Genomic DNA, 115,343 nt, shown 5'->3' with positions numbered 1-115,343 from the left:
ATCTCGCGGGCATCGCGGACGATATGCCGATCGAGGTTCACACCGAATTGACGTATCCGTCGAAGTGGCTGGGCGATGGCGGCGGGAAAGGCATGCTGGTTCACCGTAATTTCGTGTACGACGACATAACGGTGAATATCGATAAATTCGAGGCGATTCATCGCAGCGGCGCGAAATTCTCCAATGGATTGGAAGCCGAATTGCTGATGAACAAGATTTGGCTCGCCCTGTTATGTGACGCGCATTTTCACCCGCTTCTCGACGAACGCGAGATTGCCGCGATCCGCGACTATATTCCCTACACTTTCCGCCTCGACGAAAGCACGCTCGCCGATGCGTTGGCCCGCAAAGACGAATGGGTGTTCAAGCTGAATGCTTCCTATGGCGGCGTCGACGTGCTGATCGGCAAAGATCATCCGGCCGAGGCGCTCGCCAATCGACTGCGAAAAGGCGGGGTGACAAACTGGGTTTGCCAGGCTTTCCGCGAGGTCGCGACGATCCGCCATCCGTTCGACGGCACCTTCGTTGCAACCGAACATCGACCCGTGCTGGGCATGTATCTCCACCGTGACAAGGCAAGCGGCATGGTGATTCGCTCGAATCGCTTTTCAAGCGTGGTCAACGCGGGCAGCGGAGCGGGCGTTCACTGGGCGGCCGTTGCCACTCAAGCAGAAAAAGAAGCCGTTCTCGCCGCGCTGGACGGCTAACGATCCGCCGCTCGCATCAGATGACGGATTTGAAAATCGGGCGCGCGATTCGTTCGAGTGTTCGGCGGCAATGAATTGGATAAGAGATTGAAGCGTTTTTTGCGTATCGGGCCTCGGGCGAAAACAACCAGGAGAAGCGCATGGAAACAGCCGAACTTCATTTCCATTGCAACGCAGGAGGAATGGCGGACTACGCCGCGCAGTTGAGGGACGTGGGAACCGTGATGCTCCCCGCTTATGTGGCTTTCGACGCGCACGAGCTGGAGCGCATCGACGCGCTGCAAGCCCGGATTCCGGAGGAATCCGTGACCGCCGGCGACGCCGGCGACACGCACGACATCCATGTCCGGCGCATCATGATCGACCGGGCCGGCGAACTGCCGCAACTCGTCAATCGGCCGCACTCGGACCAGATACTGGACATTCTCGCCGATGCCCGGCGAACGCAATTTTTCGGCAGCCTGTTCGCCACGCATGCCGAGTACTTCATCCGGCGATGCCAGATCAACCGGATGTCGAAAGACTCCTTCATCGGCATGCACCTCGACGCCGCGAGCAATCCGGACTACGAATTCTCCGTCGTCATCCAGCTGGGCCGCGCCTTCGACGGCGGCGAATTCGTGGTCCATCCGGAAGGGCGGCCGTCGAACGTCTTCGCGCCGACTTACGGCACGGTCATCGTCACGAGCTGCATGCACCGGCACGAAGTCAGAACGGTGCGCGCCAACGAGCGCACGTCGCTGGTCTATTTTTACTCGCGACACGACAAGGTCAATCGACGCGCATGACCCGACGACTGCCCAGGTGAGCCGCCGCCGGGCGAAGCCGGTCGGCCGGGTTCGCCTTCTCCTTCGGCTGCGGACTATGCGGGCCTGTCTCGGTCGGCGGCCGCGGCCGATGGCCGATCGTTCCGGTTACGGGGTTCGGCCGCCGGTCGCTCGAAAAGCAGAATCGGCTGGCCTTTGTATTCGGTGGCGGCGACCTCCCGATAACCGAACTCCCCGGCCAGTCGAATGGAAAAGCGATTGCCGGGGTCGATCAGGCAAACGGTGCGCCGAACCGCCAGGTGTTCGTCCGCCCAGTCCAGCACCGCATCCAACGCCTCGCGTGCGATTCCCCTTCCCCACGCGGCGGGGGTCAACGCGCCGCCTAATTCCGGCGCATCGCCGAGCGCGGGAATGATGTCGCGCTTGGCATCGGCAAAGCCCGCTTCGCCGATGAAGCGACCGGTGTGCTTTTCGCGAATCGTCCAGTAGCCGAAGCCCAGCAGATGCCAATGTCCGACATAGCGCAACAGACGAAACCAGCACTCTTCGATCGTGAACGGCTGGTCGCGGATCAAACGGGTCACGTCGGAATCGGCCCACATTGCCCGGCTGCTGTCGAAATCCTCCAGGCGATGGCCGGACAGAACCAAGCGTGCGGTTTCGATAACCGGAGCGGATCGGCCGACGGCGCCATCGACATGCTCTTGCATGATTCCTCCTCTCGCATTTGACCGTTCCGAGCGTGCCGGAAACCGGTGCGCTTCAATCACAGCGCGACGGCGGTTCCGGCGAACCGACGATGGCGCGCTGCGTTTGCGTCGGCGGACCGCGCATTGCCGATCGGTCCGCACAACCGCCGACGGTTGAATCATGAGCGATCCTTCACTCTTGCGATGCCTCCACAATTTGAGGCGAATTCGAAGCCGAGCTGGAGGCTGAATATCGGTGTGTCTTCGCAAGCCCCGCCGGATGACGGCCTCCCCGGCGAGCGTCATTGGCGCGAGCCGGGCAGCCGCGCAGTTGGGCAAGTTTGACGGCGTGACCCTGCCTCGTTTTGACGCACAGCAGTCATGGCAAGTCATGCCGCGTTGAGCGCCTTGAGTAAGGTTTCGTGACCCACCGAGAGGGTGATACGGCGGCCACGGCGCGCCGCATGATCCGCGACGCGCATCGCAACCGCGCCGCACGGCAACCACATCGACGCCCCCGGCCGGATTCACGCCGAAGCGTCCCTCCCCCGTCCGCTACGGCGCGAATCTCAACGTATGCCGCGCGTCGCCGGGCAGGAACGGCGTCGGCTCCGCGCGCACCCACGCATCGTGGCCCGCCAGGAAGAACGGACTGAGCGGATGCCCGCTCTGCCCGCCCGGCATGTTGAAGATCCCGAATTCCTCGTGCCCCGGCGACACGACCATCCGCTCGGACTGCCCGAAATCCGGCGCGGCGACGCGCGGCATGTGCGAATCGCCCGGCATCTGCGCGGCGGGCGCCGTCAGCCGGCTGCCGAGCAGCGGCAGGCTGCCGGCGAACGGATGCGCGATCCGCAGCGTGTTGCGCGCGCCCCAGCTCGCCTGCGCGAGCGGCGCGCCGTCGGCCGTGAGCGCGGCGATGGTCCGGTCGATCGCCATCAGCTGGACGTCGCGCCAGCTCGACGCGCCGGCCGGCAGCCAGCCCGGCGGCTGCGCGTCGAGCAGCCGCGCCACGACGGCCGGCCAGCGCGGATTCGCCAGTTCGTAGTCCGCGCCTGCATCGACCTGCTTCAGGCGTGCGTCGAGCCCGTCGAACGTGACGTCGTACAGTCGATACAGAAAGCCGCGCGCGAGCGTGTACCCGACCGAATCGAAGCTCGCCCTGCCCGTCCAGCCGTTCGCGAGCAGCCGGCGAAATTCCGCGCGCGACGGATGGCCGGCGAGCGCCGCGTCGTCGAGCACGCGCAGCGCGCGGTCGCGCCACTGCGCAATGAACAGCGCGCGATCGTCGAGATCGAGGCGATACGCCGCCCGTTCGTCGGTGCGGCCGAGCGCCGTCAGCCCGTCGCGCAGCTGGGTCGCGCGCGCGCCGAGATCCGTGCCGCCGTCGCCGATCAGCCGGTACGCGTCGCCCGCCAACTGCCGGTTGTTCGCGGTCCAAATCTGGCCGCCCGACGGATCGACGACGCGCGGATACGCGTCGGGCGGCAGCAGCGACTGCCACGCCGGGCCGTCGCTGCCGCCGTCGCCGTCGCGCGGCGTGCGCCGATCCGGCAGCGCGCCGGCGATGGTCCAGCCGATCTGTCCGGCGCGGTCGCCGACCACGATGTTCTCGGCGGGGATGCCGAGCGTATTCGCCGCGCGGATCGCGCCGTCGACGTCGACGGCGTCCGCAAGACGCGCAAGCCCCAGGTTCACCGCGCCGGGCGACTGCGCGACCCAGTGCACCGCATAGAGCCGGCCGCCGATTTCCCGCACCGGCCCGGCCGTCGTTTCCAGCACCGTCAGCGCGACGGGCGCGCCGCCCCGCACCCGGATCGATTCGACGTACCGGCGCGCGACCTGACGCGCGCCGCCCATCCGGAACGCGAGCGGATCGTCGCCGTCCCGCTCGAGCGGCACGAGGTCGAGACAATCCGCGTAACCGACCGTGAAGCCCCAGGCGACATGTCCGTTGCTGCCGGCGACGATCGCCGGCAGCCCGGCGAGCGTCACGCCGACGGCTCGCCGGACGGGCGCCGCGCCGGCCGGATACGTGAAGGCCGCGCGATACCAGGTGTTCGGCAGGCCGAGCACGAGATGCATGTCGTCGCCGACGATGGCCGCGCCGCGCGCGCTGCGGCTGCCGGCGATCGCCCAGTTGTTGCTGCCGACCGACGACCGGAAGTCGAGCGACGCGCGCTTGGTCGCGCCGTCGCCTGCTGCGCCGAACCAGTCGGGCGCGGCGTCGGGCAGCGGCGCGGGTTTTTCGTCGATGCGCGACGCATCGAGCGGTGCGTCGAATCCGCTCGACGACGGCAGCAGGAAGGCGGCCTGCTGCGACGTCGCGTGTTCCGTGAGCCAGTTACGCGCGATGTCGCGCGACGCGAGCGTGCCCTGCACCTGGAAGTACATCGCCCAGATCACGAGCAGCGAATCTTCGGGCCGCCACCGCGCCGGCCGCTCGGCGATCAGCGCGTATTCGAACGGTCGCGCGCGGAGCGCGGCGAGGCCGTCGTTGACGCCTTGCGCGTAGCGTCGAAGCAGGCGCTGCTCGTCGGGCGGCAACTGCGCGAGCGCGGCGGCGGCGCGCGCGCGAAACCGGAACAGCCGGTGCTCGCGATCGAAATCCAGCGCGGCGGGCCCGAGCAGCGCCGCCAGCTCCCCCGCTCCGGTCCGGCGCAGATAGTCCATCTGGAAGAAGCGGTCCTGCGCGTGCAGGTAGCCGATGCCGTAGGCGGCGTCGAAGCGGTCGCGCGCGGCGACGGTCGGCACGCCGGCGGCGTCGCGCTCGATCGTCATCGGCCCGCCGAGCGCCGGCGCGCGCACGTCGCCGTCGAGCTGCGGCAGGCTCGCGCGCAGGAACAGCGCCGCGCCGGCCGCGACGAGCAGCGCGCCGAGGATGATGAGGCCCGGCAGGATCTTGAGCCACCGCCGCAAGCGGTTCGTGCGAGAAGTCATGGGTACGCGGGTTCGTGAGACGAGACGGTGAGACGGGATGGCGCCGCGCCGCCCGCCTCCCGTACGGAGCGGCGGGCGGCCGGCGCTTCGAGGCCGCTCAGTGCTTCGAGATCAAATAGCTGCCGAGCGCCAGATAGTCGATGTCGGTTTTCATGAACGTGTTGATCGCGTCCTGCGGCGTGCACACGATCGGCTCCGAATCGTTGAACGATGTGTTCAGCAGCAGCGGCACGCCCGTCAGCGCGTCGAACTCGGCGATCAGCCGGTGGTAGCGCGGATTGTCTTCGGCGTACACCGTCTGCGCCCGCACCGTGCCGTCGAAGTGCACGACGGCCGGAATCTGCCCGGCCTTCTCCGCGCGGACGCGCGACGTCGTCAGCATGTACTTGCCGGCCGCGACGCTCGCGCTGCCCTCGAACCACTCTTCCGCGCGCTCGCCGAGGATGCTCGGGCAGAACGGGCGATACAGCTCGCGGTGCTTGACCTTCACGTTCATCAGCTCGCGCACCGCCTTGTTGCGCGGGTCCGCGAGCAGGCTGCGGCCGCCGAGCGCGCGCGGGCCCCACTCCATCCGCCCGTTGAACCAGCCGACGATGCTGCCGCCCGCGATCAGCTTCGCGACTTCCTTCTCGATGTCGACCTTCCGGTACGCGAGGTTCGTGCGCTGCAGGACCGTCTCGATCTCGCCGTCCGAATACTCGGGACCGAGATACGCATGGTTGAACACGTATTCGCGCGGATGGCCGAGCACCTGATTCCAGATCAGGAACGCCGCGCCCATCGCGGTGCCTGCGTCGTTCGACGCCGGCTGGATGAACACGTCGTCGAACAGCTTCTCGCGCACGATCACGCCGTTCGCCGCGCAGTTCAGCGCGACGCCGCCCGCCATGCAGAGGTTCCGGTAGGTCGTGCGATCGAACTTGCGCAGGATGTGCAGCAAAACCTGCTCGGTGAGCAGTTGCAGCCCTGCGGCGACGTCGACGTACGCCTGCCAGTCGTCGGTGTTGAAGTCGACGGGCTCGTGCCGGCGCGGCAGCCCGAACAGCGTTTCGAGCGTCGTGAAATCGGGCGATTCGTGGCGCAGCACCGCGAGATCGACCGTCATGTTCTCCTTGTCGGTGACGATCCGCGAGAACAGGTCGATGGTCTTCGCGCCGTCGCCGTAGGCGGCGAGCCCCATTACTTTCGACGCGTCGTACTGGCTGAAGCCGAGATACTTCGACAGCTTCTCCCACACGAAGCCGAGCGAGTTCGGGAACAGGAAGTCGTGCACCTTCGTGAGCGTCGCGCCGTCGCCGTGATAGAGCGACGTGCTCGCCCACTCGCCGATGCCGTCGATCACGAGCACGGCCGCCTTGTCGAACGGCGACACGTGGAACGCGCTCGCCGCATGGCAGTCGTGGTGCGGCAGGAAATGGAATTCGCCCTTGAAGCCGGCGTCCTCGATCAGCTGCCGGCGCGACGACAGCACGCCTTCGGCGAAATTCAGCCCGCCTTCGAGCGTCTGATAGCTTTCCTTGTCGAGCGGCCATTCGTGCGCACCGCCGTTCCCCGAGCGCCACGACGCGACGCCCTTCTGCAGGATGTCCGGGCTGAACGAGTAGCCGATGTGCGCGCACGCGTCGAGGCCGATGCCCGCCGCGTCGAGACACTTGCGGATCGCCTTCCACGGCAGTTGCCCCGTCGTCTCCGGCGTCGACAGCTTGCCGTGCTTGATCCGGTTCAGGCGCTCTTCCTCGATCGCCATCACCACCTGGCCGTCCTTGATGAGGCAGGCGGCGGACTCATGATATGCAGCGTTGATGCCTAGTATGTACACGTTGACGTCCTTTCTGGTTGTCTCGATGGTCCGCTTCTCGATGTGTGCGCGTTCCGGCCGGCGGCAAGCCGGAACGCGCCGTCATTCGCGTCACGCACGCCCGGTCAGCAGCGTTTCCAGATAGCGAATGGTCGGGTTCTCGTAAAACTGGCGCAGCTGGATCTTCACGCCGTAGCGGCGGCCGACCTCGGCGACCATCTCGATCGCCTTCAGCGACTGCCCCCCCAGCACGAAGAAATCGTCGGTCACGCCGATCTGCTCGACTTGCAGGAGGCGCTCCCACACGTCGATCAGCTCGCGCTGCAGCGCGGTGCTGGCCGCCTCCCTGCCCGGCCGCTCGTCGGCCTCGATCACCGGCAGGTTCCGCGCGTCGACCTTGCCGCTGTCGGTCAGCGGGATGGCGGGGATGAAGTGGACCTGGTCGGGGATCATGTAGTCGGGCAGCGACTGGCGCAGCCACGCGCGCACCGCATCGCGCGTCAGGTACGCACGAGCGCCCGCGCCTTGCCCGAGCGCGTCGGCAGGCTCGGCGGCGGCGCCGCCGCCCGCGCTCGCGAGCAGCAGGCGCGCGAGCCCGAGCGCCGCCGCGAGCCGCCGCCACTGCGCGAGCAGCGCCGCGCGCGCGGCGGGCGGCGTCGCCAGCGCGCCCGTCGCCGCATCGTCGAGCACGTACAGCGCGTTCGGCTCGACGCCGTCGTCCTGCTGCGCGAGCGCGAGCCGCCGCGCCGCGTCGCGGCCGAGCGCAGGCGCGGCGGACGGCGCATCGCCGCCCGCCGTCGCCTCGATCCGAAGCGGCACGGCCTGGCAGAACGCCGTCACCGCGCTCGCGCCGTCCGTCACGACGAGCTGGCACGCCGGGAAACGGCGCGCCAGCTCGCGCGCCGAATCCGAATCGTCCGGCGCGCCCGGCAGCGACGCGAGCGCCGCCGCGGCGAGCTCCGGCCGCTGCTCGAGCGTGAAGGCGTACAGCGGCGCGCCGCCCGGCCCGGCCGGCACCTGATGGTCGATCGCCGCCTGCTCGACGTACGCGACGAGCCGGCCGCCGTGCGCCGCGTCCTCGCGGTACTGGAGCGCGGCGGCGGCGATCGCCGGATGGCCGCGCAGCGCGCTGCCGATTTCGTCGAGCTCCACGCGATTGCCGCGGATCTTCAGCTGCTTGTCCGCCCGGCCGTGGAAGTAGACGACGCCCGTTCGATCGCAATGCCCGAGGTCGCCCGTCCGGTACAGCCGGAGCGGCGCGCCGTCGACGACGACCTCGACGAACGCGCGCGCCGTGCCTTCGTCGTCGTTCAGATAGCGCCGCGCGAGGCCCGGCGACGCGACGCAGATCTCGCCGATCACGCCGCGCGGCACCGGCTGCAGGTGCGCGTCGAGCACGTGGAGGCTCGCGTTGCCGACGGGCCGGCCGATCGGCACGGTGTCGCCCGCGAACGGCTCGCCGCAGTCGAAGCGGCTTGCGTCGACGGTCACTTCGGTCGGGCCGTAGTGGTTCGCGAGGCGGCAGTCGAACGCGCGCGCGAAGCGCTCGGCGAGGCCGCGATACAGCGCCGCCGCGCCGCAGATGACCTGCCGCAGCGACGCGAGGCCCGCGATCTCGCCCCGCTCGCGGGCGTCGACCAGCGTCTCGAGCATCGCCGGCACGAACTGGGCGAGCGTCACCCGCTCGCGCTCGATCACGTCGGCGAAGCCGTGCGCGCTCTTGAGCGCGTCGTCGCCCATCACGACGACGCGGGCGCCGGACGCGAGCGGCCAGAACACGTCCTGGATGAAGACGTCGAACGTGAACGGCGTGTGGAACAGCACGCGGTCGTTCGCGTCGAGGCGATAGGTCCGCTGCAGGTCCGCGAGCATGCTGACGACGCCGCGATGCTCGATCTCGATGCCCTTCGGCACGCCGGTCGAGCCGGACGTGTGCAGGACGTACGCGAGCTGCCGCGGATCGACGGGCGGCGGGTTGCGGTCCGAATAGCCGCCGAGCGCGCCCATCACGTCGTCGACGCACACGACGTCGTACGGGAACGCGGCGAACGCGCGCCGCTGGCCGCTTTGCGTGAGCGCCCAGCGCGCGCCCGCGTTGCGCAGGATCGCATCGACGCGCTTTTGCGGATACTGCGTGCCGATCGGCACGAACGCGCCGCCCACCTTCAGGATCGCGTACAGCGCGACGACCATCTCGAACGACGGCCGCAGCATCACGGCGACGTTGTCGCCGCTCGCCACGCCGAGCGACAGCAGATAATGCGCAAGCCGGTTGGCCTGCCGGTTCAGCGTCTCGTAGTCGTACTCGACGCCCTCCGCGACGAGCGCCGTGCCCGCTGGCGTGCGGGCCGCCTGCCCGGCCATCAGCGCATGCATCGTCGCCGTCCCGTCGTAGTCGACGCGCGGACCGTGCAGCACCGCGGGCGGATTGCCGTTCGCGCCGACCATCGTGTAGCGGGACAGCGGCTCGTCCGGGTCGTCGAGCACCTGATCCATCAGCGCCGTCATGTTGTCGAGCATCTGCTCGATCGTCGACGCGTCGAACAGGTCGGCGTTGTAGATGCAGCTGAACATGATGTCGCTGCCGAACTGGTCGACGACGAAGTTCAGATCGAACCGCGACGACTTGTTCTCCGTGTCGATCACGTTCTCGAGGCTGAGCGCGAGGCCGTCGAATTTCAGCCGGCCCATCAGGTCGGTCTTGTTGTTCTGCACGCCGTACATGATCGAGAACAGCTTCGGCCGCGACAGGTCCTTCTCGTGCTGCAGCTGCTCGATCACCTGGTTCGACGGATAGTGATAATGCTCGAACGCCTCGAGCGTGCGCTGCGACACCTGCGCGAGCAGCTCGCCGAACGTCATGTTCTCGCCGATCGTGCAGCGGATCGGCATCGGCGTCGCGAACAGGCCGAGCAGCGGCTTCAGTCGCGCGTCGGCGCGCCCCGCGATCGGGCAGCCGATCACGAAATCGCGCTGGCCGCTGATGCGGCTCAGGTAGCAGTCGAGGATCGCGAGCTGCAGCATGAAGAGCGTCACGTCGTGCTGCTTCAGATACGCGTCGATCTTGCGCACGACGCCGCGCGGCAGCCAGGTCCGCAGCGCGTCGCCGCGGTACGACATCAGGTTCGGCCGCGGACGGTCGGTCGGCAGGTCGAGCGGCGGCGGCAGCGTGCGGTACATGTCGAGCCAGTAGCGCTTGTGCTCGTCGAACGCGCCCGAGCGCAGCTGCTGGTGCATCCATTGCACGTAGTCGAAATAGCCGACCTCGATCGCCGGCACGTTCGGCGCGCGGCCCGCCGCATGCGCGTTGTACAGCTCGCTCAGCTCCAGCATCAGGTTGATCAGCGACGTCTCGTCCCAGATGATGTGGTGCACGACGAAGATCAACTGATGGAAGTCGCCCGCGTAGCTCGCGACGTGCAGCCGGAACAGCGGACCGTTCGCGAAATCGAACGGCGCGGTGCCGAACCGCGCACCGAGCCGGTTCGCCTCGTCGATCGCGTCGGCGCCGGCGAGCGTCGTGCGATCGAGGAACACGTCGTCCGCGCGGATGTCGATCGCCGGATCGACGATCTGGATCGGCGCGCCGTCGCGATAGTCGAACTTCACGCGCAGCACGTCGTGCCGGTCGAGGATCGTCCGCCACGCGGCGACGAACGCGTCGCGGTTCAGCTTGCCGGTGAAGAACAGGTCGGCGACGCTGATGTTGTAGACGGGGCTCGTCGGATCCATCTGGTACGCGTACCACTCCGGCACCTGGCACGGCGCGAGCTCGTAGTGCGCGCGCGCCGGCAGGCGCTCGATGCGCGCGGGCCCGGCCGCGTCCGCCGACGTGCGCAGCGCGTCCAGCGCCGCCGCGACGTCGCGCAGCCGCGGCGACTGGAACAGCGTGCGCAGCGGCAGCGCGACGCCGAACAGCGTGCGGATCCGCAGCGTCAGCTCGGCCGCGACGAGCGAATGGCCGCCGAGCTCGAAGAAGCTGTCGAGCGCGCCGATCTCGTCGACGTCGAGCAGCTCGCGCCACAACTCGGCGAGCCGAGCCTCGGTCTGCGTCGCGGGCGCGACGTGCTCGTTGCGCCGGAAGATGTCCTGATCCGCCGGCTTCGGCAGGCGCTTGCGGTCGACCTTGCCGTTCGCGTTCAGCGGGAATTCGTCCATCAGCACGAACGACGCGGGCACCATGTAGCTCGCGACGCGGCCGGCGACGAACGCGCGCAGCTCGGCCACGGTCGGCGCCGGATGGCGATGCGGAATCACGTAGCCGAGCAGATACAGGCGGTCCTTGCCGTCGCGCGCGGCGGCCACCACCGCCTGACGCACGTTGTCGTGATCGCCGATCGCCTTTTCGACTTCGCCGATCTCGACCCGCTGGCCGCGGATCTTCACCTGGAAGTCCTCGCGGCCGAGGAACTCGAGGGTGCCGCCCGGCCGGTAGCGCGCGAGATCGCCCGTCTTGTAGAGACGGCGGCCCGGCTCCGGCGAGAACGGGTCCGGCACGAACGCGCGCGCGGTGCGCGCCGGATCGCCGAGATAGCCGCGCCCGACGCCGACGCCGCCGATGTAGACCTCGCCCGTCACGCCGACCGGCACCGGCTCGAGACGCTCGTCGAGCAGATAGGTCGTCAGGTTCGGCAGCGTGCCCTGGATCGGCACGTACGGGAACGCGGTCGACAGCGGCGCGCGGATCCACAGGTGGCTCGTGTCGTCCGAGCACTCGGTCGCGCCGTACGTGTTGACCACCGGAATGTGCGGCGCGCACGCGAACCAGCGCGCGCACAGCGCGGGCGTCAGCGCTTCGGCGTTGCTGACGTATACGCGCACCCGGTCGAGCCGATGATGGCCCGGCCGCGCTTCGAGTTCGTCGATCAGGATCTTCATGTGCGACGGCACCGATTCGAACACGGTCACGCCGTCGGCGTCGAGCTGCGCGAACAGCTGCTGCGGATCCCACGCCGCGTCGCCCGGCATCACCGCCGTGCGGCCGCCGGCCAGCAGCGCGACGAGGTATTGCCAGATCGACACGTCGAAGGTCGTCACGGCCATCTCGGCGACGACGTCGTCCGCGCCGATCGCCAAGTCGCCGATCTTCGCGAGCAGGTGGTTCAGCATCCCGAGCTGCTCGATCATCGCGCCCTTCGGCTGCCCGGTCGAGCCCGACGTGTAGATCACGTACGCGAGCGAAGACGGCGCGAGCGGCAGGAAGTCGACCGCCGCCGCGGGCTCGCGCAGCAGCGCGTCGAGCGCAAGGCGCGCCGCCTGCGTCGTCAGCGCGTGCGCGCGATCGGCGCTCGCCGCGTCGTGCACGACGTAGCGCACGTTGCCCAGCTCGGCGATCCGGTCGAGCTTGTGCGTGGGATCATCGGGGTTCATCGGCGTGAACGCGACGCCCGCCTTCAGCACGCCGAGCATCGCGACCAGATAGTCGAGATTGCGGCCGATCAGCAGCCCGACGAGATCCTCGCCGCGCGCGCCGGCCGCGAGCAGATTGCGCGCGACGCGATCGGACGCGCGGTCGAGCTCGCCGTAGGTCAGCGACGCGGCGCCGCAGGTCGCCGCCACGCGCGCCGGATGCAGCGCCGCCTGCCGCGCGAACAGATCGCGCACGTAGACGCCGTCGGGCAGCGGCCGCGACGCCTGGTTCAGCGTGCGCACCTGGTACGCGCGCTCGTCGTCGCCGAGGAGCGGCAGCGCGTGGAGCGCGCCGTCCGGATGCGCGGCGACGCCGGCGAGCAGGTTCCGGTAGTGATCGGCCATGCGCCGGACCGTCGCGGCCTCGAACAGGTCGGTGCTGAACTCGAAGCCGCCGTGGAGCCGCCCGTCCTGCGCCCAGGTCGCGAGGTACAGATCGAACTTCGCGCTCCGGTGCTCGGGCTCGACGCTCGTCGCGACGAGCCCGTCGAACGCGGCCGGTTCGAGCGCGTCCGCCTCCTGGTACGAGAACATCGTCTGGAACAGCCCGCCGCCATCGCGTTCGCGCCGCGCGTTCACGCCGGCCGCGATTTCTTCGAGCGCGACGTCCTGGTGATCGAACGCGTCGAGGCAGGTCGCGCGCACGTGCTCGAGCAGGCTCGCGAAGGTCATCGACGGATTCGCCCGCACCCGGATCACCAGCGTGTTGACGAAGAAGCCGACGACCGACTCGAACTCGGGCCGCGTGCGGCCGAGCGCGGGCACGCCGATCAGCAGATCGTCCTGCCGCGCGTAGCGCGCGAGGAGCGCCGCATACGCCGCGAGCAGCAGCATGAACATCGACACGTGATGCCGTTGCGCGACCGCCTGCAGCCGCGCGGCGAGCGCCGCGTCGAGCTCGAACGAGAACGCTTCGCCGCTGCCGCTCGCTTGCGGCGGGCGATTGAAGTCGGTCGGCAGTTGCAGCACCGGCAGCGTGCCGTCGAGCTGCGCGAGCCAGTAGTCGAGCTGACGTTCGCGCTCGCCGCCGTCGAGCACGCGGCGGTGCCACGCGGCGAAGTCGCGGTATTGCAGCGCGCGCGGGGACGCGTCGTCAGCGGATTGCGCCGATGCGCGGCCGCCGCGCGCCGCGTTGTAATGGCGCGCGAGGCTGCGCTGGAACAGGCCCACCGACCAGCCGTCGACGACGATGTGATGAAACACCGACAGCAGCACGTGCTCGTCGTGCGCGAGCGTCGCGAGCGCGAACGTCGCGAGCGGTCCGCGTGCGAGATCGAACGGCGTGTCGAGCGCGCGGCGCACGAGCGCATCGAGCGCGGCGTCGCGCGCATCGGGCGCGAGCGCCGACAGGTCGTGCACGTCGAGCCGCGGCTGCGCCTGCGCGGCGATCACCTGCAGCGGCGTCTCGCCTTCGATGACGAACGTCGTGCGCAGCGATTCGTGCTCGTCGAGCGTGCGCGCGAGCGCCGTGCGCAGCGCGGCGGCGTCGAGCGGCCCGGCAAGCTTCAGCAGGTCCGGCAGATGGTACGCGGTGCTGTCCGGATCGCGCTGATGCAGATACCAGAGCCGGTATTGCGCGCCGGACAGCGGCGTCGCGCGCGCGTCGATCCGCTCGATCGGCTGCGCGGCTTCGTCGAGAACGGCGTCGCGGCTCGCGCGCAGCCGCTCGACGAGCACCGCGAGCGCGCGCACCGTCGGGCAGTCGAACAGCGCGGCGACGGGCAGCCGCACCGCGTACATCGCCTCGACGCGGCTGTTGATGCGGATCGCGAGCAGCGAGCTGCCGCCGAGGCTGAAGAAGTTGTCGTCGATGCCGAACGTGTCGTCGCCGAGCAGCTCGCGCCAGAGCGCGAGCAGCGCCGTTTCGGTCGCCGACAGCGCGGGCGCGGCCACGACCGAATCGTTCGCCGCGAGCAGCAGCGCGCGGCGGTCGACCTTCTGGTTCGTCGTCAGCGGGAACGCGTCCATCACGACGACCTGGGTCGGCACCATGTGCGCGGGCAGCCGCGCGCGCAGGAAGTCGACGAACGCCGCGCCGTCGGTGCCGGTCGCCGCGCGCGCGCCGGCCGGCGCTTTTTCGAGGATCACATAGCCGATCAGCGGATTGCGCGCATGCCGCGCTTCGCCCGCGAGCACGACCGCCTGCGCGACTTCCGGATGCGATTCGAGCACCGCCTGGATCTCCTCCGGCTCGACGCGGATGCCGTCCACCTTCACCTGGAAGTCGGTGCGGCCGAGGTAATGGAGACGTCCTTCGAGGTCGTAGCGGACCAGATCGCCGGACCGGTACAGACGCGCGCCGGGCGCGGCGGCGAACGGATCGGCGACGAAGCGCTGCGCGGTGAGCGCGGGCCGCCCGTGGTAGCCGTGCGCGACGCCGACGCCGCCGATGTAGAGCTCGCCCGGCATGTCGGCGGGCACCGGATTCAGGCACGCGTCGAGCACGTGCAGATGCGCGTTCGCGACGGGGTGGTGCAGATAGACTTCGCCGTCTTCGAGCGCGCGCTCGACATCGATCCGGTCGACGATGCTGCCGATCGAGCATTCGCTCGGCCCGTAGATGTTGTAGAGCGCGATGCGTCCCGCCGTCGCGCGATGCCATTGGCGGATCGCCTCGAGCGTGACCTTTTCGCCGCCGATGCTGACGAGCCGCACCGCGCCGAGCTCGGCCGCGCCGCCGCTTGCCGCGAGATGCTCGCTCAGCACGCGCCAGTACGCGGTCGGCAGCGTGAGGACGCTGATCCGCTGCGCGCGGCACGTGTCGACGAGCGCCGGCACCGAGCGCTTGACGTTTTCGTCGCCGATGTACAGCGACGCGCCCGCGCACAGCGGCGCGAAAATCTCCTCGAGCGACGCGTCGAACGTGAGCGGCGCGAACAGCATCGCGCGATCGCCGCGCGCATAGCCGAAGCGTTCGACGACCGTGCCGATGTAGTTGACGATGCCGCGATGATGGAGCACCGACGCCTTCGGCGCGCCCGTCGTGCCCGATGTGTAGGTCAGGAACACGCCGTGGTCGGGCGTCGCGTCGATGGCCGGCGCGACCGCGTCGCGCGTGCGCCACGCCGCGCCGTCGAGCGCGAGCCGCTTGCCGTCGAAGCGCCCGAGCGGCGCGCCCGCCGACGCGAGCACGTGGCGGCAGCCGCTGTCCGCGATCACCGCGTCGAGCCGGTCCGGCGGCAGCCGGACGTCGACCGGGAAGCAGATCGCGCCCGCCTTGATCGTCGCGATGATGCCGAGCACCGCGTCGACGCCGTGCGCGGCCTCGACGCCCACCACCATCCCCGGCCGCACGCCCTCTTCCCACAGGATGCCGGCGAGCCGGTCGGTCCGGCGCGCGAGCTCCGCGAAGCTCAGCGTTTCCACCGGCGACACGAGCGCCGGGTCCGCCGGCGCGACCGTCGCCCAGCGGTCGACGAGCCGGTGCAGCAGCGCCGGGCCGGCCGCGCCGCCCGCCTCCGCGAGCACGCCGCGATGGTCGACGCTCGCCGCGTTGCGCAGCCGGTCGACGATCGCCTGCTCGTCCGCCGTCAGGAACGCGAGGCGCCCGACGGCCTGATCGGCGTCGGTCGCCACGCCGTCGAGCAGCGCGCGGAAGTTGTCGAGCCAGCGCTCGACGGCCGGCGCATCGAAGCGCTCGGCCGCGTATACGCACGACAGCGTGAGCCCGTCCGCCGCTTCGCGGAACGTGACCGACAGGTCCGCGACCGGCGCTTCCGGCGCGCCGTCGAGCAGCTCGGCGCGCAGGCCGCCGCGCTCGCTGCCGCCGCCCGCCGCGAGCGGCTCCGCCTGCAGGTCGAACATCGTCTGGAACAGGCTGCCCGCCGCGTCCGTGCACTGCTCGGCGATCCGGTCGAACGGCAGCGCGTGATGCCGGTACACGCGGCGCAGATCGTCGCGGACCTGCCGCAGGAGCGCCGCGTAGGACAGGTGCGGCCGCACGCGCGCGCGCACCGGCAGCACGTTGACGAAGAACCCGACGAGGTTCTCCAGCTCCGCGCGTCCGCGATCGTTGTACGGCATCCCGACGACGAGATCGGCCTGCCCGCTCAGCCGGTGCAGCCACGCGAAGTACGCGGCGATCAGCACCTCGTACAGCGACGCCTGCTCGCGGCGCGCGAGCGCCTTCAGCCGCGCGAGCGTGTCGGCCGGCCACGCGACCGACAGCCGGCGGCCGGCGCGCGCCGCGGCGTCGGCGACGTCGGCGCCGCGACGCGCGACGGGCAGCGGCGCATGCGCGGGCAGCGCGTGCAGATAGTCGCGCCAGAACGCGCGCAGCGCGTCCTCCGAGCGGGCCAGCGCGTGCTGCGCCCAGACGCTGTAGTCCTTGTACTGGATCGGCAGCGGAGCGAGCCGCGGCGCACGCTGCGCGCGTTGCGCCGCGTAGCATTCGAGCAGATCGCGCAGGAACACGTTCGCGGACCACGCGTCGACGACGATGTGATGGAAGCTCACGGCGAGCACCGCGCTGTCGGCCGCCGTCTGGATCAGCACGAGCTTGAAGAGCGGCCCCGCGGCCAGGTCGAACGGCTCGACGGCCATCCGAGCCAGGTAGTCGCGGACGAAACCGTCCTGCATCGACGGCGGGTTGCCCGTCAGGTTCATCTGCAGCAGGTCCGCTTCGCGCGCGTCACCGTCCGGCGCGCGCTGGCGCGGGCCGTCTCCGGTGTCGACGATCCGCGTGCGCAGGATCTCGTGCCGCTCGACCACCGCCGACACGGCCGCGCGGAACCGCGCCGGATCGAGCGCGCCGGTCACGCGCAGCGCGCCGACGACGTTGTAGTCGACGCTGCCGCGATTGAACGCCTGCACGAGCCAGAGACGCTGCTGATACGGCGACAGCGGAACCGGCGCGCCGGCCGGCGCGGCGGGAATGCCGGCATAGGCGCCGGCCGCGTCGAGCGCGCGCGCGAGCGCCGCGAGATCCTCGGCCGCGAAAAAGTCCTTCAGCGCAATCTCGCGCGCAAGGCGCGTCTCGATCAGCGCGACGGCCCGCGCGGCCAGCAGCGAATGCCCGCCGAGCGCGAAGAAGTTCGCGTGCGCGTCGTCGACGGGCTCGCCGAGCAGCTCGCCCCAGATGCCGGCGAGCGCGCGCTCGGTTTCCGTGCGCAGCGGCGTTCGCCGCGCATCGGCGTTCGCCGCGCGCGGCGCGGGCAGCGCCGCGTAGTCGACCTTGCCGTTGCTCGTCAGCGGCAGCGCGTCGAGCTCGACGATGTGCGCCGGCACCATGAACTCCGGCAGCTGCGCGGCGATCGCGCGCTTGACGCGCGCCGCGCGATCCGGCGCGCCCGCCGCGCGCGCCGGATCGAACACGACGTACGCGACGAGCTGCGGGCCGGCTTGCGGATGGTCGACCGTGGTCACCACCGCGTCGTACACGCCGGCGTCCGACTTGACGGCATGCAGGATTTCGCTCGGCTCGATCCGGTGACCGCGAATCTTCACCTGATTGTCGGCGCGGCCGACGTAGTCGAGCTCGCCCGCGTCGTTCCAGCATACGAGATCGCCGGTGCGGTACATGCGCGCATCGGGCACGCCCGCGAACGGATCGGCGACGAGCCGCGCGCGCGTCAGCGCGTCGTTCGACCGGTAGCCGCGCATCAGCGACGCGCCGCCGATGCACAGCTCGCCCGGCACGCCGCGCGGCGCGAGCTGGCCGTGCCGGTCGAGCACGTAGACGCGGACGTTGTCGAGTGCGGCGCCGATCGACGGCGGCTCGCCGCCGGCGACTTGCGCGACTTCGCCCGCCGTCGCGACGACGCTGTTCTCCGACGGGCCGTAGTGATTGAACAGCCGGTAGCGGGCGCCGGCGGGCGCGCGGCGCGTGAGCCGCTCGCCGCCCGTCAGCAGATACGCGAGGCTCGGCGAGCCGAGCCAGCCGTCCGCGAGCACCGCGTGCGCGAGCGGCGTCGCGACGAAGCAATGCGTGATGCGCTGCGCGGTCAGCCAGTCTTCGAGACGGCGGGACGACTGCCGCGCCGCGTCCGGCGCGAACCAGACGCTCGCGCCCGTGCACAGATACGGCCAGATTTCCCACACGGCGGCGTCGAAGCCGATGCCCGCCGTCTGGCTCGCGCGGATCGACCGCGGCGCGTCGTGCAGCCCGTATGCGCGCGCATGCCATTGGCACAGGTTCGCGAGGCCCCGGTGCGGGATCTCGACGCCCTTCGGCGCGCCGGTCGTGCCGGACGTGTAGACGATGTACGCGAGATCGTCCGGCGCGGTTTCGATGCCGAGATCGCCGTCCGGCAGCGTCGCGGCTTCCACCGCGAGCGCGTCCCACCAGACGAGCGCGGCGGCGTCCGGCGTCTGCGCGGGCGCGGCGTCCGGCTCCGTGACGACGAGCCGCGCGCCGCTGTCCGCGACGATGCGCAGCTTGCGCGGGTCCGGATAGCGCGGGTCGATCGGCACGTATGCGGCGCCCAGCTTCAGCACCGCGAGCGCGGCGAGCGCGAACGACGGGCCGGGGCGCATGCAGAGCGCCACCCCGTCGCGCGGCGCGACGCCGAGCGCCCGCAGCCGGCGAGCGAGCCGGTTCGCGACCGCGTTGAACACCGCGTAGCCGATGCGCGCGCCGTCTTCGCCCGCGATCGCGAGCGCGTCCGGATCGGCGTGCGCGATCCGTTCGATCTGCCGATGCACCGGCGCGCCGGACCACGGCGCGGCCGGCCCGCCGCCGAGCCGCAGCAGCGCGTCGGCTTGCGCGTCGTCGACGAGCCGCGTGCGGGCGGGCGTCAGGTCCGGCGTTTGCAGCACCTGTTCGAGGATCAGCCGGTATGCGTCGAGCAGGCGCCGCGCCCGCCCGACGCTCAGCGCGGCGCGCCGGAAGTTCAGCGCGATCCGCATGCGCGCGTCCGCGTCGGGGCTGCAGCGCAGCGTCAGGTCGAATTTCGCGCTGCGGTCGGGACGGCGCTCGACGCGGAGCTGCGCGTCGCCGAGCGCGAGCGGCAGCAGCCCGCGCTCCTCGAAATCGAACATCGCCTTCACGAGCTCGCCCGCGCCGTCGCGGCGGTCGCCGCCCGCGAGCTCCACCATCCGCTCGTAGCTGACGTGCGCATGCCGGAACGCGCGGACGCACGCGTCGCGCCATCCGCGCACCTGCCGCTCGAACGCGTCCGCGTCGCCAACCTCGACGCGAATCGGCAGCACGTTGACGAACATGCCGATCATGTCCGCCGTGTCCGGCAGATCGCGGCCCGCGTATGCGATGCCGATCAGCACGTCGGCGTCGCCGCCGAATTTCGCGACGAGCAGGCCGTAGGCGGCCAGATACACCGTCGATTCGGTCACGCCCCAGCGCGCGGCAGCGTCGCGAATTTGCTCCGCGAGATCGGCCGGCAGCGTATCGCCGACTTCGCCGCCGGGCCGCGCGCCGGGCGCATCTTGCGTGTCGAGCGCCGCGGCGGCGCGGGTCGTGCGCAGCGCGGCGATGCCCGCCGGCAGCTCGCCGGCCAGTTGCGTCCGCCAGAACGGCAGCGACGCGGCCTCGCGTTCGCGCGCGGCCTCGGAGCGGCTCCACACGCAGTAGTCCGCGTAGTGCGGGGCGTTGGGCGCGTCGAGCGCATCCGCGCCGGCCGCGTCGCCGCGCAGGCCCGCATAGCGCGCGGCGATATCGTCGAGCAGGATCGCGATCGAGCGTCCGTCCGCGACGATATGATGCAGATTCAGCAGCAGATAGCCGTCGTCATCGGCGAGCGGCAGGTACGCCGCCTTGATGAGCGGGCCGGTCTCGAGATCGAAGCGCTGCGCTTCCCACGCGTCGATCCGCGCCTGCACGGCCGCGTCGCGCGCCGCCGGCGATGCGCCGCCGACGTCGAGAGACAGCCGCTCCACGTCGACGGGCGCCGGCGGCAAAACGACCTGGCACGCTTCGCCGTCCTGCTTCGGGAAGCAGGTGCGCAGCGCTTCGTGGCGCGCGACGGTCTGCGTGAGCGCAGCCGCCAGCCGGTCGAGATCGAGCGCGCCGCGCACCCGAAGCGCGCCGCAGACGTGGTAATCGGTGCTGTCCGGTTCGAGCGCCTGCAGCAGCCACATCCGCTGCTGCGCGGGGCTGAGCGGCACGCGCGCGGGCCGTCCGGCGCGCGTGAGCCGCCCGGGCGGCAGGATGGGCGCGGCGGCCTCGCCGCGCAGGTGCGCCGCGAGCGCCGCCACCTTCGAATGCGCGAACAGGTCGGCAATCGACACCGTGATGCCGAGCCGCGCGCGAATGCCCGACGCGACGCGCGCGACCAGCAGCGAATGGCCGCCGAGCGCGAAGAAATCGTCGTCGGCGCGCACCGGGCCGCAGCCGAGCACATCCTGATAGACGCGCGCGACCGCCTGCGCGACCGGATCGGCAAAGGCGGCTTCGTCGCCGGCCGCGAGCGCCGGAGACGGCAGCGCGCGCCGGCTGATCTTGCCGTTCGCGTCGAGCGGCAGCGCGTCGACGATCACGAACGCGGCGGGCCGCATGTACGACGGCAGCCGGCTGTCGACGAACGTACGCAGCGCCGCTTCGGTCAAGCTCGCGTCGCCCGCGACGTACGCGGCGAGCAGCTTGCCCGACGGTTCGCGCTCGAACGCGATCACCTTGCATTGCGCGACGCCCGGATGCGCGGCGAGCGCCGCTTCGATCTCGCCCGGCTCGACCCGGAAGCCGCGAATCTGCACCTGGTCGTCCGCGCGGCCGACGAAATGCAGGCGCCCGCTTTCGTCGAGCCGCACGATGTCGCCCGTCGCATACATCCGCGATCCCGGCGACTCCACGCCGGGCGACTCCACGCCGGACGCGCACGCGTCGGGGGCCGGCACGAAGCGCTCGGCCGTCAACGCGGGCCGATTCAGATAGCCGAGCGCAAGGCCCGCGCCGCTCACGTACAGCTCGCCGCTCACGCCGAGCGGCGTCGGCCGCAGTTGCGCGTCGAGGATGTGCAGCGACTGGCCGCGAATCGGCGCGCCGATGTCCGGCAGCGGCGCGAGGCGGTCGTACGCGTCGTCGCCGTGAACCGGCTCGACCGCGCCGCTCGTCGTGACCACCGTGTTTTCGGTCGGGCCATACGCGTTGATCAGCCGGAAGCCGTCGTCCGCGCGGCCGCGCGCCTTCAACTGGTCGCCGCCCGTCAGCAGGAAGCGCAGCGCGCGCGGCCGCGCGGCCGCCGCGATGAACGCCTCCGCGAGCGGCGTCGGCATGAAGCAGTGGCTGATCGCGTGCGCGTCGAGCCAGCGCGCGAGCTCGGCCACGTCGTGCCGCGCGTCCGGCGCGGGCTCCGCGAGGCTCGCGCCCGCGCACAGCGCGGGCCAGATTTCCCAGACGGCCGCGTCGAAGCCGGGGCCGGCGAGCATCGCGGCGCGCGCGCCGGCGTCGAGCGCGAATGCGCCGACGTGCCAGTCGACGAGGTTCGCCAGGCCGCCGTGCGTGACGAGCACGCCCTTCGGCTGACCGGTCGAGCCGCTCGTGTAGATGCAATACGCGGGCTGGCCCGCCGCGATGGCGATGCGCGGCAGCGGGCGGCCCGCATGTCGTGCGAGCGTCGCGTCGTCGAGCTCGTCCGCGCAGACGATGTCCGCGCCGGTCGCGGGCAGGCTCGACCGGTCGCGGCGCGTGGTCAGCACGCGCTTCGCGCCGCAATCGTTCAGCAGATAAGCGAGCCGCTCGGGCGGATTCGCGAGGTCGACGGGCACGTAGGCCGCGCCGACCTTGAGCGTCGCGAGCGCGAGGAGCGTCTGCGTCGCGCGCTCGCCGACCGCGACGACGACCCGGTCGCCGGGCGCGACGCCGTTGTCGAGCAGCACATGCGCGAGCGCGTCGGAGGCGCGCGCCAGTTCGCCGTACGTGAGCGTGCGTGCGGTGCCGGCAAGCGCGATCGCGTCCGGCTGCCGGGCCGCCGTGCGGCGGAATCGATCGACGACGCTGTCGCCGTCTCCGCCCGCCGCCGACGCCGGCGCAAGCGCCCGATGCGTCAGGCTGCGGCGCAGCAGCTCGCGCTCCGCGGCCGACACGTGCGGCACGTCGCCGAGCCGCGCGGGCGCGGCGTGCGCGAGCGCCTCCAGCACGCAGCGGTAGTTCGCGGCGAGCCGCTCGATCATCGCGGCCGGGTGGCGATCGGCGCGGTAGCCGATCGACGCCGCGAGCCCGCCGTCGTCGTCGATCAATGTGAAAGCGACGTCGAACGGCGCGCGCTCGTGCCGCGATTCGCACGACGTCAGCGTCGCGTCGCCCAGCGCGAGCCGGCCGCCCGCTTCGCCGAGCGCGAACGGCGACAGCCGGTCGCCGGCGTCCGCCGCGTCGTCGGCTGCGCGTGCGTCGGCGCGCGCCGCGTTCGGCGCGAGCAGCGAGATCACGGTTTGCACGAGCGCGCCGTCCTGCGCGCCCCGCTCGAGCGCGAGCGCTTCGGCCAGCACGGGCAGCGGCAGCGCCTGATGCCGGAGGCCGCCGACGATCGCGTCCTTGACGTCGTGCAGCCAGCCGGCGAGCGGCTTGCGGTCGTCGAGCGCGATCCGGATCGGCAGCACGTTCGCGAAATAGCCGATGGTGCGCGCGTCGGCCGCGCGCGGGCGGCCGTGCGCGGGCATCCCGACGACCACGTCGCGCTGGCCGGCGTAGCGGCCGAGCAGCAGCGCGCCGGCCGCAAACAGCACGTGGTAGGTCGTGAGGCCGTGCCGCTGCGCGAGCGCGCGCACGGCGTCCATCGTCCGCGCATCGATCGCGAAGCGGTGGGCGCGCGCGCCGGCGCTTGCGTCGCGCGCGGGCGTCGAGATCGACGTCGACGTCGAAGGAAACGCGGAGCGCGCCGGCATCCCGCGCAGCCGATCGCGCCAATACGCCGCGTGCCGCGCCGCTTCCGGCGAGTTCAGCCAGCCGCGCTGCCACGCGGCGAATTCGCGATAGCCGCCGGCCGCGGCGAGCGATACGTCGGCGCCGCGCGCGAGCGCGTCGTAGAGCTGCTTCAATTCGGCGATCAGGATGTCGAACGACCACATGTCGACGATCGCGTGATGCAGCGCCAGCACGACGTAGGTCGCGCTCGGCCCTTTCGCGAGCACCGCGCGCCACGTCGCGCGGCTCAAGTCGAACGGCGCGGCGAGCGCGTCGCGCGCGGTCCGCAGCGCGGCCGCATCGTCCGCGCTGCGGACCGTCGATTGCTCAAGCGCATCCGCTTCGCGCGCGACCGGGCGGCCGTCGACTTCGGCGAACGTCACGCGCAGCGCATCGTGGCGTGCGGCGAGGCGCGCCAGCGCGAGCATGAACAGCTCGGGATCGAACGCGCCGTCGACGGCGGCGACGAAGCCCTCGTTGTAATCGCGCGATTCGCGGTCGGCCTGCTGGATCAGCCACAGCGCCGCTTGACCGGGCGTCGCGTTCCAGCCGGCCACCGCCGAGGTCGACTCGAACCCGGCATCGGCGGCCGCCGACGGCGCGGCCGATGCTGCCGACGCCAACTGCGCCGCTTCGCCCAACGCGGCCGTAGCCTCCGCCGAATCCGCCGGCTCCGCCCACGCGCGCTGCGCGAGCGCGCCGATCTGCGCCGCCAGCTCGCCGAGCGTCGCGTCGCCGAACAGCAGCTCCGCGGGCGCATCGATCTTCAGCGCCGCGCCGAGCCGGTGCTGGACGTTGACGAGCGCGAGCGAATCGAGCCCGAGCGCGGCGACGGGCCGCGTCAGGTCGAGCGCGTAGAACGGCGTCTTCATGATCTCGGCGAACTGGCTCAGCACGAAGCCGTCGACGATTCGCGCGAAGCCGTCGCCGCGCGCGGCGGCAAGCATCGCGTGCAGCTCGGCGAACGGCTGCGCGGCGGCGCGTACGCCGGTCTCGCCCGGACGGACGTCGTGGAGCGTCTTCAACCGCCCGTCGTCGAGCTCGGCGCGCACGGCGCCGCGCTGCACCTTGCCGCTCGACGTCTTCGGAATCGAGCGCTCCCTGATCAGCACGAGCCGCTCGAGCGCGAGCCCGTAGCCCGCCGAGATCCGTTCGACGATCGCCGCGGCGATCTCCGCGAACTGCGCGGACGGCGTGTTGCGCCGCACCTCGGCGACGACGGCGAGCGCCTGCGCCGCGGCGTCGTCCGGCGCGGCGTCGTCGCCCGCGAGCGTGAACGCCGCCGCGCCGTCCGGCACGAGCGCCGGATGAGCCGCCGTCGCGGTCGCTTCGAGATCCGACGGGTAATAGTTGTCGCCGCGCAGGATGATCACGTCCTTGCAGCGCCCGGTGACGACGAGCGCGCCGTCATGCAGGAACCCGAGGTCGCCTGTCGCGAGATACGGCCCCGCGCCGTCCGCGGTGCGGTTGCCGAAGGTCTGCGCGGTCTGCTCCGGATTGTTCCAGTAGCCTTGCGCGACGTGCGGCCCCTTGACCCAGATCTCGCCGACCTCGCCGTCGCGGCGGACCGCACGGGTGTCGCGCTCGACGATCGCCACGTCGCAGCCGGCGGCGGGCCGGCCGCAGCCGACCCGCTGAAACACCGTCCGGCGCCCGCCCGACGACACCATCGTTTCTTCGATCACGCCGCTCGGCGCGTGTCCGCTCGATCCGGTGACGAGCAGCGTCGCCTCGGCGAGGCCGTAGCTCGGCCGGAACGCGTCGCGGCGAAAGCCGCATGCGCCGAAGCGCGCGACGAAGCTGTCGAGCGTGCGCACCGAGATCGGCTCCGATCCGTTGACCGCGGCCGTCACGCTCGACAGATCGAGTCCGTCGAGCTGCTCGGGCGAGATCTTCTCGACGCACAGCTGCCATGCGAAGTTCGGCGCGACGGTCAGCGTCGCGCGGAAACTCGACACCGCCTGCAGCCAGCGCAGCGGATTCGCGAGGAAATCCATCGGCGCCATCAGGTACGTCGGATAGCCGACGTAGACGCCCTGCAGCAGCGTCATCAACCCCATGTCGTGGAACAGCGGCAGCCAGAACACCGCGCGGCTGTCCGGCGTGTTGCCGCAGGTCGTGCGGATCATCTCCTCGTTCGCGAGCAGATTGCCGTGCGACACCATGATGCCCTTCGCCTGCCCCGTCGAGCCGGACGTGTATTGCAGGAACGCGACGTCGTCGCGCGCGGCCGCATGCGGCCGGCAGCCGGCCGGATCCACGTCGTCGAGCTCGTCGACGACGACGAGCTCGACCGCGCGAAGCGGCGGATTCTGCTCGATGAACGCGTGAACGGCCGCGTACTGCTTGCGGCACAGCATCACGACGCGCGGCTGCGCGTCTTCGATGATCTTGCTGAGCCGCTCGAAATGGTGGTTGTTGCGCGGCGCGTACGCGGGCACCGCGATGAAGCCGCCGTACAGGCAGCCGAAGAACGCGCTCACGTAGTCGAGGCTCTGCGGGCAGACGATCAGCACGCGATCGCCCGGCGTGCCGCTCGCGGCGAGCCGGGCCGCGATGCGCCGCGCGGCGAGATCGAGCGCGCCGAAGCTGAGCGCGCGATCCTCGTCGTGCGGGCTCAGATAGCGGTAGGCGAGCGCGTCGCCGTTCGCGGCGGCGCGGTGCGTGCACAGGTCGACGAAATTCCCGAACGCCGTCATTGCGCGCCTCCCGCCGCAGCTTGCCGAAGGGCCCGCCATTCGCGGTTCAGCAGCGCATAGCCATACTCGTCGGACCACGCTCCCTTGAAGAAGATGTTCTCGCGATAATGCCCTTCGCGGCGGAAGCCCTGCCGCTCGAGCAGCCGTTGCGCGCGCGCGTTGAGCGCATCCACCGTCGCGACGATCCGGTGCTTGCCGAGATCGGCGAACAGCAGCTCGATCACCCGCGACACCGCCTCGAGCGCGAAGCCGCGCCGCTGCGCGGCGACGTCGAACGTCACGCCCAGCTCGGCCTGGCGTCCTTCGTCGAAGAAATGCACCGCGACGTCGCCGATCAGCGCGCCGTCGGCCTTGTGCTCGGCCGCGATCTGGAACCACGTGTCGTCGGTATCGAACATGAGCGCCTGCTGCTCGGCGAAGAACGCGTTCGCGTCGTCGTCCGTGTACGACGACCAGCTCTGGTAGCGGGCGACGTCGGGATGGTTCCGGTACGCGGTGAACGCGGCCAGATCGCCGCGCTTGAACGGCCGCAGCACGAGGCGCGCCGTGGAAAGGGGAAAAGTGCTCATGCGGGTTCCTTCATGGCCGAAATCGAGATGCGCGTGGGTCAGCGAGACGGCGCTCATCGTTGCGCCTCCGGCACGGCGGCCGGCTGGGACGCCGGGGCGAACGGACGGAGAATCGCCCGCGCCGCGTCGACGGTGCGGCTGATCGCGTCGTCGTCGATCATGTAATGCACGACGGCCCGGATGACGCCGTCGCCGAGCACGCCCATCCGGATGCCCGCGTCGCGCAGCGCGGCGAGAAACGCTTCGTTGCCCGGCTCGACGACGTCGAAGAACACCATGTTCGTCTCGACCGCCGCCGAGCGCAGCGCGATGCCCGGGATCCGCGACAGCTCCGCGGCGAGGCGCGCCGCGCGGCGGTGATCGTCGGACAGCCGCGCGACCATCGTGCGCAGCGCGACGAGCCCGGCGGCCGCCATGATGCCGGCCTGCCGCGTGCCGCCGCCGAGCAGCTTCCGGTAGCGCTTCACGCGATCGATCAGGTCGGCGCTGCCGCACACCATCGAGCCGTATGGCGCGGCGAGGCTCTTCGACAGGCAGAACTGGACCGAATCGACGTGCGCGACGATGTCGGCCGCGCTCGCGCCGAGGCTCGCCTGTGCGTTGAAGAGGCGCGCGCCGTCCATGTGCACGGCGAGCCCGTGCTCGTCGGCGAGCGCGCGCACGTGCCGCAGGTAGTCGAGCGACAGCACGCGGCCGCCGGCGAGGCAATGCGGATTCTCGAGCGCGATCACCGCGGCGGGCGCGCACTGGTAGTCGGTCTTGTCGCGGATCGCCGCGCGCAGCCGCTCGAGCGGCAGGCTGCCGTCGTCCGCGGTCGCGACGGGATGCAGCACCGCGCCGCCGACGAACGACACCCCGCCCGCCTCGTAGTTGTACAGGTCGGAGCGATCGCCGAGGATCACTTCGTGCCCGCGCGGGCATTGCGCGAGCAGCGCGGTCAGGTTGCCGAGCGTGCCGCTCGTGACGAACGCCGCCGCCTCCTTGCCGGTCATGCCGGCCGCAACCGACTCCAGCTCGTTGACCGTCGGATCCTCGCCGTAACAGTCGTCGCCCACGTTCGCCGTGAACATCGCGTGCCGCATCTCGGCGGTCGGCAGCGTCACCGTGTCGCTCAGGAAATCAATCATCGCCTCGGTCCATGTGTTGGGTCGCCCGGCCTGGCTGCGCCGGTTCGTCGTCGAGACAGCCGCCTTCGCGGCCGTCGTCGTGCGTGTCATTGCATGTGCGTGCCGCGCGTCGCGTGCCGTCGCGCCGTCGTGCCGTCGCGTCAGGCCGGCGACGCCGCGAGCAGGCCGGCGACGCGCGCGCGCCGTCGCGCATCCGCCGCGTGCCATACGGCGCGACGCCGCCACTGGCGGTCCGCCGATTGCCGCAGCAGCGTGCGCGACCGCGCGAGTCCGGCGCCCGCCGCGCCGGGCCCGCCGCCGTGGGCGAGCCGCTCGGCCGCCTCCTCGACCGACGCGGGCGACTCCCGCACGAGCCCGCCGAGCGCCGCGGCCGGATCCTCGTGCGCGTCGAGCGCCTGCGTGATCAGCGCGCCGATCTGGCGATGCGCGGCGTGAAAGCTGATGTCCGTCTCCCGGACCAGCGCGTTGGCGACCTGCGTCGCGGTCACGAGTCCCGCGTCGGCCGCCGCGCGCATCTTCGCCGGGTCGCCCGTCACGCCGCTCACCATCAGCCGCAGCAGATCGCAGCTTTCGCCGAACGCCTGCACGGCGTCGGCGCACGGCGCGAGCATTTCGGTGCCGATCTCGACCGAATTGCTGAACGGCGTGCGCTGCGCCGCGAACACCGCCGCGTTCAGCGCGCCCGCGACGTGCGCGAGCTTGCCCTTGACGATTTCCAGCAGGTACGGATTTTTCTTCTGCGGCATCAGCGACGAGCCGCCGCTCAGCTCGTCCGGCAGCGCGAGAAAGTCGGTCTCGCGCATCGTCCAGAGCTGCAGGTCGTGCGCGAGCCGGCTCAGCGTCGTCGACGCGATCGCGATCGAGGACAGGAAATGCAGCACGAGATCGCGGCTCGCGACCGCGTCGAGCGCACTGTCGAAGCTGCGCGCGAAGCCGAGCAGCGCCGCGCTCACGTCCGGGCGGATCGGGAAATCTGTGCCCGCGCCCGCGCCCGCGCCGAGCGGGCAGACGGCGAGATCGTCGTCGAGCCGTTCGAGCGCCGCCTGGTCGCGCCGCAGCGCGGTCTCGACCGACCACAGGTAATAACCGAAGCTGCCGGGCTGCGCGGCCTGGTACTGGCTGTACGTGGGCAGCGGCCAGTCGAGCGTGTGTTGCGCCTTGTCGACGAGCGCCGCCCGCACGCGCCACAGCTTGCCGCCGCACGTATCGAACCAGTCGCGCGCGCGCAGCTTCGCGACGCACGCGTTGATGTCGTTGCGCGACCGCGCGGTATGCACCGCGCCCCCCGCGTCGATCCCAACCCGCTCGATGATCAGTTGCTCGTACAGCGCATACGCGCCGCGCGGCGCGACGGCGTCGGCGATCGCGGCGAATTCGGCGTCGCGCTGCCGCGCGATTTCCGCGAGCACCGTCGCCGCCCGCGCACGATCGCAGATGCCCGCGTCGACGAGCATCAGCAGATGCGCCTCGTCGATCGCCGCGAACGCGTCGAGTTCGGCGAGCCGCTCGGCGCGCGGCGCCGGCCTGCGCACGATCGCGAGCGCCTCCGGATGCAGCGTTCGGCGCAGCCGGCCGGTGCCCGCGCCCTCGCCGGCCGCGTCGGCGTCGCCGAGCACGACCGTCACGCGCCGGTCGACGCTTTCGAGCGCGTGCGCGAGCGCGTCCGGATCGGCCGCGGACGCGATGACGAGCGCGAGACGGTCGCGGAAATCGCCGGCCGGCTCGACGCGCTGGCCGGGCTGCTTCAGCGGCATGAAGCGCATGCGCACCGACGGAAAGCGCTCGTCCGGCTCGAACGACAGCGCCTTCAGCTCGCCGCGCCGCGCGGGCAGCACGAAGCGGATCGCCGCGTGGCCGCGGCGGCGCGGGCCCAGGTCCGGCGGCGTGCCCGCGTGCAGGTCGATCATCGCGCCGAGGACGTCGACGCCCGTCGCACATTCGACCGCCTGCGGGATCATGCCGCCCGCGAGACGCGGATTGATTTCGATCACGACGACCTTGCCGCCGCTCACGCGGCATTCGACGTGCGCGGGGCCGAAGCGGTGGCCGGTCGCGTCGAGCGCGCGCAGCGTCTCGGCGACGATCGCATCGCGCTGCGCGGCGGAGATCGGCGCCGGAAAATCGTGGCCGCGCTCGACGAAGAACGGCAGCGGCCCGAGATGCTTGCCGGTCACGCCGAGCACCACATAGCCGTGCTCCGCGCCGAGCCCGACGACCTCGACCGAAAATTCCGGGCCTTCGACGAACGATTGCACGAGCAGCTGCGGCGCGACCGCGATGCCGCGCTCGTTGCTGCGCGCGTCGAGAATCCGGCCGCCGTGCGCGAGCATGTCGGCTTCCGTCTGCACGAGCCGCACGCCGACGCTGCCGGAGCCGAACGCCGGCTTCAGCACGCGCGGATACGTGAGGCTGCGCGCCAGATCGCGCAGTTGCGTTCGGTCGGACACGATCGCGGTGTCGGCCGCGCCGACGCCCGCGTCGCGCAGGCAGCGGTGCAGCCGGCCCTTGTCGCGGCAGGTGCGGATCGCGTCCGGGTCCGCCGCGGGCAAGCCGAAGCGCGCGGCCACGGCCGCGGCGGTTTCGATGTAGTACTCGGACGTCGAGAAAATCCCGGCGATCGCCGGATACGGCGCGAGCGCGTCGACGATCCGCTGCGGATCGGACGTGTCGGCGACGAGCGGCACGACCATCTCTTCCTGCAGGAACGGATAGAGCTGCGGGCGGCTCGTGACGAACAGCACGTCGAAGCCGCGCAGCAGCGCCTTTTGCAGACAGAGCCGGCCGGTGCCGGTGGTGTTGCTTTCGATGAATACGAAGGTCTTCACGATGAATGTGGCCGCCAAAGGAAAATCGAAACGCGACGCGACGCTCGCGGCGTCATGCGACGGGCGCGGGCCGGACATCGCGGATCTGCTCGAGCACGCTGCCCGCCGGACGCGAGCGGCCGGTCGCCTGCTCGAACGTGCGGCGTCCCCACTCGACGTACGCCCATGGGCCGGACGCGGCGTTCGGGCTCACCGCCCGCACGGGCTCGGCGGCCGGCGCGGCGTCGGCGCTGGCGACGGCATGCCCTTGCTCGCGCAGCCATGCGTCGTCGTAGACGGTGTCGATGTAGCGATGGCCCTCGTCGGGCGCGATGAACACGATCGTCCTGCCGTCGTCGCGCTGCGCGCGCAGCCATTCGGCGACCATGAACGCCGCGCCGGACGTCGGCCCGCAATACAGCCCGTGCTGGCGGTGCAGCCGGCGCGTGCTCGCGAAGGCCTCGGCGGGCGACACCCAGTGCACCTGGTCGAAGCACGTGTGGTCGAGGTTGTTCGGATAGATCGAATTGCCGAGGCCGCGCAGCGCGCGCGGACCGACCGGCAGGCCGAACAGCACGCTGCCGAACGTATCGACGCCGACGAGCGGAATCGACGGATCGACCTCGCGCAGCGCCCGGATCGTGCCGCACGTCGACGCGCCGGAGCCGACCGTGCCGACGATCGCGAGATTCGTGCCGAACGTGCGGACGAGCTGCGCGGCGAACGCGCGATACGCGCGCTGGTTGTCCGGGTTGTCATACTGCCGCGGCCAGAAGCCGCCGGGGTTGTCGCGCAGCTGCTCCTGCAGCGCTTCGAGCCGCAGCACCTGGACGTTCGAGCCGGCCGCGCTCGCCCCGACGATCTGCACGCGCCCGCCGAGCTGCCGCAGGCGCGCCTGCAGCCGTTCGTCGATCGCCGCGTCGCTGACGATGTGAAACGGGATGCGCTTTTCCGCGCAGACGATCCCGATGCCCATCGCGAACGTGCCGCTCGACGTCTCGAGCACCGGCATCCCGGGATTCAGCTGCCCGCTCGCGATCGCGTTCTCGATGATGTACTTGGCGGGCACGAGCTTCATCAGCCGGAACGCGGCCGCGACGAGCCCCGGCGCGAGCCGGATCAGGTCGGGATGATCGAGCGAGCCGGATACGCTGTCGTACACGTGGATGGCGGGTCTGTCGAGTGTCTGGGTCATGATGTCGTTCATGCGATCGATTGTTCGAGCATCCACAAATAGGTATCCGTCTCGGGGCTCGCGCCGCGCACCGCGCGCGGCCAGCGGGCGTCGCGCAACTCGTCCGCGAGCGCGGCCTTCGCGCGATCGTCGGCGCTGCGGTAGCGCCGGTAGACCCACTCGACGCCGCCCGCGATCGCCGCCTTCATCTCGTCCGCGAACTTGCTCGGCTCGAGCGGATGGCGCGGCAGCTCGACGTGCGACGGCGACGCGCCGCCTGCCGGCACCGCCGAGACGCCGAGCAGCTCGAGCCGGCCGAGCGCGTTCTTGCGGATCTCGGTCAGGAACGCCGCGCCGGCGGGAGACGTGATGCTCACGCGGTAGTCCCCGGCGGCGACGTGGCCGGTGCCGCCGACCTTCGCGCCCGGCAGCCGGTAATACGAGACCGTGCCGCGCTCGACGAGCACGAACTCGAGCCCGCGATAGCGCAGCATCGACGGATGGAAGAAGTCCGTGATCAGCCAGCGCCCGCCGTCGATCCGGTGGACCCAGTAGTAGATGAGCGGATTGCCCGCGACCATCTCGCCGAACGCCGCATCGAGGCGCCGCAGCTCGGCGTCGGTCAGCGGCTCGAACGGCGTTTCGCGATACAGCAGGCGGCGCAGCATCATGCTTCCTCCTTCGAGTCGACGCAGCGCGCGACGATGAAGATCGCGCACGCGCACGCGGCGATCAGCGACGTCGCCGCCATCACCTTGTAGATCGCCAGGTACTGCGCGAGATAGCTGTAAAGGAAATACATCACGGCGATCGTGAGCGACATGCACAGCCCGATCAGCGACAGGAACGATGCGCGGATCCGGCTCGGCAGACGCTTGTTGAAGTACTCGTTGGCGACGACCGTGACGATCGGATTGATGATCATGACGAGGAAGAATCCGGTGAAGTCGACGGCCGCGACGTTGAAGAACATCGATGCGAGCACGACCGCGGTCAGCAGCGTGCTCGCGAGCACGACCGGATAGAAGCCGAGGAACGACATGGTTCGCTGCATCACGAGATACACGACGCCGATCAGCATCTGCGCGGCGAAGAAGAACCACGAGATGTGCTCGACGCTGAATCCGTTCTCCTTGAAGAGCGCCTGACTGAACGTGAAGAACGGCGTCGTGCAGGCCGCGAACACGGTGAAGCCGAGGATCGGCAGCGCGACGCTTCTCCAGTGTCCGCGAATGAACGCGAACAGCTCCTTCGTCACGTCCTTGCGCCCCGTGCTTTTTTCCGTCGGGGCCTCGGGCGGCTCGATCGCGAAGCACCACGCGGCGAGCGCCGCCGCATAGATCGCGAAATACGCGGCATAGACCGCGTTCCACGACACCTTCTGCAGCAAGCCGCCCGCGAGCACGGCGAACGCGCCGGAGATCAAGCCGAGCGCGTTCGCGCGCAGCTGCACCCGGTTGAAATGCGAGACGCGGCCGTCGACGACGAGGCTGTCGTAGAGGAGCGCGGTGTCCGAGCCGTACACGAGCGCGAGCGCGACGCCGAGGAGCGCATACAGGCAGACGAACGGCACGAAGCCGTCGCTGACGATGACGCCGAGCGCGTACGCGCAGTACGCGACGAGCCCGAGCAGCACCGAGCGCTTGCGGCCGAACGCATCGCCGAACATGCCGGCGGGCACTTCGGTCACGATGTTCGCGAGAAAGAACACGCCCTGCAGGATGCCGATCTGATACGCGTCGAACCCCTTGTGCATCAGGAAGATCACGAAGATCGCGCGATCGATGATCGCGAGCGTCAGCACCCGGTACGCGAGATAGATGCGCTCGTTTCGCGCGCTGAGCGCGTACCCGGCCGCAACCGCGCTCGGCGCTTCGGCGACGGATTCAGAAAATGGCATGGTCGTCCTTGCCGAAGCGAAGCGAGAGCGGTTCGGCCGCGTGTGCGCGGCGGCTATTGGATCGTGTCATAGACCTTTACGTTTCCGTATCCCGAGAGCGCATCGATCGCCTTCGCGAGGTTGTCGCGGTGGCCCGGCCGGCCGGTGTCGTACAGGATGCCGATGCACGTGCCGCTGTGCGCCGTCACGAGTCCGATCCCCCGCGTCGCCTTGCACACGTCGTGAACCGCGGCCAGATGACGCTTCGGATTGATCTTCTGGTTGATGTACGCGCTGCGGGTCGACACGCGGCCGATCTCGTCGAGATCGCGCGCGCCGAACGCCGCGACGATCCGATCGAGCAGTTCGTTGAACTCGCTGCGATGCTCGACGTTGTGCCGATGCGCGCGGTCGCGGCGGTGATACTCGAGCGTGTCGATCGTGCCGCCCTCGTCGAGCGACAGGATCTGGATGCCGGACAGGCGCCCGAGTCTCGACCACAGCATCCCCTTGCGCTGCAGATAGACGACCGACTCCGCGAACATCACGCCGTCGGTCGGCTCGATGCCGCTCATGTCGCGGCACAGCTCGCCGAGCGGCAGCTCGCGGCCCATGTAGACCTCGATCGCGCGCGCGGTCGCGAGCAAGTCGGCGGACGAGCTGCTGAGCCCCTTGCCGATCGGGATGTCGCAGTCGATGTAGAACGTCCCGCCGACGTTGTGCCCGTAACGGCCGAGAATCACCTTCGCGAGCGCCGCGGCCTTCGTCTTGCCGCTCGGATGCGTGACGATCTCGGTGCTGCCGTGGTCCGGCACGAACGTGCTCACCGAGTATTTCTGGATCGGCAGCGTGACGAGAAAATCGGCGTCGTCCTCGCGCAGCACGCCCTGCAGCAGTTCGCCGAACGAGCAGTACGAGATGCCCGACGCCGTCCGCGCGGCCGGGATGAATGAACGCATGGGCTCCGACATGGTCAGCGCTCGATCGGTCATCGGCCGGGCCGATGCGCGTCCAGCATCGAGCGAAGCCGCGCGAGCAGTTCGTCGAGCGCCTGGTCGCCGCACGAGCCGTACGAGTTCTTGCGCGCCACCATGTCCTCGACGGTGATGCGGCCGATGTCGTCGCCGAACAGCGGGCTCGCTTCGGCGAACGTCGCATGGGGCAGCGCCGACACGTCGACGCCGCGCGCATCCGCCGTCTTCACCAGCTCGCCGACGACCCGATGCGCTTCGCGGAACGGCATGCCCTTTCGGACCAGATAGTTCGCGTACTCGGTCGCGATGATGTGTCCGCCGAGCGTCGCCTGCCGCATCCTGTCGGGCACGGGCGCCATCGTGCGGACCAGCTCGGTCAGGATCGCGAGCGACGTCATGCAGTTGTCGAGCGCGGCGAACCACGCGGTCTTGTCCTCCTGCAGATCCTTGTTGTAGCCGAGCGGCAGCGCCTTCAGGAGCGCCATCAGGCTCATCGCGTTGCCGATCACCGACGCCGCCTTGCCGCGCACGAGCTCCGGCACGTCGGGATTCTTCTTCTGCGGCATGATCGAGCTGCCGGTGCAGTAGCCGTCCGCGAGCGCGATGAAGCCGAACTCCTGGCTCGTGAACGAAATGAGCTCCTCCGACAGCCGGGACAGATGGATCATCAGATTCGCCGCGTGCGAGCCGAATTCGACCAGATAGTCGCGGTCGGACACCGAATCGATGCTGTGCAGCGTCGGCTCCTTGAAGCCCAGCAGCGACGCCGAGCGCCGGCGGTCGATCGGCAGGCTCGTGCCGGTCGACGCGCAGGCGCCGAGCGGGCACTGATCGGCGCGCGCGAGCGCGTCGACGAAACGGCCGCGGTCGCGCTCGAGCATCACCACGTAAGTCGCGAGCCAGTGCGCGTAATACGTGAATTCAGCGCGCTGCAGATGCGTGTACGACGGCATCACGAGCCCGCGATGACGCTCGCCGTGCTCGAAGAGCGCGCGCTGCAGCGTGTCGATCGCATCGACCAGCTCGCGCGTCGAGCGCATGAAATAGATGCGCTGCGCGGTCGCCTGCTGATCGTTGCGGCTGCGCGCGGTATGCGTCTTCTTGCCGAGCTCGCCGACCTTGTCGACCAGCAGCGTCTCGAGGTTCATGTGGATGTCCTCGAGCGCGGGCGACAACCGGATCTCGCCCGCGCGCCACGCGGCGCGGATCTCGCCGAGCGCGCGCGCGAGCGCCTCGTGCTCCGCCGTCTGGAGCAGGCCGACCGCATGCAGCATCTCGACGTGCGCGGCCGTGCCGTCGACGTCGGCTTCGAAGAGCCGCGCCTCGAGCGGCAGGCTCGTGTTGAACGCCACCAGGCTGTCGGTCATCGACTGGCTGAAGCGCCCGGCCCACGGATTCGCCATCGGATTGCTCATGCGCCGGCTCCCGATTTCGCGGCGCGCGCGGCTTCGATGCCGATGCGCAGGCCGAGCGTGTTCAGGAAGCCCGTCGCGTCCTCGCCGCTGATCGCGCGGCCCGCGTGCAGCGTCACGAAGTCGCGCGAATAGAGCGACTGCTCCGATTCGACGGCGGACGGCGTGCACGAACCCTTGTAGAGCTGAACCTTCACGTCGCCGCTCACGTATTTCTGCGATTCGTCGATGAGCGCCTGCAGGCACAGCCGCTCGTCGCTGAACCACAGGCCGCGGTAGACGATGTCGCCGTAGTCGTCGGACACGAGGTTGCGCAGGCGCTCGACGTCGCGGCCGAGCGTGATCTTCTCGAGCTTGCGATGCGCGGCATGCAGGATCGTCAGCGCGGGATTCTCGAACACGCCGCGCACCTTGAGACCGTTGATGCGATTCTCGATGATGTCCTGGAAACCCACGCCGTTGCGGGCGCCCACCTCGTTCAGCCGCTCGATCAACTCGACCGGCCCGAGCGCCGCGCCGTCGACGGAGACGGGCACGCCCCGGCGAAAACCGACCGTGATCGTCTCGACCGCATCGCGCGCCTCCGTGGGCGGCGTGATCCAGTTCACGTCGAGCCAGTTGAACTCGTTCGCGACGCTTTCCAGATAGTCGCCTTCCGTCGTGATGTGCACGAGGTTCTCGTCGTGACTCAGCAGATTGTCCGGACGGCTTTCGACCGGGATGTCGTGCTGCTGGCAATACGCGAACAGATCCTCGCGCGATTGCAGCGACCAGATGCGCCAAGGCGCGACGGTCGGCAGATCGGGCGCGAGGATCTTCGCGGCCATCTCGAAGCGCACCTGGTCGTTGCCCTTCTGCGTGCAGCCGTGCGACAGGCAGTCGACGTCGTGCTTGCGCGCGTATTCGATGAGCCCCTTCACGATCGCCGGGCGGGCGAGCGGCGTGCCGAGCAGATAGTCCCGCTCGTACGACGCGTTCGCCTTCAGCGCGGGGAACACGAAATCGCCGATGAACGTCTCGCGCAGATCCTCGATGATCAGCTCGTCCGCGCCGGCGATCGCCGCGCGGCGCTTCATCCGTTCCCAATCCTCTTTCTGCCCGAGGTTCGCGCAATAGGCGGTGACACGGCAATCGAAATGCCGCTTCAGGAAATGCAGCGCGGTGGACGTGTCGAGACCGCCGGAATAGGCGAGGAGAATGTGTTTGGGTTTCATGTCGGATCTTCCGTGATGGATGGGTTCGTCGACTAGCCGACGAGGTAGTTGTCGCGCTTGCCGCGAATCTGGTTGACGTTGTCGGCCAGTTCCGAGAATTCGATGCCGATGCTGTATTTCTTGCCGTCGATCTTCATCACGCAGCCGCCGCTGCCGCGGAAGCAGAACACGCGCAGGAGATCGATGAGCTCGCGCGCGACGTAGGTCGCGTTCGGATCGATCTCCATCGCCTCGTTGGTTTCGGTGATCTTCTTGCGCGTGCCCTTGTGCCGCTGCCGGAACAACCGATAAGTGCCGCTTTCGATGCTCGGCCAGGTCGTCCGGAACAGCTCGACCGACGCGTCCATGTGCTTGTCGTAGATGACGTCGCCCGTGTCCGTTCCGTCGATCAGCACGCGCTTCTGGCTGATGATCGGCCCCGCGTCGACCGCCGACACGATCCGGTGGATGCTGACGCCCGCCGGCGTGCCGTCGAGCACGGCCCACGCGTAGTAGTAGAAGCCCTTGTTGTACGGCAGATAGCCGGGATGCAGATTGATCGAATCCTTCGTCGGCAGCTCGATGAAGCGATCGTCGAGGATGTAGTCGAAGTAGATCGAAACGATGAAGTCCGGCGCGAGCGGCGCGATCAGCTCGTCGAAGCGCGCGCGCGCATCGAGGATTTCGATCGGCGGAATGCCGTGCCGCTCGCACACTTCGACGATTTCGTCGAGGTGCGTCGCGTTCGCCTCGGGATGGACGATTGCGGCGACGACCTCGACGCTCGGCCTCTTTGCCAGGTATTTGAGCACTTCCAGTCCTGCGACGTTGTCGACGCAGAGCAGGACCTTTTCGCGAGTGATGTCATTCATGTAGGAATCCTATTCGGATCGCGCACGAAAGCGTGTCGAGCCGTTGATCGAATCAGTCAGCGATCCGCACCGCGATACTTGAGGACGTAGCAGATGCCGAAACCGGACGGATCCGCCTTCGGGCTCGTGACCTCGTCCAGGATGACGTCGTAGCCCGCTTCCGCGAAGATTTCGTCCCACTCGCGCTTCGGCAGCAACAGCTGATTGGTGAACGGATGAAGCAGGAAATACGGGTTGTAATACCCGCGGCCCATCGGCGACTGCATGACTTCACGGTTGTCGATGTCGTAGTCGACTTCCATCACCATCAGGTAGCTGTCGGCGAATTTCCGGCCCAGCTTGCGCAGATACTTGATGAACGCCGGCCGGCCGATCTGCGCGATGATTTCCTGCAGCACGAAGCCGAACAGGATGAAGTCGGGCTGCTCGTCGATCTCGTAATCCAGCGCATCGACGTTGACGAGACGCACCTGCTCCTGCAGGCCCATTTCGGCGACCTTCTTCAGGCCGGCCTCGTACGCGCTCGTATCCGGCTCGATGCCGATCGCCTTGATGTCGCCCAGCTCCTTCGCGAGCGTGCACAGGTAGAGCGCGTTGCCGCAGCCGAAGTCGACGATCTGCTTCGCATCCGGTTTCACGGACTCGATGAAAGCCTTGGTGATCGGAATCGTGTCGTACTTCGAAATCTGGCAGCTGCCGACGCCGACCCACTTGCCGTCGCGCTTGTAGCCATCGATGCCTTCCTTCAGCATCGCGCCGATGTTCGAGAAGATGCTGTCGTAGCCGCCGATCAGGATGTTGAACCACCCTTCGTAATGCTTGATGCGGGAGCCGTAATCGGACAGCCGGAACGATGCCGTGTCCTCGCGCCCTTCCTTGACGAGCAGTCCCTCGACGGTCAGATACTCGAACACGGTGCGCAGCAGGTACGGATCGAGCGAGCGGCCGCTCGCGATTTCATCGAGGGCCTTGCCCATGAGTAGATCGTCGAACACGCCGAGCTTGAGCATCTGGAAGATCACCTTCGCGCCGACGAAGCCTTTCACGTAGTCGAGCGTCTTGAACATTTCGGGCTGGAACCAGCTCGAATCCAGAATTTCTTCGACAGACAGGTCTTCTTCGTGCGCTTGCGCACGAACGAGCGTTGCAGCGGTCATGGAGTCACCTTATGAGTGGTCGGAATATTCGGCCAGCGCCGCGAGCAACCGATCGTTGTCCTCTTCACGGCCGATGCTGATCCTGATGTGGTGATGAAGTCCGAACTGGCCGGCGTCCTTCACCTGAATGCCCCGTTCGCGCAGGAACTGCAGTGTGCGCTCGCCGGCGGCGTTTTTGACGAGAATGAAATTGGCTTCGGATGGCGCGACGCGATAGCCGAGCTCGCGCAGCGCGCCGGCGACGCGACGGCGCTCCGCGAGCGTCTTCGCGATGTGCGCGTCGCGCGCATGATCGTCGTCGAGCGCGGCTTCGAGCGCATGCAGATCGAGCGTGCCGACGTTGCAGAACCACTGCTTGCGCTTCATCGACGCAATCAGCTCGCTCGGCCCGAACAGCGCGCCGAGCCGCAAACCGGCGAGACCGTAGGATTTCGAGAACGACCGAAACACCAGTTCGTTCTCGCCGTAAGCCAGGCCGCGCGCGCGAAACGACGAATAATCGACGTAGGTTTCGTCGATCAGCAGCTTGCCCGCGCGCTGCCTCAATTGATCGAGCTCGCCCGCCGTCAGCGCCTGGCCAGTCGGATTCGACGGATTGGCGAGCACGACGCAATCGTTGCTCGACACTTGCGCGAGATCGTCCGGATTCAGCAGCAGATCGTCGGTCAGGCCGATTTCGAAATGCCGGAGCCCGCTGACGGCAATCCGCCCGCGATAGCCGTCGAAGCCCGGCCACGCGGTGACGAACCGCATCGACGAAAACTCGGCGCTGACACGATCGAAGCATTCGTCGATGCCGCGCACCAGCATCAGGTTGTCCTCGGGACAGCCGAAATGCTCGGCGAGCTTTTGCATGATTCGCGGTTCGGCGTCGAACGGATAGCGATTGATCCGCGCGGCCGCGACCGCGATCGCGGCCCGCACGCGCGGCTCCACCGCTTCCGCGTTTTCATTGAACGCCAGGCAGACGGCTTGCGCCGATGCCCGCGCTTCCACGAGTACTTCGGTATCCTTTGCTTCGCCAGCGCTCACGATTTCATCCTTGCCGATTCTGATGATTGTTGATTCTTGCCTGATGCATCGTGCGGATGGAATCAGCGCGGCGGCGGATTCAGGCCGGCCCGCTCGTTTTCCATGCCCTTCCAGCGCCAGCCCTCGAACGCGCGCTTCACGTACTCGGCGAAGAACTCGGGCACCAGGCGGAACAGCTGCGGATACGTGATGAAGAACGTGCTGATGGAAATCGAAATGTCCATCGAGATCACGCAATGTCCCCAGTTGCGCGGAATGTGCAGCGTCTCGCCCGGCTCGATGATCGCCTGGTACGGCGTGCAGTGCCGATAGTTCGGATAACGCTCGAGATCCGGCTTCTCTAAATCGACCGGACTGAACGTCTCGCGCTCGAACTGGCCGATATAGAGATTCTTGCTGACCTGGTCCGGCGGAAACAGGTACACCATCTTCCTGCCCACGACCTGCGTCAGGAAATTCGGCATCGGATCGGTATGGATCGGCGTGTGCGTGCCGGCCGGCCCGATCCACAGGTACGAATCCATGTGCGCGCCGGGAATGTGCTCGATATGCCCCTGCACGTACGGATGCGGTGCGAGATCGGCGCGCAGGTTCGGAAAGCTCTTGCGAAACGGATGCGACGCCATGTAGTACATGTGATCCGGCTTCGTCCGCAGGATGTGGATCAAGTCCTTCAGCTTGAGCTCCTGGAAACGCAGGTGCTTGACGTAACCTTGCGGGCTATTGTTGCCGGGCCCACGCTCGTCGGGCTGAAAGCTCTCGACGCCGATGGTCTCGTCGCCGAATCTGTTCTCGAAGTAGTCGAGCGACCATTTCTGCATCGCCGGCCACGCATCGAGCGCCCTCGCGATCTTCACCGGACGCTCTTTGTCCAGGTAATGCGTGCGGAAGTCCGACACTTTGGGTCGAACCAGCGTTTCAATAGGCAGAATTTCATCGTACGGCATAGTCGATTCCCGAGCCCGAATGTTGATTGAGATGCTCGCGGACGCTGGCAGGAACCATGTCCGTCCAGAGTTGCTCGATGCGTTGCAGGCACTGCTGCTTCGTCGCAGGTTCACCGACCGTTTCCCAGCCGGCGGGGAGGCTTCGCCCATCCATCCAGACCGAATACTGGCCCTCATTGTTTCGCACTACGAAATACAATTCGTCATCCATAGCTGGTTCCCAGGGATAGCAAGATGATGTGCCGGGTTTTTGCCGTGGCGGCGCGCAGGTGAAATCGCGCGAAACCACTGGCTGGAAAGACGCGCCGGATGTACTGCCTTGGCATCGCTCGGATGCAAGCCCGCGACCGCGCCCAACGCATTAAGTGCTTCAGAGAATTAAGTATTTCTGCTGTGGGAATTGTCCCCTGAACTGGCCTGATGTCCGGTTATTGGGTATGCATTTTTCAATGCACTTTCATCTTCAAGGCACGAGTAGAATTAGGCATAACTTCTCATGTGTCAAGCAATTTTATGACAAGGTGTCCCGCTTTATTTCAAACAACAACGCTCACCTGACAAATCTTACAGACGCAAAATTTACATGCAGAAGGCGCAAAGATTTCATTAACGGATGACATCCGGGAGGCGCGGCGCTTGCAGGAACTGAAGCTTATGTTGCTTGCCGGCCGCTACGAAAATTCAGTCGGCGCTTGCCTGCCCGCCGTCGTGCCGGATGTCAAATTCACGCTCCATATTGATGAATTTAAACGATATTTTCATGCCGATCAGGCGTCGAATGAATCTTGTCGACCGAACTCCAAATTCGCACGAATGCCTATTAATTAAGCAAGCCTGTTATCCAGGATATCGAATTCCGTTATGTCGATGACATCCAGAAATTTTTACCGAGGAAGCGTTGGCTTAAAAAAGGCATACCAATCTCAAACAGATGTACAAATCTCATAAACATCGCCAGACTCACCCGGCATTCATTTTCATGAAATAGTTTCCGCAAAACAAATAGATTGACTGATTATTTTGCGGCCGTTTTATCATTGCAATGAAGGCAACTAATTGCGCGTTCGAAATGAGGCAGCTCCACTCGGCGCCCCGCTGCCCGACAACAGGATGGGACACGAACAGGTCGCGCGTCTCGCGACATCGAACCCGGGAGCTCTTACACGCATGCACGTTTCGATCGATACGTCCACCGAAGCCAACTCGCAGACACCGGATTGTCACGATGCCGATTCAGACGTAAGCACGCTCGATATGTCGGGGAGCGACGCGCTGAATCGGATCGCCGGAACTGTCGTTGGCGGTGCGGCAAACGTCGAGCGAATCGCTCCGCTCACCCGCACGCAGGAACATAGGCTGGCGCAGCATCTGCTCGATCGATGCGACGGCGGGCGATTGATGGCGGCGCACGTCACGCTCGACTCGCGGGCGCATCTCGATGCATTGCTGGAAGCACTGCAGCGCGCAACGGATCGGCACGCGAGTCTGCGAACGGGCATCTTTTGGGAACGCCTGCGGCGGCCGATGCAAGTCACGCTTCGCCGGGTTCGCCTGACGGCGCACACCGCCCTGCTCGATCCCGATCTCGATCCCGCTGCGCAGCTGGCGGCGCTGACCGCCCTGCCCGGCATGCGCATCGACATGCAACGTCCGCCGTTGCTGCTCGCGTGCATCGCTCGCATCCCCGGCGGCGGGCAATGGCTGTTGCGGCTCGTGGCGAGCCCGGTTGTGACCGGTTTCGACACGCTCGATGCACTGCTCCGCGAAGCGGCGACTCACGGCGAGCGAAAGCACGAATCTGCGCCGTTTCATTGGATTGCCGAGACGGACATCGCAGCGCGCGAACGCGAACTTGCATCGTCGCCGGCTGCAAGCGCGGCTTCGCCGTCGAACGGCGTATTGCGTCATTCCGATGCCGGTTTCGAGTCGTCCGCCGAAGCGCGCATCGCCGCGATCGCGGCCGATCTGCTCGGCGTCGCACGCTGCGAACCGCCAGACGACTTCTTCGCGCTCGGCGGAACGTCGTTGCAGGCGCTTCAACTCGCGCTCCGTATCCGCGACGCGTTGCATGTAACCGTGCCGATCGAGCAGATCTTCGCGAATCCGACCATCGTCGAGCTTGCCGAATACGTCGAACGACTGCGGTCGCGGGACGTACGCGACGACGTCCCGCAGGTGCCGACCGGCGAAAAGCTGGCGGGCGCGCGCGGCCACGCGCACACGGATGCGGAGCAAACGGATTGCCTGCTCGTCATCCAAGCAGGCCGCGCCGGGCAAGCGCCGGTGTTCTGCATCCCGGGCGCGGGCGCCAGCGTCGCATCGTTCGTTCCGCTCGCGACCATGATGCGCGCCGACGTGCCCGTATGTGGCCTGCAGCCTCGGGGGCTGGATGGCCTGCGCCAGCCGGACCGGTCGGTCGAGGCGGCTGCGCGCCGGTACGCGCGGGCGATTCTGAATGCCAATCCGCCGGGACCGCCGCGTATCGTCGGCCACTCGTTCGGCGGCTGGATCGCGCTCGAAACGGCGCGGCTGCTGGACGGCATGGGACGGCGCTGCGCCCCGCTCGTCCTGCTCGATTCGAATCCGCCGCCCGCCCTGCACGCATGGCGTGCGCCTTCCGATGCGGACATGCTGCGCACGCTGATCGGACTGCTGGAACAGGCGGCCGGCGCGCCATCCGGGATCACCGACGAAGAAATCGCCCGTTGCGTCGCCGCGGGCGTCGATGCACGGGATGCGTTCGTCCATGCCTACATGGTGAGAACCGCACTGCTGCCGCCGCGCGCACCTGTCGACTCGGTGCGACACCTGCGGCAGGTGTTCGAGGCCAATTTGGGCACGTGCTACGCGCCACGCAGCCGATACGCGGGCGACGCGACGATGATCGTCGCCAACGGCGATCGCGATGCGGGCGACATGGTGCCGGCGTTCGGATGGACCGCGCTGATCGAGCGAGTCGATGCGGTCGTGACGCCGGGCAATCACATGAGCATGCTCGCGGCACCCTATGTTCGTCACGTCGCGCTGACGATGAAGGATGTGTGGCGAATGGTCTGAATCTGCGCAGCAGCATGGGCCGAGCGATGCCATGCCGGTTCATGGACGATGCTCGTCGGTCGATATCGGCGCGCTGCGATTGGCCCCGGCCCGCTCGATCGCACGCGAAATACGCGAGTGACCGGCGCCGGAATTGGATGTCGCCAGGATCGGAACGAACGGCAGACGATCGCGCTGCAACCGCCCGACGATCGCGTCGAAGCTCGGCCGCGCCGTGCCTCGACGCATTTGCGACGCACATCCACCGAAGCCGTCTCACCAATGCAGATGCAGCGCATCGGCATCGCACGCCGACACATGCGTGCCGAACCTCCGGCTTTCGCGCTCGAGCACCGCGTGCAGCCAGGTCTTCGCTTCGGCGGGCGCGTGCTGCAGCCGCAGGTTGCGAATCTGCATCGGCACCGCCGACAGTTCGACGAGCGCTCCGCTGTCCGCGTCGAGCACCGGAAAGTACATCAGCGTGAGATCGGGCCGAAATTGCTGATGGCCGTGGATGCCTTCGTAGTCGTTCAGAAAATCGCCGCAGCCGTAGAGAATCAGCCGCCCGCGGTATATCTCGACGCCTTTGACGTGGTGCGACGAATGGCCATAGACGATGTCGGCCGCGCCCGTGTCGATCAGCCGGTGCGCGAACGCGTGCTCGTCGTCGCCGATCTCGAATCTCCAGTTGCCGCCCCAATGGAGCGAAACGACGACGAGATCCCCCGCGCGTCGCTGCGCGGCGATCCGTTCGCCGATCAGCGTCGCGCGCTCGGACGACAGATTCGCCAGATAGTTCAGGCCGCTGCGCCGTGCGGTCGCGGCCCACGACGGCGGCACGCCGCTCGTCTCGACCGCGTACGCGTAGACGCAGATTCGGCGTCCGCCCGGCAGGTCGAGCGTGGCCGGCTCGGCCGCGCGCGCGTCGTCGTCGCCTGCGCCGGTGGTCCGGATGCCGGCCTGATGCAGCGTCTCCAGCGTGTCGGCGAGGCCGGCGCGCCCCCAGTCGAGCGAATGATTGTTCGCGAGCACGCAACAGTCGATGCGCGCGCTCGACACGCAGTCGATGTTGCGCGGATGCATCCGATATAGCACCGATTTGTCCGGCCAATGGTCGTCGCTCGTCGTGACCGCGGTCTCCAGATTGATGATCCGCGCGTGCGGCTGCACACGGTCGAGCTCCGCGAGCGCGTCGCCCCACGGATACGCGTAGTCGACGCACACGGGCAGCTTGCCGTTTGCGAGCTCGGCCAGGCGCACGTAGTCGCGCGCCGACCGGCAATAGCATTCGTACAGCTGAGGATCGCACGGGTGCGGCAGGATCTGGTCGATGCCGCGGCCCGTCATCACGTCTCCGCAGAGGAAAAGGCGCACGCGAGCGTCGCGCGTGCCGTCGGCTTCATTCATCGCATCAACGCGCGGACCGATCCGGCTCGCGCTCCTCCAATGAAACGGCCATTCGCCACTCGTTAGGCGATGCGGGCCGTCGCGCAGCGGTCGGCTGCGCCTCTCCCGCATCGGCCTGCTTCAATCGATCGGCTTCAATCGGCCGCGATCAGCCGATCGATTCGATGATTGCCTTGAACGCGCGCCATTCGGTCGCGGCCCATACTTCGGCGTGCGAGCGTCCGAGCGTGCGCAGGATCGCCGACACCTTGAACGCCGTCTCGATGTCCGGCGCGGAAAACACGTCGAGATAATCGTATGGCCCGAGGATCGCGTAGCTGTGCCGCCATTCGATGCCCGGGCACGCTTCCTCGATTTCCTTGACCGCGCGTTTCTCGAGCGTCTCCATGCTCGACGGCGATTTCAGTCCCTCCGGAGACAAACGCGTCAACAGTACGAAGTCCGGCATAGTCGTCTCCTTGCACGCTCATCGATACGTTCAAGCATTGCGCATCGGATCGGGCATCCATTGATTACGATCAAGGTCCGGACGTGTCCGCGCATCATGCGTCGTCCCTTCCGGGGGCCCATCCGTCCGTCAAGTCTTGACTGACGAAAGCAAGCCGAGATCGCGCAGCTCGCGGTACGACAGCTCGCGCTTGCGTGCACCGTACACGCCGCGCCGTCCGTAAATGTGCTCGAGGTCGAAGCGGTCCGACGCATCGACGACGCGGCCCAGCACCGCGTCGAACACGGTCTCGTGCTCGTGCGCATGACGCGCGCCCGTATCGGCGGCTTCTCGGCGCGGAAACGGCAGATAGTCGAGTTCGACCAGATACCATGCGGGTCCGATCTTGTGCGCCTGCGTGTGCGCGGACACCGGACGCATCCGCGCGTGCAGTTCCTCCACACGGCGCGCTTCGCGTTCCTTCTCGCGCTGCACGCGCGACGCGAGCGCGGCGTTGCGCATCAGCGTGCCGAGCTCCGGATGGACGTAGAACGCGCAGTTCGCGTCCTCGAGCGCGACGACGACGCCGTGCGCGGCGTGGACGCGAACGCGCCCGTGCTTCGACGACGTATGCGTCGCCACGAGGTCGGCCGGAACGTCGGGCTGCTCGGGGAAGCGGTGCGCGAGTTCCGCGCGCACCGAAGCCCATTCGGCGCCGACGCGCGCGGACAGGAACGCCCGCAGCGCCCGCTGGCGCGGCGGCTTGCCGGGCGCCTGCCCGCGGGCGGCGGGAGGCGTTGCCGGCGGTCCGGCGGACATGGTCCGAAAGTTGCGGTTCACCTTGACCATGACGATTCGCCTGCCTGTTCCCGACGATGACTGAGTTTGTCGCAATCGCAAATGCATTCGTGCGGCGCGGGCGCGGTGCGCTTGCGTCCGCCCCACTCGCGCCGCATTCGAATGCGCGGATTCACTGGCGCATGTCGTCGCCGTCCGGCTCCTCGCGCTCCAGTATCTCGACCACGCGTGCGGTCCGGCCATGCGGTTCGCGATCGAGGCGGAACTGCAGGCGTTCGTCGGATCTGAACCACGTGTATGCATCGAGCACCTCGGTGCTCGTCGGTTCGATTTCGAGGATCTTCGCGATGACGTCGTCTTCGATCGGCCCGACGATGTCGCGAATTTCGGTCGCACTGGCGGGGTGCGATGCGGAATTGAGCTTCATGGACATGGCTTTTCTCCCGTTCCGGTTGAGGTCGCTCGTTTCGCTCCGGGTCGACGCATCGCGTCAACCCTTGATGCAGACGATCGGCACGAGCCGCGCGACCTTGCGCGCGAGCCCGGCCTCAGCGGCCGCGTCGACGACCGCGCCGACATCCTTGTACGCGCCCGGCGCCTCCTCGGCGACGCCGCGGTCCGACGGGCTGCGGATCAGGATGCCGCGGCTCGCGAGCTCGTCGACGAGCGCCCGGCCGCGCCAGCGCCGTGCGGCCGCGAAGCGGCTCATGCTGCGGCCCGCGCCGTGGCACGCGGAGCCGAACGCGCGTTCGCCGCCCGCCGCATCCGCGCCGGCGAGGATGTACGACGCTGTTCCCATGCTACCGCCGATCAGCACCGGCTGGCCGGCGTCGCGCAGCGCGTCGGGCAGCGCCGGATGGCCGGGTCCGAACGCGCGCGTCGCGCCCTTGCGATGGACGTAGAGCTGCCGGCGGCGACCGTCGATCACGTGCTCTTCGACCTTGCACGTGTTGTGCGACACGTCGTAAAGCAGGGTCAGTTGCGCGGCCGGCAGCACCTTCTCGAAGACTTCCCGGGTCAGATGCGTGAGGATCTGCCGGTTCGCGAGCGCGCAGTTGATCGCCGCGCGCATCGCGCCCAGATAGCGCTCGCCGAGATCCGACAGAATCGGCGCGCACGCGAGCTCGCGGTCGGGCAGCGCGATGCCGTGGCTTTTCGCGGCGATCACCATCTCCTTCAGGAATTCGGTGCCGATCTGGTGTCCGAGCCCGCGCGATCCGCAGTGGATCGTCACGACGACCTGCCCGCGCTGCAGTCCGTAGCGCTGCGCGCACGCCGGATCGTAGATGTCGGCGATCTCCTGCACTTCGAGATAGTGGTTGCCGGAGCCGAGCGTGCCCATCTCGTCGCGCTGGCGCTTCTTCGCGAGCGCCGACACCGCGGACGGCTTCGCGTGCCGCATCACGCCGCCCTCCTCGATGCGCTCGAGATCGAGCGGCGTCCCGTAGCCCTGCTTGACGGCCCACGCGGCGCCGCCCGTCAGCATGTCGTCCGTTTTCGCGGCCGACAGTCTGAGCCGCCCGGTGCTGCCGACGCCCGCCGGGATGTGCGTGAACAGCGCGTCGGCGAGCTTTCCTTTCACTGCGTCGATGTCCTCGCGCGCAAGCCCCGTATGCAACGTGCGCACGCCGCACGAGATGTCGAAACCGACCCCGCCCGCCGAGATCACGCCGCCCGCGTGCGCATCGAACGCCGCGACGCCGCCGATCGGGAAGCCGTATCCCCAGTGCGCGTCCGGCATCGCGAACGACGCGGCGACGATGCCCGGCAGCGTCGCGACGTTGCAGACCTGTTCGTACACCTTCTGGTCCATGTCGCCGATCAGCTTGCGGTCCGCATAGACGATGCCGGGCACGCGCATGCCGCCCGTCGGCGGAATGCGCCATTCGAACTCGCCGTGCTGCTCCAGCCGAGTCAGGTCCATCGGCAGGCTCCGTTCAGACGTCGACGACGCATTCCGCGATCCACGCGCCGTCGTCGAGCCGGTCCACGCGCAGCGCCGTGTAGGTCGCGCCCTTCGGCTCGACGGCCGGACGATGCCGCGCGACATCGACCGGCTCGCCCGCGATGTGCGCGCGCAGGCCGTCGTCGGCGAGCGTCACGTCGAAATGGCTGAAGAGCATCTTGCGTACCGCCATTTCGTAGACGATTGCGTTGAGCCAGTCGACGAGCAGCAGCTCGCGGTCGGTCTCCGCGCAGGCGAGCTCGAACGCGCGCAGCGGCCGCACCGACGCGGGATTCGCGACGATCGCCGTCAGCGCGAGCGCGGCCTGCTCGTAGGCCTGCGCGAGCGTCTCGCCGACGCCGCGCACGCCGATATCCGCGCCATGCTGGAAATGTTCCCAAAGTGCGGTCACTTCGCTTCGCTCCTCGATCGGCGCGCAATGCCGAATGTTCGCCGGCTCGCCGCATCGATCGCATGCGAAACTAGCCTAGGTGTTGCGCCCGGATGGGCTTTGACCTGCGTCAATCGCCGCCCCGTGGCCGCATTCAGAATCGAACCGCGACGACGGATCGTCGACCGGGAGGCCATCTTGCAGCCGCGCGAGCCGAACATCGAGACCCCGCTGCCGCCTGCGTTCGCTAGCCGGCCGGCGCATGTCGACCGCGCGGCGATGCGACGGGCCGGCGCGCCGTCGATTGCGGTGCGATTCGTCGTCGCGTCGGGCGTGATGACGCGACGAAGCATCGACACTCGCCGTTGGCCCGCGTTCGGCCGCAGCGAATGCCGTGCGGAGGCTCGTCGACCGCCGGGGCGCGCGTTGCGTTCGACCGATCGGAGTCCAGACGCCGAAGCCGAAGCCGCAGTCGTCATCGAAGCCAAGGCCGAAGCCGACATCGAAGTCGCACGCGGCCCGTCCGGCGCCTCGCCTTCTTTTGCGTTTGCGTTCGCGAGATGCGCGCGACCGCGACGCCGCGACGCAAACGCATCGCCGAGCCGCCACGATGATTGCCGATGATCCGCCAGGCCTGACGAGTACCCAAGCCGCGCAGCGCCTCGCGCAATTCGGCGCGAACGAAGTCGCCGAGCCGCGCGTGCCGCTGTCGCGACGCATCGTCGCGCACTTCTGGGCGCCGATCCCGTGGATGCTCGAAGCGGCGATCGTGCTGCAGTTGATCATCGGCGAGCGGCTCGAGGCGACCATCATCGGTGCGCTCCTGATCTTCAACGTCGCGCTCAGCCTGTTTCAGGAAGCGCGCGCGGCCGGCGTGCTGGACGTACTGAAGGCGCGGCTCGCGCCGGCCGCGTCGGTCAGGCGCGACGGCCGATGGACCCGCGTCCCGGCCGCGTCGATCGTGCCCGGCGATGCCGTGAAGCTGACGCTCGGCGCCATCGTGCCGGCCGACGTCCGGATCATCAGCGGCGCCGTGCTGCTCGACCAGTCGACGCTCACCGGCGAATCGGCGCCCGTCGAAGCGGCGGCGCGCGCGCCCGCCTACGCGGGCGGGCTCGTGCGCCAGGGCGCCGCGGTCGCCGAAGTGACGGCCACCGGCGCGCGCACCTACTTCGGCCGCACCGCCGAGCTCGTGCGGATCGCGGGCAGCGACAGCAGCGAGCAGCGCGCGATCGTCGCGGCCGTGCGCAATCTCGCGGCGGTGAACGCCGCGATCGTCGTCGCGCTCGTGCTGTACGCGCACGCGGCCGACATGCCGCTGCCGCGCATTCTGCCGCTCGTGCTGACGGCGATTCTCGCTTCGATTCCCGTCGCGCTGCCGGCGACTTTCACGCTTGCCGCCGCGCTCGGCGCGCAGCGTCTCGCGCGCGGCGGCGTCTTGCTGACGCGCCTGTCGGCGCTGCACGAGGCGGCGGCCGTCGACGTGCTTTGCGTCGACAAGACCGGCACGCTGACTGCGAATGCGGTGCGCGTCGACGCGGTGCGCGCGGTGTCGCCGAACGCGAGCGAGGACGACGTGCTCGCCTACGCGGCGCTCGCGAGCGCCGAAGGATCGGCGGACGCCGTCGACGCGGCGATCCGGCGCGCGAGCGCGGAGCGGCCGTCGCCGGCGCTCGCGGGCGCGCGCGTCGTGCGCTTCACGCCGTTCGACCCGGGCCGGCGGATTGCCGACGCGTGCGTGGATGTCGGCGACGGGCGAACGCTGCGCGTGCTGAAGGGTGCGCCCGCGGCGGTCGCCGCCGCCGCCGGCGCGCAGGTCGACACCGCCTCGGTCGACGCGCTCGCGCAAAGCGGCCTGCGCGTGCTCGCCGTCGCGGCCGGACGCGACGGCGGCCCCGTCGAGATCGTCGGCTACGTGGGCCTAGGCGATCCGCCGCGCGCCGATTCCGCGCCGCTCGTCGCGCAATTGCGCACGATGGGCGTGCGCCCGGTGATGGTCACGGGCGACACGGCGGCGACGGCGCGCGTCGTCGCACGCGCAGTCGGGCTCGGCGCCGGCGTCGCGACGCCGGCGAACGTGAACCGGTCACGGCGTCCGCCGAACGACGTCGACGTCTACGCGGAAGTGCTGCCGGAAGACAAGTTCCATCTGGTGAAGGCGTTCCAGGACGACGGGCACGTCGTCGCGATGTGCGGCGACGGCGTCAACGACGCGCCCGCGCTGCGGCAAGCGCAGGCCGGCGTTGCGGTGTCGACCGCGACCGACGTCGCAAAGAAGGCGGCCGCGATCGTGCTGACGAAGCCGGGGCTCGACGGCATCGTCGCCGCGATCGTCGAGGGTCGCTGCGCGTTCGAGCGCCTGACGACGTATGCGCTGAACGCGCTCGCGAAGAAAATCCATCTCGTGCTGTTCCTGGCGGCGGGCGTCCTGATGACGGGGCACGCGCTCTTGACGCCGATGCTGATGGCGCTGCTCCTCATCACCGGCGACTTCATCACGATGGCGTTGACGACCGATCGCGTGACGCCGTCCGCGTCGCCCGACGCGTGGCGGATGCGGCGGATCACGCTGGCCGCCGCGGCGATCGGCCTGTGCCAATGCGCGTTCGGCTCGGCGGTGATGGCGGTCGCGCATTTCCGCTATGCACTGCCCGTCGACGCGCTGCGCAGCCTCGCGTTCGTCACGCTCGTGTTCGACAGCCAGGCGGTCGTCTACGTGATCCGTGATCGCCGGCGATTGCAGCGGGCACGGCCGGGGTCGCTGCTCTTCGCCTCTTCGCTCGTCGACGTCGCGCTCGCCGTCGTACTGACGACGAGCGGCACGCTGATGGCGCCGCTCGCGCCACGGATCATCGCGGCGGTGCTGGTCGCGACGATCGGGTTCGCGATCGCGCTGGAGCTGCTCAAGGGGGTTGCGCTCGGATGGCTCGATCGCGCAGCGTCGCACGCGAGCCATGCAAGCGGCGCGCCCGGCGGGCGGACGCGACCGGGCGCGCATCGGCCGTCTTGACGTCGGCGTGCTTGTGCACATGCGCCGCGGCATCACACGGTGGGAATGGATCACGCATGACACACACGTTGCTTCCATCGCCCGTTGGGCAACGCATGTCGACGCCGGCGCTCGCAGTCCCCGCTTTCCGTCCGGCGCGCGACCAATCCGTCCGGCCTCGCCCGTTCACGCGGCGATCGAACCCGCCGCGCCCTCACCTGTTCGCTTCGCCCTCGTCGTTCCCCGCGCGCCTGAAGCAAATCCTGCGCCGGCGCTGCAGATACGGCCAATCGACCTTCGCGAACGCGTAGACGAGCGCGAGAAACGCGAGCTGCGACACCGCGAAGTAGATGCCGAAATACGCGCCGCCGAGATTCGTTTCCGGCTCGACGTAGTCGTGCGTGAACTGGCCGAGCGACGCCCAGAGCGTGTAGCTCGCGAGCCGCCCGAAGAAGAACGGCACGCCGATCAGGCGCAGCGGCAGACCGGTCAGGCCATATGCGATGAACAGATGGTTCGACGGCAGCGGACTGAACGCGTAGGCGAGCAGCACCCATGCGGTGACGCGCCGCCGCTTCTCGATCCACGCCTTCGCGACGTCGACGTTGCGGCGGTCCGCGTCGCTCATCAGGCGTCCGCGGACGAGCGCGCGCGACGCCTTCGCGAGCATCAGCCGGCCGATCGTCGCCGCGGTCGCCGCGACGATTGCCATCAGCAGCGGATCGTCGTCTGGCCGGCTGAAGCCGAGCCAGGACATCGCCATCCACGTCGGCGGCGCGAACGCCGGCGCGAGGTTCAACAGCAGGATCGTGACGAACAGCGCGATAACGGCTGACATGGACGTGATTCCTCGGATCGGTTCCGAAACGCCGCGGGCCCGGACGCGCGCCGTCAGCGCGCGAGCAGCGGCACGAGGCCGAACAGCGACGCCAGCTTGGGGATCGCAAGCAGCAACAGCAGCCCGCACGCGGCGAGCGCGAGCACCGCCCACAGATACCGGTTGCCCGCGAAAGGCGTCTGCGCGCGCGTGCCGCCCGCGAGCGCCCGGACGACGAAGATCAGGCCGACGTTGGCGGCGACGAGCGCGGCGAACGCGCAGGTGCGTGCGAACGCCGGATCGCCGTTGCGCTCGAGCAGCAGCGCGTACAGGCCGACGACGACGGCCGCCGCGAGCGCGCCCGCCACCGCGCCCTGCATGACGAGCGGCGACGACCACAGCCGCACGTGCTGCGGCCGCGGCGGCACGCGCATCGCGTCGGCGCGGGCGGGCTCGTTCTCGAACACGAGCGAGCACGCCGGATCGATCACGAGCTGCAGCGACACGATGTGCAGCGGCGCGAGCATCGCGGGCCAGCCGAGCAGCGCGGGCACCATCACCGCGGCGATCATCGGGAGATGGACGGCGACCGTATAGCCGAGCGCCTGCATCAGGTTCGCGTAGATGCGCCGGCCCTGGCGGATCGCCGACACGATCGGCGTGAAATCGTCGCGCAGCAGCACGAGCGCGGCGACCTCGCGCGCGACCTCGGCGCCGTGCAGCCCCATCGCGATGCCGACGTGCGCGGCCTTCAGCGCGGGCGCGTCGTTGACGCCGTCGCCCGTCATCGCGACGACCCGCCCGCCGCGCTCGAGCGCGGCGACGAGGCGCAGCTTCTGGTCCGGCCGCACGCGCGCGAACACGTCGACGCGCTCGACGGCCTCGTCGAGCGCCGCGTCGTTCATCGCGGCGAGCTCGTCGCCCGTGACGACCGCATGGGCGTCGATGCCGACTTCGCCCGCGACCGCGCGCGCGGTCGACGGATAATCGCCCGTGATCATCACGACGCGGATGCCGGCCGCGCGGCAGGTCGCGATTGCGTCGGCCACTTCGGCGCGCACCGTGTCGATCAATCCGACGAGGCCGACGAAACGGAAGTCGAAGTCATGCTGCCGCGCGGGCCACTCGCCGCGCGCGTGCGCGGCCCGCGCGACGCCGAGCACGCGCAGCCCGCGCGCGGCCATCCGCTCGGCCTGCGCGAGCAGCGCGCGCGCCGTCGCGTCGTCGAGATGGCACAGCGAAAAGATCGCCTCGGGCGCGCCCTTGCACGCGACCGGGCAATGTTCGAGCCGCGGCGCGCGCCACACGTGCGACATCGCGGGCAGCTCCGGCGTCAGCGCGTATTCCTGGACGAGCGACCAGTCGTCGTGCAGATGCTCGGTGTCCGCCAGGCATTGCCGGCCCGCGCGCTGAAACGCGCGTTCCATCGGATCGACGGGCTCGATCTCGCTCGCGAGCACCAGATATTCGAGCAGTTCGTGAAATGGCTCGCCGATGTCGACCGCGTCGTCGCCGAGCGTCCATCGCTCGCCGTTCGCGAACAGCGCGCGCACCGTCATCCGGTTCTGTGTCAGCGTGCCCGTCTTGTCGACGCACAGCACCGACGTCTGCCCGAGCGCCTCGATCGCGCTCATGCGCCGCGTCAGCATCCCTTCGTCGGCGATGCGGCGTGCGCCGAGCGCCATGAACACGGTCATCACGACCGGAATTTCCTCGGGAAAGATGCCCATCGCGAGCGTGATCCCCGCGAGCACGCCGGGCAGCCAATCGCCCGAGCGCCAGCGATAGACGGCGACGAGCGCGATGCACAGCCCGAGCGCGACGAGCGCGATCCGGTTCGCGAGCGCTCGCGCGTCGCGCTGCAGCGGCGACGGCGCGCTCGCGATGCCGGTCAGCGACTTGCCGATCCGGCCGAGCGCCGTGCGCGGCCCGGTGTCGGTGACGATCATCCGCCCCTGCCCGCGCACGACCATCGAGCCGAAGTAAAGGCGGCACGCGGTTTCGTCGGGTGTCGGCGCGTCGGGCCGCGCGGCGGCCTTGTCGACCGGCACCGACTCGCCCGTCAGCAGCGATTCGTCGGTGCTCAGCTCGTGCGCGTCGACGAGCCAGCCGTCGGCCGGCACGCGCGCGCCTTCGGCGATCCACAGCAGGTCGCCCGGCACGAGCTCGGTCGCCGAGACGAGCCGTCGCTCGCCGTCGCGCATCACGTCGGCGCGCGGCGCGGACAGCGCGCGAAGCGCGGCGAGCACGCCCGCCGTGCGCTGGCTCTGCACGATCGTCAGCGCGGCGATCGCGGCGACGAACGCGAGCAGCGTCAGCGCGTCCGGCAACTCGCCGAGCGCCAGATAGACGGCGCCCGCGCCGAGCAGCAGGAGCAGCATCGGCTCGCGCAGCACGTCGACCGACGTGCGCCACCAGCCGTGCCGGCCGCCCGCATCGACCGCGTTCGGGCCGAAGCGCGCGCGCAGCTCGGCTGCCTGCGCGCTCGACAGGCCGCCGGGCGGCGTGCGGCGCCACGCGTCGCCGGCCGGCTCGGCCGCATCGGGCATGCCGGCGCGCGCGCGATGCGCGGCCGGATCCGTGCTCATGCGAACGCGGCCTGGCGCGCGCTGGCCGGCCGGCACGTCGGCGCCGGCCGGGCGCCGCTCATGGCTGACGCTTGCCGGGGCATGGGTTGCAGATCTGCGCCGCGCTGCGGCGATCGGGTTCGGCCCAGCGGAAATCGACGTGGACGCCGCCGCGCGCGGGCACGCGCACGCTGCGGCGCTGCTCGGCGCCGCCGTAGTGCGCGTCGATCCGGTACTGCCCGGCCGGCAGCCGCGCGTACAGGAACGGGCCTGTCGTGTGGACGATCAGCACGGGCTGCGCCGATGCGGCGCGAATCGTGACGTCGACGTCGGACAGGTATTCGCCGTTACGCGACGCGAACATGACGCGCAGGTTGTATTTCGGCGCGGCCGCGCGGAACGCGTCGACTTCGTCCTGCCCGACGCCGCCCGTCAGATAGGCGATGCCGTTTTGCGTGGCGGGTTCGAGCGTTTCGCTCGCGACGGCCGCCGAGCCGAATGCGGCGAAGGCGACGACGGTTGCGACGACGCGCATCGCTCGATGAACAGTGTTTCGCATGGCGGTTCCTCCATTTGGACGGCGAAGATGCACACGTCCGTTCGGCGCGCACTGTTTCGCTGGTCAAAAGAATGCGGTTCGCTGGTGATTGCCGGGTTGATGCAGGTCAAGGGGGTCGCAAGCGCGGTTGCGCCGGCGTGATGCGCATCGGCGCCGGGTTCGCGGGTCGCCGGCCTTCGTCTGCGAGGATCGCGCGGATCGCAGAAACCATCTGCGGCGCGCTTGCATCGCATTCGTTTGGCGCTCGGCCCGTCGTTGAGCGCCCACGCCACGCGCGGGATCGTCTCATTCACCGCCTTCGTCGATCGTGACGATAGGCGACTCGAATGTCCGCACCGGCATGCGGGCCGGCAGCGACGCATATCTATTAAGTCGCCGAAACAAATCTCGCGCGTATTGACCGACGCGTCGATCGGCGTTGCCCGTTGTTCAATACATGCGCTCGCAGGCCGCCGCGTCGATCGTTCGGACGACGAGCGACCTCCGAAGCTTCGTGCTTTTCGCCAAGGAATCCGCGTGCTATCAAAGCAGGATTCGCTGCGAATCGCGTGCGTTCCGGCGTGCGCTCCGCGGCGAATACGCACGGTATGAAAAGAACGGTCGCATCGGTTCGAAAACTGTATCGGCACATTGGCGTGCCTGAAATGCGGCCGGATCCTGAACGATCCCGATCGCCGTTTCGCGAAGCTCCGCCGATCCGCCGACCGGCAAATCGAGGCGTCCGTGTGCGTCGCGTTGCAGTCGCGCGCGTGCGGCTTGCCGCGCTCCACCCGTGAACGATCGTCCGGGATGTGTGTCGAGCGCGTACGATGCACTCGCGCATCGCGTTCGATACCGCCGCTGCATGCCGATCGCTTGCGCAGTCGCAATGGCCTTCGTGGCGCCGCGACGCCGGCCCGCCGATCACGCGAGGCGGCTTCGCGCAGCGGCTTCGGCCGAGCGGCACGGGCGCCGTCCTGACCAATGCGCGCGTCGTCGCGGGCCGTTCGCGGCGGGCGGATGCGCATCGCACAAACGACATGCGGCATGCAACGCCCGACGCGCTTCCGCGATCGACTGCAAATCGTCAAGAGGAGATCGAACGAACAATGTCCAAATATGTATTGGGTCACTCCCCCATAGAACTTCGCCGACTGGACTTCCAGTCGGAGATGCTGAAGCCGATCACGCGGCGTCTGCTCGAATCCGCGCGCCTTCGGCCTTCGATGCGCGTGCTCGACATCGGCTGCGGGACAGGCGGCGTCAGCATGCTGGCGGCCGAGATGGTCGGCCCGACCGGCACCGTCGTCGCGATCGACCAGAGCGACATCGCGATCGACGCGGCGACCGCCAACGCGGAGCGCGCGAGGCTGCACAACATCCGCTTTCGCGCATGCGGTCTCGATCAGGTCGAGGGCGTGCACAGCTTCGACGTCGTGATCGCCCGATGCGTGCTGATGCATCAGTTGCACGTCGCGGAGTTCATCCGCCACGCGGCGCGCTTCGTGAAGCCGGGCGGATTCATCGCGTTCCACGAGCCCGACTTCCTCCGCAAGCCGATGTCGATGCCGCCCATCAACCTGTGGGACTCGGTTGCGATGGAAATTCTCGATCGCTGCAAGCGGATGTTCCCGTCATTCGACGTCGCGCACCGGATGGTCAAGCTGTTCGCGACCGCGGGGCTGCCGCTGCCGAAGATGTCATACGAGATTCCGGTCGACGGAGGAACGGCCACGAAGCTCAGTTCGTGGCATGCGGAAATCCTGCGGGCGCTGTCCACCGATCCCGAATGGACGCTGCTCGGCGGCGGCAAGCGGATCGAGTTCGACCGGCTGAGCGGGGATCTGCAGTGCGAAATCTACGAATCTCGCGCTCAGGTCGAATCCTTCGGGCAGATGTGCGCGTGGGCGCAACTATAGACGCGCGCGCCGCCAAAGGGCCGGCGCTGCGCGCGCCGGGCGCCCGATCCGCCGCATCGGTCCGGCCGGACGCCCCGTGTCACGGCTTCGCGCGGCCGGAACGATCGATGCGGATCGCGAGCGCGCTCGGCTATTTCGCGGAGGTCGACGTCGCGCACGCGTTGCAGCCGCACGCGGACGTGCCGGCGGGCGCCGCGGGCGACTGATTGGTCCACTGACCGTTCCAGCCGCCCTGCGCCGCGCAGACGGTCGGACACACGGCCTGCGCGCCGCGATAGTCGGCGATCGGCAGCGCGGTGTCGACATCGCAGCCGCACGGATAGCCGGTGCGCGCGCTCTGCGCGATCGGCCCGCTCATCGATGCGAGCCAGTTGCGCGACTGCGCATCGATCTTGAACATCACCGGCTCGCGCGCATCGATCAGCGCGACCATCTTCCGATAGAGCGGATAGCGCTGCGCGAGCGTCTGCAATACGCTGCGCCGCGCGGAGAACAGATACTGCGGCACCCCGCTCCGGTCCGGTCCGACGCTTTGCACCATCGTCGACGACGCGGCGATCACGTTCGCGAGCTGCACGGCGAGCGTGCGCGTGCCGCGCGCGTGCGTCGTCGTGTTCACGCCGATCACGTCCGCATAGAAGAGCGGCGGCTGCGGCTCGTCCGACAGCGGCAGAAACTTGAAGTCGAGATTCTGCCGCGCCGCTTCGCTCATCGCGGACATCGATTCCGAATAGCCGATCACCGCGCGTCCGTCGCCGTCGCTGAACCACGTCGATCGGTCGTATTGGCCGGGCAGCTCCGCGGTCGCGTTCAGCCAGCTCGACATCGCCATCAGCGAGCGCAGGCTCGCGACCGCCTCGCCGTTCAGGTCGTTCGCGCTCCACGGCAGCGGCAGCGGATACGCGCCCGTGCGGCTGTGCGCGGCGTCGAGATACAGCGCGGCGTTCGTCGTCCGCCCTGACATGTCGATCATCAGCCCGCGCTTGTCGGGCGGAATCTCGCTCGTGAACGTGCACTGCTTGAGCGCGCTGCGCACTTGCGTGAGCGTCGTCGCGGCCGCGAGCGCCGCGTCGTCCTTCCGGTAGAACAGCACGTTCGCGCAGCCGAGCTGCGGGATGCTGTAGTAACGGTCGCCCGCCTTCACGCCGTTTATCGCGTACGGCAGGAAATCGCCGATGTTCTGGATCTCGTTCGCCGCGAGCGGCTCGAGCCAGTTCTGGCTGCGGAAGTAATCGAAGAAGATCGCGTCGTACACGTAGACGTCGGCGTTCTCGGGCGGATTGTTCCGGTAGCCGCCGTCCCATTCGTCGGCGGACACGAATTGCAGCGCGACGGTCGGCTGCACTTTCTTCCATTCGGTCTCGATCGCGGATTTGAACTGGTCGACGCGCGGCACCCACGGATACAGCGCGACCGTCAGTTGCTGGACGGCGGCCGCGCCGCCCGCGTGGGACGGCGCGGCGACCAGGAAGCCCAGGACGATCGTGATACAGCACAAGAGGCGACGCATGATGAATCCTTGTCGAATGAGTCGTGTGCGTGAATGCGCTTCGGCGCCGCGAGCGGCGGAAGCGTCAATGCCATAGCGCGTGGAAATGATGGACGGGCCCGTGTCCGCGGCCGACGTCGAGCTTGCCGGACGCGGCGAGCGCGTCGCTCAGGTACGCTTTCGCGCGGCACACGCTGTCCTCGACCGAATGGCTCGGCAGCAGCGCGGCGATCGCCGCCGACAGCGTGCAGCCGGTGCCGTGGTCGTTCTTCGTCGCGACGCGCGGCGCGGACAGCTCGACCGTCGCCGCCGCCGGGCCGCGCAGCACGTCGACGCTGCGCTCGCCCGCCAGATGACCGCCCTTCAGCAGCACCCAGCGCGGGCCGAGCGCGTGCAGCTCGGCCGCCGCCGCATGCATCTCGTCCAGCGTGCGCGGCTCGCTTCGATCGAGCAGCACGCCCGCTTCCGGCAGATTCGGCGTGATCAGCGTCGAGATCGGCACGAGCCTGTCGCGAATCGCGTCGACCGCGTCCGGATCGAGCAGCCGGTCGCCGCTTTTCGCGACCATCACCGGATCGAGCACGATCGGCGCGGCGCGATGCCTGACGAGCGCGGCGGCGACCACCTCCGCGATCGCCGCCGTCGCGATCATGCCGATCTTGACCGCGTGCACGGCGACGTCGTCGAACACCGCGTCGATCTGGTCGGCGACGAACGCCGGATCGAGCGCGCGGAAGCTGCGCACGCCGGTCGTGTTCTGCGCGACGACCGCGGTGATCGCCGACATCCCATACGCGCGCATCGCGGAAAATGCCTTGAGATCGGCCTGAATGCCCGCGCCGCCCGTCGGGTCGGTGCCAGCGATCGTCAGTACGTTCGCGATCATGTTCCCTCGTGATTCATCTTTTTTAATGGATATTCGAGCGATGCGGCGCCCGCCGGCGGACCGCATCGCGCGCTCATGCGATCGGCCGCACGGGCGACGCTCGCGTGCTTTCCCGTTCCCGCGCGGCCTTCGGTTGGCGCTTGGGCGCGGCAGTGGCGTTCGATCCCCCGCGCACGACAGGGCGAACGCCGCGCCGCGCGCGCCCGCCGCTTCAGCGCTGCGGCTTCGTCGCCTTGAACAGCACGAACGGCTTGCTGCCTTCGGCGTGCGCATACGCGCCGGGAGCGCCGCCCGCTTCCGCCGCGCTGAAGCCGAGCTCCGTCGTCGCGGCGAGCGCGAAGCCCGCCTCTTCGAGCGTGCGGTGGTACGTCGAGATGTCCCAGTGCGTGTCGACGACGCCGAACACGCCCTCGCCGGGCACGTCGAGGTACACCGGACGCGTGTCGCCGTCGCGATAGACGGCGCCCGGCTCGCCGTTGCGGAACGTCGGGAACTGCACGCCGGTCGTGCGCGGGTTCGTATCGAGGATGTAGTACGTGCCGCCCGGTTTCAGCACGCGCAGCACCTCGGCGGCGACGCGCGCGAGCTCCGCGCGCTCCGGGATGTTGACGAACAGGAAGCAGCTGATCGCCGCGTCGAAGCTCGCGTCGGCGAACGGCAGCGACGGCCCGTCGATGTGCGCGAACTGCAAACCCGCGTCGGCGCCGGCCGCGTTCGCGTTGTCGATCATCGTCGTCGCGATGTCGACGCCCGTCACGTGCGCGACGCCCGCCGCCCTCAGCCGCCGCGACACCTTGCCGCCGCCGCAGCCGTAGTCGAGCACGCGGATCGCCGTGCCGTGCGCGCCCGTCAGCTCGGCGATGAGCGGCCGGTAGCCGAAGCGGTCCTCGATCCGGTCGTCGTATGCGTCGAAGCGCTGCGAAACCTGCTGTTCGGTCCAGTCGGTCTTCATCGATATCCTTGATCCTTGTCCGTTATTGAAGCGACGCGGAGGCCATGTCCCAGCGGTTCAGGAGATAGGCGCGATGGAACGGGCCGACGAACGCGAGCGCGTCGTCGGGCGGCGGATTGCCGGACTTGATCTCGCGATAGATCCAGAACAGGCCGAGCACGTCGCGCCAGTACGGGTCGAGATCGACGTCGTGCAGCGCGGCGAGCGACATCCGCCCGGCGCGGATCCGGCTTTCGTGGTCGAGCACGCGCCGGATCGTCGCGGGGCCGGTGCCCGCCGGCATCCGCGGCGGCGCTTCTGCCGTGACGATCGCCGCTTCGGCGTCGTCGAGGAGCGCCTGCACGCGCGGCAGGTTGTCGTCGTACACGTGGATCGAGCCGACGTGGTGCGAATACGTGCCGACCTCGCATCCGAGCCGCGACGCGACGTACTCCTGGAGGAACGTGAACGAGAAGACGTCGTTCAGGAGCCCGATATACGCGTCGTTCGCGCGCATGAAGGCCACCGTGTGCAGCCGGCCGTCGCGCAGCAGCAACTGCAAGCCGAGCGTGCACGACACATCGATGTTGCGCCGGTACAGATCTTCGTCGGCGCTGAAGATCTGCAGCACGACGCGCTTGCTCTCGGCGTCGTCGCGCGACAGGATGTCGACCGCGCGCTCGATCTGATCGAGCGACCGCTCGCCGTAATGCAGCAGCCGCGCGCCGTAGCCGGTGCCGGGCAGATGCTTGCCGTCGGGGCTGTAGCGCGCCATCGAAGGCGCGTAGTGCTCGATGAACTCGAGATCGTTGCGGCCGGACAGATACCACAGCGCCTCGGCGTAGTTGAAGACGACGTTCTGCTTGCGCGCGGCGTGCCGGCAGAAGCGCGCGCGCGGATCGTCGATCCGTGCGCCGTAGCCGATGATTTCGCGCTCCGCGTGCCCGCGCGGCGCGCTCCGGTATTCGTACGCGCCGCAGACGTCCCTGAGCGTGGCGAGATAGAGCTCGCTGAGACCCGGATAGCGCAGCATGTCAGCCCCTCGCGTCGAAGCGGCCGATCGCGGCTTCGATCGAGGCCGGGTCGATCCGGCCTTCGCTGTATTCGACGCGCTCGATGCGCGTGATCTCGTCGAGCCCGCGCACGAGGTACGCGTATTCCCTGCCGGCTTCGAGCAGCAGCACGATCGGCTTGCCGAGCGCGGACGCCCAGCCGAGCTCGATGTGCGTGCCGGGCGACGCGGGCGCGCCCGGGAACGCGACGAAGTAGTCGCACAGGCTGATCTGCTCGTAGTCCGTCTTCGTGCACACGGCGGGCGTCATGAACTCGCGCCCCCAGTGCTCGCGCCGGTGCGCGCAGTGCACATCCCAGCCGCGATCCTCGAAATGATCGATCACGCGGCGAAACAGGTTGATGCTGTCTTCCGGCATGACGCCGGTGTGCTTGTCGACCAGGGATTTGAACGGTCCGCCCAAGAACATACGCTTCATCGGCTGTTTTCCTTTTGGTTGGAATGACAGATGGCGTGCGCTCGCAGCGCCACGCGCGTGACGTGGTCTGCGAGGACGCCCGGGAATTCGAGCACGCCGTCCGGCACGCGGACCCAGCGGCAGTCCGCCGCGTCGTCGCCCGGCCGCAACGCGCCCTCGACGTAGCGGCACGGCATCGCAACCAGCACGTAGTGGTGGTGCTGGCCGCCCGGATCGAAGCCGATCACCTCGACGACGTCGATCGGCTCGCCGACCGCCGCGCGCACGCCGGTCTCCTCGAACAGCTCGCGCGCGGCCGCGTCGTGCAGGCTCTCGCCCGGCTCGACCGAGCCGCCGGGAAAACCCCACGTGCCCTTCTGCGGCTCCTTGCCGCGCTGGACGAGGATCACGTCGTCGCCGCGAAACGTGACGGCGATCACCGCGACGCGCGGTGTCGCGAGCGCCGCCGGTTCACGTGGCGCGGCGCCGGCGCTTTTCGGGTCAGTCATCGTTGATGCTCCGCATCTTCGCCCCCTCTCTGCGCGCGCTTTCGTTCGGCCCGACGCGCAAATCGGCGGCAGTTGGCCGCCTCTATGATTAATAAAGAAACAATCCGGACGAATTCGCCCGGATTTTGCGAGCATATATTTTCGCGTCGCGATTCAGCGGCCTCTCCGTTTTCGGAAATTTCGCAGAGCGCTTAGCCTAACACAACCCTATCGATTCGCTCGAATGCGATTTGCTTAACGAAATTGACGGTCTTCGCATATTCGCCTTCATTCAGCGATTATTGCGCCAACCGATTGACAAATGAAACGGGGCGTTGCTATACCTATTAATCAATGCCGATACAGCGCGTCGTTCGGCGAAGCGCCGCTGCACGGGCCCGGCCGGAGCCGGCAGGCCGCTCGGCGGCGTCTCGCCGCACGCCCGGACGCAATCGCCGCATCCGGCTCCGCATCAGCTTGCATTTGCCGTAATCCGTAACGTTGTTCCACTCCGTACCGTCATCCGGTACGGAACATCTCATCGTCACGCGACCGAAACATAAAAAGGTGATCGATTATGCAAACGCATCCGATCGGGCTGTCCAGCGAATACGAAGCGCAGCGCTATTCAAACGAGCGCAATATTCTGCGTTCTGAAATTATCTACGGCGACGGCTTTCAAAGCCCGGGCGGCATCGAAGGATTCAGGACGATGCTCGCCGACAAAATGTCGATCGAGCCCGGCATGCATCTGCTCGACATCGGCTCCGGCCTCGGCGGCGCCGCATTCCATCTCGCGAGCCGCTTCGACGTGACGGTCGTCGGGCTCGATACCGCGCCGCGAATGACGGAACTCGCGACCGCCCGGCAGCCGGCGCTCGATCCGCGGCGGCGCGTGCGCTTCGTCAACGCCGACATCCACGACGAAGCGCTCGCCGGCGAGCGCTTCGACATCGTCTATTCGCGCGACGTGCTGATGTACGAGCACGACAAGCCGTCGCTGTTCTCGCGCTGCCACGCGCTGCTCGCGCCGCAAGGCCGTCTGTACGTGACCGACTTCTGCCGCGGCCGCTCGTCGCTCGAGTTCGACGCTTACACGTCGGTGTCCGGCTACGACCTGAAGACGATCGACGATTACGCGCGCATCGTCGCGGACGCCGGCTTCGATGTCGTGGCCGCGCGCGACGTCAGCGACGACGCGCACCGCCAGTTGATCGACGACCTGCATCGCTACGAGGCGCGCGTCGCGGCGCGCGATCCGTCGATCGACACGCTCGACGCCGAGCACATCGTCGAGCGCTGGCAGCGCAAGATACGCTTCGTCGAGGAAGGATGCCTGCTGCAGGGGCTCTTCATCGCGCAGCGCCGATAGTCCGCCCGCACGACGTGCATTCCGAAGGAGCCGACATGCTGACGTCGCATTCCGATCATCTGCAGATCGACTGGGAATCCGGCCGGTCGAGCCGCTATCACTGGGTATGGCTGCGCCAGGCTTGCGAGTGCGCAGACTGCTTCAACGGCTACTGCCGGCAACGCCACTTCGATCCGGGCACGATTCCGCCCGGCATCCGGCCCGAGCGCGTGTCGCTCGACGCGCATGGGCTGCGGATCGTCTGGCAGGACGCGCACGTCAGCACGTACGCGCTCGACTGGCTCGAGCGCAACGACTACCGCGATGCCGCCCCCGCCGCCGGGCGACAGGCGGCGCGGCCGCGCTGGACGCCCTGGCCCGAGCGCGGCGCGCCGTCGTCGAGCCATTTCGGCATCGCCGACGTGCTGGAAAGCGACGCCACGCTGCGGCGCGCGCTGAATCAGCTGTTCGAATTCGGCATCGTCGCGCTGAAGGCGGGCGACGGCGCGGCGGCGCCGTTCGACGAAGTCCGCGAGCGGCTCGCCGGCTTTCTCGACCCATCGTACTTCGGCGACTTCTTCGATCTCGAAGTGAAGGCGGACGACGCGACCGACAGCGTGTCGTTCAGCACGAAGGCATTGCCGCTGCACACCGACATCCCGTATTGCTCGCCGCCGCCCGATTATCAGTTCCTCTACGGTCTCGACGTCGATCCGCGCTGCGCGCGCGAGCAGGTCGGCTGCACGCGCTTCGTCGACGGCTGGGCGGTCCTGTCCGAGTTGCGCGACGCGTCGCCGGACATGTTCGAGCGGCTCGCGCACACGCGCGTCGTCTACCGCGCCGACTATCCGAATGCGCGCAAGCGCTACGAGCATCGGACGCCGATCGTCCGGCTGCGGCCGGACGGCTCCGTCGAGCGCCTCGTCAACAATCCGACGAAGATGTTCTTCGACGGCATCGGCTTCGACGATCTGATGCCGTTCTTCCGCGCATATCACGCGTTCAAGGCGCGCCTCGTCGCGACGATGCGATCGTATCTGCATGTGTGGTCGCAAGGCGACATGGTCGTGTGGGACAACCGGCGGATCTTTCACGGACGCGGCGATTTCGGCGCGCCCGGTTTCGCGCGAACGCTGCGCGGCGGGTATTTCAAGGAAGGCGAGCTGCGGGCGCGGGAGGCCTTTCTCGCCGAGGCCGAGCTGCGCGCGGCGGGTTGAGCGCGCGGCATTCGAGGCGCTCGACCGCTGCGCCTGCAAGCGCTCTCCGATTCGCCCCCACGACCGCGCAGTCGTTGTCGACCGCGCGGTCGACGCACCTTCATCCGGCCTCGACGAGAGGCGAATACCGTGAAACCGTCATTCAGCACAATGCCCCGACGCATTGCGACGACGCAGAGGACATGCGCAGGCTTGTCGTCAACGCAACGTTTCCATGGCCAAGAGCATGGCCATGGCGATCATCAAGCCTCCGCCCGCGATATTAATCAGTTTGAGTCCCTTCTCGTTGAAGAACGCGCGTGATCTCACCGCATGTGCGGTGGCTACCCACGCTGAATCGATCAACAAACCCAGGCCGATGGGCACGAGCGAAAAGAACAGCAGCGATTCCACTGGACTTTCGACCCCTCTGTTCAGAAAGCTCGGCACGATCGTACCGAACATGATCAGGGCTTTCGGATTGGTGACGCCGACGATGACGCCGGCGACCAATGTCTGCTTGCGTTTGTCGGTCGCCCGGACTTCCGCGGCCGGCAACGGTCTGGAAAACAGGTATTGGATTCCGATGGCAAGCAGGACGGCGGCGCCGAGCAAACGAATACCTGTCAGGACGTTGTCGGCGCGCATCAGCAAGGTGCCGATTCCCAGCGCGACAATCACGGCGACGCAGTAGGTTCCTATCGCGTTGCCGATGACCCCGCGCATCGCGCTACGCCGCCCCGCCGTCATCGCTTGGCCGACAAGAAACATGATGCTTGGGCCGGGAACGGCGATCAGCACCGCAGAGGTCAATACGAGCCCGAGCAGACCGTCGAGCGCAGTGATATTTCCAGACATGGAGCAGCCCTCATTCTCGACCTTGAGCCGTCGCTGGACAGTCGGCGTCCGTCGCTTTCCGATGCCGTTCGTCGTCAGGCGTATCAATGGTCAAACGTTCGGCTCGACCCAATCGATCGGCGACGACCATGGGCTCATGCCGATTTCAGTTGATCGGCGATGAGCCGGCGGCGGCTGACCAGGCAGATTGGCGGATAAATATGGGAGTCTATCTAGTGGCGGACCCGGTACGCAATCCGGAACGGTTCACGAGCAAAGCCAGCGTTGGCTGAATTCGAAGCGCCTCAGCCACTTCTTCTTCGCTCATCAAGGGATAGCATGCGTCCACGAACTCGTCGAGCACGGGCAACATGCTGCGGCGTTCATCCAGATTCAGCGCACATGCGCACGCATTGAACGCGACGTTCTTGTATTGGTCGAGGTTGGTTTCCTCGTCGACATAATCGTCGATATCCCAGCGGCCGATGAGGCTTTCCTGCATATGGAAGGAATCCACTTCCACGCCCCCCCGATAGACATGAAACACCGGATGGATGTACGCGCTGCGGGAAGTATCGAAATGATCGGCGGGTAGCGTGAAATAGTGAGTCGGCAATTCGCCGTCGCCATATCGGCTGAATCCATATTCGAAAACGATTTCGAGCCTCGTCTGCTTCCTGCCCCAGCGCTCGAGGTTATATGCTCGCGGGAATGCGGGCCACACGCGCGCCCGGACCACGCCGTCGTCGCCGCCTGGCTCGAACGTCACCGCGCATCCGAAGTAGCCGAACAGCTCGAACAACGGCATGCTCGTGCTGACGAGCTCGACGAGAAATTCTGAAAGATGAACGAGCTGATCGGACGGGTGCGCCAACGGAACGTCGCATTCGAACACCGGCTCGAGCGCCATGCCATGATGCTTTTCCGCGACGATGCTCCCGAGCGCCTGAATGTTGCATCGGAAGCCATGAACGAAGCCGGAAGCGGCATCCGGATCGTTGACGCGCATTGGAGCGCCGAGAAAATAGAGGCCCGGGACGTTGACCGACTCCCAACTCGACGTCAGCAGGCAATATTTTCCCTTCTCGTCAATGGCCGGCCGTACGGTTTCCCTGTCGAAGACTTCGGACAGCGTGTAGTTGAAGCCGCAGCATACGATCACGTCGTCCACGATGCCGGTTCGCTTCATCCATCTCGGAGGGGACCAGTGAGGGCAAGGCGTCTCGTAGCGGACCAGCAAACGGCCTTCGTGCTTGCCGCGGGTGATTCGCCCGACTTCGACGATGCGATCGCTCACGACATTGTTGTTGGATTTGAGCTGCATCAGATCGAACACGTCGGAGACCTGCGCCCGCAAGTCATGCACGTTGTGCGTCTGCCGGGCGAACATCGGCAGAGACCGTGTGACAACGCGGGTCTCCGCCGTGATATCGACGAGATGATGCGCAATCTCGAACGCCGAATTGCCGCGACCCAAAATAATGACGATCTTGTTCCGGTAGCGCCGCGCCGCGGTATCGGGCTCGAAGTCTCCGTAGAACGTGCAGGTCTCGGTATTGAGCCCCTTGATATCCGGAACGATCGGCTCCGACCTGCCGGTGGCGCAAAAAACACGATCCGCGGTGATGCTATGCGCATTCGATATGCCGAGGACGAAGCGCCCGCCTTCGCGCGCGATGCGCTGCACACGCGCACGCGTTCGAATGTGCGCCGACAACCCTTTCTTCTCCGCGACGTATTTCAAATACTCCTTGTAAATTCTTGCGGACGGCCAATGTTCCGACGTCCATTCCGTGAATCGCAGCTTGGGATCGGTTGCGACGTCATCGGCGCTGATGGTGCTCAATGTGTGCCAGTCGTATCGCATCCGGTACGTGTGGTGATTGCCGGGAACGTATCGTTTGTTTAGCGAAATAAGCTGCCCGCATACCGGAAATCGGTCCCATTGCCCACCGACGGTCTCGTTCGCTTCGAGCAAGAGGTACTCGATTCCCCGTCTCTCGAATTCGAGAGCCATGTTGATTCCTGCGGGGCCACCGCCAATGATCACGTTGGAATGATGTTGCATGTGGCACTCTCCTCGTTCTCATCGTTGCGGATCGAGAGGGGCTTCGATCAAGCCTTTTCATTCGGCAAGGCCGAATGCGTTGCGCGGATGCGGCTCCCGCACAGTCGAATGCGCCAAATTTCCTGCGCACTTGCGCAGTCATTCGGCCCGGGTTCGATCGAGACCGCGTTTATGAATGACCGATCGATCTTCTCGCCGGCCTTCGCGCCCCAAACGCGCGTCCGAATTCGATTCGCAAGATCGATGGCCGTCAGCCGCCGCACGCCCTCGTCGCCCTCGTCGCCCGACTCGCGCGCACCTCGGGGCCGTGCCTCGCGCGATACGCCTTGAGCAATGTCTGCGATCCTGCCGTCGATATGCTCCCGGCGCGCGCCCCTCGGAAAGTGCGGCGCAATCCGCATCGCGAACGGCCTCCCGTGAACGCGCGAACCCACGGCACGTTCGGCGACCGCCGAGCCGTCGCGGCGACAATCGAGTCAACTCAGAATCGAAAGCAATTCGTCAGGATAAGCGGGCGACGATTCATCATATCAATATAGGTAAAAGCGCGCATCAGTGTGAACCAGCACTTGCATTGCAGCAGCGCCTTCGCCTTCCGCCAATCGCCCGATCTCGCCGCATCGGCCGCCGCAAACGCGATCCGTCAAACGGGATACGTGAGGCAGGCGGCGCCGACCGCCACCGCCGCGCAGGCGGCGAAGCGCCGCCCGCTCGGCTTCTCGCCGAGCCACGCCCAGCCGATCAACACCGAAAATACGATGCTCGTCTCGCGAAGCGCGGCGATCGGACCGACCGGACCGCGCGACAGCGCGTCGACGACCGCCGCGTAGCTGATGAGCGAGATCAGCCCGCCCGCCGCGGATTTCAGCATTTCGCCGCGCGTGAAGCCGCCGCTCAAACGGCGGCCGAACAGGAAGAACACGGCCGGCATCGCGATGCCGTAGGCGATGAAGATCCATGCCGCGTACGCGAGCGGATCGCCCGCGATGCGCGAGCCGACGCCGTCGACCGTCACATAGCCGCCGATGAAGAGCGCGGTGACGAGCGCGGCGGCGAACGAGCGCAGATGAATCCGCGACCGGCCGAGCGTGAGGCTCGCGATGCCGCCCGATACGAGCGCGACGCCCGCGAGCGACGCGCCGCCCAGGCGCTGGCCCGCCCACGCGTAGCCGCCCAGCGTGACGAGCAGCGGCACCGTGCCGCGGACGACCGGATAGACCTGGCTGAGCGCCGCGCCCTGATACGCGTACGCGAGAAACACGCTGTAGCCGACCTGCAGCGCGGCGGACGCCGCCAGATACGGCCAGCTCGCGCGCGCGGGCAGCGGCAGCAGCGCCGCGCAGACGGCGGCCGCGGCGGTCGTCGCGAAGCTCATCATGGTGATGCTCCACAGACGGTCCGCGCCGCTTCTCAGCAACGCGTTCCACGTCGCGTGCAGGATCGCCGCGAACAGGACGAGCGCGATGACGGACGGCGTCATCGGCGCGGGTCGAGCGGAACGGGAAACATGGGAGGCGCGGCCGAGGCGCGGCGACCGGCGAGCTTCGGACAAGACATGGCGGACCTCATTCCTACGCCGGCATTACCCGGATCAGGTTTAGGGGTCGTTCCTTGCGCGGAACCTCTCAGCCGATCGTCCGGCTCCCCCTGATGGCCCGGCTATTATCGATAAGAACCCGGCGGCGGGCAAGCCGATGCGGGCGGTTCGATTGCGGAATGCGGGGCCCCCTCGGCCGGCGCGAAGGAGCGGCTGGCCGGAGCGGTTCGCAACGTCCGCCGTCGCGATGCCGGGGCGACGCGATGCCGCGAAGCGCGGCGCAAGCCGCTCACGATCGGCGAGCAATACGATTGGTTCGGCACATCGATCGTGACGCGCCACTCGTCATATCGTCCGGATCACGAATCATTTGCGCGGCATCGATCGGCGCTGCGCGACACAAACCGGCAATCGGTCGATTTTTCCAGCCGTTCGAGCGATGCTTGCGCCGCATCGAATGGCAAACCCGGAATTTCGTCGCGCAATCGGTCATAGCGACTCGATATCAGAAAGCAAGCATGCGCCGACTCTGCGCCCGCTCACATCCCGTTCATATTGCGTTGCGGCGAGCGCACTCGAACGCATCGCGAACGGCGTGACGAGATCCGGCCCGCGCCATGCGCCGGACAAGGCCCGAGCGCCCACGGGCGCACCGTGCTTCGCGATGCAAATCCGTCATCTCGATCCGCCGGAAATCGAATCTCCACTCGCCGCCCTCCTGAATCGACGCCGCGCGTGTCGCTGATCCAAGTCAATTCGGAGCCCTGAACCCGGTGCCTTAATACATTCAATATCCGTCGAGGGGTTTCATCATGGAGCATTCCGCCAGGCAGTTGTTCCATCCGCCGGCACCGCTCCCCGCGACGACGCCCGCGTCGCAGCGGGCGATCGCGCCGCGCCGGCTTCCGTTCACGCTGCTGATCGAGCTGACCGACGATCCGCTCGCCGCGGTGAAAGGCGTCGACTTCGTCTACACGGACGTCTGGGTGTCGATGGGCGAGCCCGTGACGGCGTGGGGCGCGCGGATCGCGCTGCTGAAGCCGTATCAGGTCGACACGCGGCTGATGCAGGCGACCGGCAAGCCGCGCACGCGCTTCATGCACTGCCTGCCCGCGTATCACGATCTTGAGACCGACACCGCGCGCGAGGTCCACGCGCACTACGGGCTCACCGAGCTCGAAGTGACCGACGAGGTGTTCGAATCGGAGGCGTCGATCGTGTTCTCGCAGGCAGAGAACCGGATGCACACGATCAAGGCGGTGCTCGTCGCCACGCTCGGCTGACGCCCGGAGGCACGCAATGCGCATTCTGGTGGCGCTGGGCGGCAACGCGCTGTTGCGGCGCGGCGAGCCGCAGACGATCGACAACCAGCTCGCGAACGTGAAGCGCGCGGCCGAGCAGATCGCGCGCGTCGCGGCGGGCAACCAGCTCGTCGTCGCGCACGGCAACGGCCCGCAGGTCGGCCTACTCGCACTGCAGGCGACCGCGGGCAACGGCGCTCCGACGCCGCTCGACGTGCTCGACGCCGAATCGGAGGGAATGATCGGCTACCTGCTCGCGCAGGAGCTCGCGAACCGGCTGCCGCGCGACCGGCGGATCGCGACGCTCCTCACGCGCGTCGAAGTCGACCGGCTCGATCCCGCGTTCGATCGTCCGACGAAGCCGATCGGCCCCGTCTATCCGGAAGCCGACGCGCGGCGGCTCGCGGTCGAGCGCGGCTGGCGGATCGCGCCGGACGGCGCGGGGTTTCGGCATGTCGTCGCGTCGCCGCTGCCGAAACGGATCGTCGAGCTGGAGCCGATCCGCTGGCTGCTCGAACGCGACGCGGTCGTCATCGCGGCGGGCGGCGGCGGGATTCCGGTCGCGCCCGATCCGGACGGCGGGTCGTGGAGCGGCGTCGAGGCGGTGATCGACAAGGACCGTTGCAGCGCGCTCCTCGCCGCGCAGATCGAAGCCGACCTGCTGCTGATCGCGACCGACGTCGATGCGGTCTACGTCGACTGGAACACGCCCGCGAGCCGGCCGTTGCGCGAGATCGACGCGCGCGAGCCGCAGGCGATGTCGTTCGCCGCGGGCTCGATGGGGCCGAAGGTGCAGGCCGCGTGCGAATTCGTACTCGGCACCGGACGCCCGGCCGTGATCGGCGCGCTCGGGCGGATCGTCGAGATGATCGACGGCCGCGCCGGCACGCGCGTCGTGAGCCGGCCCTAGCCGCTTGGGTCACGTAGGTCGCTCCGGTTGCGTCGATCGCGTCGATCGCGTCGCGCCGCCGGCCGTCGTGCGTCAGCGTCAACGGTTCAGCGTCAGCGGCGGCGGCCGCGCGATACCGGCATAATGACCGTCGACGCTCCCCCCTTTTCCCGTCCGCGGCCGCCATGACGCTCGCCATCGTCGTCCTGAACCTGATCGGCTTCTTCATCGAGCTCGCCGATCCCGACCGCGTGCTCACGCTGTTCGCGCTGTGGCCGCCACGGCTCGGCACGGGCGCCACGGCCGGCGCGCCGGCATTCCATGTCTGGCAAATCGTCACGTACAGCGCGCTGCATGCGGGGCTGTCGCACCTGATCTTCAACATGCTCGGGCTCGTCATGTTCGGCCGCGACGTCGAGCGCTCGCTCGGCCGCGCGCGCTTCGGCACGCTCTATCTCGCGAGCGTCGTGTGCGGCGCGCTCACGCAGCTCGTCGTCGCGCGCTACACGGCGACGGGCGGCGCGCCGACGATCGGCGCGTCGGCCGGCGTGTTCGGCGTGCTCGCCGCGTATGCGCTGCTGTATCCGTCGCGCCGCGTCGTGCTGCTGTTTCCGCCGATTCCGATGCCCGCGTGGGTGTTCGCGCTCGTCTACGCGGGCGTCGAGCTGCTGCTCGGCGTCGCCGGCGCGGCGAGCGGCATCGCGCATTTCGCGCATCTGGGCGGGATGTTCGGCGCGCTCGTGCTGGTGCTGTTCTGGGCGCGGCCGCGGAGGGAATGGCCGATCGAGTGAGAGGGTGCGGCGGGCGGCTCGCCGGTGCGCCGCCCGCGATGTCGCGCGGCCGGCGGCGCGTGCGCGGCGTTGGCCGCACTGGCGCGGCGCGCCCCGCGACGGTTGCGGCGACGAGCGCTTCGTCATGCGTTCGACGCCCGCGCCGCGCCGTCTCCGCGCGACATCGCCGCCGCGGAGGTCCGCCGGGCCGATCGGGCGCTCACCTCGCTTCGCGAGCCGTTTCGCGCCGTCCGACGCGCCCGGCGAGCGCACCGCGGCCGATGCGGCCTGCGTCACTGCGGCACCGAATGATCGGCCTTGTCGGCGCCCGTCGGCTGCGTCGGCGGATCGGGATCGTCGTCGACCCGCTTCGCCGCGCTCCCGCCCTGCTCGCCCTTCTTCGCCGTTTCGCCTTCCAGCAGCGGCGCGTCGTTCACGAGCCTCACGAGCATCTCGTGATCGACGACCTCGTGCTTCAGCAGATACTGCGCGATCCGTTCGAGCGCGCCGCGCCGCTCCTTCAGCGTCCGCGACACGCGATCGTGCGCTTCGGCGAGCAGCCGCTGGATCTCGTCGTCGATCCGCGTCGCGGTGCTCTCGCTGCAGCGCTCGCCGCCCGGCTGCCAGACGACGGGCGGCAGCCCGCGGCTGTCGGCGTCGCCGAACGTCGCGAGGCCGATCCGCTCGCTCATCCCGTAGCGCGCGACCATGTGCCGCGCCATCTCGGTCGCGCGCTCGAGGTCGTTCTCCGCGCCCGTTGACACGTCGCCGAACACGATCTCCTCGGCGACGCGCCCGCCGAGCAGCACGTCGAGCCGGTCGAGCAGCTCGCTCTTCCTGAGCACGTAGCGGTCCTCGGTCGGCACCTGCTGCGTGTAGCCGAGCGCCGCGATCCCGCGCGGGATGATCGACACCTTCTTCACCGGATCGCTGTGCGCGCGGGTCTGCGCGATCAGCGCGTGCCCCGCTTCGTGATGCGCGATCGTGATCTTCTCCTGCTCGCTCATCACGCGGCTCTTGCGCTCCATGCCGGTCATCGCGCGGTCGATCGCCTCGTCGAAATCCGACATGTCGATCGCCGGCTTGTCGAGCTCGGCCGCGTGCAGCGCCGCCTCGTTGACGATGTTCGCGAGATCCGCGCCGACGAAGCCCGGCATGCGCGACGCGAGCTCGCCGAGATCGACGTCCGGCGCGAGCTTCACCTGCTTCACGTGAACCGACAGAATCTGCCGCCGTCCGGTCACGTCCGGCCGGTCGATCGCGATGTGCCGGTCGAAGCGGCCCGGGCGCAGCAGCGCGGGATCGAGAATCTCCGGACGATTGGTGGCCGCCATGATGATGACGCCCGAATTCGCCTGGAAGCCGTCCATCTCGACGAGCAGCTGGTTGAGCGTCTGCTCGCGCTCGTCGTTGCCCGACGTGAGGCCCGCGCCGCGGACCTTGCCGATCGCGTCGAGCTCGTCGATGAAGATGATGCACGGCGCCTTCTGCTGCGCCTGCTCGAACAGGTCGCGCACGCGCGCCGCGCCGACGCCGACGAACATCTCGACGAACGACGAGCCGCTCGTCGAGAAGAACGGCACGCCCGCCTCGCCCGCCACCGCCTTCGCGAGCAGCGTCTTGCCGGTGCCGGGCGCGCCGACGATCAGCACGCCCTTCGGAATCTTGCCGCCGAGCCGCTGGTAGCGCGCGGGCGCGCGCAGAAACGCGACGATCTGCTGGAGCTCGGCCTTCGCTTCGTCGATGCCGGCGATGTCGTCGAAATCGATGCCGGTCTTCGCTTCCATGTAGACGCGCGGCTTGCTCTTGCCGACGCCCGACCAGTCCTGCAAGCCGCCGCGCGGGCGGCGCAGCATCAGGTTCCAGACGATCGCGAATATCGCGATCGGCACGACCCACGACGCGAGCGTGCCGATCCACGTGTCGTCCTCGGCGCCGCGGTAGCGGGTGCCCGTCGCGGCGAGCGTGTCGATCAGGTGGTCGTCGGTCACGCGCTTCGTCGCGAAGCGCCACGGCGCGCCCGCGCGCTTGACCGCTTCGGCGTCCGACGCCGGCAGCGCGGCCGCCGCCGCGCTGCTGCGCAGCACGCCGGTGATCCGCGTCGGGCTGACTTCGAGATCGTCGACCTGCGCGGCCACGGCGAGCTTGCGGAAGTCGCTGTACGCGATCTGCGTCGCGGGCGCGGACAGCGTCGCGAGCTGCAGCGCGAGCAGCACCATGAACACGAGCACGACGACGAAGCCCAAGTATCCGGTTTCGCTCTTCATCGGGATTCCTCGGCGTGCAGTGGGCGATGCGGGGTGATCGGGAACGGCGGACGCGCTACATGGCGTCGCGCATCCAGTGCGCGCGCAGCACGTCCTCTCCTTCACGATAGTCGATCGCGAGGTCGCCGCGATGCGCGCGCACGAGCGCCTCGCTCAGCCGGTGAACGAGATGCGAGCCCGTCGTGCGGACGACCGTGCGCGCCGGCAGCGCGTCGATCGACAGGATGCGTTCGAGCGGACGATCGTTGCGCTCGCCGCCCGCCCGATGGCGCAGCAGCGCGACGATGTCGTCGCGATGGCGCGCGAAGTAGCCGCCTTCGAGCACGAGTTCGCCCGCCGGCGCGCGCTCGCGGATCCGCCGGCACGCAGGGCACGCGATCTGCGCGAGCGCGCCCGCCGCCGCATGCCAGCTCCAGCGGCCGTCGTCATACAGCGCGCCGCATTCGCTGCAGCCCATTCCGCTCTTCAGGCGCGCCGGCGCGCCGTAGCTGTCCATCGCATGCGCGCGCGGCGCGTGATCGCGGCGCAGCTTCATCGCCGCATAGAGTTCGTTCGATCCGTAGATCATCGTCTTTCCTTGTCGATTTGTCGGACGTTTCGCGCGCGGAGCGCCGGGCAGTCGGCGGCGGCATGCGCGGGCGTCGTCGGAATCGTCGGAATAGCGGCGCACGGCATGCGCGCAAGCGCGCGATGTACATCAGCGAGCATCGGCGATCGCCTGTGCGCGCGATTGACGTCGATCAACGGTCGGTGAAATCGTGCCGCTTCGCGCGCACCGATTGGTGCGTATTCGTGGCCAATGCGTGAGGACCTCGTGCGGTCCGCTCGGCTCCCGCCGTTGCGCGCGCGCAAATTGTCTTTCCATGACGCAACCGGTTGGTCAGTCGCGCGGCGTCGCGCCAATTCCGGTCGGCGCGGCGCGCGAGGCGCTCACGGCTGCACTGGAATCGCCTGCCACGGCACGTTGCACGACGCGATGTACGGGAAATAGCCCTGCGGATCGTCGCAGTAGTACCACGCCGACGCGGGCGGCAAACCGCTCGGCACGGGCGGCGGCACCTGCACGATCACCGCGGGCGGGACGTACGTCGGGTACGGATAGACCGGCTCCGGATAGATGTACCAGACGCCGTCGACGACCCACCACCACGCGTAGCGCCCGCTGTGCCAGCCGCGCGACCAGTGTCCGCCGCGCCATCGGAAGCTTTCGCGCGGCGCGAAGCGGCCGAAGTCGCGGCCGTGGAAATCGGGATGGCCGCGAAACGACGGATGCCCGTGAAAACCCGGGTGCCCCTCGAACCGGGGCTGCCCGTGGAAACCGCCCGCGCGGCCGCCATGGTCTTGCGCGTGCGCGCCCGCCGCAGCCAGCGCGCACGCGAGCGCGACGCCGGACGCAAGCATCGCGTGCGATATCGACGAGCGGTCCATCGTCTCCCCCGAAACACGAAACGGCATACGGACAACGTAGCGCGCGGCCGGGCCGGCCGCTTGACGTGCGTCAACGCTCCGCGCCGCGCGTCACCGCGCTAGTCGAGCGACTTCCGGAAGCGCAGCACGCTCAGCGCCAGCATCGCGACGCCGAGGAGCGCCATCGCGGCAAGCTGCGGCCACAGCACCGCGAGCCCCGCGCCGCTCAGGAATTCGCCGCGCATCACGACGAGGAAGTAACGCAGCGGATTCAGATAGGTCAGCCACTGCAGCACGCGCGGCATCGCGGCGATCGGAAACGCGAAGCCGGACAGGATGAAGATCGGGTTCACGAGAAAGAAGTTGAGCGCGAACGCCTGCTGCTGCGTGCGCGAGAACGTCGACAGCAGCAGCCCGAGGCCGAGCGTCGCGAGCAGGAACAGCGTGACGCCCGCCAGCATCACGAGCCAGCTTCCGACGAACGGCACGTGGAACCAGCCGATCCCGAGAGCCGCGACGAGCGCGACGTCGCCGAGCCCGATCAGGAAGAACGGCACCGTCTTGCCGAGGATGAACTCGACGGGCCGGATCGGGCTCACCATGATCTGTTCGAGCGTGCCGACCTCGCGCTCGCGCACGACCGCGAACGCGGTGAGGCTCACGACCTGGATCAGCGTCAGCGTGCCGACGACGCCCGGAATGAAGAACCAGCGGTCGTCGAGGCCCGGATTGAACCACGGCCGCTCGCGCAGCGACACGCTCAGCGCGGGAGGCGCCGCGCCCGCGTTCGACGGCCACGCGCGCATCGTCCAATCGGCCTGGAACTGCGCGACGATCTGGCTCGCGTAGCCGAGCGCGATCAGCGCGGTGTTCGAGTTCGTGCCGTCGACGATCAACTGCAGCGGCGCGGTCTGCCCGCTGCCGAGAGACTGCGCGAAGCCCGCATGGATCACGATCGCGAACTCCGCGCGGCCGCCGTCGATGTCGCGGCGGATCGCGTCGTCGCTCGCCGCGTCGTCGACGATGTCGAAGCGCCCCGTCGCGACGAAGTGCGACACGAGATCGCGGCTCGCCTGGCTGCGGTCGAGATCGAGCAGCGCGGTCGCCACATGGTTGACGGTGAACGTCGCCGCATAGCCGTAGACGATCACCTGCAGCAACAGCGGCACGACGAGGCGGAACAGCGCCCAGCGGTCGCGCTTCAACTGCAGGAACTCCTTGACCAGCATCGATTGCACGCGGTCGAACATGGCGGCGGCTCCGTCGGACGCGGCGCGTCAATCGAGATGCTTGCGGAACGCCCGCACGCTGAGCCAGCCGATCACGAGCGCGTACAGCGCGAGCGCCGCGAACGGCGCCGCGACGTTCGAGAACGGCCCGCCCTTCAGGAACACCGAGCGCAGGATCGTCACGTAGTAGCGCGCGTAGACGACGAGCGTCACCGCCTGGATCGGCACCGGCATCTGCTCGATCGCGAACGCGTAGCCGGACAGCATCGTCGTCGGCAGCATCGTCAACAGCAGCGCGACCTGGCTCGCGCCGAGCTGGCTGCGGATGCGCACCGACATCAGGTAGCCGATCCCGAGCACGACGAGCGTGAAGAGCGCGGTCGTCGCGATCAGCGTCAGCAAGCTGCCTCGAAACGGCACGCCGAACCAGTAGACGGTCGTCAGCAGGCAGAACGCCGCGTCGATGAAGCCGATCGCGAAATACGGGATCACCTTGCCGAGCATCAGCTCGAACGGCGCGACGGGCGTCGAGATCAGCTGTTCCATCGTGCCGCGCTCCCACTCGCGCGCGACGGTCAGCGACGTGAGCTGCGCGCCGACGAGCGCGAGGATCACCGCGACGACGCCCGGAATCACGAAATTGCGGCTGTCGAGCCCCTCGTTGAACCACACGCGCGGCTCCGGATCGACGGTGCCGACCGTCTGCGCGAGCACGCCGTGCGACGCCTGCCAGCGCGCGTTCAGATCCGCGCCGAACTGCGCGACGATGCCGCGCGCATAGCCGATCGCGATGTTCGTGGTGTTGGTGTCGGTCGCGTCGAAGATCGTCTGCACCGATGCCGCGCCGCGCGTCGCGACGGTGCGCGAGAAGTCGACCGGCACGACGACGGCCGCGACGCACGTGCGCCGGTCGACGGCCGCGCGCAGCGCGGCCTCGCTGCCGAGCGTCCGCACGCCGGAGAACCAGCCGGACGACACGAAGCGGTCGATCAGCTCGCGGCTCAGTTGGCTGCGCTCCTCGTCGTGCACGCAGAGCGGCACGTGACGGATGTCGAGGCTCACGCCATAGCCGAGCAGCGCCATCTGCATCAGCGGCATCAGGAGCGCGATCGCGAGGCTGCGCGGATCGCGCCAGATCTGCAGCGTCTCCTTGTACGCGATCGCGATCAGGCGCCTGACGCTCATGCCGCGCTCCGCTTGCGCTGCTCGACGCGCGTGACGAGCTGCACGAACACGTCTTCGAGGCTCGGGCGGATCGGCTGCGGCTCGCCCGCCTCGATGCGCGCGGCGGCGAGCGCGTCGCGCAGCGCGCCCGCCCGCGCGCCGTCGGCGACGAGCACGTGCAGCCGGTCGCCGAAGATCGACGCGTCGAGCACGCCGCGCGCGCCGCGCAGCACGGCGACCGCCTCGCCGAGCGGTGCGCACGCAAGCTCGAACAGCGCGCCGCCCAATTCGCGCTCGCGCAGCTCGCCCGGGCTGCCGATCGCGATCAGCCGGCCCGCGTCGATCAGCGCGATCCGGTTGCAATACTCGGCCTCGTCCATGTAGTGCGTCGACACGAGCACTGTCACGCCGTCGGCCGCGAGCCGGTGAATGAGATCCCAGAAGCGCCGGCGCGCCTGCGGCTCGACGCCGGATGTCGGCTCGTCGAGAAACAGCACGGGCGGCCGATGCAGGATCGCGCAGCCGAGCGCGAGCCGCTGCCGCCAGCCGCCCGCGAGCGTGCGCACGAGCGCGTCCTCGCGGCCTTCGAGGCCCGCCGTCTCGATCGCGAAACGAATCCGCTCGTCGATCGCGTCGCGCGGCACCCGGTAGATGCCGGCGAAGAAACGCAGGTTTTCGCGGCACGTCAGATCGCCGTACAGCGAGAATTTCTGCGACATGTAGCCGATGTGCGCGCGCACCGATTCGGCTTCGGTGCGCACGTCGAAGCCCGCGACCGTCGCGCTGCCCGCGCTCGGCGCGAAGAGCCCGCACAGCAGCCGGATCGTCGTCGATTTGCCCGCGCCGTTCGGGCCGATGAAGCCGACCACTTCGCCGCGCGTGATCGACAGGTCGAGCGCGTCGACCGCGGTGAACGCGCCGAAGCGCTTCGTCAGGCCGCGCGCGACGACGACGCCGTCGGGCGCGGCCGCGTTCGCATTCGTGCCCGCGTTCGCGGCGGCGGCGGCGCCCGGCGAGCCCGCCGCGGGCGGTTTCGTCGCGCGCGTCATCCCGCGTCTCCGACGAGCGCGACGAACGCGTCCTCGATGCCGGGCTCGATCGCGACGATCGGCGCATGCGCGATTGCGCGCGCCGCGAGCCGCGCGGCGAGCTCGGGCGCGCGCCGCTGCGCGTCGTCGACCCGCACGTGCACGCGATCGCCCATCAGCAGCGCGCCGAGCACGCCGGGCGCATCGGCGAGCGCGTCGCGGATCGCGCGCGGATCGCCGCCGCCCACCGCGACGAGCGCGCCCCGCATCGACTGCTTCAGCCGCTGCGGCGTATCGCACCGCCGCACGACGCCCGCGTGCAGCAGCGCGAGCCGCGAGCAGCGCTCCGCCTCGTCCATGTACGCGGTCGACATCACGATCGTCACGCCCGCCTCGCGCAGCCGGTACAGGATCGCCCAGAAGTCGCGCCGCGACACCGGATCGACGCCCGTCGTCGGCTCGTCGAGCAGCAGCACGTTCGGCCGGTGGATCAGCGCGCAGACGAGCCCGAGCTTCTGCTTCATCCCGCCCGACAACTGGCCGGCGAGCCGCCGCCTGAACGGCTCGAGGCCCGCCGCGGCGAGCAGCTCGGCGAGATCGGCGCGATAGCGCGCGCGCGGCACCTCGAACAGCTCGCCGTAGAAGAACACGTTCTCGTCGACAGTCAGGTCCTCGTACAGCCCGAAGCGCTGCGGCATGTAGCTGAGCGCGATCTTCGCGCGCTCGGGGTCGGCGATCACGTCGATGCCGTCGAGCTCGATGCGGCCCGCGTCCGGGCGCAGCACGCCCGCGAGCATCCGCATCAGCGTCGTCTTGCCCGCGCCGTCCGGGCCGACGAGCCCGAAGATCTCGCCGCGCGCGACCGCGAAGCTCACGTCGCGCACCGCGTCGAGCGCGCCGAAGCGGCGCGCGACATGCTCGACGCGCACGGTCGGCGCGGACGAGGCTCCGGCGGCATCGGACGCGCTCATCGGCCGCTCGCGATCGCGGCGATCGTCGCGTCGGCGGGCATGCCGGGCAACAGCTCGTGCGTCGGATTGTCGATGTCGATGCGGATCCGGTAGACCTGCGTGATCCGCTCCTCGTGCGTCTCGACCGTTTTCGGCGTGAACTCGGCCTGCGGCGACACGAAGCTGATCCGGCCGCGGTAGACGGCGGACGGATACGCGTCGGTGCGCACGTCGACCGCCTCGCCGATCCGGATGCGCCCGACGTCGGGCTCGTTCACGTACGCGCGCAACCACACGTGATCGAGCTCGGCAATCGTGAAGATCGCGACGCCCGGCCCCGCGAGCTGACCGAGCTCCGCGTGCCGCACCGAAATCACGCCGTCGAACGGCGCGGCGAGCGCCGCGTACGACAGCGTTGTCTCGTCGAGCTTGCGCTTCGCCTGCGCGGCCGTCACGTTCGCGGCGGCGAGCGCGACGTCGTTGCGCGCGGCGGCGAGAAGCGCCTGGTCGCGCGCGAGCGCCGCGGCGGATTGGCGCTCGGCCGTCTGCGCGAGGTCGCGCGATTGCTGCGACACCGCCGATTGCCGCGCGAGCGTGTCGGCGCGCGCGAAGTCGCGCTGCTTTTCGGCCAGGTCGAAGCGGTCGCTGACGACGCCGTGCTCGAGCGCCGCGACGTTGCTGCGGTTCGCTTCGACCTGCGCGGTCTGCACGTCGACGTTCGCGCGGTCGATGTCGGTCTGGCGCCGGTACAGGCGATCGTCGACGCGCGCGAGCACGGTGCCGCGCGCGACGCGCGCGCCTTCGTCGAACGGCAGATAGACGATCGGCGCCTGGACCTGCGTGAAGCTCAGCACGCTTTCGTGCGCCTCGATGTTGCCCGACACGACGATCCGCGACGGCGGCTCGCTCGAGCCGAACAGCGCGGGCCAGCGCAGCGCCGCATAGCCGAGCGCCGCGGCGGCGGCGAGCGCGACGGCCAGCGTGAGGCGAAGGCGGCGGTTGTGCGGCATCGTGAATCGCGGGGAGCGGCGGCGGGACGATGCGACTACTCTACGTTCGCGGTCGCGGCGATCTTTGATGCGGGTCAACGGGCGTGCCGGCGCCGGCGACGGGACGGGCGGCGAACGCGGCCCCGGCGTCCGGCGCCGCGACGGTAGCGCCTCCATGTGTTTGCGCCGATCGGGCGAATGGCGGCGCTACCTTCATCGCGTCATGCGGCGGCATGTGCGTCGCGCCAGGGGCGAACGTTCGCCGTGCATGCTGCGTCGCCACGCGACGATCGAGCGCGGCAAGCCGTGCGAATGCCGACCGGGCCTCGACGGAACACGGCGATGAAGCGCGACGGCGAAGGACGACGGGATGGCGCGCCGCAACATCCGAACGCCTTGTCCGCTTTGTCCGCCTCGCAGCCGCCCGCACCGACACGCTTCGTCATCGACCGTACCCGGCGCTTGCAATTCGGGCGGCTCCGACTCGAAGCATCGCTCGATTGCATTTCATCTTGACATCGATCAATGTAACGTTTTGGTGACGCACGACGGCCACCGCAAATGATGCCGACCGTCCGGCGAACCGGCGGGCGGCCCGCATCGCCCGCAACACCGGCCCGGAACGCGCGCCGAGCGCGACGCGGCGCACGCGCCCGGCCGTCCAGAACACGAAACGGAGACACCCCAGATGGCGCGTTACGACACGATCATCCAGAACGGCCTGTGGTTCGACGGCACGGGCGCCGAGCCCCGCGCGCGCGACCTCGGCATTCGCGACGGCCGCGTCGAGACGGTGTCCGACGCGCCGCTCGCGGCCGACGGCGCAAACGTGATCGACGCGGCCGGCAAATGGGTGATGCCCGGCTTCGTCGACATCCACACGCATTACGACGCCGAGATCCTCGTGTCGCCGGGGCTGCCCGAATCGGTGCGGCACGGTGTGACGAGCGTCTTTCTCGGCTCGTGCTCGCTGTCGACGGTCCACGCGGACGCGCTCGATTGCACCGATCTCTTCAGCCGCGTCGAGGCGCTGCCGCGCGAGCAGATGCTCGCGGTGCTGTCGCGCGTGAAGACGTGGGACACGGCGGCCGCGTACGTCCGCCATCTCGAATCGCTGCCGCTCGGCCCGAACGTCGCCGCGTTTCTCGGCCATTCGGATCTGCGTACGTACGTGCTCGGACTCGGGCGGGCGGTCGACGAGCGCGTGCGCCCGGACGAAGCGGATCTGCAAAGGATGGAGCGGCTGCTCGACGACGCGCTCGACGCGGGCTTCCTCGGGCTGTCGTCGATGACGACGCCGTGGGACAAGCTCGACGGCGAGCGCTACCGGTCGAAGTCGCTGCCGTCGACGTTCGCGACGTGGCGCGAGTACCGGCGCCTGAACCGCTTGCTGCGCCGCCGCGGCCGCGTGCTGCAAAGCGCGCCGAACACGACGAATCCGCTGAACGGCCTGCTCTTCATGGCCGAGAGCTGCGGCTACTTCGTGCGCAAGCCGCTGCGCACGTCGCTCCTCGTCGCGGCCGACAGCAAGGCGGCGCCGCGCGGCACCATCGACGTGCAGCTCGGCGGCGTGCGGCTCGCGAACGCCCTCTTTCGCGGCGAGCTCGTCTGGCAGCATCTGCCGGTGCCGTTCGAGGTCTATGCGGACGGCATCGATTTCGTGATCTTCGAGGAATTCGGCGCGGGCCGCGCGGCGCTGCATCTGAACGATGCGCTCGAGCGCAACAAGCTGCTGCAGAACGAAGGCTACCGGCGTCAGTTCCGCAAGCAGGTCGCCAGGGGGCTCGACCTGCGGCTCTGGACGCGCGACCTGTACGACACGCGGATCGTCGGCTGTCCGGACGAATCGGTCGTCGGCAAGTCGTTCGGCCAGGTCGCGGACGAGCGCGGAATCCACCCGGCCGATGCGCTCCTCGATCTCGTCGTCGCGTACGGCCAGAAGGTGCGCTGGTGCATGACGATCGCGAATCACCGCGCGGACGTGCTCGACCGGATCGCGACGAATCCCGCGTTGCAGATCGGCTTCGCCGATTCGGGCGCGCATCTGCGCAACATGGCGTTCTACAACGCGCCGGTGCGCTTCCTGCGCCGCGTGCGCGAAGCCGAGCGCGCCGGGCGGCCGTTCATGTCGATGCGGCAGGCGGTGCATCGCGTGACGGGCGAGCTCGCCGCGTACTTCGGGATCGACGCCGGCACGCTGCGCGCCGGCGATCGCGCGGATATCGCGATCGTCGATCCCGAGCATCTCGACGCGTCGGTCGACGCGTATCACGAGGAAGACATGGCCGTGTTCGGCGGGCTGCGCCGGCTCGTGAACCGCAGCGGCGCGGCGATCGCGGCGACGCTCGTCAATGGGCAGATCGTGTATCGCGACGGCGCGTTCGCCGACGGCTACGGCGAAACGCGGCGCTCGGGGCAGTTCCTGCGCGCGGCGACGCGCTAGGCGCGCGCGAGCGCATCGCCGGCCGGCGCGTTGCCGGTTCGCGAGACGGCCGGCTGCTTCGTCTTCTTTCATTCGGCGTGCCGGTCGCGTCCCTCGCTTCGACGCGGCCGCGCGAGTCGGGCGAGTTAGGCGAGTTAGGCGGCGGCTCATCGATCGGCGTCGTCCGCGCGCGCCGCTTGTCGCGGCGCACTGGCGTCAGGCGTTCGCTTGCGGATCGAGCGGCGGCCGCGGAAGCGCTCGACGAGCCGCGCGGCGCCCGGTCATTCGCCGCGCGAAGGCGCGGCCGTCCCTTCCCGCCGCGCACCGCCGACGCACGACCGAATCCGATACGCGCAGCGCCGCGCGCCGACCGGAATGTGCTCGATGCGCTCGATCGACAGCGCATCGCCGAGCATCTCGCGGAAGATCTCGAGCTCCGACCGGCAGAACCCCTGGCACGCGGTCGCGGCCGCGCAGATCGGACAGTGGTTCTCGATGAAGAGCCAGCCGTCGCCGTCGGGCGCGCGCGACCATTCGGCGAAATAGCCTTCCCTGTCGCGAAGCTCCGCGAGCCGCGCGATCCGCGTCTCCGGGTCCGTCACGCCGGCGAGCGTCTGCGCATACGTGCGGCGCATCTCCGTCTCGCGTGCGGAGATCAGGAGATCGAGCGTCGGCTGGCCGAGCGTCGTGCGGATGATGCGGATCAGGTCGACCGTCATGTCCGCGTGCGCGTCCGGGAAATGGCCGTGGCCGAGCGTCGTGAGCCGCCAGACCCGCGCCGGCCGCCCGACGCCCTGCGGCACGTTCTCCGCCTCGACGAGCCCGTCCGCCTCGAGCTTCTTCAACTGCTGCCGCGCGGCCTCGGCGGTCGTGCCGAGAAACGTGCCGAGCTCGGCCGCCTGCAACGGGCCGCGCCGCTTCAGCACGTTCAGCACGCGCTCGGAGACCGGAATTTCCTGCTTCGAAAAAATATCGTCCATCGCCGCATTATCAAACGCCCGGCTTGCGCAATGCAACGATCGCGCAAGCCACCTGGGCAAATCACCCAAATAAACCAAGGATATGCTTGACTTATTCCGTCGTCAGACAAATCATGTCCGCGATTCTTACAAAATGACTGAGAGATTTCCATGGGCCGTCGGCTATTGCTTGCATTGGCGCTGTTGGCGTTCATTTTCGGCGGGCTGTTTCTGTGGCGGGAAAGCCGCGTGCAGGCCACCGATCGTCCCCTCGCTTCCCCACCTCCGCTGACGGTCTCCGCCGTCTCCGTGCGCGCCGCGCCCGAGCGCGTGACGCTCGACGCGGTCGGCTCGCTCGACGCGGTCCGTCAAGTGACGCTCGCGCCCGAAGCGGCCGGCCGCGTCGTCGCGCTGCATTTCGAGGCCGGCACGACGGTCCGCCGGGGCCAGTTGATCGTCCAGCTCTTCGACGAGCCGGAGCGCGCGAAGCTCGCATCGATCCAGGCGAAGGCCGCGTTCGCGAAGCGCCAGCTCGACCGCTCGCAGGCGCTCGCGCAAACGGGCGCCGAGCCGCGCAACATCTTCGACCAGCACCGCTTCGACTTCGACGCGGCCGCGGCCGACATCCGCGAGACGCAGGCGGTGATCACGCAAAAGGCGGTGCGCGCGCCGTTCGACGGCGTGCTCGGCCTGCGCCGCGTGAACCTCGGCCAGTATCTGAACGCGGGCGACGCGATCGCGACGCTGACCGATCTCGACACGCTGTACGCGAACTTCACGGTCCCGCAGAAGAACCTGAGCCAGTTGCGCCTCGGTCAGAACGTGTCGATCGCGACGGACGCGTATCCGGACCGCGCGCTCGTCGGCCGCGTGACCGCGATCGAGCCGCAGGTCGGCTCCGAGACGCGCAACGTCGCCGTGCAGGCGACGCTCGCGAACCCCGATCATCTGCTGCGCCCGGGCATGTTCATCCAGGCGCGGCTCGAGCTGCCGCCGCGCGAGCGCGCGCTGACGGTGCCCGATACCGCGGTGCAGACGTCGCAGCGCGGCGAATCCGTGCTCGTCGTCGGCAAGCCGGGCCGCGACGGCCTCGGCGTCGTGCGGCTGCAGCCCGTGCGCACCGGCCGGCGCGCCGACGGCCGCATCGCGATCGCCGACGGCCTGCGGGCGGGCGACGTCGTCGTCACGTCCGGCCAGGTGCGGCTCGCGGCCGGCGACAAGGTGAAGGTCGCGCTCGAGGACGGCGCATCGTCGGGAGCCGAGCAATGAACGCCGGCGCCCCGCACGAATCGGGCGCGACGCGCGCGCGCTTCACCGACGTCTTCGTCCGCCGCCCGGTGCTGTCGCTCGTGCTCAGCCTGCTGATCCTGCTCGTCGGCCTGCGCGCGCTGATGTCGCTGCCGGTGCGGCAATATCCGGCGCTCGAGAGCGCGACGATCAGCGTCGAGACCGACTACCCCGGCGCATCGCAGGACCTGATGCAGGGTTTCGTGACGACGCCGATCGCGCAATCGATCGCGACCGCCGACGGGATCGAGTACATCACGTCGACGACCACGCAGGGCAAGAGCATCGTGAAGGCGCGGCTGCGCCTGAACGCGAACGCGGACCGCGCGATGACCGAGGTGATGGCGAAGGTCCAGCAGGTGAAGTACAAGCTGCCCGCCGACGCGTACGACTCGGTGATCACGAAGCTGACCGACGCGCCGACCGCGGTGATGTACCTCGGCTTCGCGAGCGACACGCTGTCGATCCCGCAGATCACCGACTATGTCGTGCGCGTCGCGCAGCCGCTCGTGACGACGGTGCCGGGCGTCGCGTCGGCGGAGATCCTCGGCGGCCAGAACCTCGCGATGCGGGTCTGGCTCGACGCGACGCGGCTCGCCGCGCACGGGCTGTCCGCGGGCGACGTGGCCGCGGCGATCCGCGCGAACAACGTGCAGGCGGCGCCGGGCCAGGTCAAGGGTTCGCTCACGATCGCCGACATCTCGGCGAACACCGATCTGACCGACGTCGGCGCGTTCAACGAGATGGTCGTGAAGAGCGATCCGAACGGCGGCGGGCTCGTGCGGCTGAAGGACGTCGCGACGGTCGAGATCGGCGGCGAGAACTACAACTCGAGCGCGCTGATGAACGGCCGCCGCGCGGTGTACATCGCGGTCAACGCGACGCCCGCCGGCAATCCGCTCGAGATCGTGCGCGGCGTCGACGCGGTGCTGCCCGCGATGGAGCGCAACAAGCCGGCGAGCATCCAGATCGCGAACATGTTCGATGGCGCGCGCTTCGTCAACGCGTCGATCGCCGAGGTCCGCTCGACGCTCGCCGAGGCGATCGCGATCGTCGTCGTCGTGATCTTCCTGTTCCTCGGCTCGTTCCGCGCGGTGATCATTCCGGTGCTGACGATCCCGCTGTCGCTCGTCGGCTCGGCCGCGCTGATGCTCGCCGCGGGCTTCTCGCTGAACCTGCTGACGCTGCTCGCGATGGTGCTCGCGATCGGGCTCGTCGTCGACGATGCGATCGTCGTCGTCGAGAACATCCACCGGCACATCGAGGAAGGCGAGCCGCCCGCGCGCGCGGCGCTGATCGGCGCGCGCGAGATCGCGTCGCCCGTGCTCGTGATGATGGCGACGCTGATCTCCGTGTACGCGCCGATCGGGCTGATGGGCGGCTTGACCGGGTCGCTCTTCAAGGAGTTCGCGTTCACGCTCGCGGGCGCGGTGCTCGTGTCGGGGATCGTCGCGCTCACGCTGTCGCCGATGCTCGGCTCGCTGCTCTTGACGAGCAAGATGTCGGAAGGCCGCGTCGCGAAGGCGATCGAGCACACGCTCGAGCGCGTGACGCAAGTCTACCGCCGCGGCCTGCACGCGAGCCTCGCCGCGCGGCCGGCGATCCTGCTGATCGGCGTCGGCGTGCTGGCGGGCATCGTGCTGCTCTTCTCCGGCGTGAAGCGCGAGCTCGCGCCGCAGGAGGACCAGGGCTCGATCATGGTCGCGGTGAAGGCGCCGCAGTACGCGAACCTCGACTACATGGAACGCTACGCGCCCGACATCGAGCGCGTGTTCCGCACGCTGCCCGAAGCCGACACGAGCTTCATCCTGAACAGCTACGGCGGCAGCAATCTCGGCTTCGCCGGCGTGAACCTCGTCGACTGGGAAAAGCGCAAGCGCAGCGCGTCGACGCTGCAGGCGCTGATCCAGGCGCGCGGCGACCAGATTCAGGGCGACCGCGTGTTCGCGTTCCAGCTGCCGGCGCTGCCCGCGTCGAGCGGCGGGCTGCCGATCCAGATGGTGCTGCGCTCGCCGTCGAGCTTCGCGGATCTCTACGCGCAGATGGACCGGATCAAGGCGGCGGCGGCGAAGAGCGGCCTCTTCGCGGTCGTCGACAGCGACCTGACGTTCGACAGCCGCGCGGTCGGCGTGACGATCGACCGCAATCAGGCGAACACGCTCGGCGTGACGATGAAGGACATCGCCGACACGCTTGCCGTCCTCGTCGGCGAGAACTACGTGAACCGCTTCAACTTCAAGGGGCGCTCGTACGACGTGATTCCGCAGGTGTCGCGCGGCGAGCGGCTGTCGTCGGAGATGCTGAGCCGGTATTACGTGAAAACGGGCTCCGGCCGGATGATTCCGCTGTCGACGGTGATCCACGTGACGAACGGCAGCCAGGCGAACGCGCTGAGCCAATTCAACCAGATGAACTCGGCGACGTTCTCCGCGGTGCCGGCGCCCGGCGTGACGATGAGCGAGGCGGTCGCGTTCCTCGACGCGCAAAAGCTGCCGGCCGGCTTCTCGATCGACTGGCTCGGCGAATCGCGGCAGTACGTGCAGGAAGGCAACCGGCTCGCCGTCACGTTCGGCTTCGCGCTGATCGTGATCTTCCTCGTGCTCGCCGCGCAGTTCGAGAGCCTGCGCGATCCGCTCGTGATCCTCGTGTCGGTGCCGCTGTCGATCTGCGGCGCGCTCGCCCCGCTCTACCTCGGCTTCGCGACGCTGAACATCTATACGCAGATCGGGCTCGTCACGCTGATCGGCCTGATCTCGAAGCATGGGATCCTGATGGTCAGCTTCGCGAACGACCTGCAGCGTCATGAAGGTTTCGACCGCCGCGCGGCGATCGAGCGCGCGGCGGCCGTGCGGCTGCGGCCGATCCTGATGACGACGGCCGCGATGGTCGCGGGCCTCGTGCCGCTCGTGTTCGCGGCGGGCGCCGGCGCGGCGAGCCGCTTCGCGATCGGCATCACGGTGTCGACCGGCATGCTGGTCGGCACGCTCTTCACGCTGTTCGTGCTGCCGACCGTCTATACGTTCGTCGCAAAGGACCACGGCGCGGCCATGCGCAGCGAGCGCGCGCAACTTCTCGCGGCAACCCGATAACCATGAACGACACGATGCATCGCTTCTCACACGATACGACGACGGTCGCGCGCGGCCATCGCCGCCACCGCTCGCCGAGCGTCGCGGCCTCGGTCGCGCGCTCCGCGATCCGCTCGGCCGCATTCGCGGTCGCCGTCTTCGCGACGGGCTGCACGCTCGCGCCGCGCTACGAGCGTCCGGCCGCGCCCGTGTCGGGCGCGTTCCCGACCGACGGCGTCTACGCCGCGCAGCCGGGCGCCGCGTCCGGCGCGCGCAGCGCGAACGGTCAGACGGCCGCCGACATCGGCTGGCGCGAGTTCTTCGTCGATCCGCGCCTGCAGCGGCTGATCGACATCGCGCTGAAAAACAACCGCGACCTGCGCGTGTCGGTGCTGAACGTCGAGGCGTCGCGCGCGCAGTATCAGATCACGCGCGCGGGCCTGTTCCCGACGCTCGACGGCACCGGCACGGGCGCGATCCAGCGCTACCCGTCCGGCGTGTCGACGACGGGCCGGCCGCTCATCTCGCGCGCCTACAACGTCGGCGTGTCCGCGTCGTGGGAGCTCGATCTGTTCGGCCGCGTGCAGAGCCTGAAGGACCAGGCGCTCGCGCAGTACTTCGCGACCGCGCAGGCCCGCAAGGCGGCGGAGATCTCGCTCGTCGCGAGCGTCGCCGACCAGTACCTGGCGCTGCTGTCGACCGACGATCTGCTGCAGGTCACGGAGAACACGCTGAAGACGGCGCGCGCGTCGTACGACCTGACGAAGCTGCAGTTCGACAACGGCACCGGCTCGGAGCTCGATCTGCGCCAGGCGCAGACGGTCGTCGAGACGGCGCTCGCGAACCAGCAGGCGCAGGCGCGTGCGCGCGCGCAGGCGGTCAACGCGCTCGTGCTGCTGGTCGGCGAGCCGCTGCCCGACGATCTGCCGGCCGGCTTGCCGCTGAACGCGCAGAACCTGCTGACCGACATTCCGGCCGGGCTGCCGTCCGATCTGCTCACGCGCCGGCCGGACATCATGCAGGCGGAAGAGACGCTGCGCGCGGCGAACGCGAACATCGGCGCGGCGCGTGCGGCGTTCTTCCCGAAGATCTCGCTGACGGGGGCGTTCGGCACCGCGAGCCCGACGCTGGGCGGGCTCTTCAAGGCCGGCACGGCGGCGTGGTCGTTCGCGCCGAGCATCGCGCTGCCGATCTTCGAGGGCGGGCAGAACATCGCGAACCTCGATCTCGCGCACGTGCAGAAGCGCATCGAGATCGCGAACTACGAGAAGGCGATCCAGAGCGCGTTCCGCGAAGTGTCGGACGGGCTCGCCGCGCGCGGCACGTACGACCAGCAGATCGCGGCGCTCGAGCGCAACGAGCACGCGCAGCAGCGCCGCTACGATCTGTCGGACCTGCGCTACAAGAACGGCGTCGACAGCTACCTGTCGGTGCTGACCGCGCAGACCGATCTGTACTCGGCGCAGCAGCAGCTCATCAGCGCGCGGCTCGCACGCTGGTCGAATCTCGTCGATCTGTATCGCGCGCTCGGCGGCGGCTGGATCGAGCGCGCGGGCGAGACGCCGCGCCCCGCCGACGCACCGGTCGACTACGGCAAGGCGGCGGGTGCGGGTGCGGGTGCGGGTGCAATTGCGATTGGTTGAGCGCGCAACCAATGGCGTGATGAAGACACGGATCGATCAATGATCGGCGATACCGTAATCGGTACGGATGCACAATCGGCGAGGCTTTTGCACAATCGGACGCAGCAGCCAATCAAGAGCTCGCCTAGAACCCGAGAGACAGCAACAAACCGGAAGTCGATTCACCCCTTCGACATAACAACAAGCGACAAAGCTTCCGTGTTCTTCGCGATGCGTATCTCAATGTTGAATAACCTTGAGGCACAGCATGAATGATGGTCGAATCCCCCCAACACTGAGCGCGTCCGTCCGTACGCGCGTGAACGTGCCCATTCGCCCGCGCACCGCTCAGCAGAAGTTCGAGCCCGAGATGGTGACGTTCCAGGGCCTTTGCGACAACGCCGAGCATCTCGCGCTCGTCTTCGGGCCGCTCGCCGATGCACCGCTCGTGCGCGTGCATTCCGAGTGCCTGACGGGCGACGTGTTCGGCTCCGCGCGCTGCGATTGCGGCGAGCAGCTCGACGAGTCGGTCGCGATGTTCGGCCGCGAAGGCGGCATCCTGCTTTATCTGCGTCAGGAGGGCCGCGGCATCGGGCTGTACAACAAGCTCGACGCGTACCGCCTGCAGATCTCGCAGGGCCTCGACACGTTCGCCGCGAACCGCGCGCTGAACTTCCCCGACGACATGCGCGATTTCCGCGTCGCCGCGCAGATGCTGCAGGCGCTCGGCGTCATCGATATCTCGCTCGTCACCAACAACCCGGACAAGATTTCGCAGATCGAGAAGTACGGCATCCGGATCAAGCGCGTGCTGCAGACCGGCGTGTTCGTCAACAGCACGAACCACGACTACCTGCGCGCGAAGATCGATCACCACCGTCACGCCATCAACCTCAGCCAGGAACTTCAATGATCACTCACCGCGCACCGATCAGCGGGATTGCCGCGCACCGCGACAAATACGTCCTGACGGCGGGTTACGACAACCAGGTCATTCTTTGGGACGCGAAGACCCAGCGTCCGCTCGCCCGCGCGATGCACGACCACCTCGCGAACCAGGGGGCGTTCTCGCCCGACGGCGCGTACGTCGTCACGTCGTCGTCCGATTACAGCGCCCGCCTCTGGACCGTGCCCGACCTGCGGCTCGTCGCCGTGTTCGCGGACCAGGAGGACGACGTCGAAATGAGCGTGTTCCATCCGGACAAGCCGCTCGTCGCGACCGCGTCGCGCGATCACCGCGTGCGGGTCTACGACTTCAGCGGCAAGCTGCTGAACACGTTCAGCGGCCACACCGCCGACGTGATCTCGGTCGAATGGATGCGCGGCACCGACGAGATCGTGTCGTCGAGCGACGACGGCACGATCAAGCGCTGGTCGCTCGGCCACAACGGCCTCGTCGCCGACATCGATCTCGACGGCATCGAGACCGACACGATCGCGATCGCCGCCGACGGCCGCATTTTCGCGGGCAACGACGAAGGCGAGATCATCGTGATCGGCGGCGGCGAGCGCGCGGCGCTGCAGGCGCACGATGCGGGCGTGAAGCGCCTCGTGCTCGACGGCGACCGCGGCCTGCTCGTGTCGCTGTCGTACGACCGCACGATGCGGCTGTGGAAGATCGGCGCGTCCGGGCAGCCGGAGGCGCTCGGCGGCGCGGCGCTGCCGTCCGAAGTGTGGCCGCGTTCGTGCTCGTTCGAAGGCGACGAACACATCGTGTTCTCGACGTTCCACTCGAGCTACCGCCGCTACAACTGGAAGACCGAGCACTGGGATGCGGCCGAGCTGCCGCCGACGCACGGCGTGAACGCGGTGCTGGCCGTCGACGGCCATCTGTGGACGATCGGCGACGCGGGCATCGTGCGCGTCGACCAGCGCGAGCATGCGCGCACGGGCAGCCTGTGCAACTTCTTGACGCCCGCGGGCGAGCTGATCCTGACGGGCGGCCAGCTCGGCAAGGTGTTCGATGCGCGCAGCGGCCGCGAGCTGCACCAGCACCGCTCGCCGCTCAACTGCGGCGTGTCGTTCGAGCGCGACGGCGTCGCGCACGCGGTGATCGGCGCGTACACGGGCGAAGGCATCGTGCTGCGGATCGACGGCACGCAGGCGACCCACGTCGCCGACCTGCCGCTGCACGCGAACGCGATCAAGGGCATCGCGATCTCGGGCGACCTGATCTTCTCGGTCGCGGCCGACGCGTCGGCCACGTGGTACCGCGCGTCGACGCTCGAGCCGGTGTTCACGCTCAAGCGCGCGCACGACAAGATCGCGAACGGCTGCGCGGGCCTCGACAACGGCTGCTTCGCATCGGTGAGCCGCGATCTGAAGCTGCGGATCTGGTCGCCCGACCATCACGCGGACGTGATCGCGACGCCGCACACGCACTCGATCAAGTGCGTCGCGGCGAGCGCCGACGGCCGCTACGTCGCGACGGGCAGCTACAACGGCCGCGTCGCCGTCTACGACCGCACCGATGCGCGCTGGGCGCTCGACGTGCGCGTGACGACCGCGGGCGTGTCGTCGCTCAGCTACGACCCCGCCGCGCACGCGTTCCTCGCGAGCTCGTACGACGGCAACGTCTATCGCATTCCGCTGGAGCGCGTATGAGCGCCGCCGAACCGCACTACATCGACGCGCAGCGCACGATCGCGCCCGTCGACGGACCGCTCGCGGCGCCGCACGAGTATGCGGCGGTGCTGCGCTCGGATTTCGTGTCGAGCTACCACGACGGTCGCGACGTCTGGACCGACGAGGCGGCGATGCGCCCGGCGAGCGCGATCCTGCACGAGCATCTCGGCGGCCCGGCCGACGTCCTCGACGCGGGCGCGGGCCGCGGCCGCGACACCGCGTACTTCCTCGAGCACGGGCACCGGGTGACGGCGGTCGATCTCGTCGAGCCGCCGGAGTGGGCGCAGCTTTCGCAGCGCTGGGGCGATCGCGTGCGCTTCCTGACGAGTGCCGTGTCCGAGCTTCAGGGCGAAGCGCTGTTCGACGGCGCGCTCGACAACGGTTGCCTGCACCACCAGCATCCGGACGCGTACGCCGCGTATCTCGCGCGCATCCACGCGCTGCTGCGGCCCGAGGGACGCTTCACGATCTCGGTGTTCGAGGCCGACGGCGCGGGGCGGCTGTACGCGAACCACGCACAGCGCCTCTATCGCGAGTTCACCGAGCCCGAACTCGTCGAACTGCTGGGCGCCGCGCATTTCACGCCCGTCAGCAGCCACCGGGTGCCGCGGCCGAAGGCCGGGCTGCACTACCTGGTGCTGACGGTCCGCAAAACCCGTTCCGACTGACGCGAGTTCATGCCTATGACGCTCAAGCTGGCCGACAACCCGAACTATCTCAGCGACCGCGCGGCGATGGCGCTGCCGGAAGACCTGTTCGTCGCGCGCACGCCCGCGACGGTCTTCTCGACGCACCTCGACTTGCTGCGCGTCGCGCCGTCGCAGTGGGTCGCGATCGCGCAGGATCCGGACGCACCGTTCGAGCGGCGCTACGCGGCGGGCGCGCTGCTCGGATTCGCGGGCGACCCGCGGATCCGTCCGCTCGATCCGGAGATGTGCGACGTGCCCGCCGCGCGAGCGCAGCTCGGCACCGAGCCGGAGCAGGTGCCGCAGGTGATCGCCGAATGGGAGCGCGTCGGCGTGATCGAGGAGTGGATCGCGAAGGAATGTCCGCGCTACACGACCGAGCTCGCCGCGTACCGGATGATGCGCTACCCGGTCACGAACCTCGAATACCGGCTCTTTCTCGAAGAGACGGGCGCGCCGTGGCTGCCGACGTCGTGGATGTTCGGCGTCTATCCGGTAGAGCGCGCGAATCATCCGGTCTGGTCGGTGCCCGCCGAAGCGGCCGACGCATATGCGAACTGGCTGAGCGAAGCGACCGGCCGCCGCTTCCGGCTGCCGAGCGAGGCCGAGTGGGAATACGCGGCGTCGGGCGGCACGGGCGCCGAGTATCCGTGGGGCGACGCGTTCGATCCGCGCGCGGCGAACACGGTCGAAGCCGGGCCGCTGTCGACGACGCCCGTCGGCATCTTCCCGCTCGGCCGCAGCGCGTTCGGGATCGACGACCTCGCCGGCAACGTCGAGGAATACGTCGCGGACGACTACCGCCCGTATCCGGGCGGCGCGGCGATCGACGACGACCTCGCGCTCACGCAAGGCAGCTACCGGATCGCGCGCGGCGGCAGCTTCACGCGCTTCGGCGATCTCGCGCGCTGCGCGCGCCGTCACGGCCGCTATCAGCGCGACATCTACGCGATGGGCTTCCGGCTCGTGGAGACGCGATGAACGCGAAACGAACCGCGGTTCGGCGCGCGCGCGGCGCGCCGGCTTCTCCGGCACGCGGCCGCCTCGGGCATTCGGCACGCGCCGCGCACCGGGCGGATGGCAGACGATGAGCACGTTTTCCGATATCGACCGCCTGCACATGGCCCATGCGCTGCGGCTCGCCGAACAGGGCCTTTACACGACGCGCCCGAATCCGCGCGTCGGCTGCGTGATCGCACATGGCGAACAGGTGCTCGGCACCGGCTGGCACCGGCGCGCGGGCGAACCGCACGCGGAAGTGCACGCGCTGCGCGAAGCCGGCGAACGCGCGCGCGGCGCGACCGCATACGTGACGCTCGAGCCGTGCGCGCATTACGGCAGGACGCCGCCGTGCGCGAACGCGCTCGTCGCGGCGGGTGTCGCGCGCGTCGTGATCGCGGCGCGCGATCCGTTCGAGCAGGTCGCGGGGCGCGGCGCCGCGCGGCTCGCCGACGCGGGCATCGTCGTCGAGCAAGGGTTGATGGAAGCCGAGGCGCGCGAGCTGAACATCGGCTTTTTCAGCCGGATCGAGCGCGGCCGCCCTTGGACGCGCGCGAAGCTGATCCTGTCGATCGACGGGCCGCTCGACGGGATCGACCGGACGGTGCTCGACGCCACGGAATCCGAGTCGCGCGACGACGTCCGGCACTGGCGGGCGCGCAGCTCCGTCGTGCTCGCGCCGCACGGCGTGCCCTTCCCGGCGGCGCGCAACGGCGCCGCGCCGGGCTACGTCGTCCGCTCGCGCGACTTCGCGGCGCTCGACGCATCGCCCGCAACGACGGAAGGCGTGCCGACGCTCGCGCTGCATCGGGAGGACGCGGGCGTCGCCGCCGGTTACGCGACCGCGCGCGCCGATGCGCCGGCCGCCGGCACATCCGCCGATGCCGGCGCCGACCTCCGCCTGCCCGACGCGCTCGCGCGCCTCGCGGCGCAAGGCGTCAACGAGCTGTTCATCGACGCCGATCTCGCGCTATGCGACGCGTTGTTCGAAGGCAATCTCGCCGACGAACTGCTGCTGTACGTGCATCCGTCGCGCTGCGGCGTGCCCGTGCCGGCGCCGCGGCTCGTCGCGTCGATCGACGACGTCGCGCACCGCTGGGGCCTGCGGCCGTTCCAGCATCGCGCGGTCGGCTGCGGCCAACGCATCCTGCTGCGCCGTCGCGCGCGGCAACCTGAGCAGACAGTACGTCAATAGCCGCGCGGCGCCCGTCGCCGCGCACCGTTTTTCCCAGGACCACATCGAACGAGGACCTCAATGAACGCACCTGCAGTCGAGACCATCTACGAGTCGACCGAAGACAAGGCGGCACTGACTTCGGTCGTCGACTTGGTGAAGCTGTCCGACCAATACCGGCAATCGGCGATCCTGCATTACGCCGTCGCCGAAAAGCTGTTCGATTTGACGCAAACGAGCCGCACGCCGGCCGAAGTCGCCGCGAGCTTCGGCATGGTCGAGGGCAAGGTCGCGATCCTGCTGCACGCGCTCGTCGCGCTCGGCCTGCTGGGCAAGGAAGGCGACGCGTTCCGCAACACCGAGCTGACCGCGCGCTACCTGACGAGCACGAGCGCCGATTACATCGGCCCGATCGTCGAGCACCAGCATCTGCAATGGGACAACTGGCCGCGCCTCGGCGAGATCCTGCGCAGCGAGAAGCCGCTCGGTTTCCAGCAGGAGAGCCGCTTCGCGCACGACACCCGCGCGCGCGACGCGTTCAACGACGCGATGGTGCGCCTGAGCCAGCCGATGGTCGACGTCGTGAGCGGCCTCGGCGTGTTCGCCCATGCGCGCACCGTGATCGACCTCGCGGGCGGCCACGGCACGTATCTCGCGCACGTGCTGCGCCGCCACCCTGGCCTGACGGGCCAGATCTGGGATCTGCCGACGACCCGCGACGCCGCGCAGAAAACGATCAAGGCGCACGGCCTCGCCGGCCGCGTCGAGTTCTTCGAGAAGAACCTGCTCGACGCGCGCAACTTCGAGGGCGGCGCGGCGGACGTCGTGATGCTGAACGACTGCCTGCACTACTTCGACGATCCGGAGGCGCGCGTGGTGATCGGCCATGCGGCCGGCCTCGTGAAGCCGGGCGGCGCATTCCTGATCCTCACGATGACGATGGACGACAACCGCGTGACGCCCGCGCTGTCCGCCGATTTCTCGCTGCACATGATGGTGAACACGAATCACGGCGAGCTGCATCCGACGCCGTGGATCGCCGGCGTCGTGCGCGACAACGGCCTGTCGGTCAGCGAGCAGTCGATCGGCCGCTACACGCTTGTCATCGGTCAACGTCCCGCCAGCGAGGTCTAACCATGCTCGTCTTCGAACTGATCAATCTCGACGTCAATCCCGCCGATGCGGAACAGATCACGCGCACGCTGTCCACGCAATGCACGGCGGCCGGCTACCGGCTGCGCGCGCCGCAGGCGGACGGCACCGCGCCCGACGGCGTGTTCGTGCTGTCGCGCACGGCTTCGCCGGCGGCGAACGCCGAGCGCGCCGGCCCGGCCGGCTGGGCGGCCGCCGCGCAGATCCACGTCGATCCGGCCGGCACGGACGGCGAAGCGCCCGCGGTCTGGCGCGAGGGCCATCCGAGCGCGTTTTGCTATCCGCTCGCGCTCGAGCTGAAGACGGCCGACGCATCGTCCGAGCTCGCGCGCGACTGGCTCGCGAGCTTCGCGACCTTCACCGCGTGCATCAAGATGTGGCGCCGGCTGCGCGACGAGCCCGAGCAAGGCCGGCCGCGCGAATTGCGCGTGAACCACATCAACATCCTCGCCCGCGATCTCGACAAATCGGTCGATTTCTACCGCCGAATCTTCGGAGCGGCTTACTGCTACAACCTCGGTCCGAAGAAGGTTGTAATGGAGCTGAACGGCTTCGATTTCTTCATCGAGCAGGCGAACGTGGTCGCCTACCCGCCCGGCTACCACTTCGGCGTGCGCTCGGATCCGGACGGCGTCAGGTCGATCGCCGAACTCGTCGAGGCGGACGGCGGCATCAAGATCGTCAAGGGCAACGGCCCGGCGCCCGGCTATCACGCAGGCCCGGACCGCGTGCGCACCGCCTTCTACTTCCAGGACCCCGACGGGCTCGAAATCGAAGTCTATTCCCCGGAGATCGAGATGCTCGAGAGCAATCCTCACCTGATCTCGCAGCATCTGTCGCCATCCTGACGCAAACCCAACCCAGCAACCGACGAGGTAGTCCATGAGTTCCATCACCGCCCCTTCGTGGGGAGAACTGCTGTCCGGCCGCAACGGCTTGCGCTCGATCGCGCTCGCAGGAGGCGTCGCGCTGCACGCGATCAACATCTATATCGCGACGACGATCCTGCCTTCGGTCGTGCGCGACATCGGCGGACTCGAGTACTACGCATGGAACACCACGCTGTTCATGGCCGCCTCGATCATCGGCGCGCCGCTGTCCGCGAACGTGCTCAGCCGTTTCGGACCGCGCGCCGCCTATCTCGTCGCGCTCGTCGTGTTCTGCGCGGGCACGCTCGCGTGCGCGGGCGCGAAGGACATGCCATGGATGCTCGTCGGCCGCTTTGCGCAGGGCTTCGGCGGCGGCATCCTGTTCGCGCTCAGCTATGCGCTGATCCGCATCGTGTTCGACGAGCGCCTGTGGTCGCGCGCGATGGCGATGGTGTCCGGCATGTGGGGCGTCGCGACGCTGTGCGGGCCCGCGATCGGCGGGATCTTCGCGCAATCGGGCACCTGGCGGCTCGCGTTCGTCGCGCTCGTGCCGGTCGCCGTCCTGCTCGCGCTGATCGTGATCGTCCAGTTGCCCGCGCGCGAAGCGGCGGGCGCACAGGCTGCGCGGCCCGCGATCGGCAAGATCCTGCTGCTCGCGGTGTCGGTGCTCGTCGTGTCGGTTGCGAGCCTGTCGAAGGAGATCGTCGCGAACGTCGCGGGCGTCGCCGCGGGCCTCGCGATCGCCGTGCTGATCGCGCGCTTCGAGCGCGGCGCGGCGATCCGGCTGCTGCCGACGGGCGCGTATGACGTTCGCGCGCCGCTCGGCGCGATCTACGCGTGCATGAGCCTGCTCGTGATCGGGATGACGACCGAGATCTTCGTGCCGTACTTCCTGCAGATCGTCCACGGCTACCCGCCGCTCCTCGCCGGCTATCTGACCGCATTGATGGCGGCGGGCTGGACCGTCGGCTCGCTGTTCAGCTCCGGGCGCAGCGCGCGCACCGCACAGGCGCTCGTGCGCGGCGGGCCGCTCCTCGTCGCGCTCGCGCTCGTCGCGCTCGCGATCGTCGTGCCGCCGCGGCATCTGCTGGGCGCGGGCCCCGGCCTCGCGCTGCTGTGCGCGGCGCTCGCGGCGGTGGGCGTCGGCATCGGCGTCGGCTGGCCGCATCTGCTCACGCAAGTGCTGACGAGCGCGCCGGCCGGCCAGGAGGATCTCGCGTCGACGTCGATCACGACCGTCCAGCTCTATGCGACCGCGATCGGCTCCGCGCTCGCCGGCCTCGTCGCGAACCTCGCCGGCTTCACGGAGCCGGGCGGCCTCGCCGGCGCGCAGCACGCGGCCGCGTGGCTCTTCGCCGTGTTCGCGGCGGCGCCCGTGCTCGCCGCGCTCGTCGCGCGCCGCGTGCGCACCCGATGACCGCCGCGCGCGCCGCACACGCGGCGCGCGCCGCCCGGCCGCCCCCCCGCAACAGGACAAGCACGATGAGCCCGCTGACCGACATCGATCTGTTCAAGAGCCTGCACGCGTTCGCGATCGCCGGATGGGCGACGGTCGTCACGATCAACAACGTGCAGACGTTCGCCGCGACGACGGGCACCGTCGGCCGCACGATGAGCATGGCGCTGCTCAAGCAGGACCCGCCCGTCGACACGCCGCTGTTGCGCCGCGCGAGCACGTCGCGCGGCCTGCACCGGGCCGCGCTCGCGATCATCGTGCTGCTGCAGGCGCTCACCGCGATCGCGATGTGGGGCGGCGTCTACCTGCTGCTGACGACGCCGGCGCCGCACGCGGCCGCGTTGCCGTGGCTCGACGCCGGCGCGACCGGCTTCGCCGCGTGCGCGCTCGTGCTGCTGCTCGGCGGCCTGTGGTACGGCTACTGGATACGCCAGGAAGGTCTGCAATTGACGCATATCGCGCTCGTCGTCTGGTCGATCGCCGCCTACCTGCTGTTCCACCTCGGTACGACAACTTGATTTGACAGGATCCCTGCGATGACGACCCTTCTTCCCGTCCACGACGGCGATCACGTCGTGCAGTTCGACGACGACGTCGCCGCCCGGCTCGACGGCTTCGAGCTGCGGCTGCTCGCGGGCCGCATCGTCGCGATCCGCGACAACCAGTTCATCGATTTGCAAAACCTGATCGCGGGCAGCGGCGCCGTCACGCGCGACGGCAATCCGTACGACCTGCGGCGCCGCAATCTCGGCGCGCTCCATTACGACTTCGGCCGCCACGGCGAGCTCGAACTGCGCGATGCCGCCACCGACGGCGCAGGCCTTGCCGCCGCGCTCGCGCCGCGGACCGCTGTCGCGCCGCCGCCGCCGATCGAGGCGGTCCGGCTCGCGTCCGGCGACCGCCTCGCGTTCCTGCCGTTCGAGCACGCGCGCGACGTGCCGAACATCTCCGCGGACGCAACCCACAACGCGGCGACGCGGATCACGCTGTCGCACTGGCCGGCGAACCGCACGCCCGCGCGCTACAAGGCGAACCTGTCGACCGAGAGCGTGCTGCGTTTCGTGCCCGAGTGGGTCGACGATCCCGACATACGGCATGTGACGACCGATCACTTCGACCTCGACGGGCTCTCGTCGGTGTACGGGCTGATCGCGCCCGGCCATGCGTTGCGCCATCAGGCGCTGCTCGTCGACGTCGCGCGCTTCGGCGATTTCGCGCGCGGCCGCTCGGCCCCCGCGCGCCGGCTCGCATTCGCGCTGAATACGGTCGTCGCGCAAGCGTCACGCGACATCGGCACGCCACGCGACGAGAGCACGCGCATCGCGCTCGTCTTTCGCGCGCTGCTGCCGGCGCTGCGCGATCTGCTCGACGCGCCGTCGATCCCCGATGCGCTGTGGCGCGACGCGGACCAGCATCACGCGGCGACGGAAGCGCTGCTCGACCATCCGGACGCGACGCTCGAGCAGCATCCGGAACTCGATCTCGCGGTGTTTCGCTTGCCGGCCTTGGACGCGCTCCGAGGATGCGCGTCGCAGCGCTACTTCGGCCTGTCGCCGATCGGCTTTCACAACCGGACGCCGCTGTCGACGGTCGCGCTCGTCGCGCACGGCGACGTCGTCGTGCATCAGCGCTACGAGGGATGGGTCGAGCGCGTGTCGGCGGCGCCGCGGCCGCGGCGCGATCTGTCGATCTTCGTGCGCGCGCTGCAAGCGGCCGACGCGCGCGCGCGCCGCTGGCAATACGACGGCGTGCAACACATCATGCCGCGGCTCGGCCACGACGGCACCCGGCCGAGCGGCATTCCGGCGGAAACGATCGTGCGCGAGCTGAAGCGCCTGCTCGCGGTCGCGCCCGCCGCGTGGCAGCCGACGCCCACGGCCGACCGAAACGCCGGCGCGCCGATCGCTCGCGTCGAGGGTGGCGCGCTCGGCTAAAGCATCGCAACGACGGCTGGCGGCTTGGCGGCCGCCAGCACGCCGGCAGGCATCGGCGGCGCCGCGCGCTCGAGCACGACCGACAGCTGATTGCGCAGCAGCGACTGCGGAATGCGGTTGCAATAGCCGGCGCCCGCCGCGATATCGATCAGTTCGTTCTTGCTCGACGCGGAGAACTTGCAACGCAGGTTTTCCATATATTGCTCGATCGTCCGCACCGACAGGCCGAGGATGTTTGCGATGTCCTTCGCCGTCTTGTTGCGCGCGAGAAAAAACAGCACCTGCCGCTCGCGCTCGGTCAGCGCGAGCGCGTCCTTCGGCGAATCGATCCGGTACGAGCCCTGCTCGACGGGATCGCCGACCCGCTTGCCCGCATACGAATCGCCGATCACGCGGCCGAGCGTGATCATGTCGATCTGCGACAGCTCCGCCGCGTGAAAGATCGTGCCGACGATCTCCTGGTTCCTGTCGACGAGCGGGATCTTCGTGAAGACGAACGCCATCCAGACGTCCGATGCATACGGATGGACGTCGAGCACCTTGATCGCCCGGCCGGTTTCGCGGACCTCGCGGTCCTGCGCCTGGAATTGGTCCGCACAATTCGACGAGCCGCACGGCAGATCGAATGCGGATTTGTTCTCGAGTTCGCGCGGATTGCGCACGCCGACCACTCTGGCGAACGCGTCGTTGACGTGTATGAATCGCGACTGGCGGTCCTGGCAGCCCCAAAGACCGGGATAATGATCGAAAATCAACTTCAGCTGGTCAACGAAGCAAGTCATCTGGCCTCCAATTGGTATTTTTCGGTCATACCTGCGAGTTCGTCCGCGCGCGCAAAAGCGCGCGAGGACGAAAACAGTCTCCTCCACTGCTTGATCGATCACTGCATGTCGGCATGCGGAACGACGCCGTGCGATGCGCGTCGGCACACGCGCTCGCTCGAATCCGATCGGGACATCGGTGTTCCGCCACGCCGTGAAACACGGCTGTCGCGCATTCGAAATAAAACGATTCGCGGCAACGTTCGCGAATCGTTCATGACAAGGACCGGTCACGCGTGCGTGGCACAACGACCGCGCGACCTGTTTCGGAGTTTAAAGCAATGCAATCGTAATATTTAGCCTGAAAACGCTATTAGTGTTTTAAAAAGCGAAAATCTCTATTTCTATTTTTATTCGCTTATTGTTCACACATTCGCCTTGAACTCGGGCAGCCGCGCGCCGATGCGCGCCGCCATTTCCGCGCCGAGCGCCTGCAGGCCGCTTGCCGGTCGCACCATCACCTCGAATTCGACGATCTTGCCGTGCTCGTCGAAGCGGATCAGATCGACGCCCTTCAACTGCCTGTCGCCGACTCGCGCGCTGAACTCGAGCACGACGTTCAGGCCGTCGTCGGTCGCGAGCTGCCGGTGATAGGCGAAATCGTCGAACACCTTCACGACCGTGCCGATCGCGAGCACGAGCGCCGGCGCGCCCGCATAGGCCGAGTGCGCGACCGGCGAACGGAACACCGCGTTCGGATCGGCGATGTCGGCAAGGCCGGTCATGTCGCGCGCCGCGACCATCGCGTGCCAGCGCTCGAGCGACGGCCGCACGGCCGGCTGCACGCCGGCGGGAATCGAAGTCATGTTGCGTCTCCTTTTCGGTCAGTCGGATGTGTCGTCATGTGATGCGATGCCGCGCCGCACGCGCATCCGCGTGCACGGCGCGGCGAACGACGCTCGTCAGATCGACGCGGCGAGCGTCGTGCCCTGCAGGATCGCGCGCTTCGCGTCGAGCTCCGCGGCGACGTGCGCGCCGCCGATCAGATGCACCGAGCAGCCGGCCGCTCGCAGGCCGTCGTACAGTTCGCGCCGCGGCTCCTGGCCCGCGCAGACGACGACGCTGTCGACGGCGAGCGTCTGCGGCTCGCCGTCGATCCGCACATGCAGCCCCGCGTCGTCGATCCGCTCGTACGACACGCTCGACGACATCGCGACGCGCCGCGCCTTCAGCGACGTCCGATGAATCCAGCCCGTCGTCTTGCCGAGTCCGTCGCCGACCTTCGACGCCTTGCGCTGCAGCAGATGCACGTTGCGCGGCGCGGCCTCGACATGCGGCATGCGCACGCCGCCGCGCCCTTCGTAGCCGACGTCGATGCCCCATTCCGAATAGAACTTGGGCGGCGCGACGCTCGCGCTTTCGCCCGTTTGCGTCAGATACTCGCTGACGTCGAAGCCGATCCCGCCCGCGCCGATCACCGCGACGTTCGCGCCGACCGGCATGCCGTCGCGCAACACGTCGAGATAGCCGAGCACGTTCGCGCGATCGATGCCGTCGATGTCGGGCAGGCGCGGCACGACGCCCGTCGCGAGCACGATTTCGTCGAAGCCGCCGCCCGCGAGCCGCGCGACGTCGACGCGCGTATTCAGATGCAGCTTCACGCCGCGCAACTCGATCTGCCGTTGGAAATAGCGCAGCGTCTCGTGGAATTCCTCCTTGCCGGGCACCTTCTTTGCGATGTTGAACTGTCCGCCGATCTCGGACGACGCTTCGAACAATTCGACGTCGTGCCCGCGCTCGGCTGCCGTGACGGCAAAGCTCAGCCCCGCCGGCCCCGCGCCGACGACCGCGATCCGCTTGCGCGTCGCGGCGGGCTCGATCACGAGCTCGGTCTCGTGGCACGCGCGCGGATTGACGAGGCACGACGTGATCTTGCCGCTGAAGATGTGGTCGAGACACGCCTGGTTGCAGCCGATGCAGGTATTGATCTCGTCCGCGCGCCCCTCGCGCGCCTTGCGCACGAACTGCGAATCGGCGAGGAACGGCCGCGCCATCGACACCATGTCGCAATAGCCGTCGGCGAGCAGCCGCTCGGCGACGTCGGGCGTGTTGATCCGGTTCGTCGCGATAAGCGGGATGCCGACCTTGCCGACGAGCCGCTTCGTCACCCACGCATACGCGGCGCGCGGCACCTTCGTCGCGATCGTCGGGATGCGCGCCTCGTGCCAGCCGATCCCGGTGTTCAGGATCGTCGCGCCGGCCGCCTCGATCGCCTGCGCGAGCCGGATCACTTCGTCGAGCGTCGAGCCGCCTTCGACGAGATCGAGCATCGACAGCCGGTAGATGATGATGAAGCGCGGCCCGACCCGTTCGCGCACGCGCCGCACGATCTCGACCGGAAAGCGCATGCGGTTCTCGTACGAGCCGCCCCATTCGTCGTCGCGATGGTTCGTGCACGCGGCGATGAACGCGTTGATCAGATAGCCCTCGGAGCCCATGATCTCGACGCCGTCGTAGCCCGCGTACTGCGCGAGCGCCGCGCAGCGCGCGAAGTCGTCGATCGTCGCTTCGACCTCGCTTGCCGACAGCGGATGCGGCGTGAACCTGTTGATCGGCGCCTTCAGCGCGCTCGGCGCGACGAGCGCCGGGTGATACGCGTAGCGGCCGAAATGCAGGATCTGCATCGCGATCTTGCCGTCGGCGTCGTGCACCGCGCGCGTGACGACCCGATGGCGTTCCGCCTCCTCTTCGGTCGTGAGCATCGAGCCGCCCGGTACCATCCGGCCCCGCTCGTTCGGCGCGATCCCGCCCGTGACGATGAGCCCGGCCTCGCCGCGCGCGCGCTCCGCGTAGAACGCGGCCATGCGCTCGAAGCCGTTTGGCGCCTCCTCGAGCCCGACGTGCATCGAGCCCATCAATACGCGATTCTTCAACGACGTGAAACCGAGCTCCAGCGGAGCCGTCAGGTGGGGATAGTGGGTCATCGATCGCTCTTTTTTGCAACAGGTTGCATAAATATATCGACGCGCACCCACGAATGCAACGCGTTGCATAAAGTGGGCTCTCTAAACGGGCAGGCATCCCGCGATATGGCAAGATTCAAGGGTTTCGACCATCCGCTCCAACGTCAATGTCCCTGCCGCACGCGCTGCTCACCTCCCTCGCCGAACGCCCGGGCTCCGGCTCCGAGCTGACGCGTCGCTTCGACCGCTCGATCGGCTACTTCTGGCACGCGACTCATCAGCAGATCTATCGCGAGCTCGCGCGGCTCGAGGACGAAGGCTGGGTCGAGTCGACGCCTGTCGAGCAGGCGCGCGGTCGCAAGCGCGCGTACCGGATCCTGCCGGCGGGCCGCAAGGAGCTGAAGCGCTGGATCGCGCTGCACGACGATCCGAAGCCGCTGCGCGACGAGCTGATGATCCGGCTGCGCGCGGAGGCGGTCGTCGGGCCGACCGGGCTCGCCGACGAAATCAGGCGGCGGCTCGAGCTGCATCGGCAAAAGCTCGCGGTCTATCGCGAGATCGAGGCGCGCGATTTCGCGCACGACATGGGCACGAAGGATCGGCGCTTGCAGCATCTCGTGCTGCACGCCGGGATCATGCAGGAGAGCCTGAGCATCGAGCTGATGCAGCATGCGCTGGACATTCTGTCGATGCCGGACGAGAAGCCGAAGCGGCGAAGCGCGTGACGTCGCGCACGCATGCGGGCCGACGCGTGCACACGCGATCGTGCACGCCGCGAGTCCCTGCGGCAGGGAATCGATCGAAGGCCTTTGACGGCGATCCACGCACGCGCGCGCCGCAACGGTTACAGTGCCTCGGCCGCACTTCCCGAAGATGCCGGCGGACTTCAGAGCACGTTGCGCGAATGCGCAAGCATTCGCGCATGCGGGCTCGAATGCCCGAATGCGCGAATACCCGAATGCGACAAGGAACCACGACATGAAATCGATCTCCTGGAATACGCCGTCCGTCCGCCACGAGTTGGCCGCGCTCAAGCAAGCCGCGCCGTTCGTCTATGGGCTCACGAACTACGTCGCGGCGAATCTGAGCGCCAATGCATTGCTCGCCGTCGGCGCGGCGCCCGCGATCGGCGCGGCGGCCGACTGGCCCGCGCGCTTCGGCGCCGGCGCCGGCGCGCTGTGGATCAACACCGCGGCGCTGATGAGCAGCGGCGCCGACACGCTGCGTGCGGCCGCGCGCGCCGCCGCGGAAGCGGGCACGCGCTGGGTGCTCGATCCGGTCGCGGTCGGCGCGGGCGCGCCCGAATACGACGCGATCGTGCGCGATCTGCTCGCGTTCAAGCCGACCGTGATCCGCGGCAACGCGAGCGAGCTGATCGCGCTCGCGGGCGGCGCCGCGGCCGGCAAAGGCGTCGACACGACTGCGAGCTCGGAAAGCGCGCTCGCGTTCATCGGCGATCTCGCGCGGCGCAGCGGCGCGATCGTCGCGGTAAGCGGGCCGACCGACTATGTGACGGACGGCGTCGACACGCTCGCGATCGCAGGCGGCGACGCGCGCTTGACGCGCGTGACGGGAGCCGGATGCGCGCTCGGCGCGTTGATCGCGGCGCTCCTTGCGCAACGCGGTGCGCCGCTGCTCGCGACGGGAGCGGCGCATGCGATCTATGCGATTGCCGCGGAGCGTGCGGCGGATGCGCGCGGCACCGCTTCGTTCGGCGTACGGTTCGTTGACGAATTGTCGTTGCTCGACCCGGCCGAATAATCGTTTGAAACGCCTCGCTTGACGACGCGGGCCCTGATCATGCGTCTCACGCATGGCCGTCTCGCTCGCTTGCGTCCCTGTCGCATTCGAAGCAATCCGCAATATGCATGGGGCCGCGATCGAATTCGCGAATCGGCACCGGCCGCCAAACTCACCGCTTCATTTCCCACTTTTTAGAACACTCGAACTTTTTCGTCTCCAGTGTCGAATATCGGATGCGATCGCCAATCAGAAAATATTCGATAACTTTACCTATTTGCATATCCTGAAACGTCGCTGACGCTCGTACTGCGCATGCGACGCTTGAACAGACTCAACATTCAGAAGCAATAACGCTTGAATTCAGTCATTGCGCGCGATGCAGAAATAAAACGAATTTCATCAATAAAACACCGCATCGCTCCCCATCTCGGCTTTCCAATCCGGAATTAGACCAATCAATCTATTTGTAAACTATTTCGCAACGCATTTATGCATTTGTAATATAAACGATAGAAAGTGGAAAGAGAGACAGGCGGAGACATCGCCCGTTAATTAGCATTATCGAAACACTTGGGCGAAAACCGTGTGCAATCCACGTTCCGAGGGCCGATTATGTTGACTCTGACTTCCAGCATTTCTGCGCAATCGCTTCGTCAACCGTTCGACAGCACGTTGCCGCTGACCGAAGTGACGCTACCCGTCCGCTCTCCCTGCACGATGACCGACGACGAGATCTCCGACATGATCGGAACCTTCAATCGTTACGGCTTCGTGATCCTCGACTGCGAGTCGTCGGAAAGGGAGAACCTGCTCGCGCTCAAGCCGCTGCTCGGCAACGCCGCGCCGCATAAGCGCGCGGATGCCGACGGCGTCGTCCCCATAAACGCGTTCAAGCCGGTCGCCGGACACATCGATTCGTCGCACGAAGCGCATCTGCCGCATACGGACGGCGCATTCTCGGACGCGCCCGAACGGATCATCACGCTGCAATGCGTGAGACCGTCGCAGGAAGGCGGACTGTCGACGCTGTCGAGCGCGAAGGCCGCGTATCGTCACATCGTCGAGCGCTACGGCGACGTCGCGCCGCTCACGCACGCCGACGCACTGACGATCGAGCGCACGACGCAAAAGAGCACGGCGGCCGTGTTCAAGCCGGAAGACGACGGCTGGTCGATCAAGTTCCGGATGAACGACGGCGCCGCCACCGCGACGCCCGCACCCGCCGCCGCCGACATGTACGGCAGCCTCGCGCGCTTCCTGACCGATCCGGACAACGTGCTGCTGTTTCCGCTCGAGCCCGGGCAGATCCTGATCGGCGACAACACTGCGGTCACGCATGGACGCACCCGCTATCCGCCCGACCAGCGCCGCAACATGCGCCGTCTGAATTTCGACGGCTGCGGCGCGCTCGAACGCGAGTTCGTCTTCGGCTTCGGCGAAGACTGATCCGGCTTCGCCCGCTCCGCATCGTCGAGCGCCGTGCGACGGCCGCCACGATTGCGTCGCGCGGCCGGCGCGCGCCATCCCGCATCGGCGGCCCATGCCGCCGTCTCCTCGAGATCGCCTGAATGCAAAACGATTTTTCGCTGGTCGTCCTTCCGATCTTCGTGTGCTCGCTGATCGGTCTGCTGTGGGTCAAGCTCAAGCTGCCGATGAACGCCGCGTGCCTGAGCGCGCTCGTGTCGAACATCGGCATTCCTTGCCTGCTGCTGTCGTCGCTCGACCGGCCGAATCTGACGGCGCGCGTGCTCGTCCATACGTTCGCCGCGGGCGCCGTCGCGCTCGTGTGCTTCGCGGCGCTCGGCGCGCTCTTCCTGCGCGTGCTGAAGCTGCCGCTGCGACAATACCTGCCGTCGCTGATGCTGCCCAATACGTCGAATCTCGGCTTGCCCGTCGCGCTTTTCGCGTTCGGCGAGCCAGGGCTGCTGTATGCGGTCGCATTCTCCGCGCTCGTGCAGATCGGCCATTTCACGATCGGCGTCTGGCTGCTGTCCGGTCGTGCGTCGTGGAAATCGATTGCTGCGAGCCCGACGATCTGGGCGGTCGTCGTCGCGCTCTTCATGACGGTGAACGGCCTGCGCCTGCCCGCGCCGCTCGCGGCGACCTCGACGCAGCTCGGCAACATGGCGCCGCCGCTGATGCTGCTGATGCTCGGCGCGTCGCTCGCGAACATCCGGCTCGCCGGCTTGCACCGGGTCGCGGTGCTCGCGGTCGTGCGTGTCGCGGGCGGCCTCGGCGTCGGGCTCGGGCTCGCGTACCTGCTGGGACTGCCGAGCGTCGCGGCGGGCGCGTTCGTCGTTCAATGCACGATGCCCGTCGCGGTGCTGAGCCACCTGATCGCACAACAGTACGACGGCCCGACCGAAGACATCGCAGGCATGATCCTCGTGTCGACCGGGCTCGCGCTCGCCGGGCTGCCGTTGATGCTCGCTTCGGCGAAACTGGTTGTCGGTTAGGCGGAGGGGTTCAAACTCCGCCTTCCGATTTTCGTCCGCCGCGAGCGCGGACAGGCCGCGATGCGCTCAAACGCAGGCGCAGCGCTTGTGCCGCGACGCAGCGCGCATCCGTTTCGCTTGCGCCGCGCGGCAAGCCCGCCGCGCATCAGCGATGCAGCACGATGACATCGGCGTCGTCCGCATGTTCGAGCAGCAGCCGGCGAACGCGCGCCTGCCAGAGTTCGCGGAACAACGCGGCATCGTCGGGCGACGCCGTCATCGCGACGCAGCGCGGCAGCAGATCGGCGATCCGCGGATCGCCCGGCACGCGATCGAGCCGCGCCGACACGCCGATGCTCGCTTCCGTATCGACACGCGTGAAGCGGAGCCGCCCCGGCATCGGCTCGCCGAACGCGAGCAGCCGGCGGCGATCGAAGCGGCCGCCGATCCCCTTGAAGCCCGTGTCGAACGTCGCGCCCGTCAGCATGCCGACGACGTTCGCCATCACGCCCGTCACGCCCTCCGTCGCCGGATCGCGCAGCGCGACGCGAATCGCGCCGCGCTCGGCGGGCGCATGGCCGTACAGCGCATTGAGCGCGGCACGCGTCATCAGATACGCGGACGCGACCGTCGGACACGAATGGCCCGCGAGCTTCACGACGTCCGCATAGCCGTACTCGATCGCGCCGCCGCCATGCGCAGCGCCGAGGAATGCGGCGAGCGGATCGTGCAGCGCGATGCGCGGCACGGCGTCGAAGAATTCAGGAAAACGGTCTGATGGATGCATGAGGGGCGGGATACGCTTATGGTCACACGGAGCATGGAGCATGGAGCGCGCGGACGGCGCCGCTCGGCATCGGCGGGCGACGCGGATGCCGCCACGGCCGAGGCGCTGCCCGCGCGGCGGGCGGCGGGCGGCGGGCGGCGTCGATCATTGGACGACGAAATCGATCACGATCGTCCCGGGCTCGCGCTGCCGGTACTCGACGCCGACCCGCTCGCCATAATGCAGGCGAATCTGGTTGAGGAGCGGAAGCGGATCGTGATCGTTGACGAAGCGCATGGTTTCGCCGGACTGAAGCGCGTCGAGCGCGCCGAAGATCGCCGCATGACGGAATCGCTTCGCGACGCCGCGCGCGTCGAACGGATAAATCGCGGTCGAAGAAAGATGGAGATGCGGCTGCGACATGATCGGAAGTCCTTATCGGATGACACTCGGATGAAGAAACGACAGTGCGCGTAATGCACCGCAAGATCAGCCGGCCCGCGCCGCTCGATGAACGCGGCGCGGCTGCGATCGGTTCGGCATGAATAGATGCATATTGCGAGCAACTATTCTATGCGCGCGTCCCGACTCGCACAACGGCGCTTCGATCCGATCCGATCGCGCGAAGCCCGCGCGATCGGCGTCGCGTTCAACGCGAATCGCCGCGCCGGAGCGGCGTCCCCGGCATTTCGCGGCACGCCGGCGCCGCGCATGTGCCATTCCGCCGTGCTCGAAAAGATTGATTTCGCTCAACGAATACCGGGACCGGTGCCGCAGAATGAGCGAATAGTTGGTCCGTCCAGCACGTTGATGGAGTCGCCGATGTCCACCGATATCTCGAACCACGCCCCGCTGTCGCTGCCCACGCGCATTCTCGTCGCGATCGATGCGTCGAAGGCATCGCTGCGCGCGGTCGCCTATCTAAAGCTCGTGGCGCCCGCCGGCGCGACCGTGCGCTTCGTCAGCGTCGTCGACACGCCGCGCGCGTACACGCTGCCGCACACGTTCGCGCCGTCCGAATTCGCGGCGGCGCACGTCGAGCTCGTCAACGACGCGTCGAATGCGCTCGGCGACGCAACGAATGCGTTCGGCCGCGCCGACGTCGCCACCGAAACGGCGATCGTCGATCTCGCGAAGAAAGGCGGCGACGTCGTCGACGCCCTCCTCGACGAAACGCGTGACTGGCGAGCCGATCTCCTCGTCGTAGGCTCGCACCAGTATCAAGGGCTGCTGCGCTGGGTCGACCGCAGCGTGTCCGAACCGCTGCTCGCCAAGACGGATTGCGCGATCCTCGTCGTGCCGCCCGGCATCGAGACCGCCGAGCATGCGCCGAAGCGCATCATGCTCGCAACCGACGGCAGCCCGATCGCCGCACACGCATTGCGGTACGGCGCGCAATTCGCGACGTCCGACACGCATTTGCGTGCGATCTACGTGATCGACCGCGCGGTGCGGCTCACCGATTTCGTGCCGATTCACGTGCTCGAAGACGCGTTCGTCGAGGAAAGCGAGAAGGCGCTGGCGGTGGCGCGCCAGTTGCTCGACGAAGCGCCGGGCCAGACGAGCACCGCGGTCGTCAGCACCGACCGGACGAGCGACGACGTCGCGCACACGATCGTCCGCGAAGCCGACCGCTGGCCCGCCGACCTGCTCGTGATGGGCACGCACGGCCGGCGCGGCGTGTCGCGCTGGCTGCTCGGCAGCGTCGCGTTGCGCGTCGCGCGGCTCACGCAGATTCCGCTGCTGCTCGTGCGCGCGCCGGCTGCCTGAGGCGCGAAAGCGGCCGCTGCGGCATGCAAGCGGCCGATCATTTTGCTTTGCGAACGTTTGGGCAATCGCGGCGGCGGCGCGAGCATCATTTGGATGCCCGATTTGATCGAGCACCGGCGCTGCCGCTCGCGGTTTTCACGCGCGGCTACCGGCTTCGTCCGGAATCCCGAATCGGCGAAACGGTCACATCAACAAAACGCGGTGGCCGCTCGCCTCGCTCATTCGCCGGCTCGCGCGGGCCGTTATGCGCGCGAACGAGGTTTGTCCGCGCCGTCCGCCTTTTCATCGAGCAGCACGGCCAACCCGCCCGGCCCGAGCTTGCTCACGTTGACCCAGAAGGGGCTGCCGCCCGGCGTCTCGCCCATCGGCACGATCGGCACCTTGTAGTAGCGGTTCAGCATCATCAGGAACGCGAGCGCGTAGCCGCGCCGCCGCTCCGACGGCGCGATCTCGAGGCTATGCACGTACAGCCGGTCGGTCAGCTGCGAAAGGCCATATATCGCTTCGCCGACTCGCGCGCCTTCCGCATTGCGGATGACGACCGCCCATTTCGCATGCGCCGCGGGCTCGATCTCCGCTTCGGCCGCCTTCGTCTCGATCTTGATCGACGGCAGGCGGCGCAGCTTGCGCCAGGCTCGGAAACTCCGCAGTAATCCCATCGACTTCGTGCCTTTCTATTCCATTGCTCGCTCGGCCGAAAATGGCTTTGACAGTGAGTTTTCGCGTCTTTCGGGAAGCTGGCTGGCGTACGGACTAGGTACAGCTTCGAGCAGGCGCGGCAACTTTTTGTTTTTTTCGATCCATCAAGAGTGCGATAAAAAGTGCCTGATTGGAAATCAGCAAAAGACGAGAGCCGCGTAGGATTCTGCGCAACGGATGTAGGAATTCCCCTACACATGAAATGGATATGTTCGCGGACCGCGGCAACGCGCCGATCGAACGGTTCGAATGTGACTCGATGCGAAGAGGAATCCACAGGCTCATGCGCGCGATTCGCGTTGCGACGCGACGCCGCCGCCGGCCCAAATCCGGCCGCCGGCTTTCCCCGCCTGGAACCGCGAAGCGTCAGCGCCACCTTGAAATCAACGGCCGCCCGCCCGCGTATGCTCGAGCGCGCCGCGAATCCCGCGCAGCAGATCGATCGGCCGCGGCGGACAGCCCGGAATCGTCAGATCGACCGGCACGCGCTTCTCGAGCGGCCCGCACACCGCGTAGCTGTCCGCGAACACGCCGCCCGTGCATGCGCAATCGCCCGCCGCGACGACGAGCTTCGGCGCGGGCGTCGCGTCGTACGCAAGACGCACGGCGTCCCGCATGTTGAGCGTCAGCGGCCCGGTGATCAGCAGCATGTCCGCATGCCGCGGGCTCGCGACGAACTTGATTCCCAGCCCTTCGATGTTGTAGTACGGATTGCCGAGCGCATGCAGTTCGAGCTCGCAGCCGTTGCACGAGCCGGCATCGATCGCGCGGATGCACAGCGCGCGCCCGAGGATGTCGAGGATGTCCTGCTGGATGCGCTGCGCATCGCGCCGCCACGCGTCCTCGCCGGGCGGCGCGGGCTCGTCCGGCCGGCCGGTGCGTGCGATCTGTCTGACGAGCTGCCACATTACAGGTCGTGCCCCGCGTAGTTCAAGTTGAACGACTTGTTGATCAAAGGAAAGTCGGGAACGATGTTGCCGATGATCGCATGTTCGAGCGCCGGCCAGTTGTGCCACGACGGATCGTGGCAATGACAGCGCGCAACGCCGCCTTGCGCGCCGAGTTCGAGCGCGACGAGCACCGGGCCGCGCCAGCCCTCGATCCAGCCGACGCCGCGCCGTGCATCGTCTGCGCCGCGTCCTGCCGCTCCCGCATCACCCGAGCCGCTCGGCGCGTTCGCAACGGATGCAACGGATGCAACGGACGCGACGGACGCAACCGGCGCGGCAATCCCGTCGCCCGGCAGATCGGCAAGCAGCGCACGAATCGCCCGCATCGATTCGTACGTCTCCGCGAAACGCACCGCGACCCGCGCGGCGACGTCGCCGCGCGGGTCGCTGACGACGTCGACGGGCACTACGTCGTACGGCGCGAGCCGATGATCGACGCGCGCGTCGCGCGCCTTCCCGCTCGCGCGCGCGGCCAGCCCGCAGACGCCGAAATGCGCGGCCGTCTGCGCGGTGAGCCGCCCCGTGCCCGCGAAGCGGTCCTGCAGGCCGGACTGATCGTCGTAGATCGTCTGCATGGCGCGCACCTCGGCCTCGATCCGGTCGCACTGGGCGACGAGCGCCGCGGCGTCGTCCGCCGCGATGTCGCGCTCGACGCCGCCGGGCACGATTCGATCCATCAGATAGCGATGCCCGAAGATCCGGTCGTTCAGACGCAGCCAGTCTTCCTTGAGCCGCGAGAACTGCGCGAGGCCGACCGCGAAGCCCGCGTCGTTGCCGAGCGCGCCGAGGTCGCCGAGATGATTCGCGACGCGCTCGCGCTCGAGCAGCAGCGCGCGCAAACGCAGCGCGCGGTCCGGCACGCGGACCTTCATCGCCTGTTCGAGCGCCATGCAGTACGCCCACGTGAACGCGACCGTCGAATCGCCGGCGATGCGCGCGGCGAGACGGCTGCCCGCAAGCGCATCCGCGCGCTCGAACA

Annotated in this window: 85 protein-coding genes, 2 pseudogenes and 1 riboswitch (2 of these 88 cut by a window edge); of the genes and pseudogenes, 32 read left to right on the top strand and 55 right to left on the bottom strand. The window is 68.6% G+C overall.

All coding sequences use genetic code 11. The features are described from left to right. Both BG90_RS26885 and BG90_RS26880 read left to right on the top strand, forming a co-directional pair. Positions 1-707, top strand: partial view of a hypothetical protein gene (locus tag BG90_RS26885; RefSeq protein WP_010118712.1) — the 3' portion only. 607 nt of this gene lie to the left of the window's left edge; 707 of the gene's 1,314 nt are visible here — the last part of the coding sequence; its start codon lies off the left edge, out of view; its stop codon occupies positions 705-707. 140 nt (positions 708-847) lie between these two features. After that, positions 848-1,495, top strand: a complete 648-nt coding sequence (locus BG90_RS26880; RefSeq protein WP_025990223.1) for a 2OG-Fe(II) oxygenase — start codon at positions 848-850, stop codon at positions 1,493-1,495. A gap of 74 nt (positions 1,496-1,569) precedes the next feature. On the opposite strand, the gene BG90_RS26875 is transcribed toward BG90_RS26880, so the two are convergent. From BG90_RS26875 to BG90_RS31260, 18 genes are all read right to left on the bottom strand, one after another. Further along, the gene (locus BG90_RS26875; RefSeq protein WP_010118714.1) at positions 1,570-2,184 is read right to left on the bottom strand and encodes a GNAT family N-acetyltransferase; all 615 of its coding nucleotides are present in this window, start codon (positions 2,182-2,184) and stop codon (positions 1,570-1,572) included. Between the two features lie 534 nt (positions 2,185-2,718). Then, positions 2,719-5,103 carry a penicillin acylase family protein gene (locus BG90_RS26870; protein ID WP_045568467.1) on the bottom strand — a complete coding sequence of 795 codons (2,385 nt, stop codon included), beginning with the start codon at positions 5,101-5,103 and terminating at the stop codon, positions 2,719-2,721. Positions 5,104-5,200: 97 nt separating this feature from the next. Beyond that, positions 5,201-6,922, bottom strand: coding sequence for a carbamoyltransferase family protein (locus BG90_RS26865; protein WP_025989800.1), 1,722 nt, complete (start codon positions 6,920-6,922; stop codon positions 5,201-5,203). 90 nt (positions 6,923-7,012) lie between these two features. Further along, the gene (locus BG90_RS26860) at positions 7,013-25,804 is read right to left on the bottom strand and encodes a non-ribosomal peptide synthetase (RefSeq protein WP_045568466.1); all 18,792 of its coding nucleotides are present in this window, start codon (positions 25,802-25,804) and stop codon (positions 7,013-7,015) included. Next, a complete protein-coding gene (locus BG90_RS26855) occupies positions 25,801-26,430 on the bottom strand; it encodes a GNAT family N-acetyltransferase (protein WP_010103528.1) in 630 nt (209 codons plus the stop codon). Before BG90_RS26855 ends, BG90_RS26860 begins: the two co-directional genes overlap by 4 nt. Further along, entirely contained in the window at positions 26,427-27,590 is a 1,164-nt protein-coding gene (locus BG90_RS26850; RefSeq protein WP_025989801.1) for a GntG family PLP-dependent aldolase, read from the bottom strand. The genes BG90_RS26855 and BG90_RS26850 overlap by 4 nt, the downstream gene beginning before the upstream one ends. Before the next feature lie 50 nt (positions 27,591-27,640). After that, entirely contained in the window at positions 27,641-30,343 is a 2,703-nt protein-coding gene (locus BG90_RS26845; RefSeq protein WP_045568580.1) for a lyase family protein, read from the bottom strand. A gap of 34 nt (positions 30,344-30,377) precedes the next feature. Next, positions 30,378-31,511, bottom strand: coding sequence for a cysteine synthase family protein (locus BG90_RS26840; protein ID WP_010115302.1), 1,134 nt, complete (start codon positions 31,509-31,511; stop codon positions 30,378-30,380). Then, positions 31,508-32,149 (bottom strand): hypothetical protein, encoded by a 642-nt coding sequence (locus BG90_RS26835; protein ID WP_010115304.1) that lies wholly within the window; start codon positions 32,147-32,149, stop codon positions 31,508-31,510. The genes BG90_RS26840 and BG90_RS26835 overlap by 4 nt, the downstream gene beginning before the upstream one ends. Then, positions 32,146-33,378 carry an MFS transporter gene (locus tag BG90_RS26830; RefSeq protein WP_010103540.1) on the bottom strand — a complete coding sequence of 411 codons (1,233 nt, stop codon included), beginning with the start codon at positions 33,376-33,378 and terminating at the stop codon, positions 32,146-32,148. Before BG90_RS26830 ends, BG90_RS26835 begins: the two co-directional genes overlap by 4 nt. A 53-nt stretch (positions 33,379-33,431) precedes the next feature. Next, positions 33,432-34,316 (bottom strand): GHMP family kinase ATP-binding protein, encoded by an 885-nt coding sequence (locus tag BG90_RS26825; protein WP_010115306.1) that lies wholly within the window; start codon positions 34,314-34,316, stop codon positions 33,432-33,434. Positions 34,317-34,345: 29 nt separating this feature from the next. Next, positions 34,346-35,746, bottom strand: a complete 1,401-nt coding sequence (gene argH / locus BG90_RS26820) for an argininosuccinate lyase (protein WP_010115308.1) — start codon at positions 35,744-35,746, stop codon at positions 34,346-34,348. Next, positions 35,743-36,957, bottom strand: a complete 1,215-nt coding sequence (locus tag BG90_RS26815; RefSeq protein ID WP_010115310.1) for an argininosuccinate synthase — start codon at positions 36,955-36,957, stop codon at positions 35,743-35,745. Before BG90_RS26815 ends, argH begins: the two co-directional genes overlap by 4 nt. 32 nt (positions 36,958-36,989) lie before the next feature. Then, positions 36,990-37,808, bottom strand: coding sequence for a formyl transferase (locus tag BG90_RS26810; RefSeq protein ID WP_010103546.1), 819 nt, complete (start codon positions 37,806-37,808; stop codon positions 36,990-36,992). 56 nt (positions 37,809-37,864) lie between these two features. Continuing rightward, the gene (locus BG90_RS26805) at positions 37,865-38,965 is read right to left on the bottom strand and encodes a methyltransferase domain-containing protein (protein ID WP_010115312.1); all 1,101 of its coding nucleotides are present in this window, start codon (positions 38,963-38,965) and stop codon (positions 37,865-37,867) included. Between the two features lie 9 nt (positions 38,966-38,974). Further along, positions 38,975-39,997, bottom strand: coding sequence for a pyridoxal phosphate-dependent aminotransferase (locus BG90_RS26800; RefSeq protein ID WP_025989802.1), 1,023 nt, complete (start codon positions 39,995-39,997; stop codon positions 38,975-38,977). 62 nt (positions 39,998-40,059) lie between these two features. Continuing rightward, on the bottom strand, positions 40,060-40,944 hold the full coding sequence (locus tag BG90_RS26795) for a cupin-like domain-containing protein (RefSeq protein ID WP_025989803.1): 885 nt from the start codon (positions 40,942-40,944) through the stop codon (positions 40,060-40,062). Further along, on the bottom strand, positions 40,931-41,155 hold the full coding sequence (locus tag BG90_RS31260; protein WP_010115315.1) for an MbtH family protein: 225 nt from the start codon (positions 41,153-41,155) through the stop codon (positions 40,931-40,933). Before BG90_RS31260 ends, BG90_RS26795 begins: the two co-directional genes overlap by 14 nt. 425 nt (positions 41,156-41,580) lie before the next feature. Between BG90_RS31260 and BG90_RS35750 the strand changes: the two genes are divergently transcribed. Together BG90_RS35750 and BG90_RS26785 are read left to right on the top strand one after the other, a co-directional pair. Beyond that, positions 41,581-41,772: a hypothetical protein gene (locus tag BG90_RS35750; protein WP_124072340.1), complete on the top strand. Its 192-nt coding sequence runs from the start codon at positions 41,581-41,583 to the stop codon at positions 41,770-41,772. Positions 41,773-42,111: 339 nt separating this feature from the next. After that, positions 42,112-44,001 (top strand): thioesterase domain-containing protein, encoded by a 1,890-nt coding sequence (locus tag BG90_RS26785; protein ID WP_025989805.1) that lies wholly within the window; start codon positions 42,112-42,114, stop codon positions 43,999-44,001. Between the two features lie 39 nt (positions 44,002-44,040). Here the strand turns inward: BG90_RS26785 and BG90_RS26780 are convergent, their stop codons facing one another. From BG90_RS26780 to BG90_RS26750, 7 genes are all read right to left on the bottom strand, one after another. Next, entirely contained in the window at positions 44,041-44,229 is a 189-nt protein-coding gene (locus BG90_RS26780) for a hypothetical protein (RefSeq protein ID WP_010103558.1), read from the bottom strand. 27 nt (positions 44,230-44,256) lie between these two features. Next, on the bottom strand, positions 44,257-45,387 hold the full coding sequence (locus BG90_RS26775) for a CapA family protein (protein ID WP_010115321.1): 1,131 nt from the start codon (positions 45,385-45,387) through the stop codon (positions 44,257-44,259). Between the two features lie 148 nt (positions 45,388-45,535). Further along, a complete protein-coding gene (locus BG90_RS26770; RefSeq protein ID WP_010115323.1) occupies positions 45,536-45,835 on the bottom strand; it encodes a GYD domain-containing protein in 300 nt (99 codons plus the stop codon). A 129-nt stretch (positions 45,836-45,964) separates the two neighbouring features. Next, positions 45,965-46,663: a hypothetical protein gene (locus BG90_RS26765; RefSeq protein WP_010115325.1), complete on the bottom strand. Its 699-nt coding sequence runs from the start codon at positions 46,661-46,663 to the stop codon at positions 45,965-45,967. A 121-nt stretch (positions 46,664-46,784) separates the two neighbouring features. Next, entirely contained in the window at positions 46,785-47,039 is a 255-nt protein-coding gene (locus BG90_RS26760) for a hypothetical protein (protein ID WP_010103562.1), read from the bottom strand. 63 nt (positions 47,040-47,102) lie between these two features. Next, positions 47,103-48,536, bottom strand: coding sequence for an RtcB family protein (locus tag BG90_RS26755; RefSeq protein ID WP_010115327.1), 1,434 nt, complete (start codon positions 48,534-48,536; stop codon positions 47,103-47,105). Positions 48,537-48,549: 13 nt separating this feature from the next. Continuing rightward, positions 48,550-48,969 carry an archease gene (locus BG90_RS26750; protein ID WP_010103567.1) on the bottom strand — a complete coding sequence of 140 codons (420 nt, stop codon included), beginning with the start codon at positions 48,967-48,969 and terminating at the stop codon, positions 48,550-48,552. Positions 48,970-49,068: 99 nt separating this feature from the next. Between BG90_RS26750 and BG90_RS26745 the strand changes: the two genes are divergently transcribed. After that, positions 49,069-49,572, top strand: a complete 504-nt coding sequence (locus BG90_RS26745) for a hypothetical protein (RefSeq protein ID WP_232355221.1) — start codon at positions 49,069-49,071, stop codon at positions 49,570-49,572. Next, positions 49,559-51,958 carry an HAD-IC family P-type ATPase gene (locus BG90_RS26740; RefSeq protein ID WP_045568465.1) on the top strand — a complete coding sequence of 800 codons (2,400 nt, stop codon included), beginning with the start codon at positions 49,559-49,561 and terminating at the stop codon, positions 51,956-51,958. The genes BG90_RS26745 and BG90_RS26740 overlap by 14 nt, the downstream gene beginning before the upstream one ends. Before the next feature lie 193 nt (positions 51,959-52,151). Here BG90_RS26740 and BG90_RS26735 read toward each other — a convergent pair whose 3' ends face one another. The 3 genes from BG90_RS26735 to BG90_RS26725 are packed head-to-tail and all read right to left on the bottom strand — an operon-like array spanning position 52,152 to position 55,880. Next, the gene (locus BG90_RS26735) at positions 52,152-52,775 is read right to left on the bottom strand and encodes a hypothetical protein (protein WP_010108942.1); all 624 of its coding nucleotides are present in this window, start codon (positions 52,773-52,775) and stop codon (positions 52,152-52,154) included. A gap of 53 nt (positions 52,776-52,828) precedes the next feature. Next, a complete protein-coding gene (locus BG90_RS26730) occupies positions 52,829-55,342 on the bottom strand; it encodes a cation-translocating P-type ATPase (protein WP_045568464.1) in 2,514 nt (837 codons plus the stop codon). Positions 55,343-55,400: 58 nt separating this feature from the next. Further along, positions 55,401-55,880, bottom strand: a complete 480-nt coding sequence (locus BG90_RS26725) for a hypothetical protein (protein WP_025990224.1) — start codon at positions 55,878-55,880, stop codon at positions 55,401-55,403. 1,088 nt (positions 55,881-56,968) lie between these two features. Here BG90_RS26725 and BG90_RS26715 point away from each other — a divergent pair. Beyond that, on the top strand, positions 56,969-57,778 hold the full coding sequence (locus tag BG90_RS26715) for an SAM-dependent methyltransferase (RefSeq protein WP_038801487.1): 810 nt from the start codon (positions 56,969-56,971) through the stop codon (positions 57,776-57,778). A 130-nt stretch (positions 57,779-57,908) separates the two neighbouring features. Here BG90_RS26715 and bcmE read toward each other — a convergent pair whose 3' ends face one another. The 6 genes from bcmE to BG90_RS26685 form a co-directional block, all read right to left on the bottom strand. Next, complete coding sequence (gene bcmE, locus BG90_RS26710; RefSeq protein WP_010108950.1) at positions 57,909-59,288, bottom strand: thiamine pyridinylase; 1,380 nt, start codon at positions 59,286-59,288, stop codon at positions 57,909-57,911. 64 nt (positions 59,289-59,352) lie between these two features. Continuing rightward, positions 59,353-60,153, bottom strand: a complete 801-nt coding sequence (thiD, locus tag BG90_RS26705; protein WP_010118734.1) for a bifunctional hydroxymethylpyrimidine kinase/phosphomethylpyrimidine kinase — start codon at positions 60,151-60,153, stop codon at positions 59,353-59,355. Positions 60,154-60,364: 211 nt separating this feature from the next. Then, the gene (locus tag BG90_RS26700; RefSeq protein WP_010108952.1) at positions 60,365-61,105 is read right to left on the bottom strand and encodes a class I SAM-dependent methyltransferase; all 741 of its coding nucleotides are present in this window, start codon (positions 61,103-61,105) and stop codon (positions 60,365-60,367) included. A gap of 22 nt (positions 61,106-61,127) precedes the next feature. Then, positions 61,128-62,117 carry a thymidylate synthase gene (locus BG90_RS26695; RefSeq protein WP_010108953.1) on the bottom strand — a complete coding sequence of 330 codons (990 nt, stop codon included), beginning with the start codon at positions 62,115-62,117 and terminating at the stop codon, positions 61,128-61,130. 1 nt (position 62,118) lies between these two features. After that, positions 62,119-62,574: a nucleoside 2-deoxyribosyltransferase gene (locus BG90_RS26690; protein WP_010108954.1), complete on the bottom strand. Its 456-nt coding sequence runs from the start codon at positions 62,572-62,574 to the stop codon at positions 62,119-62,121. Then, entirely contained in the window at positions 62,571-63,062 is a 492-nt protein-coding gene (locus BG90_RS26685; RefSeq protein ID WP_010108955.1) for an NUDIX hydrolase, read from the bottom strand. The genes BG90_RS26690 and BG90_RS26685 overlap by 4 nt, the downstream gene beginning before the upstream one ends. Before the next feature lie 556 nt (positions 63,063-63,618). On the opposite strand from BG90_RS26685, the gene BG90_RS26680 reads away from it, so the two are divergent. Beyond that, positions 63,619-64,413, top strand: a complete 795-nt coding sequence (locus BG90_RS26680; RefSeq protein WP_010118738.1) for a methyltransferase domain-containing protein — start codon at positions 63,619-63,621, stop codon at positions 64,411-64,413. Positions 64,414-64,448: 35 nt separating this feature from the next. Then, complete coding sequence (locus BG90_RS26675; RefSeq protein ID WP_045568579.1) at positions 64,449-65,609, top strand: TauD/TfdA family dioxygenase; 1,161 nt, start codon at positions 64,449-64,451, stop codon at positions 65,607-65,609. A gap of 198 nt (positions 65,610-65,807) precedes the next feature. On the opposite strand, the gene BG90_RS26670 is transcribed toward BG90_RS26675, so the two are convergent. The 4 genes from BG90_RS26670 to BG90_RS26655 form a co-directional block, all read right to left on the bottom strand. Next, positions 65,808-66,446 (bottom strand): LysE family translocator, encoded by a 639-nt coding sequence (locus tag BG90_RS26670; RefSeq protein ID WP_010118750.1) that lies wholly within the window; start codon positions 66,444-66,446, stop codon positions 65,808-65,810. Between the two features lie 208 nt (positions 66,447-66,654). Further along, a complete protein-coding gene (locus BG90_RS26665) occupies positions 66,655-68,493 on the bottom strand; it encodes an NAD(P)-binding domain-containing protein (RefSeq protein WP_081469930.1) in 1,839 nt (612 codons plus the stop codon). 47 nt (positions 68,494-68,540) lie between these two features. After that, entirely contained in the window at positions 68,541-68,894 is a 354-nt protein-coding gene (locus BG90_RS26660; protein WP_025990226.1) for a hypothetical protein, read from the bottom strand. 242 nt (positions 68,895-69,136) lie between these two features. Beyond that, complete coding sequence (locus BG90_RS26655) at positions 69,137-69,973, bottom strand: DMT family transporter (RefSeq protein WP_010118753.1); 837 nt, start codon at positions 69,971-69,973, stop codon at positions 69,137-69,139. Between the two features lie 71 nt (positions 69,974-70,044). Then, positions 70,045-70,151: riboswitch (TPP riboswitch) on the bottom strand. A gap of 799 nt (positions 70,152-70,950) precedes the next feature. Between BG90_RS26655 and BG90_RS26650 the strand changes: the two are divergent. The 3 genes and pseudogenes from BG90_RS26650 to BG90_RS26640 form a co-directional block, all read left to right on the top strand. Next, positions 70,951-71,313, top strand: a pseudogene (locus tag BG90_RS26650) (Rossmann-fold NAD(P)-binding domain-containing protein); the annotation flags it as partial. Positions 71,314-71,329: 16 nt separating this feature from the next. Continuing rightward, positions 71,330-72,241 carry a carbamate kinase gene (arcC, locus tag BG90_RS26645; RefSeq protein WP_010118757.1) on the top strand — a complete coding sequence of 304 codons (912 nt, stop codon included), beginning with the start codon at positions 71,330-71,332 and terminating at the stop codon, positions 72,239-72,241. A gap of 164 nt (positions 72,242-72,405) precedes the next feature. Continuing rightward, positions 72,406-73,011 (top strand): rhomboid family intramembrane serine protease, encoded by a 606-nt coding sequence (locus BG90_RS26640; RefSeq protein ID WP_010118761.1) that lies wholly within the window; start codon positions 72,406-72,408, stop codon positions 73,009-73,011. Between the two features lie 272 nt (positions 73,012-73,283). Here the strand turns inward: BG90_RS26640 and ftsH are convergent, their stop codons facing one another. The 8 genes from ftsH to BG90_RS26595 all read right to left on the bottom strand — a co-directional run bounded on the left by ftsH (position 73,284) and on the right by BG90_RS26595 (position 82,045). Further along, a complete protein-coding gene (ftsH, locus tag BG90_RS26635; protein WP_010122716.1) occupies positions 73,284-75,257 on the bottom strand; it encodes an ATP-dependent zinc metalloprotease FtsH in 1,974 nt (657 codons plus the stop codon). 55 nt (positions 75,258-75,312) lie between these two features. Continuing rightward, on the bottom strand, positions 75,313-75,825 hold the full coding sequence (locus BG90_RS26630; protein ID WP_010108969.1) for a BCAM0308 family protein: 513 nt from the start codon (positions 75,823-75,825) through the stop codon (positions 75,313-75,315). A 362-nt stretch (positions 75,826-76,187) separates the two neighbouring features. Beyond that, a complete protein-coding gene (locus BG90_RS26620) occupies positions 76,188-76,685 on the bottom strand; it encodes a hypothetical protein (RefSeq protein WP_010122718.1) in 498 nt (165 codons plus the stop codon). A 98-nt stretch (positions 76,686-76,783) separates the two neighbouring features. Further along, positions 76,784-77,914 (bottom strand): ABC transporter permease, encoded by a 1,131-nt coding sequence (locus BG90_RS26615; RefSeq protein ID WP_010108972.1) that lies wholly within the window; start codon positions 77,912-77,914, stop codon positions 76,784-76,786. Between the two features lie 27 nt (positions 77,915-77,941). Then, a complete protein-coding gene (locus BG90_RS26610; RefSeq protein WP_010122719.1) occupies positions 77,942-79,078 on the bottom strand; it encodes an ABC transporter permease in 1,137 nt (378 codons plus the stop codon). Then, the gene (locus tag BG90_RS26605) at positions 79,075-80,106 is read right to left on the bottom strand and encodes an ABC transporter ATP-binding protein (protein ID WP_010122720.1); all 1,032 of its coding nucleotides are present in this window, start codon (positions 80,104-80,106) and stop codon (positions 79,075-79,077) included. Before BG90_RS26605 ends, BG90_RS26610 begins: the two co-directional genes overlap by 4 nt. Then, positions 80,103-81,056 (bottom strand): ABC transporter ATP-binding protein, encoded by a 954-nt coding sequence (locus BG90_RS26600; RefSeq protein ID WP_041282105.1) that lies wholly within the window; start codon positions 81,054-81,056, stop codon positions 80,103-80,105. Before BG90_RS26600 ends, BG90_RS26605 begins: the two co-directional genes overlap by 4 nt. Continuing rightward, entirely contained in the window at positions 81,053-82,045 is a 993-nt protein-coding gene (locus tag BG90_RS26595; protein WP_010118768.1) for an HlyD family secretion protein, read from the bottom strand. The genes BG90_RS26600 and BG90_RS26595 overlap by 4 nt, the downstream gene beginning before the upstream one ends. A 667-nt stretch (positions 82,046-82,712) precedes the next feature. Between BG90_RS26595 and BG90_RS26590 the strand changes: the two genes are divergently transcribed. After that, a complete protein-coding gene (locus BG90_RS26590; RefSeq protein WP_010112284.1) occupies positions 82,713-84,467 on the top strand; it encodes an N-acyl-D-amino-acid deacylase family protein in 1,755 nt (584 codons plus the stop codon). 260 nt (positions 84,468-84,727) lie between these two features. Here the strand turns inward: BG90_RS26590 and BG90_RS26585 are convergent, their stop codons facing one another. Beyond that, the gene (locus tag BG90_RS26585; protein ID WP_010112282.1) at positions 84,728-85,426 is read right to left on the bottom strand and encodes a helix-turn-helix transcriptional regulator; all 699 of its coding nucleotides are present in this window, start codon (positions 85,424-85,426) and stop codon (positions 84,728-84,730) included. Between the two features lie 150 nt (positions 85,427-85,576). Between BG90_RS26585 and BG90_RS26580 the strand changes: the two genes are divergently transcribed. From BG90_RS26580 to BG90_RS26520, 14 genes and pseudogenes are all read left to right on the top strand, one after another. After that, positions 85,577-86,674 carry an efflux RND transporter periplasmic adaptor subunit gene (locus BG90_RS26580; protein WP_025990228.1) on the top strand — a complete coding sequence of 366 codons (1,098 nt, stop codon included), beginning with the start codon at positions 85,577-85,579 and terminating at the stop codon, positions 86,672-86,674. Then, positions 86,671-89,781: an efflux RND transporter permease subunit gene (locus BG90_RS26575; protein WP_010118772.1), complete on the top strand. Its 3,111-nt coding sequence runs from the start codon at positions 86,671-86,673 to the stop codon at positions 89,779-89,781. Before BG90_RS26580 ends, BG90_RS26575 begins: the two co-directional genes overlap by 4 nt. A gap of 2 nt (positions 89,782-89,783) precedes the next feature. Then, positions 89,784-91,403, top strand: coding sequence for an efflux transporter outer membrane subunit (locus tag BG90_RS26570; protein ID WP_232355222.1), 1,620 nt, complete (start codon positions 89,784-89,786; stop codon positions 91,401-91,403). A gap of 12 nt (positions 91,404-91,415) precedes the next feature. Then, positions 91,416-91,632, top strand: a pseudogene (locus BG90_RS34020) (hypothetical protein); the annotation flags it as partial. A gap of 18 nt (positions 91,633-91,650) precedes the next feature. Next, a complete protein-coding gene (locus BG90_RS26565) occupies positions 91,651-92,295 on the top strand; it encodes a GTP cyclohydrolase II (RefSeq protein ID WP_045568463.1) in 645 nt (214 codons plus the stop codon). Next, positions 92,292-93,986: a WD40 repeat domain-containing protein gene (locus BG90_RS26560; RefSeq protein WP_010118790.1), complete on the top strand. Its 1,695-nt coding sequence runs from the start codon at positions 92,292-92,294 to the stop codon at positions 93,984-93,986. The genes BG90_RS26565 and BG90_RS26560 overlap by 4 nt, the downstream gene beginning before the upstream one ends. Further along, positions 93,983-94,675: a 1,6-didemethyltoxoflavin N1-methyltransferase gene (locus BG90_RS26555; RefSeq protein WP_010108986.1), complete on the top strand. Its 693-nt coding sequence runs from the start codon at positions 93,983-93,985 to the stop codon at positions 94,673-94,675. The genes BG90_RS26560 and BG90_RS26555 overlap by 4 nt, the downstream gene beginning before the upstream one ends. 15 nt (positions 94,676-94,690) lie before the next feature. Beyond that, on the top strand, positions 94,691-95,674 hold the full coding sequence (locus BG90_RS26550; protein WP_010118793.1) for a formylglycine-generating enzyme family protein: 984 nt from the start codon (positions 94,691-94,693) through the stop codon (positions 95,672-95,674). A 106-nt stretch (positions 95,675-95,780) separates the two neighbouring features. Continuing rightward, the gene (gene ribD / locus BG90_RS26545) at positions 95,781-96,887 is read left to right on the top strand and encodes a bifunctional diaminohydroxyphosphoribosylaminopyrimidine deaminase/5-amino-6-(5-phosphoribosylamino)uracil reductase RibD (RefSeq protein WP_025990230.1); all 1,107 of its coding nucleotides are present in this window, start codon (positions 95,781-95,783) and stop codon (positions 96,885-96,887) included. 60 nt (positions 96,888-96,947) lie between these two features. Further along, entirely contained in the window at positions 96,948-98,000 is a 1,053-nt protein-coding gene (locus BG90_RS26540; RefSeq protein WP_010108990.1) for a methyltransferase, read from the top strand. A gap of 2 nt (positions 98,001-98,002) precedes the next feature. Further along, positions 98,003-98,866 (top strand): VOC family protein, encoded by an 864-nt coding sequence (locus tag BG90_RS26535; protein ID WP_010118797.1) that lies wholly within the window; start codon positions 98,003-98,005, stop codon positions 98,864-98,866. Between the two features lie 34 nt (positions 98,867-98,900). Then, on the top strand, positions 98,901-100,304 hold the full coding sequence (locus BG90_RS26530; protein WP_045568462.1) for an MFS transporter: 1,404 nt from the start codon (positions 98,901-98,903) through the stop codon (positions 100,302-100,304). Positions 100,305-100,369: 65 nt separating this feature from the next. Continuing rightward, positions 100,370-100,861 (top strand): DUF2165 domain-containing protein, encoded by a 492-nt coding sequence (locus BG90_RS26525; protein ID WP_010118805.1) that lies wholly within the window; start codon positions 100,370-100,372, stop codon positions 100,859-100,861. Positions 100,862-100,879: 18 nt separating this feature from the next. Beyond that, positions 100,880-102,277, top strand: coding sequence for a DUF6687 family protein (locus tag BG90_RS26520; RefSeq protein WP_010118807.1), 1,398 nt, complete (start codon positions 100,880-100,882; stop codon positions 102,275-102,277). On the opposite strand, the gene BG90_RS26515 is transcribed toward BG90_RS26520, so the two are convergent. From BG90_RS26515 to BG90_RS26505, 3 genes are all read right to left on the bottom strand, one after another. Beyond that, positions 102,274-103,059: a helix-turn-helix transcriptional regulator gene (locus BG90_RS26515; protein WP_010118808.1), complete on the bottom strand. Its 786-nt coding sequence runs from the start codon at positions 103,057-103,059 to the stop codon at positions 102,274-102,276. The genes BG90_RS26520 and BG90_RS26515 overlap by 4 nt on opposite strands. A gap of 404 nt (positions 103,060-103,463) precedes the next feature. Continuing rightward, on the bottom strand, positions 103,464-103,904 hold the full coding sequence (locus tag BG90_RS26510; RefSeq protein ID WP_010108998.1) for a nuclear transport factor 2 family protein: 441 nt from the start codon (positions 103,902-103,904) through the stop codon (positions 103,464-103,466). Between the two features lie 96 nt (positions 103,905-104,000). Then, positions 104,001-106,022 carry an NADPH-dependent 2,4-dienoyl-CoA reductase gene (locus tag BG90_RS26505; protein WP_010118812.1) on the bottom strand — a complete coding sequence of 674 codons (2,022 nt, stop codon included), beginning with the start codon at positions 106,020-106,022 and terminating at the stop codon, positions 104,001-104,003. A 146-nt stretch (positions 106,023-106,168) separates the two neighbouring features. Between BG90_RS26505 and BG90_RS26500 the strand changes: the two genes are divergently transcribed. The 4 genes from BG90_RS26500 (at position 106,169) to BG90_RS26485 (ending at position 110,200) form a co-directional block, all read left to right on the top strand. Further along, complete coding sequence (locus BG90_RS26500; RefSeq protein WP_010109001.1) at positions 106,169-106,726, top strand: PadR family transcriptional regulator; 558 nt, start codon at positions 106,169-106,171, stop codon at positions 106,724-106,726. A 253-nt stretch (positions 106,727-106,979) separates the two neighbouring features. Next, positions 106,980-107,762 (top strand): hydroxyethylthiazole kinase, encoded by a 783-nt coding sequence (gene thiM, locus BG90_RS26495; protein ID WP_045568576.1) that lies wholly within the window; start codon positions 106,980-106,982, stop codon positions 107,760-107,762. 594 nt (positions 107,763-108,356) lie between these two features. Beyond that, a complete protein-coding gene (locus tag BG90_RS26490; protein ID WP_025990231.1) occupies positions 108,357-109,190 on the top strand; it encodes a TauD/TfdA family dioxygenase in 834 nt (277 codons plus the stop codon). A 122-nt stretch (positions 109,191-109,312) separates the two neighbouring features. Further along, a complete protein-coding gene (locus tag BG90_RS26485) occupies positions 109,313-110,200 on the top strand; it encodes an AEC family transporter (protein WP_010109007.1) in 888 nt (295 codons plus the stop codon). Between the two features lie 145 nt (positions 110,201-110,345). Here the strand turns inward: BG90_RS26485 and BG90_RS26480 are convergent, their stop codons facing one another. After that, positions 110,346-110,966: a hypothetical protein gene (locus BG90_RS26480; protein ID WP_010118825.1), complete on the bottom strand. Its 621-nt coding sequence runs from the start codon at positions 110,964-110,966 to the stop codon at positions 110,346-110,348. Between the two features lie 144 nt (positions 110,967-111,110). Further along, entirely contained in the window at positions 111,111-111,368 is a 258-nt protein-coding gene (locus BG90_RS26475) for a DUF2249 domain-containing protein (protein WP_025990232.1), read from the bottom strand. A gap of 387 nt (positions 111,369-111,755) precedes the next feature. On the opposite strand from BG90_RS26475, the gene BG90_RS26470 reads away from it, so the two are divergent. Beyond that, positions 111,756-112,715: a universal stress protein gene (locus BG90_RS26470; protein ID WP_038802081.1), complete on the top strand. Its 960-nt coding sequence runs from the start codon at positions 111,756-111,758 to the stop codon at positions 112,713-112,715. A gap of 242 nt (positions 112,716-112,957) precedes the next feature. Here BG90_RS26470 and BG90_RS26465 read toward each other — a convergent pair whose 3' ends face one another. From BG90_RS26465 to BG90_RS26455, 3 genes are all read right to left on the bottom strand, one after another. Further along, positions 112,958-113,374 (bottom strand): hypothetical protein, encoded by a 417-nt coding sequence (locus tag BG90_RS26465; RefSeq protein ID WP_010118839.1) that lies wholly within the window; start codon positions 113,372-113,374, stop codon positions 112,958-112,960. A gap of 423 nt (positions 113,375-113,797) precedes the next feature. Beyond that, on the bottom strand, positions 113,798-114,322 hold the full coding sequence (locus BG90_RS26460) for an NADH-quinone oxidoreductase subunit B family protein (protein WP_010118841.1): 525 nt from the start codon (positions 114,320-114,322) through the stop codon (positions 113,798-113,800). Next, positions 114,322-115,343, bottom strand: the 3' portion of a protein-coding gene (locus BG90_RS26455) for a hydrogenase large subunit (protein ID WP_010118843.1). It continues 619 nt past the right edge of the window; the window shows 1,022 of its 1,641 coding nt (coding positions 620-1,641); its start codon lies off the right edge, out of view; it ends in the stop codon at positions 114,322-114,324. Before BG90_RS26455 ends, BG90_RS26460 begins: the two co-directional genes overlap by 1 nt.

The sequence above is a fragment of the Burkholderia oklahomensis C6786 genome (genome assembly GCF_000959365.1).
In the GTDB taxonomy this organism is placed as follows: Bacteria; Pseudomonadota; Gammaproteobacteria; order Burkholderiales; family Burkholderiaceae; genus Burkholderia; species Burkholderia oklahomensis.
Note: the sequence above shows the minus strand (reverse complement) of the source record. Positions and strands in the feature narration are given on the sequence as shown.

Bases quoted from the DNA above. Each gene is read 5' to 3' on its own strand.
- thiD (WP_010118734.1), bottom strand. From the start codon at position 60,153: ATGATCGCGAACGTACTGACGATCGCTGGCACCGACCCGACGGGCGGC.
- BG90_RS26610 (WP_010122719.1), bottom strand. From the start codon at position 79,078: ATGAGCGTCAGGCGCCTGATCGCGATCGCGTACAAGGAGACGCTGCAG.
- arcC (WP_010118757.1), top strand. From the start codon at position 71,330: ATGCGCATTCTGGTGGCGCTGGGCGGCAACGCGCTGTTGCGGCGCGGC.
- BG90_RS26540 (WP_010108990.1), top strand. From the start codon at position 96,948: ATGAACGCACCTGCAGTCGAGACCATCTACGAGTCGACCGAAGACAAG.
- BG90_RS26560 (WP_010118790.1), top strand. From the start codon at position 92,292: ATGATCACTCACCGCGCACCGATCAGCGGGATTGCCGCGCACCGCGAC.
- BG90_RS26600 (WP_041282105.1), bottom strand. From the start codon at position 81,056: ATGAGCGCGTCCGATGCCGCCGGAGCCTCGTCCGCGCCGACCGTGCGC.
- BG90_RS26780 (WP_010103558.1), bottom strand. From the start codon at position 44,229: ATGCGTCGAGGCACGGCGCGGCCGAGCTTCGACGCGATCGTCGGGCGG.
- BG90_RS26690 (WP_010108954.1), bottom strand. From the start codon at position 62,574: ATGAAGCGTATGTTCTTGGGCGGACCGTTCAAATCCCTGGTCGACAAG.
- BG90_RS26605 (WP_010122720.1), bottom strand. From the start codon at position 80,106: ATGACGCGCGCGACGAAACCGCCCGCGGCGGGCTCGCCGGGCGCCGCC.
- BG90_RS26855 (WP_010103528.1), bottom strand. From the start codon at position 26,430: ATGAGCGCCGTCTCGCTGACCCACGCGCATCTCGATTTCGGCCATGAA.
- BG90_RS26740 (WP_045568465.1), top strand. From the start codon at position 49,559: ATGATTGCCGATGATCCGCCAGGCCTGACGAGTACCCAAGCCGCGCAG.
- BG90_RS26770 (WP_010115323.1), bottom strand. From the start codon at position 45,835: ATGCCGGACTTCGTACTGTTGACGCGTTTGTCTCCGGAGGGACTGAAA.
- BG90_RS26500 (WP_010109001.1), top strand. From the start codon at position 106,169: ATGTCCCTGCCGCACGCGCTGCTCACCTCCCTCGCCGAACGCCCGGGC.
- BG90_RS26785 (WP_025989805.1), top strand. From the start codon at position 42,112: ATGCACGTTTCGATCGATACGTCCACCGAAGCCAACTCGCAGACACCG.
- BG90_RS26640 (WP_010118761.1), top strand. From the start codon at position 72,406: ATGACGCTCGCCATCGTCGTCCTGAACCTGATCGGCTTCTTCATCGAG.
- BG90_RS26505 (WP_010118812.1), bottom strand. From the start codon at position 106,022: ATGACCCACTATCCCCACCTGACGGCTCCGCTGGAGCTCGGTTTCACG.
- BG90_RS26775 (WP_010115321.1), bottom strand. From the start codon at position 45,387: ATGAATGAAGCCGACGGCACGCGCGACGCTCGCGTGCGCCTTTTCCTC.
- BG90_RS26875 (WP_010118714.1), bottom strand. From the start codon at position 2,184: ATGCAAGAGCATGTCGATGGCGCCGTCGGCCGATCCGCTCCGGTTATC.
- BG90_RS26685 (WP_010108955.1), bottom strand. From the start codon at position 63,062: ATGACTGACCCGAAAAGCGCCGGCGCCGCGCCACGTGAACCGGCGGCG.
- BG90_RS26795 (WP_025989803.1), bottom strand. From the start codon at position 40,944: ATGCCGTACGATGAAATTCTGCCTATTGAAACGCTGGTTCGACCCAAA.
- BG90_RS26735 (WP_010108942.1), bottom strand. From the start codon at position 52,775: ATGTCAGCCGTTATCGCGCTGTTCGTCACGATCCTGCTGTTGAACCTC.
- BG90_RS26695 (WP_010108953.1), bottom strand. From the start codon at position 62,117: ATGCTGCGCTATCCGGGTCTCAGCGAGCTCTATCTCGCCACGCTCAGG.
- BG90_RS26525 (WP_010118805.1), top strand. From the start codon at position 100,370: ATGAGCCCGCTGACCGACATCGATCTGTTCAAGAGCCTGCACGCGTTC.
- BG90_RS26715 (WP_038801487.1), top strand. From the start codon at position 56,969: ATGTCCAAATATGTATTGGGTCACTCCCCCATAGAACTTCGCCGACTG.
- BG90_RS26660 (WP_025990226.1), bottom strand. From the start codon at position 68,894: ATGCGGATTGCGCCGCACTTTCCGAGGGGCGCGCGCCGGGAGCATATC.
- BG90_RS26725 (WP_025990224.1), bottom strand. From the start codon at position 55,880: ATGCGAAACACTGTTCATCGAGCGATGCGCGTCGTCGCAACCGTCGTC.
- BG90_RS26550 (WP_010118793.1), top strand. From the start codon at position 94,691: ATGACGCTCAAGCTGGCCGACAACCCGAACTATCTCAGCGACCGCGCG.
- BG90_RS26490 (WP_025990231.1), top strand. From the start codon at position 108,357: ATGTTGACTCTGACTTCCAGCATTTCTGCGCAATCGCTTCGTCAACCG.
- BG90_RS26655 (WP_010118753.1), bottom strand. From the start codon at position 69,973: ATGACGCCGTCCGTCATCGCGCTCGTCCTGTTCGCGGCGATCCTGCAC.
- BG90_RS26570 (WP_232355222.1), top strand. From the start codon at position 89,784: ATGAACGACACGATGCATCGCTTCTCACACGATACGACGACGGTCGCG.
- BG90_RS26825 (WP_010115306.1), bottom strand. From the start codon at position 34,316: ATGCGTTCATTCATCCCGGCCGCGCGGACGGCGTCGGGCATCTCGTAC.
- BG90_RS26510 (WP_010108998.1), bottom strand. From the start codon at position 103,904: ATGACTTCGATTCCCGCCGGCGTGCAGCCGGCCGTGCGGCCGTCGCTC.
- bcmE (WP_010108950.1), bottom strand. From the start codon at position 59,288: ATGCGTCGCCTCTTGTGCTGTATCACGATCGTCCTGGGCTTCCTGGTC.
- BG90_RS26870 (WP_045568467.1), bottom strand. From the start codon at position 5,103: ATGACTTCTCGCACGAACCGCTTGCGGCGGTGGCTCAAGATCCTGCCG.
- BG90_RS26675 (WP_045568579.1), top strand. From the start codon at position 64,449: ATGCTGACGTCGCATTCCGATCATCTGCAGATCGACTGGGAATCCGGC.
- BG90_RS26485 (WP_010109007.1), top strand. From the start codon at position 109,313: ATGCAAAACGATTTTTCGCTGGTCGTCCTTCCGATCTTCGTGTGCTCG.
- argH (WP_010115308.1), bottom strand. From the start codon at position 35,746: ATGAGCAATCCGATGGCGAATCCGTGGGCCGGGCGCTTCAGCCAGTCG.
- BG90_RS26815 (WP_010115310.1), bottom strand. From the start codon at position 36,957: ATGAAACCCAAACACATTCTCCTCGCCTATTCCGGCGGTCTCGACACG.
- BG90_RS26765 (WP_010115325.1), bottom strand. From the start codon at position 46,663: ATGGTCAAGGTGAACCGCAACTTTCGGACCATGTCCGCCGGACCGCCG.
- BG90_RS26700 (WP_010108952.1), bottom strand. From the start codon at position 61,105: ATGAAGACCGACTGGACCGAACAGCAGGTTTCGCAGCGCTTCGACGCA.
- BG90_RS26630 (WP_010108969.1), bottom strand. From the start codon at position 75,825: ATGATCTACGGATCGAACGAACTCTATGCGGCGATGAAGCTGCGCCGC.
- BG90_RS26840 (WP_010115302.1), bottom strand. From the start codon at position 31,511: ATGAACGACATCATGACCCAGACACTCGACAGACCCGCCATCCACGTG.
- BG90_RS26760 (WP_010103562.1), bottom strand. From the start codon at position 47,039: ATGAAGCTCAATTCCGCATCGCACCCCGCCAGTGCGACCGAAATTCGC.
- ribD (WP_025990230.1), top strand. From the start codon at position 95,781: ATGAGCACGTTTTCCGATATCGACCGCCTGCACATGGCCCATGCGCTG.
- BG90_RS26530 (WP_045568462.1), top strand. From the start codon at position 98,901: ATGAGTTCCATCACCGCCCCTTCGTGGGGAGAACTGCTGTCCGGCCGC.
- BG90_RS26755 (WP_010115327.1), bottom strand. From the start codon at position 48,536: ATGGACCTGACTCGGCTGGAGCAGCACGGCGAGTTCGAATGGCGCATT.
- BG90_RS26520 (WP_010118807.1), top strand. From the start codon at position 100,880: ATGACGACCCTTCTTCCCGTCCACGACGGCGATCACGTCGTGCAGTTC.
- BG90_RS26670 (WP_010118750.1), bottom strand. From the start codon at position 66,446: ATGTCTGGAAATATCACTGCGCTCGACGGTCTGCTCGGGCTCGTATTG.
- BG90_RS26830 (WP_010103540.1), bottom strand. From the start codon at position 33,378: ATGCCATTTTCTGAATCCGTCGCCGAAGCGCCGAGCGCGGTTGCGGCC.
- BG90_RS26835 (WP_010115304.1), bottom strand. From the start codon at position 32,149: ATGATGCTGCGCCGCCTGCTGTATCGCGAAACGCCGTTCGAGCCGCTG.
- ftsH (WP_010122716.1), bottom strand. From the start codon at position 75,257: ATGAAGAGCGAAACCGGATACTTGGGCTTCGTCGTCGTGCTCGTGTTC.
- BG90_RS26585 (WP_010112282.1), bottom strand. From the start codon at position 85,426: ATGGACGATATTTTTTCGAAGCAGGAAATTCCGGTCTCCGAGCGCGTG.
- BG90_RS31260 (WP_010115315.1), bottom strand. From the start codon at position 41,155: ATGGATGACGAATTGTATTTCGTAGTGCGAAACAATGAGGGCCAGTAT.
- BG90_RS26470 (WP_038802081.1), top strand. From the start codon at position 111,756: ATGGAGTCGCCGATGTCCACCGATATCTCGAACCACGCCCCGCTGTCG.
- BG90_RS26475 (WP_025990232.1), bottom strand. From the start codon at position 111,368: ATGTCGCAGCCGCATCTCCATCTTTCTTCGACCGCGATTTATCCGTTC.
- BG90_RS26595 (WP_010118768.1), bottom strand. From the start codon at position 82,045: ATGCCGCACAACCGCCGCCTTCGCCTCACGCTGGCCGTCGCGCTCGCC.
- BG90_RS26480 (WP_010118825.1), bottom strand. From the start codon at position 110,966: ATGCATCCATCAGACCGTTTTCCTGAATTCTTCGACGCCGTGCCGCGC.
- BG90_RS26465 (WP_010118839.1), bottom strand. From the start codon at position 113,374: ATGGGATTACTGCGGAGTTTCCGAGCCTGGCGCAAGCTGCGCCGCCTG.
- BG90_RS26460 (WP_010118841.1), bottom strand. From the start codon at position 114,322: ATGTGGCAGCTCGTCAGACAGATCGCACGCACCGGCCGGCCGGACGAG.
- BG90_RS26860 (WP_045568466.1), bottom strand. From the start codon at position 25,804: ATGACGGCGTTCGGGAATTTCGTCGACCTGTGCACGCACCGCGCCGCC.
- BG90_RS26555 (WP_010108986.1), top strand. From the start codon at position 93,983: ATGAGCGCCGCCGAACCGCACTACATCGACGCGCAGCGCACGATCGCG.
- BG90_RS26730 (WP_045568464.1), bottom strand. From the start codon at position 55,342: ATGAGCACGGATCCGGCCGCGCATCGCGCGCGCGCCGGCATGCCCGAT.
- BG90_RS26805 (WP_010115312.1), bottom strand. From the start codon at position 38,965: ATGACCGCTGCAACGCTCGTTCGTGCGCAAGCGCACGAAGAAGACCTG.
- BG90_RS26850 (WP_025989801.1), bottom strand. From the start codon at position 27,590: ATGACACGCACGACGACGGCCGCGAAGGCGGCTGTCTCGACGACGAAC.
- BG90_RS26680 (WP_010118738.1), top strand. From the start codon at position 63,619: ATGCAAACGCATCCGATCGGGCTGTCCAGCGAATACGAAGCGCAGCGC.
- BG90_RS26590 (WP_010112284.1), top strand. From the start codon at position 82,713: ATGGCGCGTTACGACACGATCATCCAGAACGGCCTGTGGTTCGACGGC.
- BG90_RS26665 (WP_081469930.1), bottom strand. From the start codon at position 68,493: ATGCAACATCATTCCAACGTGATCATTGGCGGTGGCCCCGCAGGAATC.
- thiM (WP_045568576.1), top strand. From the start codon at position 106,980: ATGAAATCGATCTCCTGGAATACGCCGTCCGTCCGCCACGAGTTGGCC.
- BG90_RS26615 (WP_010108972.1), bottom strand. From the start codon at position 77,914: ATGTTCGACCGCGTGCAATCGATGCTGGTCAAGGAGTTCCTGCAGTTG.
- BG90_RS26810 (WP_010103546.1), bottom strand. From the start codon at position 37,808: ATGAATGACATCACTCGCGAAAAGGTCCTGCTCTGCGTCGACAACGTC.
- BG90_RS26880 (WP_025990223.1), top strand. From the start codon at position 848: ATGGAAACAGCCGAACTTCATTTCCATTGCAACGCAGGAGGAATGGCG.
- BG90_RS26575 (WP_010118772.1), top strand. From the start codon at position 86,671: ATGAACGCCGGCGCCCCGCACGAATCGGGCGCGACGCGCGCGCGCTTC.
- BG90_RS26565 (WP_045568463.1), top strand. From the start codon at position 91,651: ATGAATGATGGTCGAATCCCCCCAACACTGAGCGCGTCCGTCCGTACG.
- BG90_RS26515 (WP_010118808.1), bottom strand. From the start codon at position 103,059: ATGACTTGCTTCGTTGACCAGCTGAAGTTGATTTTCGATCATTATCCC.
- BG90_RS26535 (WP_010118797.1), top strand. From the start codon at position 98,003: ATGCTCGTCTTCGAACTGATCAATCTCGACGTCAATCCCGCCGATGCG.
- BG90_RS26620 (WP_010122718.1), bottom strand. From the start codon at position 76,685: ATGGACCGCTCGTCGATATCGCACGCGATGCTTGCGTCCGGCGTCGCG.
- BG90_RS26580 (WP_025990228.1), top strand. From the start codon at position 85,577: ATGGGCCGTCGGCTATTGCTTGCATTGGCGCTGTTGGCGTTCATTTTC.